This is a genomic window from Flagellimonas rhodophyticola (genome assembly GCF_049332665.1).
Lineage (GTDB): Bacteria > Bacteroidota > Bacteroidia > Flavobacteriales > Flavobacteriaceae > Flagellimonas.
In genome coordinates, this window is the sequence record NZ_CP186326.1 from 233,187 (window position 1) to 348,529 (window position 115,343).

The following is a 115,343-nucleotide window of genomic DNA, read 5'->3' on the forward strand; positions in this document are numbered from 1 at the left end:
CTCATAACCTAAATAGCTACACGCAAAAGATTGTCTGCCTACTGGCACATCTTCCATAGTAAAAAAGCCCTGTGAATCTGTAATGACACCAATTTGTGGTTCAGAACCAATCAAAACAATAGTGGCCCCCATCAAAGGGCTCCCTGTAACAATATCAGTGACCTTGCCTTTGACGGTTTGCTTTAAATCCTGAGCACTCCCAATAAATCCTACAACCAACAATAGACCTAATACAAGGATGTCTTTTTGCTTTCTTTTTTCCATGGTTTTCTGTTCGGCGTATTAACGAAGTTCTTTTTCCAGTTTGAGCATGGGCATCCAATGGAAATTTATGGCGGACCATTCATCTGTTCTTAAGTTTTGGGAACTTCTTACATAAACAGAGCCGTTTTTTGAGAATACATGTCTTGCAACTAGTCCTTGATTGATTGACTGTTCGTTTTTTGATTTGTTATTCATCGCCCAAATGTTTTTTATACCTGTTTCTTCCCATATTGAAAATACCAACCTTAATACCGAATCCAGCGGAAAAACCATTGATATTTTTTACCCTATTCGGAGCCAAATCAATTTTACTGGAAAACCTATAACGCATACCAGCTTCCAATTGTACATACCTTGAAAGGTTGAAGAGCAGATTAAGTCCGGGTTCAACCACAAACACCTCTTCCCATTCGTCTCGATCGGGATCAATATCGATATCCCTGTTATTGTCTTCTACATAAACCACTGCTCCTGCACCTACCATTATGGGAAAGGATAGATTAAGTAATGACTTGCCAAACAGAATGGGCTCTACATGAAGACCCCCGTATGCTCCGGCGAAGTCTAAATTATCAAAAGTGCTCTGGGGAATGTTTTGTTGGGAGTAAAAACCTACTGCTGCAAAACCAACTTCGACTTGTCTATTGGCCACATAAGCAATTTTAAAATTCGCGTGATATGTGCTTTTTCCATCAATTTCACCAAAATAAGTACCGAGTCCAAGGTATACACCGTGCACTACATTTCTTCGGTCGTTGAACTCGATGTAGTCTCCACTCTCCTCGGTTTGAGCACTGGAAATACAAGTAAAAAGCAGCAAAGCTGATACTAGTGATTTGTAATATTTCATCGTTTTTTGATTAGGTTGTCGAGTTAAAGACAATAGAGCGAACAAAAGGTTGCACGTTCACCATCTTTTTTTGATTTTTTTTTGGCTTTGTTTATTCAATTCTTAATCTGATAGTATAATCACACCTTTTATACCATTGATAGAAAAATCGCCTTGCTCTCCAGAACCATAGGTAGCTGAGATATCTCTTATTTTTCTTCCGGCGTTGGTCATATTGGTCTTTACATTGGTAAAAGTTTTAGGTACGCGCAACAAACCTTGTTCCAAAGTGGCCCTAAAATCAAAGGAAAGACCAGAAATATTCAAATTAACCTCAGAAGATTCCTGTACAATGTCCAACTCTGCATTCGGTTTCAAAATTTTATGTACATCAATCTCCGCTATCCTAAGAGTCAAGAACAATTCGGAGTCTACACTTGAGATATCGGCATTGGAAAATTTGAAATCTCCTCTCAGACTTCCCACACTTTCCAAATACACCTCATCTTTATTGGAATACAATTCTAATATATCAACCTCTTCCAATTTTATTTCACTTCCGTTACTTATTATTTTGAGTTTCTGTGCACGGTCTATATCAATAGCTCCATTGCTCATTTTAATATTCCCGTAACCTAAGTTTCCACAATTCAGTTTTCCAAAACGCATATCTACTTTCGCTGTTGAAATTTCCTCGTTTATCCAGAGGTCTCCATGCTGCACATCGGCATCCAAATCCCCTTTCCAGGCTCCAATGATAACATCGCCAAATTTGTTGATAATGTTAAGCTCCGCATTTACGGGCAGGTATACTTCGTAATCAATTTGAATGTTGGATTTATCAAAATCAAAAGGATTTGCCTTATTGAAATACCGACTAAATATGCTGGAACTTCTTTCTGCTATCTCGGATGAGATTCGAATGAAATCCCCGGCGTTGGAAACTTTTGGCTGAATTCTATCCAATAGTTTTTTGGCGTTCTCATCTTTTCGATGGGTAACGGTTATTGAAACGGAAACTCTCAATTCTTCTCTCTCCCATCCATTTATTGTGACATTTCCATATTTGTTCTCAACCTGAACCGTTCCATTTGCGGAAAAATCATAGCTTTTATCCCATTGCTTGGAACGTTCGCTTTGGGCGGATACCGTTATTGCCAAAAAGCAACTTAATATGGCGAGTACTGTGCTTTTATAATATATACCCTTCATAATCCATTTCATTTTTAGAAGCATTGATTTGTTTGAGTAGGTTCTCAATCAGTTCGATGCGTTTTTTATAATTGTTTACAATGGCTTCCAGAATTAACTCATTGTCCAAATTGTTCTGCATTTCTTGTTTTAACTGCTCGTATTCAGTGTCCAATTCATCCATAAAGGATAAAAATTCTTTCTTATCCTTGTCCGCTAATTCGGGGTGATTCTTGACCAACTGCACCTGTTGAAAAACTAAATTTTTATAATGCAGGTCTATATCAAATAGTTCCTCGTTGGCATAACTATCCGTATTTTGCCCTGTTGGCCCGGTAATCATGAAAACTCCAATGAAGGATAATCCTATTAGCATCAATATCGAAGCCGCAATACGTAACTTGCTGGACCTCCATAATGGAATTACCTTTTTCTCAGGTTTCTCATCGAGCTGAGTGGCAATGTTTTCCCAAAGCTTGTTCTTGTCCACCTTATGGACATCAAATGCCTGTTTGTTCTCTCTTATATGTTTTTCAAAATTGTCCATTACAGTTCATTTACAATTTGAATCAATTTTTTCTTCGCCCTATGATATTGTGATTTAGAGGTGGAGGTAGAAATTCCCATAATTTCTGCTATTTCCACATGATCATATCCTTCAATCAAATACAGGGTGATTATTTGTCTGTACCCTTCCGGAAGCTGCCCCAAACCAACTTTTACTTTTTCAACCTCAAACTTGATATCAATTTTTGGCTCATCGTCTTCTATGGGCTCTCCTTCATTTTCCAATGAAGACAATAGAAGTCGTTTTGCTTTTAAATGATTTATACTTCTATTGATTACTATCCGTTTTAACCATGCTCCAAAAGTGCTATCAAACCTGAAGGTGTCCAGCTTTTTGAATGCCTCCACAAAACTCTCTTGAAGCACATCCTCAGCATCTTCCCTAACCGTTAACAATCGCATGGCAACATTGAACATAGCATCCACATACAGCCCATATAACTGATACTGGGCATTCCTGTTGCCTTCTTTGCTCTGTTCTACCAAAGCTTGGTGCGTAAAACGTACGTTTGCTTCCAAAAATCCTGGACGGTTATTCAATGACAGCTAAAAATAATCCTTATTCATCTATTCCAAAGACAAACAAAAAAAGTAAGGGTTGCATTTGGGTTAATTTTTGGCGAAAAAAAACCTTCAATTTGCATTGAAGGTTCTTCTGGGGTTTGTTTAGGTAGGTTAGTTATTGAAGTTTAACGATTATAAATTCTGATCTTCGGTTTGCATCATGTTCTTCTTTAGAACACTTGACACCATTACTACAATGGTTCAACAATTGCTTTTCACCATATCCAATAGCGCTCTCGATTCTCTCTGCCTCGATTCCTTGGGAGGCGATGTAACTTCCAGTAGCTTTTGCTCTTTTATCGGATAGTGTTTCGTTATATCTGTCACTCCCTCTTGCATCTGTGTGCGCTTCAATTTTAATGACCATTTTAGGATACTCCTTCATTACCTCAACAATTTTATTGAGTTCTTGTGCGGCATCAGGGCGAATGTCTGCTTTGTTCAAATCAAAATAGATATTGTCAATCTTAATCTTGAGCACACCGTTCTCCCTTACAATAAGTTTGTTGAGTTCTTTGGTGATTTCCAAAGGCACATCGTTAATGAAATCTTTTGTTTTTGTGGTACTAAATCCTGCCCCTCCAGATTTAAAGCCTTCTTTATCAATCTTGATGGCATATGATGTTTCGCAAGCTAGGGGAGTTTCAAATTCAAAAGCACCATAAGGATCTGTTCGTGTTTTTCCTAAGGAACTACCGTCTTCAGCAATGAGCTCCACATTTACATTCACTATAGGCTGGGCATTGGCTGCTCTAACCACGCTCCCTTTTACGGTTTGCTTACAGACTTCCTCCTTACGTTGGAAGGAATAAATATCATCATCACCTTTTCCTCCTTCTCTATTGGAAGAGAAATATCCTCGGTCCGTTTTCTCATTGACAATGTAAGCGAAGTCATCTCTATTGCTATTCAATGGTTTACCCAGGTTATTGGGCTCACTGAAACCATTTCTTCCAAGTTCAGTTTCAAAAACATCCAATCCACCTAAACCTAAATGCCCATCTGATGCGAAATATATCTTTTCTTCGGTGATATATGGGAACATTTCTCTTCCGGCTGTGTTTACGGTCGGTCCCAGATTTCGGGGATCGGAAAAGCTTCCATCGCGGTTAACATCCACCACAAAAATATCCGTCTTCCCAATACTTCCGGGCATATCGGAAACAAAATACAATTTACGACCATCCGGACTTAGTGCCGGTTGTCCCACCGAATATTGTTCGCTATTAAAGGAAACCTCCTCGGCTTCGGTCCACTCTCCTCCACGGAGTTCGGCCTTATATATTTTCAAGTGATTTGTACCTTCTTCATCTCCTCCCAAAACCCTATTGGAATAATTGTTTCTTGTGAAATACATTATGTTCCCCTCTGGTATAAATGCCGTTATTGCTTCATGATATCGGGTATTTAAGATTGGTGAAAATTGAGTAACATCAGCTAAATCAGAACCCAAATCAATGGTGTCCGCCATAAAAAAATCTAAATACGGCTGTTGATTCCATTCATATACCCGGGTTTCAAATGTCAAAGAATCCCTACTTGACGAGAACACAATTTTATCTTTGTAAAACATTGTGCCAAAATCGGCCACAGGTGTATTGATGGCTAAATTTGTAATATAAAATTGTGGTTGTCTGCTCAGAATTTCATCCAGCTTTTCGTCATTATCTTTAAGATGATCCACGGAAAGCCCATCCTCCTTAAGTTTTTTGGAATAGATTTTCATGATTGCTTTTGCCATGGTATAGTTACCCACACCTTTTAGCGCATGTACGTATCTAAAACTATACTCCGAAGAAAGGGTCTTTTCGTATTTTGAGAAAAGTACTTCATACCATTTTACAGCATTTACCATGTCAGTGTTGAAGAAATAGGCATCGCCCAAGCGCTGTAATACTTCTTGCGAATCATCTCCTTTTCTAACAATACTTTCATACTGTTTAGCAGCTCTGACATACATCAAATTGTCAAAATTGATATCGGCATCCTGGTATTTTAACTGGGCATTTGTTGTAAAAAACAGAAGCAAAAATGGTATCAGTATGTTGATTTTAAATACTTTCATCTTAGTAGAATCTTGGGGATTTTAATCGCTTCTCAACGGTCTTGAACTCATATCTCAAAAATACTTCGTGCGTACCACTGGTGTAGCTTCTTAAGTCTGAAGTAGTCAGGTCATAGGAATATCCGACACTTAGGTCCGGCGATATTTGAAGTCCTAATAAAGCCGAAAAGGAATCATCCCATCGGTAAGCCAATCCGGCCGTAAATGTCTCTCTTAGCATGGCATTCGCAGATACATCCGCAATTAAAGGCGCTCCGGGAACCCATTTTACAAAAAAGGCAGGTTTAAACTTTATGTCTGGGGTAAGGTCGACTATTTTTCCACCTATCAAATAGTAATGTAAACGTTCGGCTGCAATCTCCTGTTCTTCTCCATCATAGTGATCCTGGGCGAAGAAATTAGGCACTGCAAGTCCCAAATAACTTTTCCCAGAGTGATAGTAAACCCCAGCACCAATGGTTGGGAAAAACTTGTTTGAAATATTATTCTGAAATGCCACATCTGGATTTTCAGTCAATCCTTTTGAAAAATCCACATTGAACATTCTTCCACCACCTTTAAGTCCAAATGAGAGTTTTTTATCGTTTTCATCCAATTTTACGGTATAGGAGAAGTTTGCATCAACAAATACTTCGGATGATGGTCCCAAGGCATCGTGGGAAAGCACCAAACCAAGTCCCACATTGTTCCCAACAGGGCCATCAGCGGCGATAACCTGAGTGGTAGGGGCGCCATTTACGCCAACCCATTGTGAACGGTGCAACAACAAAGCTGTCAAATGTCCCCTTGATCCTGCATAGGCTGGGTTAACATTCAAAGTATTGTACATATACTGGGTAAACTGTGGGTCTTGTTGCGCCATTCCTTTAAAGGATAGTAGCGCTAAAGCCACTAGACAAGTATACCGTAGTTGATTTTTCATTCGTTTTGTGTTTTTCACTTTTTCCTTGCCCATTTTCCTATCTATTTATGTACAACCAATCTGTTCGTGGTGCAGAACCATCTCCGAGGTCAAGCACATAATAATAGGTGCCCACTGGCAATTGATCTCCTACTTGGACTGTGGCCCGACCATTTGAGGTTCCGTCCCAATCATTATTGTAGGAGCGCTGTTCATATACAATATTGCCCCATCGGTTATATACTTGAAGCACATTGTTCGGGTATCTTGAAATACAATCAATTTTAAAGAGGTCGTTGACACCGTCTCCGTTTGGAGAGAACTCGTTGTAAACTGTCAAACAGGATGGTTCAACACTCGCCTGGTCTGAATCGTTGCTTCTGTTTATATCCAATTGATCTACAAAAGCCAAGCTAGCCGTATTCAGGTAATCATTGGTGTCCAATACTTCAACTGTAAGTTGCAAGCTTGCCGTTCCTAGGGCATCTAAAGATGGTACTTCCCAGAATCCAGAAATTTCATCATAAACTCCAATAGAAGCTTGGGAAGTTATTAATCTATACCCTGAGGGTATTATTTCTTCAATCCCAACGTTGGTTGCGGCGACAGTACCTTGATTTGTCAGCGTAATTGTGAAAACTACCTGACCTCCAATATTCGGCGAGGCATTGTCCACGGTTTTTGTGACGGCGATATCCGTTGTTTGAGGTGTGACCACTACAGTAGCTTCATCATCATCTGCAAGTCCATCTGAAAAATCATCTACTCCTATTCCTTGCCCTATATCGCTATCCGGGTCGGCCAAATCACTAGCTGTGATTATTGCAACATTCAAATATTCATCGGTTGTTCCAGTAGGGGCATTGACCGTGGCCAATACCACTAAGCTTTCCGTATTTTGGTTGAATATTGTTCCGTTTATGCTCCAGGCACCTGTACTTACATCATAGGTTCCAGCAGTCACCACATGTGATTGATATGTATATCCTAATGGTAATAGGTCGGTTATTACTACTCCTGTGGCGTCACTGGCTCCATCATTTGTCACACTGACCGTAAATTCGACCACATCACCAACATTTGGAGTAGCATTGTCCACGGTTTTTGTCAAAGAGAGATCTGCCAATCCATTTGGTACAGGAACGACAGTATCTTGATCATCCTCTGAACTCAATCTATTATCCGGTGTTGAATCGGGATCAAACGTATCCAATCGAATCAATTCTGCTGTATTGCTGTAACTTCCAGAAGCAAGCACCGTAGCGGTAATTGTAAGCGTCTCCACAGTGCCATTCGCCATCGTTGGAATTCCCCAAACTCCCGTTATCTGATCATAGGTGCCAGAGGTCACAACGGCTGAAACCAAGCTATATCCAGTTGCCAGAATATCTTCAATAATAAGTCCGGTGGCCACATTTGGTCCTGAATTGGTAACTGTTACCGTAAATATGATTTGCTCTCCTACGGATGGACTAAGGTTGTCGGCTGTTTTTGAGACTGAAATATCCGTTACCGCTCTCGGCGTAACCGATTGTTCATCTTGGTCATCTTCAGAAAGTATACCATTTCCAGGAGTTGAGTCTGGATCAGGTTGAATAGCTGTAATTACTTCGGCAACATTGTTATAATCTCCTGAAGGATTTACCTGAGCCGTAATGTTTAAAATGGCATTGCCCCCTCCGTTTATCGTTCCGACATTCCATAATCCACTAGCATCGCTATACGCACCTCCAGAATCATCTGCCAGATACGTAAAACCGGATGGGAGTGCATCTGAAACAACCACGCTTGTGGCATCACTAGGACCATCATTGGTCACAGTAATTGTGAAGACCACATTTGAACCTACATTCGGGAATTCATTATCTACAGTTTTATCCAAAGACAAATCCGCAGAAGGAATAGGTGTGGTACCAGCACTATCCTGGTCATTTTCAAATACGTTATTATTATTCGGAGTGGAATTTGGATCCAAATTACTGGATGAGAATACTTCGGTCACATTGAAATAATCTCCAGTAGGATTTACCACGGCAACAATATTCATGGTTTCTGTAGTTCCATTTGGAATTACACCATTCAGTTCCCAAATACCGGTTCCTGGGTCATAAACTCCAGCCGTTCTGTTGTTGGAAACATAGGTATATCCTGAAGGAAGCAAATCTTCTACTTCTACTCCAGTTACATCACTTGGTCCGTTATTCGTAATACTGATGTTGAAAATGACTTCTTCACCAACCAATGGACTCAAAATATCCACAGACTTTCGAAGCACTAAATCGGAAACCAATACAGGAACGGGTTCAATAGTCTGTTGATCATCTTCAGTATCATCATTATTGGAAGGTTCAGAATCAATGTCGGTTTCAGTCAATCCTGTTAATTCAGCAATATTGGTATAATCTCCATTGGCCAATACCGTAGCAGTAATTACAATATTTTCCGAAGCAGCGTTGGCAAGATTTCCAACGGTCCATGATCCATTCAAGGGTTCATATACCCCTGTGGATGGTACTGCACTTACGAATCCGTATCCCGAAGCCAATACATCGGTGACCACAACATTGGTCGCATCATTAGGTCCGTCGTTTTGTACAGTTATGGTAAACTCGATTGGATCACCCACATTTGGAGTAAGGTCATCGGCAGTTTTAGTAACTGAAATATCAACCATTGGTGCTGCATTAATTACTACCTGATCTTGATCATCCTCACCTGCAACAGCGTTGTTTGGAGTGGAATCGCTATCTGTTTCGCCTTGAGCGGTAATTTCTGCAATATTGACATAACTACCGGTTGGATTTACCGTAGCGGTAATATTCAAACTAGTATTGCCTCCATTGATCAATGCGCCCACATTCCAAATTCCTGTGGTATCGTCATAATTTCCACCACCGTCATCAGAAACATACGTGAATCCAGATGGTAATTGATCGGTAACTTGAATAGCAGTGGCATCACTTGGCCCCGTATTGGAAACCGTCAGTGTAAACACCACGTTTGTATTTACGATTGGATTTGCATCATCCACACTTTTGGTCAAAGAAAGATCGACTAAAGCGGCAGGTGTTATTGTAACATCATCTTGATCATCTTCTGCAGACACTCCGTTGCTCGGTGTTGAATCGATATCAAAGGCATCCGAAGCAGTAATCTGAGCGGTATTGACGTAATTACCCGCGGCATTAACCAATACATCAATGATCAAGGTTTCAGAGGAACCGCCAGTCACTGTCCCAACTTGCCATTCTCCAGTCGTATCATTATAGATTCCGGCCGTGGCACTGTACAGCACATAGTCAAATCCTGTGGGAAGCAAATCTGTTACCACAACATTTGTCGCATCATTTGGCCCTGCATTGGAAATCGTTATTTCAAAACTAATTTCATCACCAACATTTGGTGTTAAATCATTGTCAACCACAATTTTGGTTAACGAAAGGTCAGCCTGTTCTGGCGCCGCCGTTATTGCATCCTCATCATCTTCACTTTGATCTCCATCGTCATTGTTAGGTGTACTATCCGAATCAAATTGATTACTGAATGTTACTTCAGCAATATGCGTGAATTCACCTAGTGCTCCGGTTGGAGTTCCAACCGTTGCATTAAAAGTAAGTACTCTAGTATTTGTACCCACAGGAACCGTAAGACCAGTCCAGGTAATGATTCCGGACCCAAAATTGAACGTTCCTCCATTGTTGATTCCGGTAATTGTTCCGAATCCGGACGGCACCAAATTTTCAATGGAAACTCCAGTGGCAGCATCTGCACCCGTATTACTAAGATTGATGGTAAAGGAGATTATATCACCAACATCAGGAGTTGTATTACTGGCTAAAATTTCCAATTCGATATCAGCGACCTGCGGAATAACCACAAAGAAATCCTCATCATCTTCATCTTGGTCGCCATCATCATTTCCAGGTGTACTATCAGGGTCAAATTGATCCGCTGATGCAATCTCCGCAGTATTTAAATACTCATCTGTTGACCCCGTTGGTGCGCTTACCGTAACGTCATAAGATACCGTTGTAGATCCAACGGGCAAATTGGCAATATTCCATGTTATGAAAGTTCCAGCAATAGCACTTCCTCCGTTGTTAACAGTTCCCAGTGTGTATCCTGAAGGAACGACATCCTCGAGAACAATATTCGTTGCTGCACTTGGACCTGCATTGGTTACTGTTAGTTCGAAAACTACGGTGTCACCTACATTTGGAGTAGCTGATGACGCAACGTTAATGTCTTTTACCAAACTCAAGTCCGAAGATGTCGGAACTACGGTTTGGCTATCTTCATCGTCTTCACTTTGATCTCCATCATCATTATTGGGTGAACTGTTTGGATCAAATTGATCAACAGCTGTTATTTGTGCAATGTTTTCATATTCTCCTATTGTTCCCGCAGGCGCATTGACCGTGGCTTGATATGTCAAGGTTACTCCAGCCAATGGTACTGAAGCCAGATTCCAAATAACTTCGGAACCTCCTAAATTAAAGACTCCACCATTGGAAACACTTCCACCAACTATGGTATACCCAGATGGAACCACATCTTCAATACTTACATTTGAAGCAATATCAGGTCCGGCATTATCTACCTGAACCGTAAAAGTTACCGTATCACCTGCATCTGGAGTGATGTTATCCACTGATTTATCCAGGGAAAGGTCGGCTTCTTGAGGTATAATGGTTAAACTTGTTTCGTCATCATCAGCTAATCCATCTCCTAAATCATCTGTTCCCGGTCCATCTGCTGGGTCACTGTCAGGGTCAATTTGATTACTTGCTGTAATCTGTGCGCTATTCGTGTATTCTCCTGCCGCTCCGGTAGGTGTATTTACTGTAGCTTGATAAGTTAATGCAATATTTCCTCCGGAAGGAATAAACAATCCAGACCAACTGGCTGTATTTCCACCTAAGGATCCTCCACTATTTACCGCAGTAAGTGTGAACCCAACCGGAAGAATATCTTCAACGGATACTCCGGTCGCATCATTAGATCCGGCATTGGAAAGTACCAATTCAAAAGTAAGGGTATCACCAACATTAGGGGTTGCTGAGCCTACAATTATACTTTTGGAAATGCTCAGATCAGCTTCTTCGGCTACCGTAATAGTAACTGAATCTTCGTCATCCTCACTTTGGTCACCATCATCATTATTAGGTGAACTATTAGGGTCAAATTGATCGGATGCGGTTATTTCAGCAGTATTTACATATTCATTCGGTGTTCCGGCAGGTGCTTTCACGGTGACTTCATAAGTTACGGTTGTAGAACCCACAGGAAGCGAGGTAATATCCCATGTAATTGTCCCACTGGATTCCGTACCACCATTGTTGATAGTTCCTATTGTAAATCCAGAAGGTACCACATCTTCTACCGTTATATTGGTTGCAGTAACAGGTCCGGCATTTGAAACTGTAAGTTCAAATATCACCGTGTCACCAATATTAGGAGTTAAACTAGATCCAGCGCTAATATCTTTTGATAAGGTTAGATCAGCAATCGTTACTGTTACCTCAGCGGTATCTTGATCATCTTCGCCGGCTAATCCATTGTTCACTGTGGAATCTATATCAAAGGTGTCATTTGCAGTTATTTCGGCAGAATTCACATAATTTCCAGATGCGTTTACCGTAGCATCGAACGTTAAACTTTGTGTGTTTCCATTTAAGATGGACAGGTTTGACCATGTGATGGATAGGTCTCCCGCATTGTAAACACCTCCGTTGCTTACCGTTCCCGGCACTAGGGAATATCCCGAAGGCATAACATCCCGGACTGATACTCCTGTCGCATCTGTAGGCGTTGATGCATTGTCGTTAAACACATCTATAGTGAATGTAACGGTATCACCGGGGTTTGCAGAAACAGGTAAAACCGATTTCGTCAACTCTAAATCAATTCCAACAAATGAAATTTCAACGGTATCAAAAACATCAGCACAAATACCATTAGAAATTCTCCATTCAAAAACATAGATTCCTGTTGTTGCTCCAAAAACATCGGTATTGGGGTCATTAACATTATCGAACCCAGCGGTTGTTGGACCAGAAATCTGAGACCAAGTTCCCACTCCGGCAGTTGCAGGAACTGCAGCAAGTGTTACTGGAGAAAATTGATCCAAGCTTTGGTTCGGGCCAGCATCTGCGCTTCCAGGGTCAGCATAATTAACTAACTCCATGGTGTCCACAAATGTGCATCCACCATTCACAACGGTCCACGTAAATTCATATGTGCCAGCTTCCAACGTATCAATAAGCGTGGTCTCGCTATTCGGTGCAACAATATTTGCAGGGGTTCCAGGGGTTCCTCCTACACCAGGACCTGCTGTTTGCGTCCAAGTTCCGGTGCCAACAACGATTGACGTTGCAGCCATATTGGTTTGAGTTGCAGCACAAAGTTCTTGATCCACACCGGCATCCGCAGTAGAAGGTGCATCTGCTGGAAAGGTGATGTCAACCGTATCGGAAGTTGGATCACAAGCTGAAGGGCTATCAACAAAGGTAATCCCATTGTGAGCTACTGTCCATGTTAAGGTATAGGTTCCAAGTACTGTAATGTTTGATATTGTAGACGTAGGTGAATTTGGATTATCAATTACCGCAGCTCCTCCAGAAGGGTCAACAGTAAAGGTCCATGTACCAGTTCCAGAAGTTGGTGGTACGGCATTAAGTTGTGCATCTGCTGGACAAGCACTAGCTTGGTCCGCTCCGGCATCCGCTGTTGATGGAACGTCGTACACCTCAATTCTGACCACATCAGAAGTTGTAAAGCAAAATCCAGATTCGAAATTCCATTCTAAAATATAGGTTCCAGGTACAGTCAATCCTGTAATCGTGGACGTTGGATCATTAATACTGGTAATTACTGCTGTGCTACCTGCGGGTTGTTCCGTGAAACTCCAAGTAGCTTCATCTACATCATCTGGAGGCATATTTCCAGCTAAAGTAGTCTGGTTGGCAACCACTAAATCTCCCAAGCATAACAACTGATCTGGGCCTGCATCCGGAAGTACCGTGGGCAAGCCGCTTGACTCAACCTGTACTTCATCCGAAGTATTTCCGCAGCCCGTTGCGCCAGGGTAATTGGTGGTAAATTGAAATCTATATACTCTTCCTAATTCAATATTGCTTACTTCAGCAACATTGCTATCAGAAGGATTCTGTGTTATCGTGGCTGGAGTACCTGGTAGGCCTCCAACTCCAGGGCCAAACGTTTGAACCCAAGTTCCTGTGGACCCAAAAGTGGCCTCCAATAAGAAGTTTTGAACTTGACAAAGCTCTAAATCAGGACCAGCATCTGCAGGCACAAAAACATCAACGGTCTTATCTGCAAAGCTTGTCGGACAATTAGGGTCTCCTGCTATGGTCCATCGAAAGGTATATGATCCCGAAACCAGCCCCGTGACCGTAGCGTTAGGGTCATTTACATCTGAAAAAGTTGGTGTGTTTGGTGCTCCTGAAAGCAAAGTCCAATACCCTGTTTCTACATTGGAGTTAAAAACATTTCCATCCAATACAACAGAGGTTGAAGAACATATGGTTTCAGTGGGTGTCGTTATTGAAGCGGTTGTCGGTGGAATTCCAACATTTAAGGTTACCTGATCTGTGTCTGAAGAACAAGAACCATTGTTTGCCGTCCATTCAAAAACATATTGTCCAGAAAAACTAAAAGTAATCTGGGCCGTTGGACTCGTATTATCGTCAAAAGTATATCCTCCTGGTCCTGAAATTTGTGCCCAACTACCGCTACTTCCAACAGAGCCTGTTGCATCCATGGTAAAAACGGATTGACAGGCAGTTTGATCGGGTCCCGCATTAGCCGCAGCATTCGGCCCAACGGTTATTTCCACTTCATCAGAAGTAGATTGACAACCGGGAGCAATTTTGGATATCGTCCATGTAAGTATGTAGCTCTGTTCTATGGTTACAGTTACATCTGTATCAAATTGATTGGCGTCATCAAACGCAATCCCAATTGCTGGCAATGCCGTCCATGTTCCTATTTCATCTCCGGCAGGTTGATTTCCAGCTAAAGTGCCTGAGCCAGTTCCTGTACCCAAACATTGGTCAGGCCCTGCATCTGCAAGCGTTGGACCTTGCGTTGCGTTTGTGGTTATGGTAACTGTATCTGTTCCAGGATTTGGACAGGTGGGGTCACCAGGGTTATCAATAGTCCAAAGAAAAATATAAGTTTCATTGGGGTCATCCAATCCTGAGACTAGTGTTTTTGGATTATTTTCATCTGCAAAAACAATGGTTGCTCCCACTGGAGCAGTGTCAACAGTCCAAGTTCCCAATAAATTTGTGGATGGCGGTGCATTAGCATCTAGTTGCGTAGGTGCTCCAAAACAAATTGTTTGGTTCACGCCAGCATCGGTGGCAACCGGAGCATCAGAAGAAACAACAATTTCAACCGTATCTTCCATGGCAGGCGCACACGAGCTACCTCCTGAAATTCCATATTGGAATACATAGGTTCCAGGTATAAGGTTAGAAACATTTGTGGTTCTTGCATATGGAGAGGCAATTGTAGCCGTATTGGGGCCACTAATCTGTGACCACAGTGAACTGCCGATAGTTATGGTATTCCCTGTGATGTCAGTGCTAGTGACATTACAGGCCAAATTCTGATCGGTTCCTGCATTGGCAGCTGTTGGAGTTAGCGCAACAGTTACATTAATAGCATCCGTTGCAACATCACATCCTGTTTGTATGGTACCACTTAGTGCTCTTCGGAATAGTACGGTATAGGTCCCTTCAACATCAAAATCAATATTTAAGGGTGTACTTCCGGTATTGCTAAAAGTACCTGGATTTATTAAAGCTGAACCGGCAGGTCCGTTAATTATGCTATAGGTATTACTTCCATTTCCGGTAGTGGTAAATGGAATATCAATACTTGTAATTCCGCATGCTGCAATAATATCGCTCCCTCCGTTAGCTGTTATGGAAACGGGATTGGTAGAATATCGAATAGTTGCTGTTGCAGTATCTGTACAAAGTGTTGTAGAATTTTCTATGGTATAGGTGAACTCATAAGTGCTATTTCCGTCCAATCCTGAAATTTGAGTAGTCGGTGAATTTGGATTCAAAATACTAGCGCCAACAGGACCAGAAGTTTGCGCCCAAGTCACTGTTTCTCCTGTAAATTGTGGCACAGAACCAGATAAGGTCGCTGTGGTTATACTTGCATCACAAAACCGAATATTGTCATCTTGAATTGAGGCGGTTGAAATATCTTGAGTGGCTTCATCCACGTTGATCGTTACTGTATCCTCTCCAGTTGCACATGGTCCGCTTACTGACCACCTAAAAACATAGGACCCTTCAATAAGGTTCGTGACATTGGTGTTATTATCATTTACATCAGCAATAGTTGGCACATTTGGTCCGCTTACAAAACTCCATGTCCCTACTTGTCCATTAATATTGTTTCCGCCAAAACTGGCAGTCATTGAAGTGGATTGTGTAACTGAGTAACAATTATCAAGATTTTGATCTCCTCCAGCATTTATTACTGAAACTCCACCGTAATTGGTAACGGTCATTGTGGAAGTTGATTCACAAAATTGACCAGGAGCATAGTCAGGCCCTGTGATTGTCCATTGCAAAGTGCTTACACCCGCATTTCCTTCCGGTAAAGTTAAACTTGTGGTAGGAGAAGTTGGAGTGTTTATGGTTACCCCTGCGTCATTATTGCCAACAATGCTCCATAGTCCAGTTTCCCCGGCATTAAGTGGGCTATTCGCACTGGTAGTAACAGTTCCAGAGTTATCAGGACATGAAGCAATGTCGCTACCTGCATCTGCAACCGTGATAGGTTGAACCGTAATATTTACATCTTGAAACTGTGTAGTTCCATCAGTACACACGGCAGTCAACCTAAAAGTATATGTATTTCCCCCTACAAGCCCGTTAATTCCGGTAGTTAGGTTAGAAGGGTCGGCGATAATAACTGATGGTCCTCCTACTTGCGACCATGTCGGTCCACTTTGAACCAATCCGGCAGATGATCCAGACAAATTGAAAGTCCCCACATTTTCACACACTGTTTGTGGTATTCCCGCATTAATAGAACAATTCTGAGCGTGACCCATTTGAATCACCGCAAACAAAAACAAAAAAGACAAAAAGATGCTTCTCTTTTTCCAGCGGGTTATTAGTGCAATCATAGTTAAGGAATGAGGTTATTATCCTTGTAGGATTATTCAAACATATCTACAACGATCCGTTAAACGGAAAATATGTTGTATTTCATCGATCATTTGTTGTGAAACATCGGATTATCGATGAAAGGTTTTTGATTTAAAAGGCTATTATGGGGCGAATTCAACAATATTCTTGTCTACTCGATGACAAGGAACGCTATAAAACAGTTGATTATTAAGTGATTAACTTTGAAAAAAGTCAGATGTAGATTGTTAATATCCGTTCTTATTCTTAACCTAAAAAATGATGTGAAATATTGCAGTTTCAAAAAGCTATCGAGAGCAATGTTGCATCAAGCCATCTGTAAGAAAAAAATGAGTAAATTGATATAAATATCCAGTCTAAATCATGGAATTGCGAATGCTACCTAATTTCAATAAAACAAGGTTTTTACTTTCCGATATTTGATTCAAAATCAAGAATTTTTTGCTTAAGCGATGCTACTTCCCCCTCAAGATTTTGAATATAATTTTCTCGTTCTTTATTCATTTTGGAAATATCCTCAGCAGTAAATCGCGGGGTTATATGCTGGGGGCAATTCCAATCAAATGCCTTTATATGGTATAGAATAATACGCTCAGCCTTATAATCGTAGTCCAGTCCTAATTTTTGGGTAAGCTCTTTGTTTTCAGCTAGGGATACTGTTTCCGCTTCGGCATAAATTTTTAATCGGGCTCTGTTCGCATAGTCCATAAGGATCAAAGAAACCTTTTTATGCGTTTTGATGTTTCCTGTAGATATGTATTGCTTATTCCCGGTAAAGTCCAAGAATGCCAACGTTTTCACGTCAATCATCTTCAAAAACCCTTTTGGTCCTCCTCTGTGCTGAATATAGGGAAATCCGTTTTCACCATATGACGCCATATAAAAACTATCTCGTTCCTGAATAAAACTCATTTCTCTATACGACAATCCATCTGGTAATTCCATGCGTTCCATTCGCGCATATGCATTTCTGCTACCTTCCTCTTCCTGAAGTTCTTTAATAGTTTCTGTAAAGGCTAATTTTGAATAGTTCATTTTATTCTTCTTCTAGATGAATACAGTGTACAGGCGGGGACCAATCATTTGGAACATTCTCCGATATCAATAAATTATAGGCACTACTGGCTCCTCCCAACGTTTCTGATTTTTCTTTAAAAACTACTGTACTTATTTTATGGAATCGAATAGCATAGCTACACATAACGCAAGGTTCTTTGTTGCTATATAGAGTGGCATTTGACATGTTTTCGCCTACTATTTTACTAGCCTTCCTCAGAACTTCCATTTCGGCATGGCAGCTTACATCTTGTTTGGTAGCCACAGCTTCCTCCGCCTCGGCCACAATTTTATTATCCACGACAAGCAAACTCCCAACGGCACTGTTTCCTTTGGCAGCTGCGCTCTTTGCCAATTCTTCGCATCGAGCCATAAAATTATTGGTGTCCTTCATAATATCCCTTTAGCCAAAAAAACTGCTAAAACCTTACAAAAAATTGTTACTCAGATTTGATGAAATCAATAAATATGAATGAATAAAATAGCAAGTTAATAATTTATTGTACATTTGTACTATATGTATAGTACAATAAAACAATGATTACTTTTAAATTAGATCCTAAGACCGGAATACCATTTTATCGACAAATCATCGATCAGATAAAATTTGGCATTGCTTTCGGAAACCTGAAAACCGGAGAGCAATTGCCCACCGTTCGATCTCTGGCCGTAGAATTGAAAGTAAATCTAAATACGGTTGCCAAAGCATACAAAGAACTGGAAATTCAAAATATACTTGAGACGCAACAAGGTACTGGAACATTTATTAATCAAGCAAAAATTCAGATATCGGAAGAAGAGAAAAGAAACAAACTAATTGAGATATGTAATGAATTTTCAACTATCGCATTTAGTTATGGATTTTCAACAAATGACATAATTAATCAACTTAAAACTCAGAATTAAGATGAAGACTTCTATTAAAAAAATTGGAAATCCTATTTCCACTGCTCTAATAATATTTGGGTTAGCACTTTGCGCCGGTTTATATTTTCTTGACATAATTGATTTGAAAGTTGCAGGTATGCTCTTGTTGCTCTTTCTTGTTTTTGCTAAGTCAATTCATATTGCCGATCAATGGGAAAAAGCCGTGGTTTTAAGAATGGGTAAATATCAGGGTTTAAGAGGCCCGGGTATTTTCTTTTTAATTCCCATAATTGATCAAATAGACAAATATATTGACCAACGTGTTCGAGTAACGGATTTTAAAGCGGAACAAACTTTGACCAGGGATACGGTTCCAGTAAATGTGGATGCCGTGGTATATTGGACCGTTTGGGATGTTGAAAAAGCAGCTTTGGAAGTACAGGAATATGAGAAGGCCATTTTCTATATTGCGCAAACAGGGCTCAGGGATATTATTGGAAAACATGAGTTGGCTGATATTCTTCAAGACAGAGATAAAATCGCGGAGGATTTGCAAAAAGTTCTAGATCATAATACCAATCCATGGGGAATTACATGCCAGAATGTTGGGATTAAAGACATCATTATTCCGCAAGCACTTGCCGATGCCATGAGTAAAGAAGCTCAAGCCGAAAGGGAAAGAAGAGCTAGGGTTATTCTGGGAACGGCGGAAACCGAAATAGCGCATAAATTTTCGGAGGCGAGTGAACAGTACAGCGAAAACCCCGTTGCTCTACATCTTAGAGGTATGAACATGTTATTTGAAGGATTAAAAGAAAAAGGATCTATGGTAATTGTGCCAAGTTCGGCACTAGACTCAATGAATTTAGGGGCGATGGGCGGCTTGGTTTCATTATCCAAGGCGAATGAGCCTACCAAATCATAGCGTTAAGTCTTGTCTTTAGACAATTATTTCAGAAATGTCACTTTATAAATAAAAAGCCAAGACCTTAGGTCTTGGCTTTTCTTTAAGTACTCGAGGTGGGAATCGAACCCACACTCCCGAAAGAACTGGATTTTGAATCCAGCGCGTCTACCAGTTCCGCCACTCGAGCATTCATTTTCAAAAAGGACTGCAAAGCTAAAAAAATATTTTGTTTACCACCAAAAATACCTTGATTAATCCTTTAGCAACCCGAATTAATTTTTAAATTTGCACCTCTTTTAAGAAAAGTACTTTAATAAGCTAGTTAACAAGAGTTTGTAATGTCGTACCGAGTTCCAGAACCTAAAATTTTCGCCTGTACCCAAAGTACGGTGCTTGGTGAAAAAATTGCAGCTTCTTATGGCGCTGAGTTAGGGAAGGTGATATTTTCGAGATATAGTGATGGTGAATTTCAACCTTCATTTGAAGAATCAATTAGAGGTACGCGTATTTTTATCATTGGTTCAACAAACCCTAGTTCAGAAAACTTAATGGAAATGTTGTTGATGTTGGACGCCGCCAAGAGAGCTTCCGCAAGACACATTACCGCTGTAATGCCCTATTTTGGATGGGCCAGACAAGACAGAAAAGATAAACCGCGAGTTCCTATTGCTGCCAAATTGGTTGCTAAAATGCTGGAAACTGCTGGTGCAACTCGAATTATAACCATGGATCTGCATGCAGACCAGATTCAAGGATTTTTTGAGAAACCCGTTGATCACCTTTTTGCCTCAACCTTATTTTTACCCTATTTAAAAGACCTTAACCTGGATAACCTTTGTATCGCTTCTCCGGATATGGGAGGGTCGAAAAGAGCCTATGCATATTCCAAAGCTTTGGAAAGTGATGTAGTTATTTGCTATAAGCAAAGAGCCAAGGCCAACGTAATTTCCCATATGGAATTAATTGGTGAAGTAAAAGGTAAAAATGTGGTTCTTGTAGACGATATGGTAGATACCGCAGGTACACTTACCAAGGCTGCCGATCTTATGATTGAACGTGGAGCCACAAGTGTCCGTGCAATTACCACGCACGGGTTGTTATCTGGAAACGCCTATGAAAGAATAGAAAAATCTCAATTAACCGAACTTATCGTTACCGATTCAATTCCGATTTCAGATAATCGAAAAAAGATAAAAGTATTGGGTTGTGCCGATCTATTTGCAGATGTTATGCATAGGGTTCATCACAATACTTCTATCTCATCAAAATTTTTAATGTAAATCAATTTTATATATATAATGAAGTCAATTACTATCAAAGGATCCCAAAGAGAAAGCGTGGGCAAGGTATCTACCAAGGCCTTACGTAATGCTGGAAAGGTCCCTTGCGTGCTTTACGGAGGGGATAAACCATTGCACTTTTCAGCTGATGAACTATCATTCAGACATTTGGTGTACACTCCTAACGCACACACTGTTGTGATTGAGTTGGAAGATGGCCAAAAGTTGAAAGCTGTATTACAGGACATTCAATTTCATCCTGTTACCGATAAAATTCTTCACATAGATTTTTATCAATTGTTCAACGACAAGCCTGTAACCATGAATATTCCTATTCGTTTGGAAGGAAATTCTCCAGGTGTAAGAAACGGTGGTCGTTTGCTTTTTAGAAAAAGAAAACTTGCGATCAAGGCTTTACCAGATTTATTGCCTGATTTTATCACTATCGATATTTCAAAATTGAGAATCGGTGGAACTATTCCGGTGGAAACACTTTTGAATGATGATTATACCATTCTTCACCCAGACAGCACAGCTGTTGTGCAGGTTAAGGCCTCTAGAACATCTGTTGATGACGTGGAGGAAGAAGAAGAAACTGAAGAAGGAGCAGAAGGAACTGAAGCAACAGCAGAAGGTGCTGATGCAGCAGCTCCGGCCGCTGAAGCGACGGAATAGTTTCGTGCTATAAATTAAACAAGCATCCCAACTTTATGATTACATGAAGTTTGGGATGCTTTTGTATTTTTGAACAAATGGAAACTTTCCCATGTTTCAATTCATCAAAGCACTTTTTGGCAAACCACAACGGGTATTGCATGAAACGGACAATATGAAAAAATTCCTGATTATCGGACTTGGTAATATCGGGACCGAATACCTCGAAACAAGGCATAATATCGGATTTAAAATTTTAGATTCCCTTTCGGAAAGGGAGGATTTTTCATTTAAAAATGAGAAACTGGGGGCAATTGCCTCATTCAAGCACAAAGGTAGAAGTGTCCTTTGTCTTAAACCATCCACCTATATGAACCTCAGTGGGAAAGCGGTCAAATATTGGATGGAAAAAGAGAAAATCCCTTTGGAAAACATATTAGTAGTCACTGATGATATCAATCTTCCATTTGGGACACTGCGTCTGAAGACCAAAGGCAGCGATGGGGGTCATAATGGACTAAAGGACGTCCAGAACACATTGCAAACAGTAAAATATAATCGATTTAGGTTTGGTGTCGGAGCCGAATTTTCTAAGGGTAGGCAAGTGGATTACGTGCTAGGCCAATGGAATGATGAAGAAAACAAAGCTCTTCCAGAACGTCTACAAAAATCTGTTGACCTCATTCACTCCTTTATCTTTTCAGGTGTAAAAAACACCATGAATCAATTCAACGGCACATGATGCTAGAATGTCTTAAACTCGAAAATTCCTGAGTCTGAATTATTCCCCTCTGCATCCGTTGTAATTACCTTCCAATAATATATTGTTCCTGATTCCACACTTACATTCAATTCCATAGTATTGGAAGCTGTGGTTCCCAAGGATGTTGTTGGAGGATTTGTAGTTGCAAAGAAAACTTCAAACCCTGAAATATCATTTTCCACATCAGCTCCTTGCCAAACCAATGTAACTTCATTATCTATGTTTCTTTGCACTGTTGAGCCGGAAACCGGACCTATCAATTGTGCAGGAAAAGGGGCGTAGGTTGTCTGCGAACCTGCATTGTAAAACAACCAGGTTTCACTAGTCGCGACCTGATCTGATCTTGTGCTCAAAGAAGTTACCGACCACGAGTATGGCGCTCCCTTAACAATGGATAAGCTAGCAGAAGTTGCTGCCGTTGAAATGGTTTGCGGAATATTGGTCTCTAGATTTACAACACTTAATGTATAGCTATCAGTATTGGATGAAGTCTGCCACTGAAAGGTAACTTGACTCAAGGTTTCATTCACACTAATACCTGTAGTACATTCAGAGTTTTGATCTGGAAAAACCAAATTGGTTCCTCCTGGAGCTGGTGGCGGGTCATCGCTGCCACAAGACCATAGTACGATAAGTAATCCCAAACTTTGAAAAATCCGCTTCATTCTTTAATCAATTTAAACTCCTCATTTATTTCAGATCCCTGTATTCGCATATAGTAAATTCCAGTCTGCAATGCCGAAAAATCCATTTCAAGTTCATTTCCTTCCACCCTCCTTGCAGTTTTCATGACCAATTGCCCATTGGCAGCGAATACATGTATATCTAAATCTCCAACAAAACCATTAAGAAACACCCTAGTATCGGCACCTACCGGATTTCGATAAAGAATAGGTTTGGAAGAAATAAAGAAAGCGTCTTCATAAGCACCTTGACACGGTAAATTGGTAAACACTTTAAGTGTGTTTAGCCCTTCTTTTAATTCCAACTGAATTTCTGCTGAAGTAGTTTGCGTAACCAAACCGTTCAATTCAATATTGTATAACGAACCTCCATCCATGACCAAACTCAACATATTCTCATCTATACTGACAAGTGTAGAAAGCAATGCCGGTTCTTCTATAACAACATTAAAACAAACTTCCTGATAGGTTATGGTGCCGTTAGTACCCGTAATACATAACGAATAGTTACCTGCATTTACATTTTGAAAGATATGTTCGTCTGTAAAGTCTGAGTTCAAATTTGTGCTTCCATTACTCAGAACCGCAGTATAGGTAATGGAGGTGTCCGCAGCAGTTATGCCAACAGAACCATCATTGTTTGTTCTGCATGACTCACTTTGAATTTCTACGGTAAAATTATCTGCCACAAATCTATTCACTGGACATCCACTAGTATCTACCTCTACTCCTTTTGGGGTTCCCAAACAAAGGTCATCACCATCATCAAAAACGCCATCTTCATCGTCATCTGGTCTGAAAGCTCCTTCTGCACAAACTTCCAATGAAAAAGCGACCAGTGAACCACCGTCATTTGCCGCTGTGTCCCTTACTTCCAAAGTCCATTCTCCCAAAGTAGTTTCTCCGCTCAACGAGGATAAAAAACCCAAAGGTGCAACAGTTCCCGAAATAGCCGGGTTACCAGAGCATACTAACGGGGTTCCAGCATCGTCAAAAATGGCATTTATATTATTTGCATCACCGCAGGCATTGGAAACCAAGGTAACACGCGTTCCTGATGGCGAAATAAGGTCAATTATTAAATCTTCCAGAAAAGTGTGGGTCAGTTCGATGCTTACATTAACATCAGAAACTGGTAAATCTTCAAATATCTGTACCGTAGAAACCACCGTTGGTGTTCCAAGGGCTGAGATCTCCAAGGGCAAATTTCCTGGCGACAAATTTTTACAATCAACCTGATTTGTTGTAAAGCTAAATGGCGTTCCAAATGTACCTGTTCCACAGGCATTACTGGGTCTTACTCTCCAAAAGTATTCGGTCTCTTCATTTAAACTGGTCGTCTGATAAAATCCAAAAGGAACACTGGCAGATTCCACAACACTTGCAAAGCCAACATCAGTAGCTATCTCAACATCATAATTGGAGTACAGTTCATTTTCTTCCCATTCCAACAACGGAAGTATGGAAGTGTTTGCTTCAGTATCCGCGGGTGATGAAAGAACTATATCAGCAAAATTGCCATCGTTGATAACCAATGTTAAAGGAACATTTGTAGTGTTGGAAGCAGAAGTTGCCGTAACGATAATATCATATGTTCCGGGCGTTGCTGCATTGGTATTTGAAATGGTCAAATTTACAGCAGTATCATCTGCACTTGCTTGAGTCGGAGAGAAAGAATCCGTAACTCCCGGAGGCAAACCTGAAACTGAAAATGTGGAGGTTTCCCCAAATCCACCAAATGTCTCATAAACAAATGGTATTACACTATTGCTGGGTTGACACACCTGATGTGTTAGATCTTGAAAGTTTAGCACTACTTCCGATTCTTGTATGGTAAAGTTTGAGGAATTCACCGCAAAGAAAACATTATCACTGGCCTTGATCATGATACGAGCTGTTGTACTAGCATTCCCTGGAATAAGTACATTCTCGCTTCCATCATTGAAGGTGTCATCGGCCAGGGTTATGGGAAATGTATTTCCTCCGTCAAGAGATAATAGAATGTCCACATTTTTGGTGTCAATTGGCAAAACATTGGTGTTAGCGACGTCCCAAGTAATTTCCTGGGATGATCCACCGGCATAAACTTCATTTGTGGTTTGCGATGTCACAGAAAAAGGACCTGCAGATTTAATCACTTGAACATCAAGAATATCAGAAACTACCTGTCCTCCACCGTCACCATTGTCTCGAACCGTTAGGGCAAACTTCATGTTTCGCTCTATATTCGAAACTGTTTCCCATTCATCATTGGTCTGCGGAGCAGTCTGTGTCAAATTTCCCTGAACAACACTTGAAAGTCTAGGAAAATATCGTGTTGGGTCAGTAGTAGGAGGCAAAGATCTAAAATTCGCTCCGCTGGGATTATCCGGACCAAAATTATTTGTCGTGACCACTCCATCATCTATTTGTTCCCATACATAGGTAAGTATGTCACCAACATCACTGTCTGTAGCCGAGCCTTCGAGCATAAAAGCTGTTCCCAGTGGAATAACATAGTCTCCCATTGGTGTTACCATCGGAGGGGAGTTGGTCAAGACTGTTGTTTGAGCGCAAGAAACGGTCTGTAAATAATCTGAAATCTGTACAATACTATTATAGTGAAAATAACTATCCCCATTGGGAGCAACATTGTTTCCTGGCACAATCCCTGCATAACCCATAATTGTAGTTCCGCTAGCTGGTTCTGCTTGTACACCGGACCCTTCAGATTCGAAAGACCACGTATGGTTTGCGCCAAATTGGTGACCTAGCTCATGCGAAACAAAATCAAAATCAAATATATCACCCTCCGGAATAGAGGCGGAAGAAAACGCGCTTCCTTTTCTATTATCCACGCAAACTGCTCCTATAAACCCGGCATTACCATTATTCTGTGCAGCTGTTTCAACTTTGTTGAAAAGGTGCCCAACATCATAATTAGCCTCTCCGATTGTAGAAGTTAGGGTACTCTGAACTTGACCGTTCAGATTGCCGTTGTAGGGGTCGGTGGCTGCATTCGTAAAAATTACCTGATCATTGTTTGCCACCAATTCCATGGTCACGCCCAAATCAGTCTCAAAAACCCCATTAACTCTCGTCAATGTAGCATTTATTGCCGCCAGTGCATCTACCACGGTACCCCCGTGAAATTGAGCATACTCCCCGGTAGTTGAAACCGCAATCCGATATCTGCGAAGTAATTGGTCGCCAACCAATGGAACTATGGTTTTCCCCGCACTTTGGTTAAGTTTCTTTTCTAGATTTTGTTGAAATTTCTCGGTGCCACACTCAAATCCAATTTTACTTTGAGTTCCTTTACCATATACAACATAAGCTCCTTTTTTGTTCAAAACGGGCTCCATAAATGTAGTTTCACGAGTCTTCGAATCGACAATCATGCTTTGCAAGCCCTTGTGCGAGCTGCTCATTTTTACCCGATATTTTCCGTCCACGCTTTTACCTGAAAAGGATTTTATGCTTGGATATTTCTTTGCGAGTTCGGGATGAAGTACGGAAGTTTCATGCAGTTCAAAGGCAATTACTTTACCCTTACCAACAGGAAGATAAACCACTTGTGTATTCCCTTTACTAAAGTTGGAAGCTTTAAGCTCCTTGGCAAAAAATTCATCGTTCAGGGAAAAAATTGCTCCACCCTTATCCATATTCTTTATTGAAGCACTCTTAAAACTAGATTTTTTGGGAATCGACTGCCAATATCCCTGTTGTGCATATGTACAAAAGCAGACAAAAAATATGGTTATTGAGGAAACAAAATGTAATTTAGCTTTCATACGAATGGGGCATATGTCAAATTCAAAAATAGCCTTTTTTATTTTCTTGATTACGTGGTAACAGTTCAAGGCATTTCACAGTTTTCCGATATTTCGTTTAAAACGGCCATAACCATTGGCACTTTTGATGGTGTTCACCTTGGTCATACCAAGATATTGGAACGCCTCATAAATAATGCCAAAAATGAAGGATTAAAGTCTACGGTCCTCACATTTTTTCCGCACCCTAGAATGGTATTACAGAAGGACACAGATATTAAACTATTAAATACTCTGGATGAAAAAGTTCAGATTTTGGATGCAATGGGACTGGATTATTTGATTATCCATCCATTCACCAAAGACTTTTCTCGACTATCCGCTACCGAATTTGTTCGCGATATCTTGGTTAATACTTTAAATACAAAGAAGATTATTATCGGTTATGACCATAGATTTGGCCGCAACCGAAACGCCAATATCCAAGACCTGAATACCTTTGGAAACGCCCTTGGTTTTGATGTGGAGGAGATTCCAGCTCAGGAAATCGACGAGGTATCGGTAAGTTCCACAAAGATTAGAAATGCCCTATTGGAAGGTGACATTGCCACTGCAAACGAATATCTTACGTATCCCTATATACTAACGGGCACCATTAAAAAAGGTAAAGGCCTTGGTAAGCAATTTGGTTTTCCTACGGCCAATCTTCATATTGCTGAGGATTATAAACTCATTCCAAAAAATGGTGTGTACGTAGTCAAGGGTATTATAAATGGCAATGAACACCATGGTATGATGAATATCGGATTCAACCCAACCGTATCCGGTACCGAAAAAAGCATAGAAGTCAACTTTTTTGAGTTTGAAGGGGACTTATACGATAAAAAAATACAGGTTAACATTTTGCATCGCATTCGTGATGAGCACAAATTTGATTCCGTAGAAGAACTGCAAGAACAACTAAAACAGGATAAAAAACAGTCGCTCTTGTTAATTTCAAAATAAAATGCTGAACCAATTTCTTTTTAAGAAAATTGACAATGCACAACTTATAGTCTTTAGGGTATTTTATGGACTTTTGGTGAGTGCGGAATGTTATGGGGCCATTGCCACAGGTTGGGTAAGAAAGACTCTTATAGAGCCTAAATTTACCTTCTCTTTTATTGGCTTTGAGTGGTTGCAACCTTTGCCAGGCAGCGGAATGTATATCTATTTTGCCATTATGGGCACCTTAGGTCTTCTAATTACAATAGGTTATAAATATCGCTATAGTGCATTTGCATTTGCCATTATGTGGACGGCGGTTTATTTAATGCAAAAAACTTCATACAACAACCATTATTACTTGTTGATGCTCCTTGCTTATATCATGGCATTTTTTCCCGCCGAACGCAATTATTCCTTGGATGCCAAAAGAATGCCTTCCCTTCAATCACATACTATGCCCAATTGGGTCAGATGGACTATCATTTTACAGCTTTTTATAGTGTACACCTATGCATCCGTGGCTAAACTTTATGAAGATTGGCTTGATTTCAGTATCATCGAAATCTTGATGAAATCCAAAAGTGATTATTATCTGATTGGTGAATTCCTTCAGCATAAATGGGTTCATAAAATAGTGGGAGTATTTGGAATTCTTTTCGACTTACTCATTGTGCCTGCTTTGCTCTGGAAGCCCACAAGAAAGTTAGCCTTTGCCTTTTCCATCTTCTTTCATTTGTTTAACAGTATTGTTTTTCAGATAGGAATTTTCCCTTATTTATCTCTTGCCTTTATTGTGTTTTTCTTTCCTCCCCAAACCATACGAAATGTCTTTCTGCGGCCCAAAGAGATACAGATAGAAAATACACGGGAATATCCGGATAATAAAAAATGGATTGTTTCTGCACTTAGTATTTACTTTATTGTACAACTTCTTTTGCCATTGAGACACCATACTTTTAAAGACGACGTGCTTTGGACAGAAGAAGGACATCGCCTAAGCTGGCGAATGATGTTGAGGAGTCGTTCAGGAAATATTCGCTTCAAAGTGGTAAACAAACAGACCAATAAGGGGAAATATGTTGATTTGGATGAGTACCTCACAAAAAAACAGCGTCGGAAAGTAGCAACGTACCCAGATTTTATTTGGCAGTTCGCCCAACATTTAAAAAAGGAATACGCCAAAAACGGCGAAGACATTCAAGTTTTTGTTTACGGTCAAGTGCGAGTAAACAATCGTAAATATCAAGAACTTATTGACCCAAAAGTAGATTTGGCCAGTGTTCCATGGAAACATTTCTCCCACAACGAGTGGATAAGACCTTCCCAAAAAGAATAATAGTTGGGCAACTATTAAGATTGGCTTAAATTTGCGGCTCAAAACAAGGCCATGCTTCAATTACAGACAATTAGGAAAAACAAGGAAAGTATCATTACAGCGCTTAAAAAGCGAAACATTGATGCCGAACCTATTTTGTCCGCTATTCTCGATTTAGACGAGAAAAGACGTTCCATCCAAACGGAGTTGGATAGTACTTTGGCCGAGTCCAACAAACTTTCTAAGGAAATAGGCATGCTTTTTAAATCGGGAAAAGCTCAGGAAGCCAATGCCCTAAAAGCTCAAACAGCTGGACTTAAAGAAGCTACAAAACAACTGGGTGATGAATTGAATGCAGCGGCTGAAGCATTGCAAGAACAACTATACCAATTACCCAACATTCCACATGAATCGGTGCCAGCCGGCAGCACAGATGAAGACAATGAAGAAATTTTCAATGAAGGGGAAATTCCATCACTTTCCGAAGGAGCCTTGCCCCATTGGGAACTGGCAAAGAAATACGATATTATCGATTTTGAGCTTGGCGTAAAAGTCACCGGTGCTGGTTTTCCAATTTATAAAGGCAAAGGAGCCAGACTTCAACGAGCCTTAGTCTCCTATTTTCTAGATAAAAATACCGAAGCCGGGTATACTGAAGTGCAACCTCCACACATGGTGAATGAAGCTTCAGGCTATGGCACGGGGCAGTTACCCGATAAAGAAGGTCAAATGTACCATGTACAGGCCGATGATCTATACCTGATTCCAACAGCTGAAGTACCAATAACCAATTTGCATAGAGGAGATATTGTTGCTCAAACAGATTTTCCTATCAAATATACCGGATACACACCTTGCTTTAGAAGAGAGGCAGGAAGCTATGGTGCCCACGTGCGTGGTTTAAATCGCTTGCATCAATTTGATAAAGTCGAGATTGTACGTGTGGAGCTCCCAAGCAAGTCTTACAAAGCTTTGAACGAAATGGTAGAGCATGTTAAAAACATCCTTCGAGAATTGAAATTACCCTACCGGATTCTTCGTCTTTGTGGAGGTGATTTAGGTTTTACTTCTGCGCTGACGTATGATTTTGAAGTGTTTTCTACAGCTCAGGACAGATGGCTGGAAATCAGCTCAGTGTCCAACTTTGAGACTTTTCAAGCCAACAGATTAAAGCTCCGTTTTAAGGATGATAACGGGAAAAGCCAATTGGCCCATACATTAAATGGAAGTGCACTCGCGCTGCCTAGAGTGTTGGCCGGAATATTGGAAAACTATCAGACACCTGATGGAGTAAAAATACCGGAGGTTTTGGTGCCCTATTGTGGATTTGACATTATCAAATAGGTCCTGTTAGCTTCATTTATTTGGATTCACTTAACAGAATTCGGTACATTTCTACGTTATATTTGATATAAAATATCGTATTGCGGTACATCCTACTTTTAATATCGTACTTCTCCCTTCTAACTTTTTCCTATTCGCAGGAAGATTTTCTGGCAAAGCAGTATTTTAATGATGGTGACTACGACAAAGCCGTGGTTTTCTATGAAAAACTGGTAAGGAAAAATCCAAGACGAACGGACTATTCAGAAGGTTTGGTGGCCTGTTATCAGCAATTGGAACGCTATTCCGATGCCGAGAGTTTCCTGTTGAAAAAGATTGAAGACACCTATGCGTTCCCAACATTTTTTATAGAACTTGGGTATAACTACACACTTCAAAATCAGGCTGAAAAGTCCATAACATATTACAATAAAGCACTTCAAAAAATTGATGAAAATCCCAATTTTGGATATAGTGTTGGCTACCGATTTCAAAAATATGCCTTGTTAGACCAGGCTATTCAAGCCTATACCCGAGCAATGGCACTCAAACCCGATTTGAATTATGATTTTCAACTAGCCAGGATTTATGGAGAGCAAGGTGATATTGAAAAAATGTATCAATCGTATCTGAATCTCATTGCAGAAGGCAGAACATCCCGTTCCAATATTCTTCGAAACATTGATGATTTTATTTCTGAAGACCCTTCCAACACAAACAATGTATTGCTTCGAAAAGTGTTGCTGAAAAATGCCCAGAAAAATCCAGATATTCTATGGAATGAATTGTTGAGTTGGTTGTTCATCCAACAAAAACAATACAACAGCGCTTTTAGTCAAGAAAAGGCCATATACAAACGTTCTGAAGGAAGCTCAATGGACAGACTCAATAGTCTCGGGCAAATTGCATTGGAAGACAAAGACTATCAATCTGCGACTTCCATTTTCGAATATATTGTGGAGAACAGCAATAGTCCAGTGGCCAAATTAAATGCCGAACTTCACTTGATCGATATAGAACTTGTTGATGCGAACAGCAAAAGATTAGATGCCGTAGAAAAGAAGTTTGACAAAATGATAATGGAATATGGCTACGAAAGTCGAACCTTACAACTGCAAATAGCCTATGCCAATTTCTTAACCTTTAAAAAAGAGAATGCCACCCCCGCAATTGCCATGCTCAAAGAGAGCTTAAGACTTCCTTTAAGTCGGATGGGAGTGGCCTATGTAAAATTAGCTTTAGGAGATATTTTGGTTTTCGACCAAAAATTCAATCAGGCGCTGATTTATTTCACCCAGGTTCAGAAAAGTCTAAAAAATGATGTTCTTGGGCAGGATGCACGCTTTAAAGTAGCCCAAACAAGCTTTTATAAAGGGGATTTTGACTGGGCATTGACCCAATTAAAAGTACTTCGGGGTTCCACTTCTCAATTGATTGCCAATGATGCCATGCAATTAAGTCTTTTGATTTCAGACAATTCATTGGAAGATTCGACCCAAACCGCCTTAAAAAAATATGCTCGGGCAGATTTATTGGCCTATCAGAACAAAAATAAAGCAGCTATTGAAGCTTTAGAAGATATTTTACAAAACCATAAAGGGGAGAAAATAGAAGACGAAGCCTTGTTGCGGCAAGCACAACTATTGGAAGGACAAAAATCTTTCACTGACGCAGAGTTCAACTACCAAAAAATAGTGGAGTTTTATGCAGATGGAATCCTTGCAGACGATGCTCATTTTGCTTTGGGTGAATTATACAGGACCCGATTGAATGAGCCGGAAAAGGCAAAGAACCATTTCGAAAAGATCATTTATAATTATCAGGACAGTTATTATTTTCCAAAAGCCCGAAAGCATTTTCGAAGACTCAGGGGCGATGTGGTCAACTAATTCTTCGTTTCTTTGAATCGTTAAATGAATTAGGAATGCTGATATACAATGTTACCATCAACATAGATGAAAGCGCACATGATGAGTGGTTGTCATGGATGAAGGACAAGCATGTTCCCGATATGCTGGCCACGGGAAAATTTTCACATGCAAAAATGACCAAAGTACTGGTCGAAGAAGAGATGGGGGGAGTTACCTATTCCATTCAATATACCACAAAAGATCGCGCCACCTTGGAGTCTTATTACAAGGAAGATGCCGAGCGCCTTCGCGGAGATGGCATGAAGCGATTCGCAAATAAATTTGTGGCGTTCCGAACAGAACTCGAGGTCATTAGCCAACAGATTCCTTAGGTCTTGGAATATCTTTTTACATATGGCACACTCAAAAACGAACAGGTGCAGCATTACATTTTCCATAGAACTCTGGAAGGTCAATCCGATTCACTTCCAGGCTTTAAACGTTTAGAGAACGTAGTGTACGACCGCTATCCACTTGTAATAAATACCGATAATCCAAACGACACTGTAGAAGGTGTTGCGTACAAAGTCTCCCTGGATGAGTTGATGCAGGCCGATGTCTATGAAACCAAGGCTTACAAACGAATAAAAATGTCTTTGAAATCAGGCATTTCAGCTTGGGTCTATGTTGAAAATTCGAATTAACTTGCAAAAAAAGTCCCGTGTCCAAAAAAAACAAAAAGAAGTTTATCCATCACAAGACACAAAAAGCCAAAAACGGGAATTTTGATGGCGCTGTAAAGGCAAAAAAGCATTTAGGGCAGCACTTTCTCAAAGATGAATCCATCGCTCAAAAAATCGCAGATACCCTAACCCTTGATGGCTATTCCAATGTAATTGAAGTTGGTCCTGGAATGGGAGTACTCACTAAATATCTTTTGCAAAGAGATTTGGATTTGGTCGCCATGGACCTTGATGAAGAATCCATTGTCTACCTGAACCATAGTTTTCGATTAGAACATCCAGCCATTCTGGAACGTAATAATCGATTCAACGTTATTGAAGCTGATTTTTTAAAGTTCAATATGTATCAACTCTATGGAGATGAACAATTTGCCATTACCGGCAACTTTCCTTACAATATATCGACCCAGATAGTTTTCAAAATGCTGGAGATGCGGCGACAGATTCCAGAATTTTCTGGTATGTTCCAAAAAGAAGTTGCTCAACGCATCTGTGAAAAACCAGGAAGCAAGGCCTATGGAATCCTTTCTGTACTTGTACAAGCGTTCTATGAGGCCAAGTACTTGTTTACGGTTCCCCCTCAAGTTTTTGACCCTCCACCCAAAGTAGATTCTGGTGTTCTGTGCTTAACAAGAAAACATGATCTGACATTGCCATGTGATGAACATTTGTTCTTCAAAGTGGTTAAACTGGCCTTTAATCAGCGACGCAAGACCATTCGCAATAGCCTTAAAACGTTTAACCTTTCCCAAAATCTAAAAGAAGATACTATCTTTGATCGGCGCCCAGAACAGCTCAGCGTAGCTGATTTTATTGCCCTAACACAGAAGATAGCCAATGACCCCGTTTAAACTAACAGACGAGCTTATTGTTGACATCAAGCAGATGATCACCGATAAAAAGAACGGTGACCTACGCGCTATGATGAAGGAGTTCCACTATGCAGATATTGCCGAAATAGCTGACGAACTGAAGGTGGAAGAGGCCACTTATCTGATTAAATTGCTGGATAGCGAAAAGACTTCAGACATTCTTGCAGAGATGGATGAAGATATTCGGGAGGCAGTTCTGAACAATCTTTCGGTAAAAGAAATTGCTGAGGAGCTCGAAGAATTGGATACCGATGATGCCGCAGATATTATAAGCGAGCTTCCAAAAGAAATCATCCAAGAGGTCATTTCTGAGATTGAAGATAAAGAACATGCGAAAGACATTGTAGATCTTTTACGATATGATGAAGATTCCGCTGGTGGACTTATGGCAAAGGAGTTGGTTAAGGTGAATGAAAACTGGAATGTACTCACCTGTGTGAAAGAAATGCGGGCACAGGCAGAAAATGTTACCCGGGTGCACTCCATTTATGTTGTTGACGGTGAGGAAAAACTAAAAGGTAGACTGTCTTTGAAGGATCTTTTGACTACCTCTACCAAAACACACATCAAGGATGTATATATCTCCAAGGTAGATTCCGTAGATGTCAATGAAAAGGCGGAGGAAGTTGCCAAAATCATGTCCAAATATGATTTGGAGGCTATTCCCGTGGTAGATGAGATTGGCAGGCTTGTGGGTAGAATTACCATTGACGATATTGTTGATGTTATAAAAGAAGAAGCTGATAAGGATTACCAATTGGCCGCAGGTATCTCGCAAGATGTTGAGGCAGATGATAGTATATGGGAACTGACCCGCGCACGACTGCCATGGCTAATTTTAGGCCTTTTGGGTGGTTTGGGAGCTGCCGTTATTATGGGAAGCTTTGAGGAAATCATTCGAGATTATCAAGAAATCCTATATTTTACCCCATTGATTGCGGCTATGGCCGGAAATGTTGGTGTACAGTCTAGCGCAATCATTGTGCAAGGACTCGCCAACGATGACCTAAAAGGAAGTATAAGTAATCGGTTGATCAAAGAGATGCTTTTGGCACTATTGAATGGTCTTATTTTAGCTGCGCTTCTCTTGATTTTTACATGGATATGGAAAGGTGATTTTTTAACAGCTTTGGCCATATCCATCTCATTGGTAGTGGTAATTATAGTGGCCGGAATTATCGGCACTTTTATTCCTTTATTCTTGGATAGAAGAGGCATTGATCCTGCTATCGCTACAGGGCCATTTATCACAACAAGCAATGATATTTTTGGAATCCTGATCTACTTCTGGATTTCCAAATTGGTTCTGGGTATTTAATTTTTCGTGTATATGAATTCAATCAATCTAAAAGAAAAACATCAGCTTTTTTCCAAACAATGGCATCCACACCAAATTGCAACCGTAGATGATATGCAAGTTATCTTGGCAAAAATCAAAGGAGAATTTGTTTGGCATTCCCATGATAATGAAGATGAACTTTTTCAGGTTTTAAAAGGAACCCTATATATGAAATTTCGTGATAGGACAGAAGTAGTAAAGACCGGTGAAATCATCGTGGTCCCCAAAGGAGTAGAGCATTGCCCTTCTACAAAGGATGGAGAAGAGGTGCACCTTTTACTTTTTGAAAAACAAAGTACTGCCCATACTGGGGATGTAAAACATGAAATGACCCAAACTGAATATCCAAAAATTTAAGGAATTGTATATTTAGCCGATGAAAGTTCTCCACCTCGACACCAACCACCCACTGCTTCTTGACCAACTTGCCCAATTAGGGTTTGATAATGATGAAGATTATACCTCCTCAAAAGAAGTAATTGAAAAGAAAATCCATTTATACGATGGGTTGATTATCCGCAGTAGATTTACCTTGGACCAACATTTTTTAGACAAGGCGACCAATTTAAAATTTATTGGTCGTGTCGGAGCTGGACTTGAAAATATTGACACCACTTACGCAAAACAAAAAGATATCTTCTTGGCTTCTGCCCCAGAAGGCAATAGAAATGCCGTTGGCGAACACACGCTTGGTATGTTGTTATCGCTCATGAACAAAATGGGTAAGGCTAACCGCGAAGTAAAAAAAGGCAAATGGGACCGCGAGGGTAACCGGGGAGCAGAATTGGATGGCAAAACAGTAGGTATTATCGGTTATGGTAATATGGGGAAAGCCTTTGCGAAAAAACTAATAGGTTTTGATGTTGAGGTCATTTGCTATGATATTATTGGTGGTGTTGGAGATGATAATGCCCGCCAAGTGGGAATTATGGAGTTTCAACAAAAATCAGATGTTGTCAGTTTGCACGTCCCTCAGACAGAATCTACATTGGGAATGATCAATGCAGAATTTATTCAAGCATTCCATAAACCTTTCTGGTTATTGAATACTGCTCGTGGAAAGTGTGTTGTCACTAAAGACCTTGTCAATGCTTTAAAAGCTGAAAAAATTCTGGGAGCAGGATTGGACGTGTTGGAGTATGAGAAAAAATCCTTCGAAACTATGTTCACACAAAAACCCAAGGCCTTTAAATATCTCCGTAAGGCCAAAAATGTACTTTTGACTCCCCATGTTGCTGGTTGGACTGTGGAGAGCAAAGAAAAATTGGCACAGACAATCGTAGACAAAATCCAAGCTAGATTTTGCTAATTTTAGTGGGTGAAGAAGACCATTTTTGTTTTTTCTGCGCTCATTGTAGCACTGTTGGCGCTTTTCCAGCTAAGTAGATATGCATATTTCTCAGGAGATATTGCCATTGAATTGGTTATCGCTGTTATAGCGGTCATCTTCTTTATCATTGGAATCTACATAAATAAAAAATCGGGAGGGCACTACTCTACCAAGTCAGCGACAATTGATTCTGAGAAGATAAACAAACTGGGCATCAGCAATAGAGAATATGAAGTGCTGCTGCATATCTCCGTAGGGATGTCAAACAAAGAGATTGCTGACAAACTTTTTATTTCAGAAAGCACTATAAAAACCCATGTATCCAACCTATTGGTAAAATTGGATGCTAAACGAAGAACTCAGGCCATTCAAAAGGCAAAAGATCTTCAAATTCTCCCCCATTAACTGAATTTGGTACTTTAGTATGACCGTCAAACTGGACCGGTGCGTTACTTTTATTGCAACCAAGTAAATCTATCAATATGAAAAAAACCATACTTCGATTCGGGCTCTATGGAGCAATAACTATTTGGACCTTATTCTTGATCAGTCTATACCTCCTCGACAACTTATCATTTGCTACTCAAGAAGTTTTAGGATATGCTGCTATGATTATTTCCTTGGGCTTTGTCTATTTTGGAATCAAGCATTTCAGGGATAAAGAGAATGAAGGTAAGGTCAGTTTTAAAAATGCCTTGAAAATCGGAATATTGATCAGTCTTATTACTGCTTTTGCCTTTGGTGTTCTGGATACTATTTATTCGCAAATATTAAATCCTGAATTTATGACAGAATATTATGATACAGTTGTTGAAGGTTTAAGAAATACCCTTCCCCCAGATGAGTTTGAAAAAAGATTGACAGAAATAAATGCTGAAAAAGAAATGTTTTCAAACCCACTTATTGCATTTGCCTTTATGTCCATGATGGTGCTGGTAATAGGATTTATTATTTCATTAATTTCAGCATTAATCTTACAACGCAAATAATTGATTATGACAATTGACGCCAAAACACCAGATGAATACATAAGCAAACTCCCGGAAGACCGAAAAGCTGCGGTTGCCAAATTGCGACAAACTATAAAATCAAATCTGCCAGCAGGATTCGAAGAATGTATCAGTTATAAAATGATTGGTTATGTGGTACCCCATTCGCTATACCCAGATGGGTACCATTGTGACACAAAATTGCCCTTACCGTTCATCAATGTTGCTTCCCAAAAGCACTTTGTGGCCCTATACCATTCTGGAATTTATGCAGATAAAAAGTTATTGGATTGGTTTGCTGGTGAATATCCAAAATATGTAAAAACCAAATTGGATATGGGCAAGAGTTGTGTCCGTTTTAAGAAAGTAGATACTATTCCATATGATCTTATCGCAGAGCTGTGTCAAAAGATGACACCAGAGGCTTGGATTGCACTTTATGAAAAGAATGTAAAAAATCGTAAAAAATAAAATATGAAAAACAGGGTAACAGGATTGGGAGGCTTCTTCTTCAAAACAAAAGATCCAGATGCCATTAAAACATGGTACAAGGAGCGACTGGGAATACCGACGGATCAATACGGATGGAGCTTTTGGTGGAAAGATCCGGATGGCAACGATTGTATGACACAATGGAGTCCATTTAAAGATGACACCACCTATTTCCAACCCAGTGAAAAACAGTTCATGATGAACTTTCGCGTAGAAAATTTGAAAGAGCTCTTGGCAGCTTTAAAGGAAGAAGGTGTAACCATTGTGGGTAAAGTCGAGGAGTATGACTATGGCAAATTCGGTTGGATTTTGGACCCCGAGGGCAACAAAATTGAACTTTGGGAACCTGTTGATAAAGCTTTTCTTTAGGTATTGAATTATTTGCTAATTTTAGATTCAGTATTAACCAACAAACAATGTAATGTCAGAAGAAGAAAAAGACTTAGGTGACAAAGCCAAAGAAGCAGCTGGAGATTTTGCCGATGAGGCCAAAAAAACAGCAAATGAATTTGCCGAAGGCATAAAAGGCGCCGGCGGTGATAATAAAAAAATGCTTGCTGGAATTTTAGCCATCTTATTGGGCTCTCTCGGAGTTCACAAGTTCATACTCGGTTATAACAAAGAAGGATTTATTCTCTTAGGTTTTTCAATTGTAGCCTATATTCTAGTTTGCTTTGTCATTGGAGCATTTTTAGCATGGATTCCAGGCGTTATCGGACTGATAGAAGGTATAATCTATCTTACCAAATCCGATGAGGAGTTTTATAACACATACCAGGTAGGCAAGAAACCTTGGTTCTAAAAAATTAGCCGGAGAAATTCCCTCCGGCTTTTTATTTAATTATATCATCGTAATATTGCAATATTAAAATTTTGTTTATATTTGTACTCATATGGGAGTTACTAAAACACATATGTTCACGGTAAGACAAAACGAATTGGCCCAAGTTGCTAAGGTTTTGGCGCATCCGGCACGAATTGCAATTTTGGAATACATCAGCAAGCAAGAAGGATGTATTTGTAACGATTTGGTGGATGTTATCGGTCTTGCGCAACCAACAATCTCCCAACACTTAAATGAAATCAAAAAAATCGGCCTTCTAAAAGGAACTTTTGAAGGCAAAAATCTTTGTTATTGTATAAATGAAGAACGTTGGGAAGAACTACAACAGTCTTTCCAAGTATTCTTCTCCAATATTAATTTTAATTGTTGTTGATCATGAATACATCAGAATTTTTATCCCTATTAAAACAACACCAAGACAAGAGTCTGTTATTTGAGTATGCCGACGGTAAATTGGTTGGGGCAAATTACCATATTACCGAAGTAAAAAACACCATTATTGATTCCATTGATTGTGGTGCTCAGACTGATTTCTGGAAAGAAACGGTAGTACAGCTATGGGAAAGCCCAAAGGAAATTGGCAAAACCGAGTACATGTCTGTCTACAAAGCTTTGGCCATATTGAATAAAGTAGATCGAATAAAGCCCATGACCAGAGATGCAGAAATCAAATTTGAATATAGCAATGATGGCTTTCACACTGCCCAACTTTTTGTAAATGACTACGTCTTGGACGTCGATTCTTTACAATTTAAGCTCTCTGTGAAAAAAACGGACTGTAAAGCAAAGGAAACTTGTGGTGTAACTGAAAAAGTTGACCAAGAAAAGGTTGAGGCTGCAGCGGGATGTGCCCCAGAAAGCGGTTGTTGCTAAAATGAAAAGATGGTGGTCAGAGAAATGAAAATAGCGGACTGGAATCAGGTTGCTCGAATATATGAACAGGGCATCGCCACAGGTTTCGCCACATTTGAAAAAACAGTTCCTGATTATAACAGCTGGAGCCAAGCTCATTTGGAAAAATGCCGGTTAGTTGCGGAAGAAAATGGGAAGATTACCGGCTGGGCGGCCTTATCTCCCGTTTCTAGCAGATGTGTTTATGGCGGAGTGGGAGAAGTCAGTGTTTACATTGAAAAAAGCAACCGTGGAAAGGGTGTTGGAAAACTGCTTTTAGAACAATTGATCACCGAAAGTGAAAAAGCTGGATTTTGGACTATACAATCAGGAATTTTTCCAGAGAATGAGGGTAGCATTCAATTGCACAAAAAAGTTGGTTTCCGTTTTATTGGCAAGCGCGAACGCGTTGGCAAACTTGACGGAGCTTGGAGAGATAACCTGCTGTTCGAAAAACGAAGTATTAAAATTGGAATAGATTAAACACTTAAAACCCAAAAATGAAAAACGTATTGGTGCTTTGCACCGGAAATTCTTGTCGCAGCCAAATGGCGCATGGCTATTTAAACCACCTTCAAGATTCACTTGCCCATATTTATAGCGCAGGAATCGAGACACATGGACTAAATCCAGGTGCTGTGTCCATAATGAAAGAAGATGGAATCGACATTACTCAACACACCTCTAACCATGTTGATGAATATGATGGTATCTCATGGGATTTTATAATTACAGTCTGTGATCACGCCAAGGAAAATTGTCCTTTTATTCCGGCTGAAAATGCACAACGTATACATCATAACTTTTTTGACCCATCTAAAGTTTCCGGAACGGATGAAGAAAAGCACTCAGCCTTTCTAAAGACCAGGAACGAAATAAAAGAGTTTTGCCAGGATTTTGTGAAAGAAGAATTAATGAACTAGACTCAACTCAGATAATGTAGTCTATTCGATGGCGGATTGGGTATTTCCTTCCGCCATTTTTCGTTCCAATTCAGCTTGGAATTCCTCCATTACTGGTTTAACCGTACTTTCCGGCAAATCGGCAATCCGAATGTACATTAAACCGTCCACTGAATTATTAAACAAAGGATCTACATTAAACGCAACCACTTTTGCATTTTGTTTGATGTATTTTTTAATTAGTACTGGTAAACGAAGACTCCCAGTTTCTATCTCACTGATCAATTTGTCAAACTTATTTAAATCCGCCTGGGTCTCGTCAAAAACAAATTCCTTGTCCGCATCCTTCAACTGAACCTTGAACTCCTTTTTCGGTCTTATGTATTGCGCCACGTAAGGGTCCCAATAGTTGGATTTCATGAACTCGATCATCAAGGATTTTGAAAAGTTGGAAAATTGATTACTTATACTGACTCCTCCAATTAAATATTTATGCTCTGGATGCCTTAAAGTGGTATGAACGATTCCTTTCCACAACAAAAAAAGCGGCATCGGTTTTTGTTGATATTCTTTCATGATGTAGGCCCTACCCATTTCAATGGACCGCTCCATCATTCCATACAATTCGGGTTCAAAACGGAACAAATCCTGAAGATAAAATCCATCAATCCCATACTTCTTGAATATTTCTGACCCTAAACCCATTCGGTAGGCCCCTACAATGGCCTTGCCATCATTGTCCCAAAGAAAAAGGTGATGATAATAAGAGTCAAATTCATCCAGATCAATCGAGTTGTTGGTCCCCTCTCCCACCTCACGGAAGGTTATTTCCCGTTGACGGCCGATTTCATTCAAAATAAAGGGCATATCCGATTGTTGAGCGAGAAAAACCTCGTAGTTTTTGCTTTGCAACATTCTGCAGTCCTTCTCACGAAGTTTATCAATCTCTCCCTCCAATACTTCTGAGCTCACTGCTGTGGCAATCTTTTTTGGAGGTTTTGGAATTTTCAAAGTAGTGGGCACCTTATCGATCAAGCGTTCCTTTTCAAAAACATTGGCAAGCAAATACGTTTTTTTACGAAGCAGTTCAGTAAAGGACTCTAAAGTGGGCTCTTCTTGTTGTGCTTTAACGGATATGGGCTGACCGATTCTAACTTTAATTGGTCTACTGCTTTGTGATGTTACCTCCGAAGGTAATTTGGCCGTCCTGAAAACATCGTTCATCTTGGACAGTCGATAAAAAAGTCTGCTATTTCTAGCATGAAAGTAAATAGGTACCACCGGCACTTCAGCTTTTCGTATCAGTTTTAGTGCAGCTTCTTCCCAAGGTTTATCGACCACCAACTTTCCGTCACGATAGGTAGATACTTCCCCGGCAGGGAATATTCCTAAGGGATGTCCCTCCTGCAAATGCAACAACGCAGTTTTGAATCCCATAATACTGCTTTTGGCATCCTTATGGTTTTCAAATGGATTCACCGGCATAATAAACGGCTTAAGGGGTTCAATTCGATGCAGTAAAAAATTGGCAATTATCTTAAAGTCATCCCGTTCCTGAAGCATCAATTTCAACAATAAAACCCCATCAATACCACCTAGTGGATGGTTACTAATAGTGATATAAGGCCCTGTTTTTGGAAGTCGTTTTAAGTCTTCTTCCGGAATTTCAAAATCAATTTCATAGTGGTCCAGAATCTCATCTAGAAATTCCATACCCGGAAGGTCCTTGTTCTTATTGTAAAAACTATTGATTGAGGTAATCTTGGTCGCGACCATTAAAAGCCATCCAACAAAGGTGCCAAGAAACCCATATTTATCAAGATTAATAACCTTTGCAACCTCTTTGGCGGAAACCAGCCCCATAAAAAATAAATTAGGTAAGCGTAAAGATAGAAAAATCCCAACTTTGAGATTTTAAACCATAATTGAATGCGAATATTGTTATTTCACAACCAGCTGAACCGTTTCTCTCCCTCGTTGTTCCACCAATACAGATCTTCCATTCTGAAGTGATTTAACGGCCTTGTCATCAAAGTGACGTATGGTATACAAGGACACCTCTTCATGACAAACCACTTTGAACTTTTTCTTAAGCTCATTTAACATAGGTTGCAGCCCATTGAATTTGTTATCCAAACAGACCGAAAAACTAATAGCTGAGTTTTGAATAAGGTCGACTTTCATGCTATGGTCATGGAACAGTTTAAAAATCTCGCTGATATTGTTTTCCACAATAAATGAGAAATCCAGAGACGATAGTTTAAGTAAAACCTGATCTTTCTTAACTATGAAACAGGGTATTTTTGGGGATATGTCTTCGCCCTTACCTACAGTTGTTCCTTTTCCATTAGGATCAACAAATGACTTTACATGTAAAGGTATTTCCTTGCGTTGCAGCGGCTGCAGAGTTTTGGGATGAATCACAGAAGCTCCATAAAATGCAAGTTCAATGGCTTCTCGATATGAAATTTTGTTCAATAACTGGGTCTCCTCAAAATTTCTTGGGTCTGCGTTCAATACCCCAGGAACATCCTTCCATATAGTTGCCGATTCTGCATTTAAGCAAAACGCTAAGATTGCGGCAGAATAATCCGAACCTTCACGGCCTAATGTGGTGGTGAAATTGTTGTCATCACTTCCTAAAAAACCTTGAGTGATATTAAGTTTAGACATATCAACCTTAGAAGAAATTTCATTTTGGGTCCGTTCCCAATTCACGGCAGCATCGCGATAATTATTATCTGTCTTTATTAGGTTTCGAACATCTTGCCATGTATTCGGAATTCCAACTTGGGACAAATACTCGCTGATTATTGTTGTAGAAACCAACTCACCATATCCGACCACTTGATCATACACAAATGCATACTTCGGAGATTTATTCCAGGTAAGAAATCCTTTTACCTCTTCAAACAGTAACTTCACTTTTCCGTATACCTGATGATTTTTGTTCTCGAACAGGTCCGCAAGAATATTTTCATGGTATTCCACCACTTCTTGAAGTGCAGAAATAATCGAAGCTTTATCCTTAAAGTATGCCTCTACTACTTTTTCCATGGCGTTGGTAGTCTTTCCCATTGCAGAAATGACAACAAGAGTATCTTCATGTCCTACCTCTTGCAACACTTTTACCACATTCCGAACTGCTTCCGCATCCTTAACTGATGCTCCTCCAAATTTAAAAACTCTCATAAGTTTCTTTTCTCTATAACCCTAACGGTTAGTTGATGTTTTCAATATAATTTTTAATTCCTTTTTCATTGAGCTGCGCCACGTCCCAATCTCTCAACACCTTAGCCCCTTTCTTTTCGTAAAATGTAATGGCCGGTTCGTTCCAGTCCAAAACTTCCCAAGAAATTCTTCTTACACCAAGAGAATGTCCGTATTTGACAACCTCATCCAAAAGTGCAGATCCTAATCCGCTACCTCTCATTTTTTCAGTAACAATCAGATCCTCCAAGTGAAGTACAGGTCCTTTCCAGGTCGAGTATCTTGGATAGACCAATGCGATACCAACGATATCCCCTTGGTTTTCAGCAACGAAGCAATGGAAGAGTTTATTTTCTCCAAAACCATCATTGATTAAATCCTCTTGGGTTACCTCAACCGCATTAGGGTCCTTTTCAAACTCCGCCAATTCCTGGATAAGGGCCAACACTGCTCCCATATCCTCCTTAACTGCGTTTCTGATAGAAAAATTCATATTGTTACAAATAAAACTCAAAGTTATAAATATCTAAAATAATGCTGTAACGAAATCGTTATAGTTTCACAAAATACACGATATTTGTCGCCAAATAAAACAGCCTGCATTCATGTTTAGCAAGAACAAAACCCTTGGTGAATTCATCATCGAAAACCAGACCGAATTTCAATACTCGACCGGGGAGCTTTCAAAATTGATCAATGCCTTACGACTGGCCGCTAAAGTAGTCAATCACGAAGTGAACAAGGCCGGTTTAGTGGATATTTTGGGAGCCGCTGGGGACACCAATATACAAGGTGAAAATCAACAAAAACTGGATGTTCTGGCCAATGAAAAATTTATACAGACGTTAAAAAATAGAGAAATTGTCTGCGGAATTGCCTCCGAAGAAGAAGACGATTTTATAAGTATCAATAGTCAAGATAAAAACCATCAGAACAAATACGTTGTCTTGATCGACCCATTGGATGGGTCTTCCAATATTGATGTGAACGTTTCTGTTGGGACCATTTTTTCCATCTACCATAGGGTTACTCCAGTAGGCACCCCTGTGACCCTTGAAGATTTTCTTCAACCTGGAAAGAATCAAGTAGCTGCTGGGTACATTATTTACGGAACCTCTACCATGCTAGTTTATACGACCGGGCATGGAGTGAATGGTTTTACGTTGAACCCAGCCATCGGAACTTTTTACCTCTCACACCCAAACATGCAGTTCCCCGAAACCGGTAAAATCTACTCGGTAAATGAAGGAAATTATATCCACTTCCCGCAAGGGGTTAAAGATTACATCAAATATTGCCAAAAGGAGGAAGGTGATAGACCATACACCTCGCGATATATCGGTTCCTTAGTTTCTGACTTCCATAGAAACATGATCAAAGGTGGAATTTACATGTACCCGAAAAGCAGTAAGGCCCAAAAAGGAAAACTACGCCTGCTTTATGAATGCAACCCTATGGCATTTTTAGCAGAACAGGCCGATGGTAAAGCTAGTGATGGTTACCAGCGTATCATGGAAATTCAACCAACGGAATTGCACGAACGTGTTCCTTTTTTCTGTGGTAGTAAAAGAATGGTGGAAAAGGCCGAGGAATTTATGAAGTCCTAAGTCTACTTTTCAAGTAGATACTGGTAATCTTCAAAAGCGATTTTTCCGCAGAAAATATCAAACGATTTTTTGATGATTGCTGCCGCGTTTTCGGGGGAGTATCCCAAACCAATGGCATATTTTTCAATAAGCTTTTCTTGGTCATCATCGATGCTACGGTCTGCAAATGCCATTTTAAAAAAGTCGAACAAACGCTTTAATCTTTTTTCACCACTATGTGGTGTTTCAATCGGATATTTGTTTTCCTCTTTCATTACCTCTTTGTATTCCGCATCGGTTATGTTCAGTTTGAATGCAAACTTGTCAAGGATAGCCTTTTCTTCTTCAGTTATAATACCGTCTGCAGCGGCCAAAGTGGCCAAAGTGGCAAAATGAGCCAGGTTTTTACGCTGTTCTCCGTGCTCGTATAAATCTAAAATGGGCATGTGCTAAAATTTGTTCGGCAAATATAATTCTTAAAGTAGAAAGGATTGTAAAATTATCCCCAAAAGAAATTTGTAATTTTCATTTCGCTATCAACTTTTCAAAATTGTTCCACTGCAACAATCCGAACTTTTCCATATTGCCGAAAATTGGTTTCAACAACAAGGTTGGAAACCCTTCCCATTTCAAAAAGAAACCTGGAATGCCTTTTTAGATGGAAAACACGGGCTGCTCAATGCGCCAACCGGCAGCGGAAAGACCTACGCGCTTTGGTTTCCCATTGTGTTGAACTACATCAAACACAATCCGGAGTACAAGTCAAAACACAAAAAAGGGTTGAAAGCTATTTGGATAACCCCATTGAGAGCACTTTCCCAAGAAATTAAACAATCTGCGGAACGTATTACCCTTGACTTAGAGACTCAGATGACTGTCGGAATCAGAACGGGAGATACTTCAACAGCAGAAAGAGCAAAGCAAAAAAAGAGTATGCCCGATCTGTTGATCACTACACCGGAAAGTCTTCAACTTTTACTCTCGTCCAAAGGATATGACAAAGTATTTAAAAATTGCTCAGCAATCGTAGTAGACGAATGGCACGAACTTTTGGGCTCTAAAAGAGGGGTGCAAATGGAATTGGGTCTTTCAAGGCTAAAAACCATCTGCAAAGACTTACGCATTTGGGGTATCTCCGCGACCATTGGAAATTTAGGGCAAGCTCGAGAAGTGTTGTTGGGGCCAACTTCTAAAGCATTGGAAAACTCAACTTTGGTCAGGGCCAATCTCAATAAAAAGATTACAGTAAAAAGCATCATCCCCAAACAAATGGAAACCTTTCCGTGGCGCGGTCATTTGGGCCTTCGCTTGTTGGAGGACGTTGTTCCCATAATTAATAATAGCAAAACCACTTTGTTATTTACCAATACACGAGGTCAGTGTGAAATCTGGTTTCAAAAAATATTGGAAAAACATCCCGAATACGCAGGGGAGATTGCCATGCACCATGGAAGCATTAACAAGGACACACGTCTTTGGGTAGAGCAGGCCATTAGAAATGAAAGTCTAACGGCCGTGGTCTGCACTTCCAGTCTGGATTTGGGTGTAGATTTTGCTCCCGTGGAAACCGTAGTGCAAATTGGAGGACCAAAAGGGGTAGCGCGCTTTTTACAGCGAGCTGGACGCAGCGGACATCGTCCTGGGAAAGAAAGTGTCATTTATTTTTTACCGACACACGCCATGGAACTCATTGAGGCTTCGGCTATGCAAAAAGCAGTGTTGAATGCAGCGGTTGAAGATAGAATTCCATATCTGAACAGTTATGATGTACTAATTCAATATTTGACCACTTTAGCTGTTTCAGATGGATTTTATCCTGACCAAATCTACCAAGAGATCAAGAATACTTTCTGCTATCAAACCTTAACTGAGGAAACCTGGCAATGGCTATTGAATTTTTTGGTAATGGGTAGTCAAAGTCTAAAGACTTATGACGAATACAAAAAGGTGGAAGTTGAACCAGACGGAAGGTTTAAGGTGAACAATCTGGCTATTGCAAGAAGGCATCGATTTCAGATTGGGACCATTGTTGGCGACGCCAATCTCTCAGTTCGGTATCAAAAAGGAGGGTACATCGGTACCATTGAGGAATCCTTTATTTCGAAATTATCCCCTGGAGATATTTTTACTTTTGCGGGACGGAATCTTGAATTTATCCGCATAAAAGGGATGAGTGCTCAGGTAAAAAACTCATCAAAGCGAAGCAATAAAATTCCTTCCTGGATGGGAGGTCGTCTTAGTTTTTCAGCAAAAATGTCTGAACTTTTACGTCAAGAATTGTACTCCGCCGAACTTGAATCCAAAGCCCAATCACCGGAGATTAAGTCTTTGGCTCCCTTGTTTGCCAAACAACGTGAAGAGAGTATTGTTCCCCAACCCAATCAATTTTTAATTGAAACTTTTAAGACCAACGACGGTTATCATCACATTTTTTATCCTTTTGAGGGTCGGGCCATCCATGAAGGCATGAGCAGTTTACTTGCATATCGTATTAGTTTGCTATCACCCATCACCTGTTCCTTGGCTTTTAATGACTATGGATTTGAGTTGCTTTCAGACAAGGAAATTGATATTCAGGCTGTATTGGACAACGACCTCTTCACTCCCGAATATATGTTGAATGACCTTCAAAAAAGTTTGAATTCGAACGAAATGGCTCGCCGTAAATTCCGTGATATTGCGGTTATCAGCGGGATGGTATTTACAGGCTATCCGGAAAAAGGAGTTAAAATGAAGCACCTGCAAAGCAGTTCACAATTGCTTTTTGATGTATTTAAAGACTTTGAGGATGACAACTTGCTCTACCAGCAGGCTTTTACCGAAACCTTTGAACATCAACTTGAAGAAGGTCGTCTTCGCTTAGCTTTGGAAAGAATCATGGGTCAGGAAATCGTTTGGAAAAAATGCCAAAATCCAACACCTTTCTCATTCCCGATAATTACGGATAGATTGCGAGAAAAACTATCCAACGAAAAATTGGCCGACCGCATTAAACGAATGACCAAGATCCTTACCAGATGACCCAAAACATTTCCATTCATAATCAAAATTTTGTGCTCCACCCTTTGGGTGGAATCTTTTGGATAGAGAAATCCATGTTGCTGATCAGTGATGTGCATCTTGGGAAAATTGCACATTTTAGAAAATTTGGGGCAGCAGTTCCTCGCAAAGCAACCCATAAGAATTACATCCTATTAGACAAAATTGTGGGGCATTTCAATCCTTTTCAAATCTGTTTTTTGGGAGATTTATTCCACTCAACTTTAAACAAAGAATGGGAGCTTTTTGAAAACTGGGTGGGCAAAACACCATCTGAGATTATTTTGGTGTCCGGCAATCATGATATTATATCACCACATAAGTTTGAAGAATTAGGAATTCCCATTTTTCAAGAATTGGTACTTGGTGATTTCCTCCTGACGCATCATCCCGAAGAAAGGGAAGGCTTGTTCAATTTTTGTGGACACATTCACCCCGCCATAAAACTCAAAGGTTTCGGAAGGCAAAACTTGCGACTTTCCTGTTTCTTCAAGTCCAAAAACCAGCTTATTTTTCCAGCTTTTGGCGAGTTTACCGGCTCCTATACGCTAAAACCAAAAAAGAACGACGAGGTTTTTGTTATTGTAGAGGATGAAGTGGTAAAAGTTTAGATTTCAGCTTGTCGGCTACTGTTCTTCGGTCTATATTTGCCGCAAAGTTTTTGGATTGACCAAAGCATCGATTTTTCAACTTTTTGAACAGTCTCCCCAACTCGGGAAACTGAGGGATGCTATTGCCGAATCTGAAAAAATTAGTTCAAAAGGTCTTACCGGTTCTTCCCTCTCTTTTATAATTTCCTCTTTGTTCAAATCGACCGATTTGCCATTTTTAGTTTTATTGAACGATAAGGAAGAAGCTGCCTATTATCTAAATGATCTTGAGCAGTTGATTGGGGAAAACGAAGTGCTTTTCTATCCTGGAAGTTATCGCAGACCCTACCAAATTGAAGAGACCGATAATGCAAATGTGTTGCTGCGGGCCGAGGTCCTTAACCGCATCAATTCCAGAAAAAAACCAGCAGTAATTGTCACCTATCCGGATGCGCTTTTTGAGAAAGTGGTCACTCGAAAGGAGTTGGACAAGAACACCCTTAAAATTAAGTTAGAAGACACTCTTTCACTCGATTTCCTGAATGAGGTGCTTTTCGAATATCAATTCAATCGGGTCGATTTTGTTACGGAACCTGGTGAGTTTTCAGTTCGCGGGGGTATTGTTGATGTGTTCTCATTTTCGCATGATGAACCTTACCGTATCGAGTTTTTTGGGGATGAAGTGGACAGCATCCGAACCTTTGATGTGGAAACCCAGCTCTCTACTGAAAAAGTCAAGCGTATTTCCATCATTCCCAATGTGGAGAATAAATTTCTACAGGAATCCCGAGAGAGTTTTTTAAAATATATTTCACCTAAAACCGTCATTTTTTCAAAAAACCTAGATTTAGTTTATGGACGAATCGATTCGTTTTTTGAAAAGGCTGAAGAAAGTTTTGCAAAGCTTCAAGGTGAACTCAAACATGCAAAACCGGAGGAACTTTTTGTAAACTCAACTTTGTTGAAATCGCAGTTGGAAGACTTTAACCTGATCGAGGTGGGTAATTCCAATCACCTCTCTACTGCACTCGAGGTTACATTCAATACAAAACCTCAACCTGCTTTTAATAAAAAATTTGACCTCCTCATTGAAAACCTGAACGAAAACCATGCTTCAGGTTTTACCAATTATATTTTTTGTTCTACCGAGCAACAAGCCAAGCGATTTAATGACATTTTTGAGGAAGTCGAAGAGACGGTACATTACAAAACCGTGGTTTTTCCTTTGTATCAAGGATTCATTGACCATGATTTAAAACTGGTGTGTTACACTGACCATCAAATCTTTGAGCGGTATCATAAATTCCAATTAAAGAATGGCTATGCCAAAAAACAAGCCATTACTCTAAAGGAACTCAACAAATTGGAAATTGGGGATTATGTGACACACATTGATCATGGTATCGGAAAGTTTGGCGGGCTTCAAAAAATCGATGTTGAAGGCAAAAAACAGGAGGCCATTAAACTGGTTTATGGCGATAGGGACATTTTATATGTGAGTATTCATTCGCTCCACAAAATCTCCAAATTCAACGGAAAAGATGGGGCGCCACCAAAAATATACAAGCTAGGTTCTGCAGCTTGGAAAAAACTAAAGCAAAAAACCAAAAGCCGGGTCAAGAAAATTGCCTTTGACCTTATCAAAGTATATGCAAAGCGTCGTTTGGAAAAAGGGTTCCAATATGCCCCTGACAGCTATTTGCAGCATGAACTGGAAGCTTCTTTTATTTATGAGGACACTCCTGATCAGGAGAAATCGACTCAAGATGTAAAAAAAGATATGGAAAGTGAACGCCCTATGGATCGTTTGATCTGTGGGGATGTTGGTTTTGGTAAGACCGAAGTAGCCATTCGTGCTGCTTTTAAGGCGGTGGACAATGGAAAACAAGTTGCGATATTGGTTCCTACCACCATTTTGGCGTTTCAACATAACAATACGTTCAAAAAGCGATTGGGTGAGCTTCCCGTGTCCGTCGATTATCTCAACAGGTTTCGAACGGCGAAAGAGAAACGGGAAATCTTGGAGCGACTTGCCGAAGGAAAAATTGATATTATCATCGGCACGCATCAACTGGTGAACAAAAATGTGCAGTTCAAGGATTTAGGATTGTTGATTGTGGACGAGGAACAAAAATTTGGTGTATCGGTCAAGGACAAACTCAAATCCATCAAAGAAAATGTGGACGTGCTCACACTCACCGCCACCCCTATTCCTAGAACACTTCAATTTAGTTTGATGGCTGCTCGGGATCTATCGGTAATCAATACCCCTCCGCCTAATCGTTACCCTATTGACAGCCGGGTTATTCGATTTAACGAGGAAATTATCCGTGATGCTGTTTCGTATGAAATTCAACGTGGTGGACAGGTGTTTTTTATCCATAACCGCATAGAGAATATTAAGGAGGTCGCCGGAATGATCCAACGTTTGGTTCCCGATGCCAAAATTGGCATCGGTCATGGGCAGATGGAAGGTAAAAAATTGGAGCACTTAATGCTTGCCTTTATGAATGGGGAGTTTGATGTTCTTGTCTCTACCACTATTGTGGAAAGTGGCTTGGATGTAACCAACGCCAACACCATTTTTATACACAATGCGAATAATTTTGGTTTGAGCGACCTGCACCAAATGCGTGGTCGGGTTGGGCGAAGCAACAAAAAAGCATTCTGCTTCTTTATTACCCCACCTTATGAAGTGATGACTCCAGATGCTCGAAAACGCATCGAAGCTTTGGAACAATTTACCGAACTCGGCAGCGGTTTCAATATTGCCATGAAAGATTTGGAAATTCGAGGTGCAGGTGATTTGCTAGGTGGTGAACAAAGCGGATTTATAAATGATATCGGATTTGAAACGTATCAAAAAATATTGACAGAAGCAATAGAAGAGCTTAAAGAAAATGAGTTTAAAGAATTGTATGAAGAGGTTGAGGGCAAGCAAGAAAAGGTATATGTCAAGGACACTCAACTTGACACCGACTTTGAACTCCTCTACCCTGACGAATACATCAACAATATCACTGAGCGTCTAAACTTATACACTCAACTGAATGAGGTAAAAGACGAAGATGGCCTTCAGAAATATGAAAGAGAATTGGTAGACCGTTTTGGTGAACTGCCATCCCAGGCGTTAGACCTGTTGAACTCGGTTCGAATTAAATGGATTTCCAACAGCATTGGACTAGAGCGGGTAATCCTAAAAAAAGGAAAGTTTCTTGGCTATTTTATCGCCGACCAACAATCCGATTTTTATCAAAGTGCCGCTTTTACGCAGGTACTGAACTATGTGCAATCCAACCCCAGAACCTGTCAATTAAAAGAAAAACAAACCCGCAATGGACTGCGCCTATTGTTGGTTTTTGATGGGATTAACAGTGTCGAAAAGATATTAAAGGCTTTGGAGCCTTTGACTCCTGAATTTATCCTGGAATAAATATCTACAATGCCCTTAAGAGTATGCTTCCCTTGTTAATACTTAAATTCATTACATTGTAGCTTAATCCCTATCCGATTAAACCATATGTATGAGTAAAAATGTTCTTTTTCAACTTGGAGCGGTATGTGGTATACTTTCTGGTTTGCTGCTTGCTATCGGTTGGACCATTAATATTGGCCGGGATTCATTGATTGGCGCTTCTATGGTTTTAGCTGGCTACGTGCTGGCCATATTTGCCTTTACCGGCATGTATGGTTTTCAATACAAACAAATAGGGTTTCTTGGTCTTTTGGCTTTCTTTCTTATCGTTATGAGCTGTGCTGTATTTACGCCATGGTTGTTTTTGGACATTGGCAGGATTTCAGGAATCATACAAGGTGTTGGATGGCAAGAGGTGCAAGAAAATGGTGCGACCCATGTTGTTGGGGTGATTGGTGGTGTTGGATTTGTGTTGGGATATCTTCTGTTTGGGATAAAGACTATCCAGGCAAAACTTCTAAATAAATGGCCAGCAATTTTGCTGATTGTTGCCGCCATAATGCCTTTGATCTATACCTGGGTTCCCATTGGAAAACTGCTTCCTAGATTAGCTGGATTGGCTTTGATGGGGTTTGGTATTGATTTGTGGGTAAAATCCAAAGGAAGGAATTAGTTTTGGACCATATGCTTAAACATGACCAATAAACCAAAAACCTATTTCAATTGGAGTTCCGGAAAAGATTCTGCTTTGGCACTATACCATATTCAACAGCAAAATCAATATCAGATTGATTGTTTACTGACCGCCGTTAATTCCCATTATGATCGAGTATCGATGCATGGTCTTCGAAAAACAGTTTTGGAAGCCCAGGCCGAAGCTGTTGGAATTCCTTTGGTTATTCTTGAAGTTCCTGTTAGATGCTTCCTTTCTGGGAAAAGAACTTTCCCCAGAACTTATTGCCAAACTCCCAAGGGATGTTGACCCCTGTGGCGAAAATGGGGAGTTCCATACTTTCTGTTTTGATGGCCCTAAATTCATAAAGAAAAGAATCTATTCACTCTTGCGTAAAACCTAGTTGATTTTCAATGGATATACTTATTTTTTGAGTTCCCTGAGAATCTGGCTCTGTGCTGCGGTACGTCTGGGAACATTATAGGTAGCCCAGAATTCAGCATCAAAATTTTTAGTCTGGTTTTCAATGCTAGAGCTAATATCCATGTTCCTTAAAAATCGGTAATTATCTACATTATCAACTATTATGTTGTTAATAAAGAGTTCCTTTTTGGGGTATTTGGTAAACAATAAGAGATTAGAATCCTGTCCTTCGTAAATCCTCCAAATATCTTCTTCTTTTTGATATTTTAGATAGAATTTGCCCTTGTATTCCTGATATTCGAAAATAACATTATAGAACATCTGTTGTGCTCCATTGGTAAAACGTCTTTGCCAAGAAGTGCCATTCTTTGCTTCTCTGGTCAGCTCTACTCGGACAAAAGCAAAAGTTTCGGTATCAATATAAAGTACGGCCTTCTGAAAAGGTTCATCCATGCCTGAAATCTTATAAACCAATCGGTTATCGTATGATTCGATACCTGCAATTTCATATTTCCAACCATTCTTGCCCAAAATTGGGCCATAATCAAACCGAATGAAATCATCTTCAATCAAGTCAATAATCGAGTTTTTGCGTTCTGAATTTTCATTCCAAGGATGTCTCTGTGAAAAGCTATTGGTACGAACCCCAAGCAATTCTACTTCTGGTTCTTTTTTAACCTGTACGCCTTGGTACTTAAACTTTATGGCGCACTCCAAATATTCAACATAAGTCTCATTCTCCTTTTGTAGGTCTCGCACAAAACCTTCTAAAAAAAAGGGTTCCATAGGATAATTTACCGCGATGTTCTTATAAGCTTTCTTAACGATTTCCTTTGCCTTAAGCACCTTAGTTGCTCTCCCACCGACCAACACTTCATCCAACTGATTGATTTGTGGCGCTAGAGATAGTTCAGTATCTCTTGAAAAAGAAATTGATTTCCTTTCAATACTTGTATAACCCATTGCAGAAATTACCACAACAGTCGTTTTTAGTTGATCGGGAATATGAAATATAAAATACCCCTCTGTATTTGTAGTTGTCCCAATAGGTTTATCCTTAAGATAGATAGATGCAAAGGGTATGGGTTGTTTGGATTCACTATCCAACAGTTGCCCTTTTATGGTAAATACTGCCTTCTGACCAAAAATGAAGGATGAGGAAAAAACAAAAAGTATGGACAAATAGAAAGTACTAGTTCTTATCATGGTTTTCAGACGAAACAAACTTTATATTGTTACTGGCGTAATATAGTTCTTGTAAAGGTTTAACACATATATAATTCCAATTTTCCAGAAATGAAAGATCCATACAAAAACAAGATATTTAAAATATAATACCTTTAAATTCATGTTGCAAAAACCCAAAACCTATTTCAATTGGAGTTCCGGAAAAGATTCTGCTTTGGCACTATACCATCTGCAACAGCAAAATCAATATCAGATTGATTGTTTACTGACTACCGTTAATTCCCATTATGATCGAGTATCGATGCACGGTCTTCGAAAAACAGTTTTGGAAGCCCAGGCCGAAGCTATTGGAATTCCTTTGGACATTCTTGAGGTTCCTGAGAGTCCTTCCATGGAAGAATACGGCGCTTTGATGGGAATCAAAATAGATCAATTAAAATCCGAAGGATATACCCATACCGCTTTTGGTGATATTTTTTTAGAAGACCTAAAGGTCTACAGGGAAAAAATGTTGTCCTCGGTTGGTATCCAAACCCTCTTTCCTATTTGGAAAAGAGATACTCAGAAATTGCTTCACGAATTTTTTGCATTGGGATTTAAGGCGGTCATTGTCTGCATCAACAATTCCAAATTGGACGCTTCTTTTTTAGGGAAAGAGTTATCGTTGGAGCTCATTGAGCAATTTCCAAAAGATGTTGACCCCTGTGGTGAAAATGGTGAGTTCCATACTTTCTGTTTTGATGGACCCATTTTTAATCATCCTGTAGTGTATGAATTGGGAGAAACCATCTTCAGAACTTATGACAATCCATCCGATAAACAGCATCCCATCAAATTCGGATTTTGCGATGTTTTGCTAAAAGGCGTCGTAAACTAGTTTTACAAATTCTCCGATTTTCTGAGGTTCTAACCAACGTGTTACCAACATGAGTCCACTTTTTTGGTCCACCACTATAAAATTACCGCCGAAGCCAGCTGCATAAAAAAGATGCTCAGAGACCCCTTTCCAATGTCTGGATCCCTTTTTATTCAACCACCACATATACCCATAATTGACGTTGGGTGCTGAAGGCTCTGTGGCTTTTGCAATCCAATCCTTGCTAATGATTTGTTCGTTTTTCCATTTCCCATCATTCAAAAACACCAGTCCAAATCGCGCCATGTCTTCTGTGCTGATAAACAATCCCGCTCCTGAATGTCCTCCTCCCGTAACCGACTTCATTTGTATACCATCGATTTCGGTCCAAGCATGATCATAGCCATGCCAACGCCAGGTAGTCGATGCATCAATTTTATCCATGAAATGCTCTTTCAAAACCATGGGCAGAGGTTTGCGCCAAAGATGTGTAAGCGAATAGGAAAGTACATTAACCCTTACATCGTTATATTCCATAACAGTGCCGGGCTCATTGAGCTTTCGGAATTTCCAATCGTCCAAACCACCTTCTTTTGGAGGACGGTCGGCCCAGTCTTTCAATCCCCAAAGCTCCCCGGACCAATCTGAATTCTGCTGAAGCAAATGCTCCCAGGTTATTTTTCCATTGTGTACTCCATTAAAAGTGCCGTCCCAAATATAGCTTTCCACCTTATCATCAATATTGGAAATAAGTCCTGCGTCCAACGCCAAACCCGCAGTGGTTGAAAGAAAACTCTTGGTAACGCTAAAGGTCATATCCACACGTTTGGTGTCTCCCCATGAGGCCAATAAGTGTCCATTTTTTAGAATCATCCCTGCAGGTCCTCCGCGTTTCTTGGTTGGCCCCAGAATTTCATGAAACGGTTCCCGTTGAAATCCATTTAAGATTGCTTGGCGTAAATCGCGAGAACCTGAATATTCATTTTCATTGGCAAAATCAATCGCAGCTTGTAGCTTTTGCTGATTGTATAGAAACTGATTGGGAGTTGCCTGTTTCCAAACTTCATTTCGCTCAGGAAAGTAAAATTCTTGACCCACAACCGAAGGTTGCGAACCCAACATACCTATTAAAAAGACAATTAGGGAGATACTTGATTTCATGTAAGCAATACTTGATTTAGGAAATCAAGTTAGTGATTGCTACTTAATCATGAAACTAAGATGAAAATAAAATCATTATTCTCTGGGAAGAAAAATGTCAAAGCATAAACAAGTTCCTTTTAATATTCCAAATCTATCAAAGGGACTTTAGATCTTTAATGGTCTTAAAGGCTACATCGACCTGTTCTTCATTCACCAAAATGGTAAACTCGTTTGTGGTAGATATTACTTCGTAGAGCACAATACCTTCCCAAGCCAATCGCTGAAAGATAAAATAATAGATTCCCGGAACAGATACATTCTCTGCCGGAAGTTTTACAGTTATAGAGGATAGGTTTTCCGCTTTTTGGGTACAACGTTCGTGTTTGAAGTATTTTTCAACCACACTGTCCATCACACTGCTGATTACAATGTTGATTTCGTTCACACCTCTCGAAGATGTATAAAACACATCCTGATTTAGATTTACTTCTTCCAACAATTTGGCTTGTTGCCCCAGAATGGTGTCAGAAGCTAAAAAGGTATAATCGGTCAACGAAGAACGAACTGTAATCTCACCAATATTTTTAAGCACCTTTACTATTCTGTGAGTAGCTCTGAATTCGAGGTCATCAGAAAGTCTTTTAAGTGCCATAACAATAGCTCCATCTTTTACTTCTTTCCCTAAGGCGTCCGAGATTTCAGGCTTTATTTGCCGAGATAGGGAGGTGAGATTTATGATGCCCTGAGCAAGCGCACTTTGTAAGAAGGGCTTCTTTTTAATATAATGTTCAACTACGGCCGAAATTGTTTTCATCAGATTGGTTTGGAATGGAGAAGCAAAAATAACACATTGTTACAAATAAAACAAATGGTTAAAAATGATAAAAAGCATTTTTCGTATGCTCAATTTCGAATGTTGTCCCTTTTTTAAGGATTAGAATGATGTCGAAGCGTACTTCAACATCCAAATTATTGTCCACAATATATTGGTTGGCAGCCATAACAATCAGATTAATCTTCTTTTGATTGATGGTTTCGGAAATATCTTTTAAGAAACTTCCCGTTCTACATTTTACTTCTATAACACACAAAAAACCGTCTTTTTCTGCAATGATATCCACCTCAGCTTTTAGATATCGATAGTTGGTTTGTAGAATGACATAACCCTTTTCTAGCAAAAATTCCATCGCTTTTTGCTCTCCAAGCTTCCCAAATTCATTGTGTTTTCCCATGTATTTTGAAAAATATTAAAAAATTAGTGCAGTTCATCGAAAAATTTGGTCGTTCATGGTGAAAACAGCGTTTAGATTGTAATTTGTCGGTTCAATTGAACCACACCCAACGTTACTAAACATATATAGTTGCCCCAAAACTATAGACCAATTAACGCCAGTCATTGCTATGGAGTACTTTATTAATTGTAATTCCTCAACTTTGGCATTGTATACTAATCCGTTGGATGAGTTACGTGCTGCCCATTTGTATCGGAGGCTAGGTTTTAGTGCCTCGGTACAGACGATTAACGCGGCTGTTGGACAAACAGCTGATACCCTCGTTGACACTCTTGTTGACCAAGCGCTTGCGCTTCCTCCAATTCCTCCACCTGCGTGGGCTGATTGGACCAATGCTAATTATCCCGAAGATGATGACCTAGCAGGGCAGCTAAGAAGAGCTCAACAGGAAGAGTTTGCAACAGCCTATGGCAACTCACTATTAGATAACAATCTACGTGATAGGTTGAGTTTCTTCTGGAGTAACCATTTTGTAACGGAGTTGGATGTTTACGACTGTAATTCCTTTTTATATTATTATATAAACTGTTTGCAGCGAAATGCCTTAGGCAACTTTCGAACCTTTGTCAGTGAGATTGGGTTGACCAGTGCCATGCTATATTATTTAGATGGAGTAAGAAACCGCGGTAACAATCCAAACGAAAACTATGCCCGAGAGCTGTATGAGCTTTTCACCCTGGGTGAAGGCAACAACTATACAGAAGATGATATCATTGAAACAGCTAAAGCGATTTCTGGATATACTGAAAATGGAGAAGTAGGCTGTACGCAGGTTACTTTTGACCCTGCTGATTTTAACACAGAGAACAAGACCATTTTTGGCCAAACGGGCAACTGGAATTATGATGACGTTCATAACATCCTATTTACAGAAAGGCCCAACGAAATTGCCTGGTTTATCTGTAAAAAATTATACGAGTTTTTTGTACATCCCGATTCTGATGATGCCGATGGTAACGCCCAAGCTATAATTAATGGAATGGCAGCCACTTTTACCGGCAATAATTTTGAAATAGCACCGGTATTGCGTCAGCTTTTTAAAAGTCAACACTTTTTCGACGAAGACGCGATTGGAGTAATTATAAAGAGTCCATTCGACCTTTATATGGGAATGATCAAAGAAACCGGGTTTGCCTATGACGATAATACTGTGATCAACGTTATCGATGCATCTAGATTAATTGGACAAACAATGTTTGACCCATTTGATGTGGCCGGATGGCAAAGAGACCGACAGTGGATCAACACCAACTTTATTATTGGACGTTGGTTGACTTCTGAGGTTTTCTTGGAGCGTTTCTTTCAAGCCGATCCAGAACAATTTAGAACATTGGCGATGGACGCAGTAGGCGCAGCAGATGCAAATACCAGTAATCCTGAAACCGTTGTAAGAGCTTTAGTGAACAAGTTCACACCGAAAGGTTTGCTAACAGACCAAGATTTTGAAAACGCCATGGATGCTTTCAAAATTGATGATGTTCCAGAAAACTACTATTCTCCAGATTACATTACCGGTGGATTAAGTCTTTGGATACTTTCAGCTAGTATGGAAACACCTACTCAGGTGTATGTTTTACTGAGACATTTGTCAAGAGAACCCGAATTTCAACTAAAATAACCTCACCATGTGCGATACTCATCATACCCACGATACATCACCTCATAAAGGCCTTGAACACGATGGCCACGATTTAGAACATAAAGCATGGAGCAGACGGTCCTTTATCCAAGCATTGGGTATAGCCGGTTCTGGATCCATGTTCTTGGGAAGCAGTTTAGTTTCTGCCTCTGCACCTTCACCATTGACATCAGCAATTGCCGATGCCGAAACGGACAATATTTTGATATTGATCAGATTGTCCGGTGGTAACGACGGATTAAGTACTGTTATCCCAATACAACAATATGATACTTATGCTAACGCAAGACCTAACATTTACATCCCAGAAAGTAAGGTCCTAAAACTTACCGATGATTTCGGCGTACCTACCTACATGAATTCCTTGGAACCCCTTTGGGGCGACGGGCAGTTTAAAGCTGTTCATGGTGTAGGTTACGAAGGGCAAAGTCTATCCCATTTTACAGGGTCGGACATTTTTGCCAATACCGATCTCACCACAACTGGTTTCACTGGTTTGAACACCGGTTGGATGGGTAGACATTTTGAAGAATGTTATCCCGATTACCTCATCAATCCACCTGAGGCACCAGCGGCGATTCAAATTGGAAACCTTTCCAATCTGGTTTTCCAAGGTGAAGAAACCAATTATGCTTTTGTGACCAACAATATTGACCAGTTGGAAGAAATTGCACAGACCGGATTCTTTTATGACATCGAGAATGCTCCATTTGATAACTGTATGTACGGCGATCAGCTTAGATTCTTAAGAGGAGTTGCCAATACTACGTATGAATATGCAGGTAAAATTCACGAAGCATATGAAAGAGGGCAAAACCAAGTAGAATACCAGGAAAACGGATTCGCAAGACAATTGGCTTTATTGGCAAGATTGATCAAAGGTAACTTGGGTACCAAGGTATATATGATCTCTATGGGAGGTTTTGATACTCACGGTAATCAGCCCCTTGCTCATGAGCGTTTGATGACCAACCTTTCGGTTGCCATCAACAATTTTTATGAAGATGTTGCCTTTACCGAGCAAGACGACAAGGTGTTGAGTATGACTTTCTCAGAATTTGGACGAAGAATCTTTGAAAATGGTTCAAATGGTACCGATCATGGTAAAGCTGCCCCAACCCTTTTCTTTGGGTCAGGATTGAATGGAAGTGCCTTTATCGGTGACCATCCATCATTGGACAGTCCAAATAGCAGAGGTAACTTGGAATACACAATGGATTTCCGAAATCTTTATGGTACTGTTTTAGCTGAATGGCTTTGTGTACCTCGAGCAAAAGTAGAAGAACATTTATTGGGCTATCCGTATCAAGCAATTGATTTAGGATTCAACTGTAGTGGAGAGGTGTTTGATGACATCGCCATGGACAGTGATCCACCAACCTTGCCGGATACACCTCCTAGTCCAGATGGAATGGATCCAGATCCAGATGCATTGGCAACAATTATTCACAGACCTTATTATCCTACAGAGCGAACGCCACATATTTATTTGGAAATGCCAGTGGCAGCGCATGTTGATATTCAACTTTTCAACATTCTAGGACAAAATGTAGGTACTGTTTTCAATGAAATGATGTTGGAGGGCTCTGCTGAAATCAATATTCGCGAAAGAATGCGCGATACACTTTCCACAGGTAAGTATATCTATCGTATTTCGGTTGGCGAAGAGAGAATGAGTAAATCAGTCATGATTATGTAATCCGAAAGGATAAAGTATAAATTCCAGAATCCTCCGATAGTGCATATCCCCACCCCAATTATGGAATGCGCGAATCGGAGATTTCCTTTTTAAGTAAGTTTCGATTTATCCCGATCCGTTTTAAATCTCAAAGCTTTCTTGACTTCATGGTTTTTGTCTTTGTATACTTTGGACAACTCCTCGTTTTCTTCTTCTTTTAAAACCTTCTTCAATTTTTCAAGGTTTTCAAACTTTTTTGGATTTCCGGTGCTCATAATATTCATATTGTAGGTTAATTCTTATAAAATAACTTGTGTTTCCATCTTTTATTTTAAAATTCTTCCGTTTTTCCATCTAAAAACCGCTGCAATCAAGCCCGAAAAAAGGATGGAATCACTCCAATGAAATTCAGTATTTTTGGGGCTTAATTCACGTACAGCATGTCGAAGAACGCCAATCCTTCAAGATATACCATTACGGCAGCACTTCCATACACCAATGGTCCCATCCATATTGGTCATTTGGCAGGAGTATATGTCCCTGCAGATATTTATTCGCGCTATCTGCGGTTGAAGGGCAATGATGTAGCCTTTATTTGCGGCAGTGATGAACACGGAGTCGCAATCCCCATGAAGGCGAAAAAAGAAGGTGTTTCCCCAAAGGAGATTATTGACAAATACCACAGCATCATCAAAAAATCATTTGTTGATTTCGGGATTACCTTCGACAATTATTCCCGGACCTCAGCAGAAATACATCACAAAACAGCTTCCGATTTTTTCCAAAAGCTCCATGCCCAAGGGGATTTTATTGAAGAGGTTACGGAACAACTATATGATGAAGAGGCCAAACAGTTTTTGGCGGACCGATTTGTGACCGGTACTTGTCCCCGATGCGGAAATGAAGAAGCATATGGAGATCAATGTGAAAACTGTGGGTCTTCATTGAATGCTACTGACCTTATCAATCCGAAATCTACCATTACAGGAGGAGTTCCCACATTGAAAAGCACCAAACACTGGTTTTTACCTTTGGACCGCTATGAGGATTTCCTTAAAGAATGGATTATAAAGGGGCATAAAAACGATTGGAAACCCAACGTATATGGCCAATGCAAATCTTGGATTGATGATGGGTTAAAACCTCGTGCTGTGACTCGCGATTTGGACTGGGGAATTCCGGTTCCAGTAGAAGGTGGCGAAGGAAAAGTACTCTATGTCTGGTTCGATGCCCCTATCGGATACATTTCATCAACTAAAGAATGGGCCGAACAAGAAGGCAAGGATTGGGAGCCTTATTGGAAAGATAAAGACACCAAATTGCTTCATTTTATAGGAAAAGATAACATTGTTTTCCATTGTATCATTTTTCCTAGTATGTTGAAAGCTCATGGAGATTTTGTCCTACCGGAAAACGTACCCGCCAACGAGTTTTTAAATCTGGAAGGGAATAAATTGTCCACATCCAAAAACTGGGCGGTTTGGCTGCATGAATATTTGGAAGAGTTCCCAGATATGCAAGATGTGCTGCGCTACGCATTAACCGCCAACGCTCCAGAAACCAAGGACAACGATTTCACTTGGAAAGATTTTCAGGCCCGAAACAACAACGAGTTAGTCGCCATTTTTGGAAACTTTGTAAACCGGGTTGCTGTTCTTACTCATAAATACTATGACGGTGTTGTTCCTACACCCTCTGACTTTACCGATATTGATACACAGACTTTGGAAGCCCTAAAGGGCTTTCCACAAATCCTAGATGATTCCTTGGAACGTTATCGCTTTAGGGAAGCTAGCCAAGAGTTAATGAATTTAGCACGACTTGGGAATAAATATCTGGCAGATGAGGAACCTTGGAAGTTGATTAAAACTGATGAGGAACGGGTAAAGACCGTAATGTTCGTAGCCCTTCAAATCGCAACCGGTTTAGCAGTTCTTAGTGAACCGTTTTTGCCTTTTACTTCCGAGAAACTCAAGAACATTTTAAACATCAAGTCGGGTAGAGTAGAAACATCATGGAACGAGCTCAGCTCCAAAGAAACACTACTACCTTCAGCTCATCAAATCAACAAAAGTGAATTGTTGTTCCGCAAAGTCGAAGACAAAGAGATTGAAGCCCAATTGGCAAAACTGGAAGCCACCAAAAAAGTAAATGAACAGATGGAGAAAGAAATTGCACAACAAAAAGATACTATCACTTTTGACGATTTTACCAAACTGGACATGCGTGTGGGAACTATTATTGAGGCTGAAAAAATGCCAAAAGCCAACAAGCTTTTGGTCTTAAAAGTTGACACTGGCTTAGAAACCCGAACTATTGTATCCGGGATTGCTGAAAGCTTTAAACCTGAAGACATCGTAGGCAAGCAAGTTACTGTTTTGGTCAATTTAGCCCCGAGAAAACTTCGTGGTGTGGAAAGTGAAGGCATGATCCTCATGACGGAAAACAAAGAAGGCAAATTGGTGTTTGTCAATCCAGACGAAAATGGGGTCGGCAACGGAGAAGGCATTAACTAGCTTTTTCAAAAGATAACTTCATGCAACTCATCCCCTACATCCTTAAACACACCCAACTTTCAGAAAAAAGCATTGAAAATACGGTTGCTTTATTAAATGAGGATTGTACTATTCCATTTATCGCACGCTACCGAAAAGAGCGCACAGGGAATCTGGATGAAGTTGAAATCGGTTCTATTGTAAAGTTTAAAACAGAATTTGAGGCATTAGAAAAAAGAAAGGCAGCCATTATAAAAGCGGTTGGTGAACAAGGTTTGCTTACTCCGGAGCTTGAATCCAAATTTCAAAATTGTACGGATTTGACCAGTTTGGAGGACCTTTATCTTCCTTTCAAAAAAAGTAAAAAAACAAAAGCTGAAACCGCTCGCAAAAACGGGCTTGAACCATTGGCTAAGATCATTATGGCGCAACGAAGTGATGAAATAGAGTTCATTGCCTCAAAATACCTCAGCAATCAAATCGAAAATGAAGATGATGCTTTGGAAGGTGCTCGTCATATCATTGCAGAATGGATCAACGAACGCGCAGACATTCGAAATCAACTTCGAAATCAATTGGAGCGCCACGCAATTCTCAATACCAAAGTCATCAAAACAAAAAAGGATGAGGAAAAGGCCCAAAAGTTCCGAGATTATTTTGATTGGAACGAACCTTTAAACCGTTGTCCTTCTCATCGACTTTTAGCCATTCTTAGAGCAGAAAAGGAGGGTTTTATTCGGGTAAAAATTGAAATCGATGATGAAAGAGCATTGGAAAATATTGAAAGACGAATCATTAAATCCCACAATTCTTGTTCTGAACACATCGAATTGGCTATAGCTGATGCATACAAGCGACTTTTGTTTCCCTCATTATCCAATGAACTTTTAAAAAATGCCAAAGAGAAAGCCGATGCTGATGCCATTAAGGTTTTCTCTAAAAACTTAAAGCAATTATTACTTGGAGCTCCTTTAGGCGAAAAACGAATCCTAGCCATTGATCCTGGTTTTAGAACAGGATGTAAAGTGGTTTGTTTGGATGCTCAGGGTGATTTAAAACACAACGAAACCATTTATCCGCATGCTCCGCAGAATGATAGCTCTGGTGCTATCAAAAAAATAAGCTCTTTGGTTGATGCTCATAAAATTGAAGCCATTGCTATTGGCAACGGAACCGCATCACGTGAAACGGAACAATTGGTAAAACGAATCCATTTTAAAAATCCTATCGAGGTTTTTGTGGTCAGTGAAGCAGGTGCTTCCATTTATTCTGCTTCTAAAATTGCCAGGGATGAATTCCCCAACTATGACGTAACCGTTAGGGGTGCTATTTCCATTGGTCGTCGTCTCGCAGATCCCTTGGCCGAGTTGGTGAAAATAGACCCTAAATCTATTGGGGTAGGTCAATATCAACATGATGTGGATCAAAGCAAATTAAAAACATCTTTGGATAGCGTCGTGGGAAGCTGTGTAAATGCTGTTGGAGTGAATATCAATACAGCGAGTATACCCTTGCTCAGTTATGTATCCGGTATTGGTCCAAAATTAGCAGAGAATATTGTTGCTTATCGAAATGAAAATGGAGCTTTCACTGACCGACAACAAATCAAAAAAGTGCCACGTCTTGGTGGCAAAGCTTTTGAACAAGGGGCTGGGTTTTTGCGCATCAAGGAAGGAGAAAATCCATTGGATGATTCTGCCGTGCATCCAGAGAGCTATCCGATTGTAAAAAAAATGGCCAAAGATAAGGGAGTGGTTTTGTCAGATATTATTCGAAACAAATCCATATTGGAAAACATCGATCTAAAAGTTTATTGCACCGATACGATTGGAATGCCAACTTTGGAAGATATTCTGGAAGAATTGGAAAAACCAGGATTAGATCGTCGGGAAAAAGCCAAGGTATTCACCTTCAACCAAAACATTAAACAAATTACGGATTTACAACAGGGGCAATTATTGCCTGGAATTGTCAATAACATTACCAACTTTGGTTGTTTTGTGGATATTGGGATTAAAGAAAGTGGTCTAATTCACATCTCTAACTTATCCAATTCATTCGTGAAAGATGTCAATGAACATGTTAGTCTTCACCAGCAAGTCATTGTAAAGGTCCTGGATGTAGATATCCCCCGAAAACGTATCCAATTGGCATTACATAAATAAATTTCTACAAACAGTAATGTTCCAAAAGAGAAAACCGTCCTATTCCTTTTTAAATCAATACAATGAAACCATTTATTACTAACCCTCTATTGGTATTGGCAAGGAAACGGCTGGGCTTTTTACCATGGATGATGAGCTTCATTGAGCTGAAATCTCAATTTTGGTCCTGGAATCATGGGTGTGGCGGTCCAGTTTTAGACATGCATTAACCTTTCCTTATTTGGTGTCAAACCCATTTTGTAATTTTACAATTCTAAAATCAAGAATATGCTATCCAAAAAACTTGAAAAAGTGCTCAATGAGCAAATCAGAATAGAAGCAGAATCGTCACAAACATATTTATCTATGGCCTCTTGGGCCGAAGTAAAAGGATTGGAAGGGGTTGCCGGATTTATGTACGGGCACTCCGATGAAGAACGAATGCACATGCTCAAATTGGTCAAATATGTAAACGAACGTGGTGGGCATGCCATTGTTTCAGACTTAAAAGCTCCTGCAACCGAATTTGGCTCGTTACAAAATATGTTACAACAGCTCTATGACCACGAGGTTTTTGTTTCGCAAAGCATTAACGAACTGGTACATATTACTTTAGAAGAGAAAGATTATGCTACGCACAACTTCTTGCAATGGTATGTTGCAGAGCAGTTGGAAGAAGAGGCCTTAGCCAGAACCGTACTGGACAAGATCAATATGATTGGTGATGATAAGGGCGGACTCTATCTCTTTGACCGTGATATACAGCAGTTAACGGTAGAAAGTGCCGCTTCGGACATGGCTGGAGAATAATTTTAATAAATCTTTATTTAGATTAATTTAAAATAACTATTTTTGACCCATCTGCATTTAGCGATGGGAAAAAAGAAAAAAGAAGAGAAGAAAAACAACAAGTCGAAATTAAAGGAGCTCTGTCCTTCCAATTGCAAGTCGAAGTGTTGTAAAAAATATAAAAAGTGTGAAAGCAAGCGCTGCAAACGCTGTCCTTGTTTTGACCTTTTGAAGAAAGTTGCATAAAAACCGCCTAAAGGCGGTTTCTTTTTTTAGTTCTGTTTGCTTTTTGGGATATTTTGGACCATTTCCCCAGTTTTGGGACTCAATAGTTTATCAAAATCCGAAGAAGAAAGGTATTCCCCTGCCTTTTTAAAATACAGTTCACTGTGCAGACAATGGTCATCACAATTTTGCAAATGGGTAAAATAGGCGTCCTTTTTACCTTTCATGTAGATTAGATACGAAGTGAAATCTGCTGTTCCCAAATGTCTTTCAAAATTCTGCTGGTCCAACCAATAATCCTGTTCATCTTGATGATTCATCATTTGAAAGGTATGTTCGTAATCAGCATCCCGTTGAGCCATTGTCTCATAAAAGCGTAAGCCATGCTTGGTATGCGGGTTACTTTGAGCAGAAACTCCGATACCGCAAAAGCTTGCGAAAATTATGATATGTATGCGAACAAATTTCATTTTGATTGGGTCTTATATATAAGACATTCAATTTTGTAAAGGGTTGCATCATCTTTCTTTAATTTACTGTTAAACATTGGTAATCAAAAAGAAAGGAGGTCAATTGACCTCCTTTCTCGATAAGCTGTAGGAACTACTATTTACCTAGAAGCAATAGCTCGTTACATTTTATTTCTGTGATATATCGCTTCTCACCCTCTTTACTTTCATAGGAACGGGATACCAATTTACCTTCAACAGCAACTTCTTTTCCCTTAATCAAATAATTTTCGGCTATTTCGGCCACTTTTCCCCAGGCAACCACATTGTGCCATTGCGTATCCGTGACCTTTTCTCCCTGCGCATTCTTATACGACTCGTTGGTAGCAATGGAAAATTTGGTCAGCTTATTGCCATTTTCCAAGGTTACTGTTTCTGGGTCATTTCCTAAGTTTCCAATCAACTGTACTCTGTTTCTAAGTGAATTCATCATTTTAATTTTTACGTGTTAAACAGTTAATACTATCGAACTCTTATTGTCCGACAGGGCAAACTTAGTATGGGTAAAAATCACAAATCGGTTATAAAACATTTGTTTTCGTTTGTAAACGAATGTAAATGTTTAACACCCTAAAATAACATCTTTTTCCGGTTCAGGAAGGTTTTTTGTAAAGCTTTAATCCAAACCTAAAAGCGAAAAACGCCACCAACCCGACAGTTAAGTTAGCTATAAGGTATCCTGTAAGCTTTCCCCACCCATACGCGGAACTATCCGAAATCACATCGGCCAATTCCGTAAATATTCCCGGCAACCCAAAAAGAAATAAAAGTGATGATATCACAGCAATAATAATAAGAGCTATCCCAAGTATTTTATTCAGCATTTTAAAGTTTTTAGATACCTTTTAAATGTACCCATTTTCAATATTCCAAAAAAACTAATTCGCTATTTGTCCACTTTACATATTGATGTCGATTTTTCTATTCATCTTCCGAACACAATAAAGCTTAAAATTAAGAGTTTTATAAGTGTATTCTTACAAGTTTGGGTTGATTTTGGGAAATATAATCTAAAGAATACAGTAGTTCTATATATTCGGATGAAGGTCGCCATACCTTCATCCTTTTTTGTTTTACCCCTTGTACAAATGGGCATATCCAAACCATATAGATAAGCAAAGTCCATAAACGTATTGCAGTAATAGGAGCAACATTTATGCTCTAGTGCTCCCGACATACGCATTTGGCGTCATCCCGGTATACTTTTTAAAAGATTCGAAAAAAGTAGATTTCGATTTAAATCCCGATTTATGCCCTAGCCCTATTACAGTCAAATGGTCCAATGAATCATCCAATAAGTATTTTTTTGCAGTTTCCACTCTCCAGTAGTTTATAAAGTCGTTGAATCCAATATTAATATCCTTATTGATCAATTCGGAGAGCTCATGTTTTTTTGCACCATATAGTTCGGCCAACTTACTAAGATTAAGTTCGGGGTCTAAATAAGGCTTTTCATTCTCCATAAAAGAAATCAGCTCAATTACTTTGGTATTTCCGGTGATATCGGTCGGATTAAATCTAACAACTCCAATTTTAGGTGAAATTTCATTTAAGTATGATTTTCCTTTCAACATCATAACAAAAGTCATCCTGTAAAAAATGGCGGAAATAATCACATAAGGAATCGTTGCTGCCCCAAACCCAAACAACGGATGGGAATACTTTATAAGGCCTGTAATCAATATGGGAATGAGTAAAAAAGGTGCGATAAACCTAATCAGGCTTTTTTTATACGAGATACTCTTCCCTTTGGAGATGCTCAAATCAAAGGTATGTTTCCAAACCATTATTACGGAAACTAGAGCATATATAACCGTAAGAAGCAATACCGCATGCGATTTGTCTATGACAGGCTCATATCCTATTATGAAACTGGCAAACAGAAAATATAACAAGGGCAAAAAATGCAAGGCTTTTATCCCATTTAGTTGAATGCGACCTGTCAAATTCAGCTTTTGCGAAATATATAGATACAACAATGGGCCAACAGACAACAAAAGCGAATCGGACAACTTTGGGATAAAGGTATACGTGTAGAAAAAGTCTGATTTAATAAACGGGTAGACCATCAACCTAAATGCGATGACAAAGAACAATAGGCTCAAAAACAGGTTCTCTCTTCTATTTGGAAATTGCCTGTAGGATAAATAGGAAAAGAGAAAGCCCTGGGCTCCCCCTATTAATAATATCAACTGGATTGTAGATAAATCGATTGACTGAACCACTTCTGAAATATTAAATCCCTAATAGAATTTTCATCTTGTTGTAGAACTAAAAATACCAATTATAGGGATCGACAAGTTAGATGTAGATTTTGACAACAAAATCTGTTGGTTAAATAATTGGTCTTAATTTATCATTCTGGAATCATTCGAGGACAAATAAATCTCTGTTTCTTCTAACCTTCGATAGCTTTACACATATCCATAAAACTTGCAGATTTGAAAAGAAGAACTTTTGTAAAAGTAACTGGTGCATCATCCCTATTAACTTGCATCGCCCCTTTAGGTGCATGCTCGAGCACCAATAAAACCTTAAATATCCTTGTCTTGGGAGGCACCAACTATTTGGGACCTGCGGTGGTAGATGCTGCTTTGGCCAATGGACATACCATCACCTTATTCAATAGAGGAATTACCAACCCACACTTATATCCGGATATTGAGAAACTAATTGGTGATAGGGAAATTGAATCCGAAGATCTGAGTGCTTTGGAAGGTACCCGAAAATGGGATTTGGTCATCGACACCTGGCCAGCTGACCCTAGAATGATACAAAGAACCGCGACACTATTAAAAGATCGGGTTCAAACCTATGCCTTCATATCATCCATTGCGGTTTATAGAGATATGACCCAAGTTGGCATAACGGAGACCTCGCCACTTCGTGAAGTCGGAGAATTTGTTCCGGGTATGTCATACTACGAATCGAAAGTTTTATGCGAAAGGGCTGTTCAAGAAGTATTTCCCAAGAATCATCTTATTGTGCGTCCGCCCGGTATCTTTGGAAAAAGGGATGAGAGTTGGTCGTTAGCTTACTGGTTATGGCGCATTCGCAACGGCGGTCCGGTTGTAGCTCCGAGCGATGGTTCGGACTTTGTGCAATGGGTGGATGTAAACGACGTTGGAAACTTTATGATACATGCTTTGGAAACCAATCAATATGGCATCTACAATACTATTGGACCACAAAAAGGGCCTGTAAACTTTAAAGAGTTTCTAACACGGGTAAACGAGCATTATGGGAATAAAGCCAATATTATTTGGGTAAGTAAAGGGTTTTTAGATAAGCATGAACTTAGGCCCATAGTGGACATTCCAATATGGGAGCCAAAGGACAGAAGGGCAGGCAGGCATACCATAAATGCCCAAAAAGCGGTAGCCGCAGGAATGACATTTACGCCAATGGAGCAAACTTTTGACAAAGCATTGAATTGGTACGACCACGTAAAATCTCCTACTGATGACCCGGGACTCGACAAAAACAGACCATACAATGGAATTACACGAGCAAGAGAATTGGAACTTTTACAAGATTGGGCTGCTGTTCAGCATACCTATTGATTTTATTCAAAATTCTTGATTATAGGTAATTTTCGAATGCACCGCCCAGCTGCAGCCCCTTAATCTGTCATTGCTATAAATTCAGGTTAACTCCTAACCAAAGCCAAACTAATATCGGCTGGATCAGGAGTGCCGTCATCATTAAAGTCGAATTCTGCTGGTCCATCAAAGGATAAGTTATTTGTGCCATTGAATGTTATTCGAAAAAATTCAAAATCATCAGCGGCATCCCCGTCAAAACGAACCACCAAAAGATCTTCATCAAAACATAAATCCCCAGAAGAACTGGAACTGGGTTCACCAGACTCCGTAATGTTAAGGGTAAACCTACCGTTGGATTGTATCGATAATGTTACCGATCCCCCTTCGGCCACCACATCCACTACCTGAATCGGCTCGGAGGAAACATTAAAAAATCTAGCCTCAGTTGCTGTCCAATTCCCCGATATATCAGAAACGGAATAATTTGTGCCCTGAAGGGTACAATCCGGCACTTCATCATCACTACAGGAAACCATGGAACAACTGACCAATATAATGGCAAACAGTCGATGGAAAAATCTTTGTTTTTTAATCATCTGAAAATGGCTTTTACGTTTCATATTTATCGTTTTTATGGGTTAATGGAAAATGGTACGCCTACCTGCAAAATTTGCTTTGATTAAAAGTACTGGATGACCTAATGCTGCTTTGCTACCCATGTTTCAATTTTTAATACTCAGGTTACACCTATTCATCTCATTACCAATGAAATCAACGTTAATTCCTGAGATAAGACAGATATAACCATTATCTTAGTAGAAGTACCTGCAACCTATCTAATCGATATGAGAAAGCTCATCCTTTTTGGCTTTGTCTGCATTAATTGTTGGGTTACGAATGCCCAACTCAGAACACAAATTGATAGCCTTACCCTTTTGCTGGAAAATAAGCGTGAACAAGATACCATAGCGGTTAATCTACTCTTGGACATAGCCAATACCTACCGTGGCGTAAGCTTGGACACTTCTTACCTATATGCTAAAAGAGCCTTTAGCCTAGCCTCAAATATTTCCTATGATTATGGGATGGCCTCCGCTGATAAGATCAAAGGAACTTATTTCCTTTACACAGGTGTAATGGATAGCAGCGTCTTTTATTATGAAAATGGGCAGAAGTTGTTCCAAAAATTGGGGGATTTGGACGGTGTCCACGACATCAACTACAATTTAGGGCTGTTGCATTCATCCATTTCTGAATATGACAAAGCCATTTCATATTATCAAAAAGACTTTACCTATAGAAATCAGATTGGTGATACCTTAGGCATTGCAGATGGCTACCTGAACATGGGGGCGGTTTATCTTTATAAGGGAGATAATCAGGAAGCTTACAAAAACCTTACTGCATCAATCCCATATTTTGAACATGCAGGCGACCAGTTATCCGTTGCTAAAGTAAACTTCAACCTTGGAACCATTCAGTGGAACTTCAGCAATTATGACTTGGCCTTAAAAGATTTCTTTGCATCACTTGCAATCTTTGAGCAAGAGGAAGATCGGTATTTGTTGGCCAGTTGTTTTGAAAACATTGCCGGGGTCTATGAAAATATGGAGAACTATAAAAGTGCCCTTAAATATTATCGGGCTTCTTTACATAACAGCGAAGAAGTGGGAGATGCTAGACTCACAGCTTCTAACCATCATAGCTTAGGCGTGGTTATGGACAAGTACGGGCAGCGAGATTCTGCTTTGTATTATTTTGATAAGAGCCTTCAGCTTTCGGAAGAAAGCAATTTTAGGGATTTGTTGAGTTTAAATTATCACAGTTTGGGAGTTTTGCACGGTAAGGAAAATGCTTCGAAAGGCATTGAATTCCTAAACAAAAGCATTTCCTTGAAAAAATCAATTGAGCTTGACAATTTCAACATAGCCACTTCTTTGTATGAACTGGGAACTATACAAGCGGACCAAAATCAATTAGTCAAAGCAAGAAAAAGTTTGGAGGAGGGGTGGAAGGTATCCCGACTTACGGATTCCAAAGAAATTAAAAGCAAGCTATCGTTCGCCTTATATAAGCTAAGCAAAAACATGGGCAATCAACCCCGTGCTCTTTCCTATTTGGAGGAATATCATCAGCTAAAGGATAGCATTTTTGATGATGAGGCCAACAAGAATTTAGTGGCCAGGGAAATACAATATGAAAGCGCTAAAAAAGACCAGCAAATAGAGTTATTGACCAAGGAACAGGAATTGAAACAAGCTGAAGTCACGGCCAAAGAAGCATTACTAAAGCAAAACACGACCCAAAGAAATCTACTCCTGGCCGGGATAGCTTCTGTCCTAATAATCTCAATACTACTTTTTAGAAATTATTTAGTGAAACTACGAGCAAAGGAAATAGTAAACAAAAAGCAACGAGAATTTGTAAACCTACGGTCCCGTTTTTTCGCCAATGTTTCCCATGAGTTCCGGACTCCATTAACCTTGATTTTAGGTCCATTAAAAGACTTGTTGTCATCCACTAAAGAAAATCAAGAGCACCAGGAAAGCTATGAACTTATGAAAAGGAATAGTGAAAAGTTATTGGGCCTTGTAAACCAATTATTGGATCTCGCCAAATTGGAGGCTGGCGCATTGCCACTGCAGGTTAGGGAAGATGACATTAAGACATTTTTAAAGACCGTAACAACTTCCTTTAGTTCTTGGGCCGATTATCAAAATATTACATTCAATGTGGCTATCACAGACGAAATTGGCAGGGCTTGGTTTGATGGTGATGCGTTGGAGAAAATCCTCAACAATCTATTGGCAAACGCTTTTAAATTCACTCAAAAAAATGGCAGCGTTTATTTTGACGCTATGATGATAAAAGGGAATAAAGCTGAGGGAGAATCCCTAAAAATTGTGGTGAAGGATAATGGGAAAGGAATTGCAAGTTCCGATTTGGATAAGGTTTTTGATCGATTCTATCAAGCACAAGAATCCCAAACTGAAGCAAAAGCGGGAACAGGTATCGGATTGGCATTGGTTAAAGAACTCACAGAACTGCATCATGGCAACATCGCTGTTGAAAGCGAAGAGGCGAAGGGCACAACTTTTACCTTGACCCTTCCGATTTCAAAAGAACAATTCAAAAAAGGAGAAATATACTCCCCGTTATCTGAACAGCCATCAATTGCAAAGAATCCATTTCCATCTAGAACATCAAAAAGTCCGAAGATGGATGAAACAGTTAAAAAAGACCTCCCGCTCCTCCTAATAGTTGAAGACAATGATGATGTTAGATCCTACATCAAAAAAAATCTGATAAGTGCTTATACTATCGAAGAGGCTACTAATGGGGTTGATGGTTTTAATATGGCCCAAAAAGTTGTTCCTGATCTTATAATCAGTGACGTTATGATGCCGGATATGGATGGGCTTTCACTTTGCAAAAAACTAAAGGTGGACCAAAAAACAAGCCATATTCCCGTTATTTTGCTCACCGCCCTGGCCTCTCAAGCTTCAAAAGTGGAAGGAATTGAAACTGGGGCAGATGATTATATTATTAAACCTTTTGATAAGAAAGAGCTAATAGCACGTGTAAAAAATCTTATTGACCAACGACAGCAATTAAGGGAAAAGTATAGTCGGCAGCTCACTTTGGAACCAAAGGTTCTTGCCATTACATCAGCAGATGAGCGTTTCTTGGATAAAATAATTAAGATATTGGAAAAACGATTGGATGATTCCGCCTTTGGGGTTGAGGATCTCGCCAAGGAAACAGCAATGAGCCGTACGCAATTGTTCAGAAAGATGAGGGCTTTGCTCAATCAATCCCCTCAGGATTTTATTCGAGATTTTCGACTTAAAAGAGCAGCTCAATTATTAGAAAGTAAAGCAGGAAATATATCGGAAATTGCCTATCAGGTGGGCTTCAATAACCTTTCATATTTTACCAAAAGATTTAAGGAGTTGTTTGGCAAAACACCATCTGAGTATAGTTAACATTGATGGAATGTATCCGTACTTAATCAAAAGAAATTCCAAGTGCCAGGTCTTATTTCCGGTTCAACTTGTAATTCACTTCTATATCCGGATTAATTCGAGTAAGTTCTCTAATAAAACCTTCTTTGTCTTTTGGTGAAACCAAAATGCTGCCGTGCTTTTTGTAGATAATATTAAGTCTATCCAGTGATGCCGCTGGGGAACTGATCCAGCTATTGCTTTTGCTTATCATTTTGATCTCAGGTATATCAATCTTCTTCATGATTAAAAAGCCAATTCGAATAACCAAAGTGTTTCCTTTTACAGTATAGTAAATCGAAAAAAATACATACAGTACGAATACTAAAACAGTTAAATTAATGGAAAACACAACCCAGTTTCCATTAGAAATAAGTGGAATAGTGCCAGCTATCAAACTGGCCAAAACAAAAATCAATAAACCGTAACTAATCTTCGAGGGATATCTCTTCATTGGTGTCGATGCTTTCTTAAAGATACCCCAAAAAGTAAACTCAAGCATCAAAATTACCAACTACGGGCAATTTCCGAATGCGTTGCCCCGTTGCGGCAAAAATGGCATTGGTCAATGCCGGAATCGCTGGAGGTAAGGGCGGTTCTCCCAAACCTCGTGGTGGCAGGTCGTTTTTAATGAACTCAATGTTCATTTCAGGCACTTCATTTATCCGCATCCATCGATAATCATGAAAATTGGATTGTTCGGTAGCTCCATCTTTAAATGTGATTTCGCCAAACATGGCAGCACAAAGTCCTTCTAAAATAGCGCCTTCAACCTGCGCTTTAGCCCCTGATGGGTTCACCACGATTCCACAATCAACAACGGCATCCACACTCAGAATTTTAACTTCGTTCTTTTGTGATACCTCAACCGTTACCACTTCTGCAATAAAAGACCCTGACATTTTACGCGCTGCAAAACCTCTTCCCTGCCCTTTGGGCAATGATGAACCCCAGCCACAATTCTCTCTAACCTTTTCTATCACCCTTATGAATCGTTCATTGTCAAATTCATATTCACCAACAACCGGCACCATTCGTGCTGGACCAATGAATTTCAAGAAATAATCGATGGGGTCCATATTGTTTTTGAATGCTAGTTCATCCAGAAAACTTTGAATAGGGAATGCATTTGCTCCAGGTGCCACCGCACGCCATTGCCCTAAAGGCACATCGCTTAAAACATGGCCGTATTCAAAGCGTAGATTGGGGACAAATCCTGCTGGAAACTCATACTCATCGATTTCTGTACCTGCGGGTTTACCTTCACGACCTAAAGATGTTTTGCGGGAGGCATTGGACAAAATATGCTGCCATCCCGTAACCATTCCATCACTGTCGAGCGTGGCTGATAATTTTTGCATACTTCCAGGGCGATACCAATCGTGCCGTATATCTTCTTCACGCGTCCAGGTCAGTTTGACCGGCTTCCCAATTTCTTTCGATACTATTGCCGCATCCATGGCATAATCCACATAATATCGTCTCCCAAATGCCCCACCACTTCGTGGTAGATGAATTTTTATCTGTTCGGGTTTAAGGTCAAAAAGCTTGGTTAGACCTTCTTGCAGGGCCTCTGGGTTCTGTGTTGGTGCCCAAACTTCACAAAAACCATTCTGGAAATCCACCGTGCAGTTCATAGGTTCCATAGTTGCATGGGCTAAAAAAGGGACTTCGTATACCCTTTCCAAAGTAGAAGCGGCCTCTCTTTTGGCTAAGGTAAAATTACCGTCTTCCCTTTCTATGGAAGTGTTGGAGAGCTGGGCTCGGAAACGGTCAAATATTTCATCGGTGTTTTCATTTCGGGATTCCGAATTATCCCAAACCACTTTTAGTTTTTCCGCTCCCTTAAATGCTGCCCACGTCGAATTGGCAATAACCGCCACACCGTTTACAAAGTTTGGGCTATTGGACCCAATGAGTCTTCCGCCATATTTCTTATTATCCAGTTCTATTACTTCGATTACTCCATCCACAGCTTTTGCCTCGGTGGAATCAAACTCTGCGATACCACCATCGAATACCGGGTTCTTTCGCACCGTGGCATATACCATCCCGGGTCGCTTAATGTCAATTCCGTATTCCATCCGTCCGGAAACCATCTTATCTAAATCGACTTGAGGTATGGGCTGACCTACTATATCATATGAATCAATGGGTTTGAATTCAACTTCTTCGGGCAGCTGTACCTTCGATGCTTGCTCCACCAAATCTCCAAACGGAATGGATTTACCTGAACTTTGGTGAATCACCTCCCCATTTTTGCTTACAAGTTCTGTAGTGGGTACATTAAGTTTTTGGGAAGCAGCCGCGATAAGGGCAAACCTTACTTTGGCGCCAGCGGTTCGCATCAAATCCCAATTCAAAATAATGGCATAGCTTCCACCAGCCCATTGCTCGTCATATAGGGTATTAAAATCCCCTTGCATCACCTTTACTTTTTTCCAATCCGCCCCTAATTCCTCGGCCAAAATCATTGGCAGTGAGGTTTTGACTCCCTGACCGACCTCTGGATTTTTTGCAATCAGCGTCACCAATCCTTCAGTGTCTATGGTAACCAGCGGTAAAAATTCAAAATCTTCCGCTGGTATTTTTTCAGTCTTGCACGATTGAAAATGTATCCCAACCACAAGCGCCCCACTGGCAGATGCCGTTAGTTTGATGAAATTTCTTCTTCCAAGTGTATTTTTCATTGCCCTCCCTGTTTAATTTGCTTGCCCTCTATTGCCTGATATATCCGATTACCGTCAAGATTTATTGCTTCTTGCTTTACGCCATTAGGCCAAATGATTTCAACCTTTGCTATTTTCTTTGTCCCTAACCCAAAATGGATTTCTGGAGCATTTTCACTTCCATAACCTGTTTCTCGAATAAGGTATCTTGTTTGAACAGCTCCATCGGAAGTAGTAAGTTTAATCCAAGTGCCTATTCCGTAACTGTTGGATTCTATTCCAGAGAGTTGAAAAACAACCCAATTATCTCCTTTTTTTTGATTGATATAACAGTCGTTAGGTTCTGCCTCGCCTCCCCAATTGCAAACGAATAAATCCAGGTATCCATCTCGGTTTATATCCCCAGAAGCGGTTCCAGCGGAAATATGTCCATCAACTGCTGGGAGTGCATTGTAAATCATTTTAAAAGAATGGTTAGGTATACCTGCAAAAAGAAAATTTTGGATTTCTGGATACCCTTCCGTTCCGTTAGCCACGTAAAGATCTAGTTGGCCATCATTATTAAAATCCCCCCAGGTTTGTCCTTTTGATGGTCGTCTTACCTCATAAGCAATCCCGCTATCTGTCATTTTTTCAAAAACACCAGATCCAGAGTTTTGATACAATGCATTTTCATCAGAAACAGAGACATTGGTCACGTAAATATCCAAGTCCATATCGTAATCATAATCCACAAAGGAAACCCCATAGGAAGCATTTAGTTCTTCTACCAAAACTCCTTTGGTCTGTTCCGTAAATTCTCCTTTAGCCGAACCCCAATACAGGTAGTTTCTGTGCTTTCCGGTGAATTTCCCGTTGCTTTTAACCACAAAATTGGTCACATAGAGATCTGGGTATCCATCTCCATTGAGATCACCCCAAGCGCATGCTCTTCCATCCCCTTTGTTGTCCTTCCATGGCCCAGAATTCTTCTTTTTGAATGTTCCGCCTCCATTATTTACATAAAGAATATCGTCTTCACCATCCCGATTTATTACAAAAACATCCATGTCACCATCCAAATCATAGTCGCACCAACAAGCTCCCGGAGAGTTGGTATCATCGGAGGTCAAATCACCTGCTGTTCCAACTGAAAAATTTCCTTCTCCATTGTTTAGATAAAGAAGGTTCGGAACTCCAAATTGTGTAGTGAAAAAGATATCAAGATCTTGGTCATTATCCACGTCTGCGGTGTGAACGGATTCGCTCCAGGCTTGGACCTTGTTTTCCGCAATCGGGGTTCTACTAAATTTGTTTCCGTCATTAAATAGTATTGTATTTCCCAATAGCAAGGTTGAATCCACCTGATTGGCGACAATAATGTCTAGGAAGCCATTTCCGTCCAAATCGGCAATGGCAACTCCTCTTGAGCCTTGTTCCGGTGCAGCTAAGTCCGAACTTTTAAAGGAAAAATCCTGAGCTGCCAACTTAGCGGCACAAAAAATCAAGATGAAAAAGAGGGTCAGACGCATCATCCATTTATTTTATTGGATGCTGACTTTACCGCTTTTTTAATGCGTTCGTAAGTGCCACATCTGCAAATATTACCTGAAAGTGCCGTATTTATTTCGTCATCGTTGGGACTAGAATTTTTGGAAAGTAAAGCATACGTACTCATAATCTGACCAGATTGGCAATATCCGCATTGCGGGACATCTAGTTCCATCCAAGCTTGTTGAACGGGATGGTCATTGTTTGCTGAAATTCCCTCAATAGTCGTGATGTTTCCTTGGACAGCAGATTCCACTGTTAGCGAACAGGACCTAACGGGATTTCCGTTGAACAATACTGTGCAGGCACCGCATAGACCTTGTCCACACCCATACTTGGTTCCTGTTAAGTCCAAAATATCGCGCAACACCCAGAGTATTGGTGTGTCCGCGTCAGCAAATATTTCCTTTTTTTCAGAATTTACCGTTATCGAATAAGAGGGCATATTTTTTCCGTTTTTTGATTTTGACTGAAGAATTTGATGGATAATTCCAACACCTAAACTTACCCAATACCATAGAAGCAAACTGAGTTTTGCAGTAAACGGACCTGTTTTTGTCAGCGAATGGACTTAATATGTTCTGTCCTTAAAAAAGTGTGTGATGTCCTTAATAAAACTTTTGCTCACCCGACGCTTGGTCCCATCTTTCATAATAACCTCAAGGGTGCTTCCATTACCTCTAGCAAGTTCTGATACGAAGTCAACATTAATAATGGTAGATCTATGAATCTTTTTGAAGGTATCTCCAGGAAGTATGTCATGGAATGATTTCAGTGGCTTACGCATCAGAAAAACCCCTTCTGTTGTAAACAATTTGGTATAATAATTTTCCGCTGCCAACCAGTGAATCTGTGATGGTTCACAAAAGTGTTTTTTGCCGCCCCTTGTCAGTTCGAAAAGCAAAGTAGAAGCCATTTTTTCTTCTTTATTCCACCAAAGCTTGTCAATCACGAACCATAAAATCCCGAAATCGATTAAGGTCCAAAACACAAAAAAATATCGGTACACCCCAAACTTGGAACCAGGTAAGTCCAAATATGGACTTATGGTCGAACTCAGATTAAAAAACCAGCCAAAATGCAGTGCAATCCATAGGAACCCTATGCCAACAACAAGCGCTCTTCCATATGAGATTTTCCTAAACTTTTCAACTAGAGTCTTGAACATTAAAAACATCAAAATCCAGGGTATCCAAATAAGTGCTTGCCATGATATTACATGCAATAATGTTACTTGATCTCGGGTGGCATATTCCCTCCAATAGATCAATATGCCCAAAACAATGGCAATTGTGGTCAATAGTGCCAAAAAGTTCTTAGTCTTCATGCTATATTAGTGCAACATTGGATTTACTTGGCTATTTTTTGATGGATGTCAAGATAGCAAGAATCGGGTTTTGAACGAAGGAAGTTGGCAATACTTTTGGAAAACAAATTATATGTTATGGAAAGTCAAGAAGACATAAATTACAAACGAATTGCCAAGGCCATTGCCCATATCAATGCCAATTTTAAGGAACAACCTTCTTTGGATGAAATTGCCGAAAAGGTACATCTAAGCCCATATCATTTTCAACGTATGTTTACGGAGTGGGCAGGTATCAGTCCTAAAAAATTTCTGCAATACATAAGCGTCCAGCATGCAAAAAAGATTTTGGGAGAGCATAATGCAACCCTTTTTGATGCTGCCATCGATACTGGATTGTCAGGTACAAGTCGTTTGCACGATTTGTTCATTTCTATAGAAGGAATGACACCAGGAGAATTTAAAAATGATGGAGAAAATCTGAACATCAATTACAGTTACGCGCAAAGTCCATTTGGACTTATTGTTATTGCTTCAACCCCAAAAGGGGTATGTTATATTTCATTTACAGAGGACGAGGAAAAAGGATTGTATGAGTTAAAAACTCAATTTCCCAGAGCGGAGTATCACCAAAGGGTTGATCAAATGCAAGCCAATGCACTCATGGTTTTCGGGAAGGATTGGAGCCAGGTTTCCGACATCAAATTGCATTTAAAGGGAACGGATTTTCAGTTAAAGGTATGGGAGTCATTGCTTAAAATTCCTAAAGGGAACCTCACTACTTATGGAAAAATTGCCAAGATGATTGACAAGCCGAAAGCTTCTAGAGCTGTTGGGACGGCAATTGGTAGTAATCCTATTGCCTACTTAATACCATGTCATAGGGTTATCCAATCCTCTGGAGGGTTTGGTGGCTATCGTTGGGACAGTATTCGTAAGACGGCTATTATTGGATGGGAAGCAGCACACGTCGAATAATGGAGAATCTTGAAAGAAAACTAGCTGAAATACCTTGGGAAGGTGTTCAGCAGGAATTACACGAACAAGGCTACTCCGTCATTGAAAATATATTGGATAACGAAAGTTGCAGTGAGTTCATCAAAGCATATGAGAATCCCAAATTGTATCGAAAGGTTGTTGATATGGAACGGTTCCGATTTGGAAAAGGGAGGTACAAATATTTTCAATATCCTTTACCTGATTTAATTCATCAACTGCGAACCTGTATTTACCCAAAATTAGTGCCAGTGTCCAACCAATGGATGCGTAATTTGAGAATAGATATTTCTTTTCCGTCCACATTGGCCGAACTTCGAGCCGCTTGCGCTGGCAATGGGCAACATTTGGCCACGCCTCTAATCTTAAAATATGGAGCAGGAGGATTCAATACTTTGCATCAGGATTTGTATGGGGAAGTCTATTTTCCTATCCAGGCTGTATTTTTTTTAAATGAAAGTGATGTGGATTATACCGGAGGCGAGTTTGTCCTAACACAACAAATTCCGAGAGCTCAATCGCAAGCCATTGTTCTCCGGCCCAAAAAAGGATCTATGTTGTTATTTACCACTAATTATAGACCTATTCAAGGTAAAAGAGGGTATTACAGAGTGGCTATGAAACATGGGGTCAGCAAAGTTCATTCAGGGGAACGCAACACTTTGGGAATCATTTTTCATGATGCCACTTCTTAATATGAATTCGCACCAAGAGTTGACCTCATCTGAGCTTTTTCTAGCTCTAAAACATCAAAAAATACGATGGGCCGGTAATAAGAAGTTAAAAATATATGGGCTGCTACATTGCAAATCGGGCAAACGAATGAAAGTAGCAAACCGTGTTTTCTTCGGTTCAGAAGAAGAAGCTTTACAAGAAGGATACAGACCTTGCGGGCATTGTATCCGAACAAAATATACAGTTTGGAAAGACAATAAAGTTATCTTTGGAGACTAAAATCGATTGGCATGCAAACTTGGTTGAACCCAATAGTTCTGGAAGGAAACTTGGTCAGACTAATTCCCATGGAAACCTCCCACATTCAGGCTTTATTAGAAGCAGCATCTGATGGCAACCTATGGGAGTTGTGGTATACTTCCGTTCCTTCCAAGGATACAGTAGAAACTTATGTAAAGGCAGTTTTAGATGAGCAAAGGGCCAGTTTGGCACTTCCATTTGTTGTGGTTGAAAAAGCAACCGGTGACATTGTGGGAACATCTCGATACCTCAATGTTGATGCTGCAAATAAACGAGTAGAAATTGGTGCCACTTGGTACGCCAAGCGTACCCAACGAACGGGCATCAATACGGAATGTAAATATCTCTTGCTATCTCATGCTTTTGAAACGCTTAACACTATAGCTGTGGAGTTTAGAACACATTTTCATAACCATCCATCTCGAAATGCCATTTTAAGACTAGGTGCCAAACAAGAGGGAATTATACGAAATCATCGAATTGACCATAATGGACTTATACGAGATACTGTGATTTTTTCCATTTTAGACAACGAATGGCCACCCGTAAAAAAGTCGTTGGAATTTAAAATGAGAAAATCCTATAAATAGGGCCTTCCAGCAGCTACTTTTGTGCTTGTTTTAGAAGTTTGGCAAAATTATAGCCCGCCAGTTCCAAGTTTTGAGAGCTGTTCTGCTTCGCCTCATCTAAAGTTCCAATTTCATTTAGTATTGAAGTAACATATTGCAATCCCATAGCTTCCATCTCATCTAAAGAAACTGAAACCGACCCGCAGAGCGCAGCTACGGGAATTTTCCTTGCCTTGGCTGATTGCAGTACACCATCAATAGTCTTTCCGGAAAGGGTTTGACCATCTAGTTGCCCTTCACCGGTGATAATCCAATCTGCACCGTCAATGGCAGCATCAAAATCTGCCATTTCTTTTATTAAATCTATCCCCGAAGCCAATTCCGCATTTAAAAAGACCTTTGTTCCCGCTCCCATTCCACCTGCAGCTCCGGCACCAGGAATATCCTGAACAGCTATCCCAAATTGCCTATGAACAACCTTGGCAAAATGCTGCAATCCTTTATCCAAAAAAACAACTTCCTCAGGGGAAGCTCCTTTTTGGGGTGCATAGACATAAGCCGCGCCATCTTTTCCGTAGAACGGGTTGTTCACATCACAGGCGACTTTGATTTTAATATTTTCAAGCTCCGGAAGTACGTTTGAATCATCAATTTTGGCTACTTGGGCCAAGTTTTCGCCTATTGGTGAAAGTTGATTTCCTTTTTCATCTAAAAATTGATATCCCAAGGCAGAGGCCATTCCCATTCCAGTATCATTTGTAGCGCTTCCGCCAATACCCAAAACAATTTCTTTGACTCCTTGTTCTATGGCATGGGCAATTAATTGCCCCAACCCAAAAGAGGTGGTGTTCATGCAGTTCAGTTCACTTTTAGTCAAGAGTTTATAGCCAGAGGCTTCCGACATTTCAATAAATGCTATTTTCTTTTCTTTTGAAATAAGGTATCCTGATTCAATATTCCGAAAGAGCGGGTCTTTGACCATCACCTCAACTTTGGAAGCTTGTAAATAATGTTGTACCACTTGCATTGTTCCATCGCCACCATCAGCCAAAGGCATATGCTTGATTTCTGCATTTGGAAACACTCTGCGTATACCTTTTGCAACAATTTCGCAGAACTGTTGACCTGTTAATGACCCTTTGTATTTATCCGGAGCTAGGACAAACTTCATTTAGTTGTTTTTAGGAAAGCATATCTGGAAGCATTATGCTCAGTATGACTATTAACACAAAGAAAGCCATTAAAACAATAACTTCTTTTTTGGATGCGGAATATACCACCTCTAACCCTTCGTTGGCCTTTCTTTTGATCAAACTACTAATAAACATCGCAACCCCAATGGTAACCAAACATCCTATGGCATTCCACCAAAACCAAAACACTTGGGGAACATAAAGCCATAAATACATGTTGAACAATACTCCTACAATTATTCCAATATTTGCTCCCAGGGCGTGTGTTTTCTTGGTCAAGATTGCCAAAATAAAAACAGCTAATATGGGACCATAAAAAACAGAGCTGATCTTATTGATAACCTCTATTACCGTGCCCTCGATATTTCCTGCGAAAAAGGCAAAGAGTAGACAAACCACTCCCCAAAAAAGAGAGAAGAGTCTGGAAGTAAACACATACTTTTTGTTTTCCATATTAGGTTTGAACCGCTTAACAAAATCCTCCATCGTAACTGCTGAAAGGGAATTCACAGTAGAACTCAGAGAAGACATAGCTGCCGACATAATAGCTACAATAAGGATTCCTATAATCCCATTGGGCAAATAATTAATAATAAAAACTGGAACCATTAAATCTGCTTTTTTACCTTCTAAAGAACTTATGTTGGCCTGATATACAGAATCCATTAAGTTTTGAAAGCCTACATCTTGAAGTAGTAAGGTCCCCAGTACCAATCCCATGATACAATAGGTTAATGTTAATGGAAATCGAAAAAGTCCATTCGCGAGCAGCAGTTTCTTTATGGTGGGCATTCCCTTTGCAGATAATAACCTTTGGGATTGAGTTTGGTCCGTTCCATAATATGAAGCGTAAAGAAAAAATCCACCAATTACCATCGGCCAAAATCCAAACTCATCATTCTTATCCGCATTGTTAAAACCCCATTTGCTAAAATCGACAGCCGTTATGCGGTCTTTGTCAACATGCGTCAGAAAATTTTCAAAACCTCCCAACTCACTAATGCCATATATTAAACATATCACAATGCCGAGAAAGAGTATGATCATCTGGATTACATCTCCCCAAATGACAGCTTTCATTCCTCCCTGAAAGGAATATACCAAGGTAATTGCTCCGATTATTAAAACTGATATCCAAAAATCAATTTGCGTGGTAGCTTGAAGAATTAATGCCATGGTATAAACCATAACCCCTGTAGCCACGGAACGACTTATTTGAAAAACAAAACTAATGAGCAAGCGTGAAGAGGCATCAAATCTTTTTTCCAAATATTCATAGACACTGACTATTCCAGATTTGTACAAGGTAGGTATCAAGGCAACCATAAGAAATGCCATGGCCAAAGGAACTCCAAACTCATATGTGAGCCATTGTAACCCACCGCCTTCTTTCAACCCAACAAATGCTGGAGCGGAAATAAAACTAATGGCTGATAATTGAGTGGCCATTGTCGATAGACTCAAAGGCAACCATCCCATACTCCTACCTCCCAAAAAATAATCTCCAGAGCTATTATTTTCCTTGAAGAAATAACCAATTCCCAAGAATCCTATGAGATAAGTTACAATGATGATATAGTCTATATAATTCATAATTTATTTTTTAAGTCTCTTTTTGCGTAATCATTCCATTCTTGTTTAAGGATCCCTAATAAAATGGCATCTGACCTCCCCTTTCCATGGATGGATGGGAAAAGATTGCGAACCACACCTTCCTTTTTACAACCCACACTTTCCATTGCAGCCAAGCTCACCTCATTTTCGGCATGGGCTCCAAGCCCTACTCTTTCGACTCCAATACGTTCAAAAGCAAACTCAAATACCAAGTACTTACAGTTTTTGTTTAGACCGGTACCCCTATAATCTTGTCCGTACCAAGTGTATCCCAGTCTTATGGTGTTGAGCTCTTGTTGGTAATCGAAAAAGCGGGTGCTACCTGCATAATCATTTTTGTTTTTGTCAAAAACTGCAAAGGGATATTCTCGTTGCTCCTTTCTTCCTTCAATCGCCCGATGTATATAGTTCCCGAAGTCCTTGCTGCCACCAGAGGCTCCTAAAAAATAGGTCCATAGGTTTTCTTCCTTCGAAATATCCTCTAAAAGAGAAATATGTCTTTCATTCAAAGGTTCTAACCTTACTCTGCTATTTTCCAGCACATAGTCTTCGGTGAAATCGAGCTGCATCATCTTAAATATTAAGGCTTGTCTTTTAAAAGGTCAATAAGCAATGCCGCGCTCCAGGAAAAATTATCCCCCCCATATCCATTTTTTTCTTCATCGGGATTGTTCTTTCTAGAGTCAAAGTATTCAAAAAAGCCATGGTTTTCTATCAAGTCTATGGAATCTCTCTTTATCCTATCCGCCACGTCATTATATCCATATCTTTTTAGTCCATGGTATAGCATCCAGTTCAAATTAATCCAAACAGGTCCTCTCCAATATTTTCTTGGATTGAACTTTTCATGCGTAGGATCAAAGGATGCACATAAGTATCTATCTGCATCTCCAAATTTGTGAAGCATGGTCTTTACTACAATATCGGCTTGCGGCTTGCTTGGCGCTCCTGAAAAAAGCGGCGCAAAGGATGATGATGAGACATACGGTATTTGTCTGTTGTTCCTAGCGTCAAAATGTAGATAAGCACCCATCTCGGAATTAAAGAGTTTTGAGTTTAAACTTTGAATGCTTTTTTCCTGCATTGACTGGAGGTACGCTATCTTTTCATTACTTCCATTTATTTGCTTATACAGTTTAATAAGTGCTTCATTGGATCGTATCAAGACAGCATTAAAAAGTGGATCTAAAACCACGAAAGGCGAATGCTCCGCTATTTTGGAATCGTCATAGTTGTATTTTTTTGCTATATCTATGAGGTATAAATAATGGTCATATTCCCTTTTTGAAGGTCTTTGAGCAGGATCAACATGTGTAGTATCCCTTCGTTCAAAAGTGTATTCGGGCGGATCCATAGTAGACCAGATATCATCCCACATTGGCGAGTTATCTGTTCCGGATTCCCAATTGTGATAGATATACACCAAGCCTTCATCTTGCCAATTCCTATTTTCATAAAAATAGCGATGGTTTTCAAAAACCTTATCGATATTTTCCTTGACAAAATCCAACATATCATCACTCTCTTCGGAAATTTGTAGAAGTCTTTCCAAAATAAACCCTGTTACGGGAGGCTGGGTCATTCCGGTGGAGCGATATTTTTTTGATGATTTTGGATGCAATTCGGATTGATGAAAATCGGGTCCTGGAAAATAGGTGTCACTTTCTGTATGAAAAATGATATGGGGTATAAAGCCATTTTCCCATTGTGCATCCAAAAGGGTTTCAATTTCTTTTTTAGCCTTCTTCACATCGTAATGGGCAAAACCAATGGCAATAAATCCTGAATCCCATTTCCATTGAAACGGGTATAGTCCCTTACTGGGAATTGTAAAGCCTTCTTTTTGAAAGTTGTTCTCCAAAACTTCAATGGCCTTATGTATCAACTGTTCTTTCATAGATAAAATATAAAAACATATTGACGGCCTTCAGCCGCCAATATGCTGCATGAACTTAAACCTAACTTAAACTATTTTTTAATCATTAAAAATTGAACGTTGCAGTCAAGAAAACTCGTCTAGGCAAAATTGGTCTTCCAAAGAAAAATTCTCCATCCGCAGATTGACCGGCAATTCCAGCTCTTGGGTTACCCTCTGTCAGTCCTTCACTGTCGAATAAGTTAAAAACGGAAAAGCCCAATCTTACCGAGTTTACGTCTTCTGTCCTGAAAGTATATCCTGCTCCTAAGCGGGCAATGGTTATCGCATCCAATTCCACATTATTACCATCATCCGTAAATTTACTTCCGGTATGATTCAAGGTAAAGTTTGCATCAAAACTGCTATCATCAAAATTCAATCCTAGACTTCCCAGAAAGTTGGGCTGTCTTCCAATTTCATTCCCTTCGTTTATTGTTGAAACCTGTCCGTTGGTCAAATCAGTTGTTTCATTTTTGGTAATCTCATGATTTTGATATGTTGCAGTTCCTCGAAGGCTCCAATTATCATCAAATCTATAATTACCAGTCGCCTCCAGACCTAAAGTCCTGGTAGTTTGTTCGCTTCGGCCCTGATCCACCAACTGTCCTCCAACAATGGCTTGATCAATTCGAATTCGATCTTTTAATGTCACATAGTATCCCGCTACTGATCCTGAAAATGAAGATGTCCCAAACTTTAAACCACCTTCACCTTGAAGAATAGTTTCGGCCTCATAATTTGATTCACGGATACCAGGTGTTGGTGCAAACCCTCTTTGTTGTGGAAAGAAGAAGCCTCGAGAAAAGTTTGCGTACAAATTGGTCGATTCAGTCAGTTCATACAATCCTGCAAGTGAAACAGCCCAGTCGGTGGCGTTTATTTCCGCAGTTGTAAAACTACCATCCGCGAAACGTACATTTCTTAACTCGGGCGTAAGCTCAGGATCAGTGTATACTTCAGTTTCTTCCAATCCTCCATTATTAAATGTTCCCGTGGTGGATTCAATCCGTAACCCAACATCAAAACGCCATCTGTCAAAAACCATTTCATCAGTAAGGTAGAATGCTGTTCTGCTTTGGGTTAAAAATCTGTTGGAAGTCATTCCAATACGATTGTAAATACCTCCATCAGAGAAGATAACATTGGCGCCTGTTCCATCTGTATAACTTAAATTGACGAGACGTGGATTATTATTAAACTCTGACAAAACTCTATATTGATAATTCACATCTTCTGCTTCCGTTCTGGACAAAAAGCTACCAACTGTATAGGTATGATTCCCGTTAGGTGATTTATAAATAAGGTTTACTTCTCCCGAGTAGTCTGTCATTGGACGTAAACGGTCAATGTGTAGGTTTTCAACAACCAAGTCACCACCATTAATTTGATCTCCACTTCCACCTTGATATGTGGCATTAAAACCTTGATTTCCCGGTGCAATCTCAGAAATATAGTTGTTTAAGGTAATCGGGTTTCCAAAATCTCCATTTCCACCAACATAAAGTGCAAAATCATGTTTGTAATTGGCATATCTAATTTTTGATTTAAACCTTAAATCATCGGTAAAACTATATAGGAACTCTCCCATTACATACCCCCCTTGTGTAGCCACTCCGTCTTCTATTGGGCTTTTGTAAACCCCTCCTGGAGTAAGAAATGATGTTTCCGCCAATTCTCCCGATAATAGTTGTTCCACGTCCTCTCCATCATTTCCTGCCAAACGGGTTCTAGACCCTCCTTCTAATGGTAATGGTAAAAAGAACTGTGCCTTGTCATCTATAAATTGACCGTGTAACGTGAATGACCCTTTGTCAAACCGTTTTTTGATATTCCCCCTAAATTGGACACCTCTTGTATCCAATCCTGTTTCTATGGGGCCATCATCCTTTCTTACGAAACCAGTAAATGCATAGAATGTATTGGAATCTTCTCCTCCCAGTTTACCGCCGGTGTAGAAGTCGGTTTTTAATCTTCCGCGACTTCCCCATTCAACATTAATTACGCTTCCTGGATTGGTATCTCCAGTTTTACTTGTGTAGTTTATGATACCCGCAACGGATCCTGCTCCATATAACACAGCGGCACCACCACGCACAAATTCAACTCCCTTAAAGCCAATATCGGGTCTCGCATACACATCATGTGCCGAGGAGTTTAATCCAAAGGTGCTCATCAATGGCATGCCATCATATTGCAATGGATTAAAAACATATTGCCCTCCTGAGGGAAGTCCCCTTACAAACAAGTTTGTAGCCGTTTCACCACCACCACCTTCAGCGGTGATTCCGGGCACATCTCTTAAAATATCGGCTTGACTATTTGCTGAGAGCTTGGTTATTTCAGCAATTTTCTTAGAGCTAATGGACAACGGTGCTTGTTTCTGTGACCTAAATGTGCTGGACGCCGTAATCACAACTTCGTCCAATTGTTGGCCACTTTCTTGCAGTACTATATCCAAATTGCCCGAGGCGCCACTCAAATCAATTGTTTCTTCCACTGCGGTAAACCCAATAAACGAGATTCGAATGGTTTGATTTCCCGTTAAATCAGTCGCTAATAAAAAGTTGCCGTCAAAATCAGAGGTTGTTCCCTCCGCTGTGCCCAATATCAAAACATTGGCTCCCAGAATGGGAATCCCTGAAGCGTCTTTAACACTTCCTGTTATTTCTGTTTGTGCGAAAGCCGTACCTGAGAAAAATAAGGCCGCAATCGCGATTAAAAAGTTTCTCATAATCATTGAGTTGTTAATACTATTTTTTTGAATTAGATTGAGGTATTCATGAATAATGAGCTAAATTTATTTGAATATCCAAATGATTTGAAGATTTAATTGTCAATTTGATATGCAAACGTTTGCGGAAACGTTTGCAATTTAAAGTAATCGATTTATCAATCTTGAATTTTACCTTTATCATCGATGAAAAAGAAGCGGAACATTACCCTAAAGGAATTGGCCAGAGATTTAAGTCTTTCAATATCAACGGTATCAAGGGCATTGAATGATCATCCAGATATCAGTAGTGATACGAAAGAAAAAGTTCAGCAATTGGCTAACAAGCATAATTATGTCCCCAATCTTTTTGCGAGCGGTTTTCGCAGTCAGCGAACCCACATTTTGGGTGTAATTGTCCCTAACATCTCACACTACTTTACGACTACAATTTTAAAAGGCATATTGGATGAAGGAGAAAATTTAGGATATAGGGTCATTATTTCAGAATCCCAAAATGATGACAAAAAACAATCGGAGATGCTAAAAACCATGATACAATTCGGTGTGGACGGTATCCTTTTGGCCCTATCACGAAGAACAAAATCAATAAATGATATCATTCAAATTGCAAACAGAATCCCCCTGGTAATGTTCGATAAGGTCTCAGGAAAAATTCCATGTACCCAGGTTGTAATTAACGAGGAAGAAGCAGCCTATAATGCCGTGGAACACCTTATAAACACTGGAAAAAAAAGGATAGCTATAATAAAGGAAACTGAACAATCCTACAATTCCAAAAAAAGGTTTCAAGGATATCTTCGGGCTTTGGAAGAACATGGTATTCCTGTGGATGAAAAAATAATTTTAAGTACTGAGGACATTTCAATGACCAAAGGGAGAAGGATGGCCAATGTGCTATTGAGCTTAAAAAAACGTCCGGACGCCATTTTTGCTATTACAGACAGTGCGGCAATAGGAGTAATTAAAGCCTTAAACAAGTTTAAAATAAAAATCCCTGATGAAATTGCGGTTGTCGGTTTTAGCAACTCTGCCAGTTCCACCATAATTACCCCGCCCTTATCTACCGTTGATCAACCTGGCAATAAAATAGGTCGCACCGCTGTCAAATCTCTTATCGATGAGATTGAAAACCCGAAAGATGATTTGATGACAAAAACCATAGAACTAAAAACCAACCTAATAGTTAGGGACTCTTCCTTTAGGTAAAATACAGGGGATGATAAAACGGCATACGTTTTGCTTCCACTTTCAAAGTAATTACCTTTAAATAAATTTCATGTCATGAAAAACACATTAACCATTTTAATTTTCCTCAGCTTTGTTATGGCTACTTCTGCACAAACCAAAAACTTTTTAGATATTCCTTACTTGGAAACCTCAGCACGGGTCGACACCTTGGTCACTCCCGATAAAATCTATTTAAGTATTACCATTCAAGAAAAAGATTCCAAAGGGCGAAAGTCGGTCGAGGAACAAGAGAACAAGATGGCACAAAGTCTACGTGGGCTTGGCATAGATTTAGACAAGCAATTGGTAATCAAAGATTTAAGTAGCAATTTCAAAAAATATTTCTTACGACAAAAAGCCGTGCTCAAAAGCAAGCAATATTCGCTGTTGGTCTACTCTGGAAAAAAGGCAGGCGAAGTTATGGTAGCCCTTGAAAAGTTGGATATTGCCAATACTTATCTTGAGAAAACGGAATACTCCAAAATGGATGAATTGGAGTTAGAACTCAAATCCCGGGCTGTAAAAAAAGCCAAGAAAAAAGCGGAAGCCTTAACAGCTCCTTTAGGTCAAAAAGTTGGAGGGGCAATTCATATTTTGGATACCTCAACACCATATTACCCCAGATACAATCAAGCTCCAAGAATGGAGATGAAAGCAATGTCGATGGATATGGCCGAAGCTGAACCGTTGGATATCGACTTTGAGAAGATAAAAGTTGAAACTTCTGTCAATATTAAGTTTGAATTGTCCAAATAAGCTTTCTTTTTTCGTCTTTGGTATAAAGATGAACCTTATGAGAGTTTTAGTTTGTTTTTTATTATTTGGTTTTGGAGTCGTATCGGCGCAAAATACACTCCAATTAAAAGAGGGGCAACAATCTCCCGAAGCTAGTTTAGATGCTGTTTCCTGGATATCAGGCTATTGGAAAGGAGAAGCACTTGGGGGTATAGCGGAGGAAATTTGGAGTCCCGCTTTGGGAGGGTCCATGATGTTTTCCTTCAGACTTATAAATGATGGCAAGGTTACTTTCTATGAAGTTGGACATATCAAGCAAATAGATTCCACATTAATACTTCAACTCAAGCATTTTAATGGCGATTTAAAGGGGTGGGAAACTAAGGATGAGACCATCGATTTCAAACTTGTAAAAATCGAAAAAGACATCGTGTTTTTTGAAGGATTGACCATGCAGAAAGTCGGAGGTCGCAAAATGCGGGTTACAGTGGTTGCTAATGGACAAGAATTGGTATTCAATTACGAGAAGCAATGACTTAAAGGGTCTAATCAAGAATGGATAACGCAGCATTGACCATGGTTTTATGCTTCTTAGGGTCAATGTCGACTTTTGTTACTACCCGAAGGCCGTTATATAGTGTGAAAAGCATGGATGCTGTACTTTCAACATCCAAGGTGGAAGAGAATTCCCCATTGTCTACGCCTTTTTGCACGTAGCAGGAGAACAGGGTTTCCAGATTGGCTTTATGATTTTTCAAAACTTCAAGTAGCTCAGGATCACCGGGAATCAATTCCGTGGTAGTGTTAACCACAAAGCATCCCTTTCTACACGAATCTTCAATGGATTCTTCGATTGCTTTATCAAATAATTTTAAAAACCCTTCACGCACGCTATTCTCATTATCAAAGAGCGTTCGTAACATATTCTGGGAAACATTTCTGTAGTGGGTGAATGCCTTATTGAACAATTCCTCTTTCCCTCCGAAAGTATCATAAAGACTTGCCCGATTTATACTTAAATGCGATACCAAATCTTGTATTGAAGTGGCATGGAACCCCTTTTCCCAAAAGAGTTCCATAGCCTTAATCAATATTTCCTCTTCATTAAATTGTTTTGTCCTTGGCATATTTTTGGAATATGTGTTCCAAATATATTTAAAAACTAAACCTGTGCCAAGCCTCCATCCACGGGAATTTCGGCTCCTGTAATGTAACTCCCTTCGGAGGAAGCCAAAAACAATGCAGCGGAAGCAACTTCTTCAGCTTTTCCAAACCTTCCCAAGGATACCATTGCCGGAAGGCTAGATGCCATCTCGTCTATGTTTTCTTGGGCAACATTATGCTTCCCATAAATTGGAGTGTCAATAGGTCCGGGAGCAATGGCATTCACTCGAATACCCTTAGGGCCGAACTCAGCAGCCAAGGTTCTCGTTAACGATCGCAAAGCTGCCTTGCTAGAGGCATAAGCAGCCATCCCAGCAAAACCTTTTACATTGACAATTGAGGTGTTGAAAATAATACTCGCAGCTTCGTTCAAATGTTCGTAAGCAGCTCTAACCGTAAATAGAGGTCCTTTTACATTGACATCATAGACTTCATCATAAATTTCTTCAGTCAGTTCGTTGATACCTTCAATTCGAAAAACTCCCGCATTTAAAAAGAGTACATCGATGTTGCCAAAAGTTTGAACAGTTTTTTCAATTAGCTCTTTGCTGTCTTGAATGTTTGAAGCTTCAGCTTTTACCAAAAGGAATTCACCGGAAAGCTCGTTTTTTAGCGCATCCAGTTTTTCCTGGTTCCTCCCTGTCAATACCACTTTGGCGCCTTCGGCCAAATATCTTTTTGCTGTTTCTAACCCTATTCCGCTTGTTGCACCGGTTACTATGGCAACTTTACCGTCTAATTTGTTCATTTTAACTTGATTTTTTGATTTCTATTATATTTTGGAACGTTCATTCCGATACAAACATAATTTAATTAGAACGCTCGTTCCAAATTAAAAATCGGATTTAACATATGTTTATGGATAGCGTGTCCCGTGCCCTTAAAACCTGATTAGTGAAAAAGCCCGATATTGTTGTATCCTAAGTCAAAAGATATGTCTGAAAAAAGCTGTTTAGAATGCGGGGAGAAGTTGATTGGTAGAATCGATAAAAAATACTGCTCCGACCATTGTCGAAATGCCTATAACAACAAACTGAACAAGGACAGTAAAAACCTAGTCAGGAACATAAACAATAGATTACGCAAGAATTACCGAATCCTTGGTAGTTTTACGCTTAAAGACGGAAAGACCACTACTACGAAAATGCGTTTGATAGATAGAGGTTTCGATTTTGAATACATTACAAATGTTTATACCACAAAAAAAGGAAGTACTTATTACTTCCTTTATGATCTAGGGTACTTGCCCTTGGATAATGATCGTTATATGATTGTAAAACGTGAGTAGCTCCCTACTTCCAGTTCTGCGAACTCAGTTTCAAAGCAGCAACAACAATATCTTTGCGGCTTATTTGTCCTACCAGAATGTCATTTTTCATGACCGGTAAGCGACGTCTATTATGTTTGTCAAAGACCCCCGCAGCATCAAAAATGCTCATGTCATGTGGAATGGTCTGCACATTTTTGGTCATAAAGCGCTCCACACTTTTATCCAATATGGGTTGATTGAAATATCTACTTTCGGAAATTTGCTTCATGCAATCCGCCTCAGAAATGATTCCAACCAAGAAACCGCTCTCATCCATCACAGGACCACCAGAAATGTGGTGTTTGGCAAAAGCTTCCATAACTTCCAAAATCGATTGTTCAGGAGCGAAAGTCACCAATTTCTTGGTCATATAGTCCTCAACTAATATAGGGGCGTTATATTCTTTTTTTGAGGAATCCTTTGCTCGAACACCCTGAAAACTCTTGATTGCCATAGTGTTGATTTTTAAGGTTGAATATTAAATATAGGATTTTTCTTCGAATTATTTAAATTTTTAAGCTCAAATGCACAAACCTTTCATAATTTCATACTTTTATGTGTCAACTTGATAAACCATGAAACTTTCCCGAACACTTGCCTTTCTTTTTCTTTTATTGGCTGTTTATTGGAGCTACAAATCCTTGTTACCTTCGTATAAAGGTGATTTGGATGCATCACCTACCACATTTTCGACGGATAGAGCTTTGGTCCACGTCAAAAATCTATCCAAAGAACCACACGCGGTTGGTTTCCCAGGCCACGCAAATGTTAGAAGCTATATTATTTCAGAACTTAAAAAACTGGGGCTCGAATCAACATTGCAAGAGGGTTATACCGCAGGGGATTGGGCTAATTTAAGTAAGGCAACCAATATTTTGGCTCGAATTAAAGGTTCTGGCAATGGCAAAGCGTTGCTTTTACTGTCGCATTACGATAGTAGTCCGCATTCTTCACTCGGAGCTAGTGATGCGGGAAGTGGGGTTGCAACAATATTGGAAGGGATTCGTGCCTTTTTAGCGGAAAATAAGACTCCAAAAAATGATATCATTATTCTCATTTCAGATGCAGAGGAATTGGGCTTGAATGGAGCCGATTTGTTTGTAAACAATCATCCATGGGCAAAAGAGGTTGGATTGGTCCTGAATTTTGAAGCAAGAGGAAGTGGTGGTCCTAGTTACATGCTTATCGAAACAAACCAGGGTAACGGAACATTGATCAAGGAGTTTACAGCAGCAAATCCAGAATATCCAGTGGCGAATTCTTTGGCCTACAGCATTTATAAAATGTTACCCAATGATACCGACCTTACCGTGTTCCGGGAAGATGGTGATATAGAAGGGTTCAATTTTGCCTTTATTGATGATCATTATGATTATCATACCGTTCTGGACAGCTATGAACGCTTGGACAAAAACACCTTGGCACATCAGGGTAGCTATTTAATGCCCTTGCTTGGGCATTTTAGTGATGTGGCCCTCAGCAATTTAAAAACAAGCGAAGATTACATCTATTTTAACCTTCCATATTTCAGGCTGGTTTCGTATCCTTTTGGCTGGATATGGCCCATGTTCTTCATAGCTCTTATAGCATTCGTTGTTTTATTTATTTTAGGCCTAAAAAGACAGAAATTAAGCGCAAAAGGCATATTTCAAGGCTTTTTACCGCTTCTGTTTTCCCTTATAATAAATGGTCTGATAGGGTATTTTGGTTGGACGGTTATAAAATGGTGGTATCCTGGTTTTCAGGATATGCTTCATGGGTTCACCTACAATGGGCATCTGTATATCATGTCTTTTGCCATGCTGTCATTGGCCATCTGTTTTTGGTTTTATCACAAGTTCCGAAAAATCAGTTTGCCCGATCTTCTGATAGGCCCAGCCTTTATTTGGCTACTTATTTGCGCATTGGTGTCCGTCTACCTTCAAGGTGCGAGCTTTTTTATTGTGCCACTTTTCGGCCTGTTGGTTGCTCTTATGGTTTCCATTAACCAAGAAGAACCAAATCCTTATTTACTGGCGTTTTTAGCCCTTCCAGCAATTTTTATTTACGCTCCCTTTATCAAAATGTTCCCGGTGGGACTAGGGTTAAAAATGATGGTAGCTGCAACGGTTTTCACCACGCTTCTCTTTCTATTGGTACTTCCATTTTTTGGTCAATCTAAAAGCAGGAATCGATTGGCGTATCTATCCTTGTTCCTGTTCTTTGTATTCAGTGTTGCTTCCCATGTCAAATCTGAGTTCAATGAAAAAAGACCAAAACCCAGTAGCCTGCTTTATGTTTATGACGCCGATAACGATAGTGCTGTTTGGGCCACTTATGATAACCAGTTGATTGGTTGGAACAACCAATTTTTGAATGACAAAGCGGAAATTTCCAAGTCGGAAGGATTTAAAACCCTTGCTAGTAAATATGGTTCAGGATTTACCTACACTGCCAAAGCGCCAAAAAAAGATATAGCAATTCCTTGGATTGATACGGTGAAGGATACTGTAGTCGGTAATAATCGTACAATCGAATTATGTGTGACCCCAAAAAGGAATGTGAATCGACTGGACATTTATGCCAATCCTGTTCAATTCAACACAGCAGTGGTAAACAAGGTCGCGTTATCTGAAAATTTCTTGAAAAGGAGAGGAAAGAAATTGTTGACACACTACATTAGCAATAATGATTATACCGAACTTGAATTGAGCTTTCCCAAGGATTCTGTTTTGGAACTTACATTTTATGAATCATCGAATGATTTGCTTAGCAATCCAAATTTTACGGTTCCAAAACGTCCAGAAACAAGCATTCCCATGCCTTTCGTTCTCAATGATGCAATCATGGTGACCAAAACGTTGCGGTTTGAGTAAAAAGATAGGTGTTATGGGCAGTGGATGGCTTGGCCTACCTCTTGCAAAGCAGTTGGTGGCCTCTTCGAATGTCGTCCATGGGACCACCACTTCACAAGAAAAACTCAAAATTTTAAAAGATGCAGGTATTGCGCCACATGAGATTTCATTGTCGGCCAAAACTATAAAAGGAGATATTCAAGATTTCTTGGAGCAAATTGACTTTCTGATTCTCAACGTACCGCCAAAATTGCGAAGCGGAAATTCCGAAAGTTTCTTTGAAAAAATGAAGCTTTTATATTCCGAAATAAAAAAAAGTTCAGTTTCCCATATCCTTTTTATCAGTAGTACAGCAGTTTACGGAGACATTGATGGGGAAGTGACGGAAGTTTCCATCCCAAAACCTGTTACCGAATCAGGAAAACAATTGCTGGCTTCAGAGCAGCTCTTCATCCAAGATAATGAACTCCAATCTACTATTATTCGTTTCGGAGGATTGATCGGTCCTAATCGTCATCCAGTGACCATGTTATCCAAAAGGCAAAACCTCACCAATGGAAACGACCCTATTAACCTTATTCATTTGGAGGATTGCATCCACATGGTCTGTACCATTCTAGAACATAATTATTGGGGTGAAATCTTTAATGGAGTGTATCCACTTCATCCAACAAAAAAGGAATTTTATACGAATGAGGCCTTAAAAATGGGTATTCCACCACCTGATTATTCAAAAAGTCCTCCTTCCAAACTGAACAAAATTATTACAAGCAAAAACTTTACGGATAGATCACATAGCTTCAACACCACCGTAATTTCCTGACTTAGCAAACCCCATTTCACTTTTCTCAATTCATATAGTATTCTTTAACAGCTTAATACCAATTATTTTTTTAGTTTTGGCGCACCAAAAAACATGAGAGATGAGAAAATTTGCGGTACTGATACTTTTATTCATAGGATTTAACGGGATTTCACAAAGTAATACGGAACTCACCAAGCACTATGAAGCTTTTTATAATGAGATGCGGTTACAGGGAGATATTAGTGGGGTTATCAATGCATTAACGCATTTGAATGTGCTTTCACCTTCCACGGCACGTAGAGATACATTGGCTTTTGTTTATATGAACAACAGTCAGCACCTTCAAGCATTGAATACCATTGGTATTGAGAAGAAAGTTGATGATTCGGATTTAGCGGTTCAAGTAAAAGCGGTATCATTAAAGGCCTTGAATCAGCCCAAAAGGGCGTTAGAGCATTTTGAAGTGCTTTTCTCAAGAAGCCCTTCGGCTTATTTGGCTTATGAGTTGGCCGATCTTAAAATTCAAGTTGGAGATAATGATGGCGCATCGACCAATATAGAATATGGCATAGTCAATGCCAAAGACGATCAGAAATATGCTTTCTACGAAAGGCAACAACCTTATGAGGTTCCTTTGAAAGCGGCTTTTCACCACCTAAAAGGTTTGGTCATCTTCAACAAGGATAAAAATAACATCGATACGGCAATTGCCTCTATTGATGAAGCGCTTAAAATTGACCCCAATTTTAATTTGGCAAGTTTAAGCAGACAGGCATTGGAATCCCGCAAGCAACAGCCTGAAGGGGAAAACAAGAATTAATTCTTCTTTTTAAGGTCAATCAATAAAAGACTGTCTTTTTCCTTTTTAAGTTGAATAAGTTCTCCAACATTTTCGTTGGGAACGGCAATTGAAAGCACATAATGGGCAATTTTCCATTGCCCATTTTCTTTTTTGACCACTCCAGACCCCCTGCATAATTTCATTTGAGTATTGAGTAATTCATCGAACCAACCAAAGTCTTTTGTTTCGTTCAAATAGATATTTCGCTCCACAGCAGTGAAGCTCCAGGCCTTTCCTCGATCAAAATAGGGTTTTGAGAAGGCTTTAAAGGCTTTGTTTTGCCAATTCTCAGTGGCATCAGTGCCAATAAAAACAGCATCGGTGGTCATCTTTCCAAAATAGGAATCGAAATCAGCATTAGAGGCCGCCATGTGCCAATCATCCAATAACTTGTCTATGGTGTTCTTTTCACTCTCCTGAGCGTTCAACGCAAGGCAAAACGTAAGCAAAGACCACAAAAAGAATTTATTCTTCATCTAAAATTAGTTTTTCGTCCAGCTGACTGTTTAAGACTACATTAAATTGCTTGCGAAAGGCATTGTACGCTTGCAACATTTCTATGGTTGGCTCGGTGGCATCATGATTGTTCAAAATACTGGCCTTTACTTTCAAAAAGTATGTTTTAAGTACTCGTTGCCTACTTTTTATCTGAAAATCATCAAGTACTCCGGGGTACGTAGACTCCGCCAACAACTTTTCTTTTTCGATAAGGTCATCAATGGCCAAAATCAAATCCTCATTGTTCCTTGCTTTGTACAATACATCAAAACTGCTTGATAGGGTCTTAAACTCAACCCAATCTTCTACGAGTTCTGTTGCTTCCGGATTTAAATCAAGTTTCTTGGGCATTTTTTGATAGTTAAATGCCAAGTCTTCGTCCTGTGTCTCGTCGGGAGTTACATTATTATTTTTACATGCCATCAACAGCAAAAGGACGGCAATACAATAAGACAATTTTCGCATAAGCGAATGTACAAATTTTAATAAAGGCTATCTTTGCGGGCTAATACAATTAACTTCAATTTAAATGCAAAAACCCATTCTAATTCTTGGTGCATGCGGCCAAATAGGCACAGAGCTCACTATGGAACTAAGGGCCAAACACGGCGCTGAAACGGTCATAGCCAGTGACATTCGGGAAGGAACAGATTCACTTATGGCAACAGGTCCTTTTGAAATACTGGATGCCACTAATTATGAAGCTATTGAAGATGTGGTAATGCATTATGAAATTGATGAGGTCTATTTAATGGCAGCCATGTTGAGCGCCACTGCAGAAAAGTTTCCAATGCGAGCATGGAACTTAAATATGAATTCCCTTTTTAACGTGCTCAATTTGGCCAAAGAGAAAAAAATAAGCAAGATTTTTTGGCCTTCCAGCATTGCGGTTTTTGGTCCAAACACTCCTAAGGAAAACACCGCGCAGAACGTGGTCATGGAGCCTAGCACCGTATATGGCATAAGCAAACAATCGGGGGAGCGCTGGTGCGAATATTATTACAACAAATTTGGTGTGGATGTACGAAGTGTTCGCTATCCGGGATTGATCAGTTGGAAAACCATGCCTGGCGGAGGCACAACCGACTATGCAGTAGAAATCTATCATAAAGCCTTGGAAGAAGGGACTTACGATTGTTTTCTTAACAAGGACACCAAACTACCAATGATGTATATGGACGATGCCATCAGAGCCACCATTAGCTTGATGGAAAGCCCTGGGGAGAGTTTAAAGGTGAGGTCTTCCTATAATTTGGGGAGCATGAGTTTTAGCCCACAGGAAATTGCTGAAAGTATTCAATCCCATATCCCAAATTTTAAAGTCACTTATAATCCTGATTTTAGGCAAGAGATTGCTGATTCATGGCCAAGCAGTATAGATGATTCATCTGCCAAAAACGACTGGAAATGGAAACCTCGTTTTGATTTGGATGGCACTACTGAAGAAATGTTGAAAAACCTGAAGAAGCAGAAATAGAACCTATCTATGTTCGGTTAATATCGGATTTGCCTCCAGTTTTTTTCAACAGTTTAATGTGATGTATTTCCACCCCTTTGTCAATCGGTTTAAGCATATCATACATATTAAGCGCAACTACACTTGCGCCATGCATTGCTTCAACTTCTACACCAGTTTTATAGTTGGTTTTGACCTCGACCTTTACGACAATTTCTAGATTGTTGATTTCATAATCGATGCCGCAAAACTCTACAGGTAATGGGTGGCAGTCAGGAAGTAAATCGGCCGTCTTTTTTACACCGAGAAAACCAGCAGCTTTGCTCATAGCAAATACATCCCCTTTCGGAACTGTCCCATTCTTAATTGCAGAAATGGTTTCTTCAGCACTTACTTTTACCACTGCCTGTGCAATTGCAGTTCTATGGGTGGATTGTTTTTGTGTGATATCGACCATAGCTTAGGTATTTACTTTCCATTGATAGGAATCATCTTCAAACAATTCCTTTCCAAAAACAGGAACTTGCGCTTTAATTTCCTCAACTACGGATTCTAGAGCCTCAAAAGCTGTCCTTCGATGTGGAGATGAAACAAAAACGAACAGACAAATTTCACCAACACCCACCTTCCCAAGGCTATGATAGATATGCATGCATGTAATGTCGAATTTTGAAAAGGTATTTTCCCGAATCTCATGGAATTTTAGGTTTGCCATGTCTTCATAAGCAGTATACTCAATAGCTCCAACTGTTTTCCCTTCTATTTCATCGGCACGTACCTGCCCTAAAAAGATATCATGAGCACCAATTTGAGTCTTGGATTGATGTTTAGCAATAGAATCAGCTATAAAGGATGGTGCAATTGGTCCCTTTACAAAAACGTTTTTCACTTTCTTTTCCATGAAACGATTTATTTCTATTTCTGCTAAGGTAGCCAAGAAAATTAAAAGATATAAGCGCCACGAGATGGTATAAAAAAAGTAAACTCTTCCCACATTGAAAAGAGCTTACTTTATTCCCGTTTTTGTAAGTTGATTTCTTTTTATCCTTTGGGAAAAAGTTTATGAGCCATCACTTCTTTCATCTGATCTAAATGGCGTTCTGTGTGTCCGGACATAAAGAGTAAAATCTGTACCCCATCAACCGTACCAAAAGGTAGTTGGCCATAGTGATTTCTAAGATCATCTTCAGTGCTTTTTATATACGAAATGTGCTCGTTTCTTTTCGCCAAAAATTCATTCACCGTAGCCTCGTGACTACCATACTTTCCAGTAGGTTCAAACGGCTCTCGGGTCTTTACTTTTTGTTCTCTACTCTCAATGATTCCTATAAGTTCTTCATCTGACATCTTTACTTCGGCTCTTTTTGACGGATCAGCTGCTGTTTGCAAAGCCCCTTGCAGCATCCCAAATATCATATTTTCCGAAATGGCAATATGTTCTGCACACTCGGCAATAGACCAGGAATCTTCTTCTGCTTTAAAATTTAGCTGTGCCTCGGAGAGACCTTTGAGAATTTTAGCCATCTCGTCTCGAGTATTTTCCAAATGGTCAACCGCCTTCTTGCGATCCTCATCTGAAAGTTTGGATGTATCCATGCTAAAGCTGAAAAGCAGCAAAGTCACTAAGGGTAAAATCAGTTTTTTCATTTGTGTTAGAGTTTAAATTAATTTTATAATGTATGAACTTCAATTCATAGACGATTTCCCAAACCTCCAATTGGACATTTGAAAAGTAATCTTTTAAGGAAATCTCAAAGTTAATGTAATTTCACCCCATAAAAGGGGGTGAATATGCCAAAATGAATGTTGTTTTCTGTAAAACCGGTCATTCTTTACGGAAAAATCATAAATATAATTTATGTTTTTATAATGTTTTAATATGAATTATCTATTATTAAGGGAGATGTTTCCTTACTTTTATAGAGGTTTAAAAATCAATAAAACACTATACGATCATGAGTAAAAATTCAAACGGCGAAAGCAAGTGCCCATTTATGAACGGAGCACTTAAGCACGGTGCCGGAGGCGGTACTTCGAACCGCGATTGGTGGCCAAATCAGTTGCGATTAAACATTCTTCGTCAAAATTCCTCACTTTCCAATCCAATGGATCAGGATTTTGATTACGCTGAGGAATTCAAATCTTTGGATTTGGAAGCCGTAAAAACAGACCTAGTTGACCTAATGACCGATTCTCAAGATTGGTGGCCTGCCGACTATGGACACTATGGGCCATTCTTTATTCGTATGGCTTGGCATAGCGCAGGTACATACCGAATTGCAGATGGAAGAGGTGGAGCTGGTTCAGGTACTCAAAGGTTTGCACCGTTGAACAGTTGGCCGGATAATGCCAACCTTGACAAGGCGCGCTTATTACTTTGGCCTGTAAAGCAGAAATATGGTAAGAAAATCTCTTGGGCAGATTTGATGATTCTTGCAGGAAACTGCGCTCTAGAATCTATGGGCTTTGAAACCTTTGGCTTTGCCGGAGGGCGTGAAGATGTTTGGGAACCTGAAGAAGATATCTATTGGGGAGTCGAAACTGAATGGCTGGGAGACAAACGTTATGAAGGTGACCGAGAACTGGAAAATCCTCTAGGGGCAGTTCAGATGGGGCTGATTTATGTCAATCCTGAAGGACCTAATGGAAATCCTGATCCCGTAGCCGCCGCCCATGACATTCGCGAAACTTTTGGCAGAATGGCTATGAACGATGAAGAAACTGTAGCATTGATCGCAGGTGGACATACTTTCGGAAAAACCCATGGCGCTGCCGATCCAGATAAATATGTAGAGCGGGAACCAGCTGCTGCTGGAATTACCGAGCAAAGTAAAGGCTGGAAAAACAATTTTGGGACAGGGAATGCCGGTGACACCATCACCAGTGGATTAGAGGGTGCTTGGACAACAACCCCAACCAAATGGAGCAACAATTTCTTTTGGAACTTGTTCGGCTACGAATGGGAATTAACTAAAAGTCCTGCCGGAGCCCACCAATGGATTCCAAAACATGGAGCTGGCGCCAACAGTGTACCAGATGCACACGATTCCGGCAAAAGACATACACCCATAATGCTGACTACCGATTTATCCTTACGTGAGGATCCAGCTTATGAGAAAATCTCTAGACGTTTTCATGAAAACCCAGATGAGTTCGCTGATGCTTTTGCAAGAGCATGGTTTAAATTAACGCATCGTGATATGGGTCCTATTTCAAGATATTTGGGAACTGAGGTGCCTTCTGAAGAATTGATATGGCAAGATCCTGTTCCAACAGTAGACCATGAGCTAATATCAGATGAAGATGCTTCCGCCTTAAAGCAGAACATTTTGGCCTCCGGACTTTCTGTTTCTGAATTAGTCGGTACCGCATGGGCTTCCGCTTCAACATTTAGAGGTTCAGATAAAAGAGGTGGCGCCAACGGTGCCCGTATAAGACTTGCTCCACAAAAGGATTGGGAAGTGAACAACCCAGGGCAGCTTTCGAAGGTGTTGGATACTTTGGAGCGAATCCAAAACGAATTCAATAGTAACCAATCCGGGAAAAAGCAAGTTTCTTTGGCTGATTTAATTGTTCTTGCAGGCAATGCCGGTGTAGAACAGGCTGCCAAAAATGCTGGCAAAAATATCACCGTTCCTTTTGAACCAGGACGTGGAGATGCCACACAGGAGCAAACAGATGTTGAGTCATTTGCAGTGTTGGAGCCAAAAGCTGATGGGTTCCGAAACTATCTCAAGTCTAAGTACGCCGTTTCTTCCGAGGAACTGTTAATCGACAAAGCTCAATTAATGACATTGTCTGCTCCAGAAATGACCGTACTTCTTGGAGGACTTCGTGTGCTAGATGTAAATCATGAACAATCGCAACATGGTGTTTTCACAGAGCGTGCGGGATCACTTACTAACGATTATTTTGTGAACTTGTTGGATTTAAATACCAAGTGGGAGGCAACTTCTGACGAAGAAAATGCATTTGCTGGTCGTGACAGAGCCTCTGGTGAAGTTAAATGGGCTGGAACTCGTGTAGATTTGATCTTTGGATCAAATACCGAACTTAGAGCGATAGCTGAAGTTTATGGAAGTAATGATGCCCATGAGCGTTTTTTAAATGACTTCGTTGCAGCTTGGACTAAAGTAATGAACCTAGATCGTTTTGATTTAGCATAAAATAGAAAACGAAAATTAACGTAAAAGAACTGCCACTTCCTTCAAAAGTTGTGGCAGTTTTTTTATAACTTTCCGTAAGATTATGAGTAACAAGGAAGATTTCTTCAATGCAATTAGAAATGGTAATCTAGAAGCCACAACAAAACTACTAGAATCCGACAGCACATTGTTGGAAACTAAAGATGAAAGAGGTTCAACACCATTAATCTTGGCCACGTACTACAACCATAAAGACATTACTTCGCTACTATTGGATAAAAACCCAAATATTGATGCCGAGGATGGCTCTGGAAATACCGCTTTAATGGGGGTCTGTTTTAAAGGGTTTACAACTATTGCTGAACTTTTAATCAAGGCTGGTGCCAACATCAACCACATAAATGCGATGGGAGCCACTTGTCTTATCTATGCCACCACCTTCAACCGTATTGAAATAGCACAATTATTGTTGGAGCGCAAGGCAGATGTTTCAATTAAAGATGCAAGAGGTAATACGGCACTTGACCACGCCAAAATGCAAGGAACAAAACCCTTAATAGAACTGCTGCAGAAAAGCTAAGACCTGAATGGATTCAAAAGAACAACTCAACCTCATAAAACGTATAAAGGCAATTTCAGAAACCGGATTGGTGTATGCTCAAGATTTGTATGACCGAGAACGGTATGAAGAGCTTCAACAGATTAGCATTAAGCTCATGTCCAATATTGGAGATACATCAATTGAAGCTTTAGAAGAATTCTTTATCCCTCAAGATGATTACCCCACCCCTAAGGTTGATGTTAGAGGTTTTGTGTTGAATGAAAAGGATGAAATTTTGATGGCGAAAGAAAGTATAGATGGTAAATGGACCATTCCAGGAGGTTGGGCAGATATTGGAAGTACTCCTTCAGAAATTGCCATCAAAGAAGTAGAGGAAGAGACTGGAATTAAGGTTGAAGTAGTAAAGCTCCTCGCGGTATATGATAAACAGGTACATCCGCATCCGCCAGAGCCCTATTATATTTATAAATTGAATTTTTTCTGCAGGATAGTAGGAGGTGAACTTAAGCCGGGTTTTGATATGTTGGGAGCTGATTTTTTTGCCTTGGATAATCTCCCCGAACTTTCAGAAGAAAGAATTTTGGAAAGTCAATTGAACCATCTGTTCGAACTTTCCAAATCTTCTACAGCTGAAGTGTATTTTGATTAGTAAAAGCTATGAACCAAAAATTGAATCTAGCCCTAATTCAATCTCCTCTAATTTGGGAAAACCCTGGAGCGAATAGAACAATGTTCTCCGAAAAAATCGAGGCAATTTCTAGAGAGGTTGATCTTATAGTGCTTCCTGAAATGTTCACCACAGGGTTTACCATGAATCCTGGTCATATAGATGTGAATGAAGGCATTCGAACCATCGAATGGATGCAAAAGAAAGCAAAGGAAAAAGATATTGCAATAGTTGGCAGCATTGCCTTTTTCGAAGATGGGAAAAATTATAATCGCTTGGTTTTTGTCCATCCTAATGGGGAATTCCAATCCTATGACAAGAGGCACACATTTACCCTGGCAGGAGAGCATAAAGTGTATAAAGCCGGTGATTCGAAATTAACTATCGATTACAAGGGTTTCAAATTATTCCCTTTGATCTGCTACGATTTACGTTTTCCCGTTTGGGCAAGAAATGTGGAAAATTATGATGCCTTGCTTTATGTGGCCAATTGGCCTACTCCAAGAATTCAAGCTTGGGATACGCTTTTAAAAGCTAGAGCTATTGAAAACATGGCCTATTGTATTGGAGTGAACCGTGTCGGTTCTGATGGGTTGGGATATGAATACTCTGGACATTCTGCCGTGTATGATGTTTTAGGAAACCAAGTAGCCTACTCTGAAAAGGAAGAGGTTGTTTACGCAACCTTGGACAAAGAACATATTATTTCAACAAGGGAAAAACTTAAGTTTTTAGATGACAGGGATGCCTTTACTCTGAAATAACAAATAACTGTTCCAGTTCCCAATTCGCCCTGACGTCGATAACATCGGGATAGTAACTCACCTTTTCCGGTTGCATTTTATTGAGATAACTCCCAGTATCCCAAATCCCATTTCCATTTGCATCAAAGATTACCCGAATCATGTATTTGCTAGGTTCAAGATTATTGAATTCGAACGGTATCGGTTTATCAGTATAAATCTCTCGTTTAGTCTCTCCGGCTTCATCTGTTAGTTGTACAATCAGCGGATACGTGACCGCTCCACCAACATTCAACCTTAAATTGCCAAAATCTGCATAGCCTTGGGTGGAGAATCGATAGTTGAGCGAATCGTTTTGTATGCCAAAGAAATCGGTAACTGCCCCAGGCATCAATTCAAGAGAATAGCTTTGGTTGGGTTCAATGGAAAAATCAAAATCCACCTTATTCTGTACCGTATCCAAGGCAAAAGAAAAGGGAGAACTGATCGAGTCACTTATAAACAACGCGATTTTTGAAGAATCTACGCCTGTAATGGGAGTGCTCGCCAAAATGCTAAAGGTATCTTCAAATCCCAAATTTCTTGAAACACTTGTTCCCAATCTTAAAGAATCTAATGGTAGCTTTCTTGTCTTTACCGTAAAAGTATCAATGGACTCTCTATTCTTGTTGGCCACTGTAAAGATAATAGAGTCGATATCCGTTGGTGTCAGCCAATAATCCAAGGTGTCTTTTTCCCTATCCTTTAAGATTACCGTTTTTACAGAATCGGGAAGTGTGGTAAGAGCACTTATCTCAATATCCTTGTAATCTCCTTGGTAACCAAATATGATGTGATTCTTGGCAATATAACTAGGGACCGAAACACTATAATCTGGGAGTTCTTGAAAAAGATTGAGCAAATAGATTGAATCGGTCGGAAGGGAAATGGTATCCTGTAAAAAGCCAATTTTGTCCTGTCGCTGGTCAAATATATTGTTCTTGTTGATATCCTTTACCGCAATCAAAGCATATTCGCCCGCTTTTAGGTTTTTAAGTTCAAAAAAGGGTACACTATCCAAAGTATTGGTGATGTAGTTGGGTGGAGTTTTGTAAATGGTGGAGTCTGTATAGGCCGTATCCAATTCATAGAGCATTACACTTACAAATTCGTCGGCTTTCCTATTAAATGCATCTTTCACTGCACCGGACAACGTCAGTGAATCAATGTAATCTCCTGTGGAAAACACATAGCTCAAAAAACTATTCGGATTGCCCTCATTGTTATCGGTAATACTTTGTCCAAAATTAATGGTGTATGTAGTGTTTTCCCTTAAGGTATCCTTTATCACCACTTGTATATACTTACTGGCACCTCCTAAAGGAGTAACCTCCGGTGGATATTTTAACGGTGGAGAAACAATCATCTGATTTTGGACATCCTTGAGTTTGATGAACTCATCAAAATACAACCGAATTTCCTTTGCCTTAAAGTTTATCGAAAAATTCTCGGGCTCCGTTCGAATAAGGACAGGTGGAGTTTCATCTTTTGGTCCACCCGTTGGAGTTCCTCTTTTGGCACATTGCCAAAGCGCCAAAACCATTAGAAAAAGAAAGGAAAGACTCAACAGTTTTTTTAAGTACCGCATTGAAAAACAAGTGTAGGGCAAAGAAACAACTAATTTAAAAATTGAAACCAAGGATTTATACAATTTTAACCCTTGGGCACCACCGCCATGCTAAGCACAGAAATTGAAACGTTCCCTAGTGTATGTAATTTTTTTGCACAAGCTTCTATCGTTGCCCCAGTCGTAATCACATCGTCCACCAGTAAAATATGCTGAAAGTCTTTCTTTACAGTAGTATTTACCTCAAAAACCTCCTGAGCATTTTCCCAGCGTAAAAGCCGGCCTTTTTTGGTCTGTGTTTTGGTATTGTTCACCTTTACTAGAATATCATCTCGATATTCAGCTTCAAGGGCATTTGAAATCCGTTTTGCAAACAAAGTCACCTGATTATATCCTCGTTTCTTTCGCTTTTTGACATGAAGTGGAACAGGTACAACTACATCGACCGACTTAAGGTCCTTTTCGTTTTCCATAAAAGCGCCACACCAGTCACCTAAAAACGCACCAACTCCTTCTTGATTTTTGTATTTTAAATAGTGTAGTAGCTGTTTTACAATCCCATTTTTGGTAAAAAACAGGAAAGAAGCTGCTTTTTTTATAGGAATCCTCCCATAAAATACACGGTCTACGGGGTTTTCATCAGAGAAGTTATAATCGGTGAGTGGCATTTCATGTCGACAAACGGCACACAAAATGTTTTCTCCTCTGGATAATTGCGCATTACATCCAAAACATACCCTTGGCAATAGGATGTTGTTAATCTCGTTTAGTATCTTAGCCAACTTATCGATCAAGTCTTATACGCATTACTGAAGCCCAATTGACCCCCATGAATGCCCAAGATAACAATTTCAACTACAAGATTATCTTTGCAGCGCTTGTCGCAGTAATCGTAGGCATTCTTATCGCTTTCTATTATAGTTATGCCCAATCCAAAAATCAAATGACATTTTTGGAGCAGGAAAAATCGCTTTTGGTTAAGGATTTAACACTTATGAAAGCCGAAGTAGATCGTTTGTCGGGTTTAAATGAAGTGAATGAAATTGAGCTGCAGACCTCCCGTTTTAGGGTGCAACAGTTATTGGATTCTGTTGGTAGATTGAACTTTAGCCTTACCAAACTAAAAGAGACCCGAAAAGAGCTCCGTATGTTGGAAATCGGGTTCGATAGTCTTAAACTTAAAAACAACTTTTTACGATATAACAATAGCTTGCTGGCCAACCGGTTTGAAGAAACCCGAAAGCAATTGGAAGATGCTAGAGGTAGGGCAAGTTCTATGGAACAGGCTGAATCTTTATTGCGCGAGACCAACAAAGAATTGGCTAGGGAATTAAAAATTAAAAGTTATCTAAAGCTTCAAGATGCTGAAGGTAGTGGTTTTCGACTCCGTGCCGGAAGACCTTTAAAAACCAACAAAGCCTCCACCATAGAAAAGCTTAGGGGTTGTGTCACCATTTTAGCAAATCCTGGAGAAGAAGGTGATGTTAAAGTCCTATATCTTCAATTCTTGGACCCAAATATGGCGGTTATCGAAGATAATGCAACTACAATTTCCGTAAGTGGGAACACCTATAGCAAGAAGGTAGAAATAATCTATACCGGAAAGGAAATTAGTGTTTGTGACGCAATTACCGTTCCCGAAGCTTCGCTTTCCGAAGGAATTTACACCCTTAATGTATTTGAGGACGAAAGATTATTGGCTTCTACTGAATTTCAACTGAAATAGCGCTTTTCTTTTTGGGCAAAATTCTATTTTTGCGCAATGGCAAATCAAGAAGACATTTTTAAGAAGGTAATCTCCCATGCAAAGGAATATGGTTATGTATTCCAATCCAGTGAGATTTATGACGGACTGAGTGCTGTGTATGACTATGCACAGAACGGAGTAGAGCTAAAAAAGAACATTCGCGAATATTGGTGGCAAGCCATGGTGCAATTGAACGACAACATCGTTGGAATTGACGCGGCCATTTTTATGCACCCCACCACCTGGAAAGCTTCTGGACATGTAGATGCTTTTAACGACCCCCTGATTGATAATAAAGATTCCAAAAAAAGATATCGCGCAGATGTTTTGGTCGAAGACCATGTCGCCAAAATTGAGGCTAAAATAGATAAGGAAGTCAAGAAAGCTGCCAAACGTTTTGGAGACAGTTTTGACAAAGAGCAATTCTTGGCTACTAACCAACGTGTTCTGGATTATAAGGCTAAAGGTGATGGAATCCTGAAACGTTTGGGCAAATCATTGGAAAACGAAGATTTGGCTGATGTAAAGGCATTGATTGAAGAATTGGAAATTGCCTGTCCACTTTCCGGATCTAAAAATTGGACGGACGTTAAGCAATTCAATTTAATGTTCGGAACCAAATTGGGTGCTTCAGCAGATTCTGCCATGGATTTATATTTAAGGCCAGAGACCGCTCAAGGGATCTTTGTCAACTTCTTGAATGTGCAGAAAACAGGACGAATGAAAATCCCGTTTGGAATTGCCCAGACTGGAAAGGCCTTTCGTAATGAAATAGTAGCCCGTCAATTTATCTTCCGAATGCGGGAGTTTGAACAGATGGAAATGCAATATTTCATCAAACCTGGAACGCAGCAGGAGTGGTATGAGAAATGGAAAGAAAAGCGATTGAACTGGCACCTTTCTTTAGGAATGGGTAAAGACAATTATCGTTTTCACGATCATGAAAAACTAGCACACTACGCCGACGCGGCGGCCGATATTGAATTCAAGTTTCCGTTCGGATTCAAGGAATTGGAGGGTATCCATTCTCGTACCGATTTCGATTTAAGTCAACACGAAGAATTTTCAGGTAAGAAATTACAATATTTCGACCCCGAGGAAAATAAAAGTTATGTGCCTTACGTACTCGAAACTTCGATTGGTTTAGATCGAATGTTCTTGGCTGTTTTTTCAAACTCATTAAAAGAGGAAGAATTGGAAAACGGTACGACACGAACTGTGCTTAAACTCCCAGCGGTGTTAGCGCCTACCAAAGCGGCGGTGTTGCCATTATTAAAACGAGATGGCCTGCCAGAAGTAGCTCACAAACTCATTGATGATTTAAAATGGGATTTTAATGTAAGCTATGATGAAAAGGATGCTGTTGGCCGTCGTTACCGACGTCAAGATGCAGCAGGTACGCCTTTCTGTATTACGGTCGACCATCAAACTTTGGAGGATGATACCGTTACCATCCGTCATCGCGATACCATGGAACAACAACGTGTGAAGCTTACGGAAGTCAAAGGAATCATTTCAAAAGAAGTTGACATGCGCTATTGGTTACAGCGTATCTAATTTCTAGGATTTAGAACAGACCCGTTATCTCACCATCATCGTTTACATCAATCCCTTCTGATGAAGGATGGGCCGGCAAGCCCGGCATTCGCATGATGTCACCAGTTATTGGGACCAAAAATCCGGCTCCCACAGCAATTTCGATTTCCCGAACGGTAATGATGAAGTCTTTAGGGCGCCCAAGCAACTTGGGATTATCCGATAGCGACTTTTGAGTTTTTGCAATACAAACTGGTAGGTGGTCCAACCCTAAATTTGCTATTTTTCTGAGATGAACTTTGGCTTTTGAAGTATAATCCACATGTTCGGCGCCATAAATTTCAGTAGCGATGGTTGCTATTTTATCCATTACGCTGGAATCCCATTTGTATAGGGGCTTAAAATCCGAGCTGTCGGATTCTACAATATCGATAACATGTTTGGCCAACTCCTCTGCGCCTTCACCACCTTTGGCCCAAACTTCTGCCAAGGCCACACGAACACCTTTAGACGCAGCCAATTCTTTAATGACCGCAATTTCTTCATCTGTGTCCGATACAAATCGATTTATGGAAATAACTGGAACCACATTGAACTTGGCTATGTTTTCCAAATGTTTTTCCAGATTGGGCAATCCTCTTTTAAGGGCCTCCACATTAGGTTCGGTCAACGACTTTAAATCTGCTCCTCCATGATATTTTAATGCACGAATAGTTGCGGTGAGTACAACGGCCTTTGGTTTGAGCCCTGCACTTTGACATTTGATATCAAAGAATTTTTCCGCCCCTAAATCAAATCCAAAACCGGCTTCGGTAACAGTGTAATCAGAATAGGTCATTCCCATTCGGGTTGCAATTACCGAATTCGTCCCTTGGGCAATATTGGCAAATGGTCCACCATGAATAATGGCAGGATTTCCTTCCATTGTCTGGACCAGATTCGGTTTTATGGCATCTTTTAAAAGGGCGGCCATAGCTCCTTCTGCATTGAGGTCTCGTGCATAAATAGGTTCCTTGTCAAAAGTATATCCGATGAAAATGCTCCCCAGCCGTTTTTTCAAGTCACTTAGGTTTTCTGCCAGGCAAAGAATCGCCATAATTTCCGAAGCAGCGGTAATGTCAAAACCTGTTTCCCTGGGAATCCCTGAAGTAGTTCCGCCCAAACCTACAATTACATGGCGCAGCGAACGGTCGTTCATATCCATTACACGTTTCCAACCGATGGTCCTAGGATCTAATCGCAATGACCTTGTTTTGCTTTGAATATTGTTGTCGATAACCGCGGAGAGTAGATTATGTGCTTTTTCAATAGCCGCAAAATCTCCTGTAAAATGCAAATTGATATCCTCCATGGGAAGCACTTGGGAATGTCCACCTCCGGTGGCGCCGCCTTTAATCCCAAAAACGGGGCCCAATGAAGGTTCGCGAAGTACCACAGTTGTTTTCTTCCCCAACCGATTTAAACCCTCAGTTAAACCAATAGACATAGTGGTCTTACCCTCACCTGCAGGTGTCGGAGAAATAGCGGATACTAAAATAAGGTTGCTCTTCTCTGCCCTTTTCTTATCGATGGCGTTCAAAGGTAGTTTGGCCTTGTGCTTGCCATACATTTCTATGGAATCGGAGTCGATTCCAAATTTTTCAGCAATGTTCGAAATAGGTTGTAGGGTAACACCTTTGGCAATTTCCAAATCGGTCATAGGTTGTTGTTTTGAATTAGTCGGAACGGAATAGTAATTCTCCGTATTAGTCTGTACAATATACTACAATCAGGACAGTTTTCAAGCTCGTTTTCGGGCCCTTTTTTGTTTAAAATAGGCCTTGTCCGCAATGTAAATGGTCTTCTTTACTTGGCAGAATATTTTGCTTTGGTCCTTATTGGTGAGATTCGTTGTTTTTACGATTTCCAATTCATTTTGTTGGGTCACTTTGGCTTTGATTTCCTCCAGCTCTTCCAATGTATATTGGAACTCTGCATAGAGGGTTTCCTTGGCAGGGCGTTTAAAGAAAACCTCTGCAGATTTATCCCAAACCACATAATCCGAACCCAACAGATTCATAAGTTGTACCATAGGTATAGGATCAGCGGCTGAAAACATACTGCCTCCAAAAATGGTGTTCACGTAGTTCCGGTTTTTATAGCTAATGGGAAGTTTCATCGTAACAGTCATCAAATCTTCCGAAACAAAAGTGATTCTGCCCGTACTTCGTCGATACATGGGTGACAGATTGAATCCATATTTGAACAAGACGTTCTTTTTAAAAAACTTGGCACTGTAATTCGCTATGGTCTGATACATGGACATAGTCTGCTAGTTTGTGGGGTCAGGGTTATAGGTATAGTGCCCGATTATCTTAAAATCGAAAAGAATGTCTTCCATCACCTGCCCACGACCGATGTTGTGTACAATCAAATGTCGTTTTCCGTCGCGGGATTTTTCATCTACTACAATACCGATATGGGTAATGGCACCTCCCAAATTCCAACAAACGATATCTCCAGGAAGGTAGTCCTTGGCTTGGCTTGTAATCGGTTTTTCAGCTCCTTGGCGCTTAAAATAGGTCATAAGGTTTGGCACACGACGATGATCTATGTTAGTATCGGTTCGAGAAAGACCCCAAATCTTCGGATAGATGCTGAAGTTGGCCTTCATATCCATGTGCACTTCTTTTTGCAGATCAATTCCTACTTTTCGGTAGGCCCGAATGACCACATCGGTACAGACGCCCTTACCTTCTGGCACATCACCATTGGGGTAGGGAATGGAAAAATAACTGCCATCGTAAGTCACTTGTTGTTGCGTGAGTTCAAGTGCAGCCTTTACCAAATTTGAGGAAGACGCATCGGTTTGCGACCAAGTGAATTCATGCATCAACAAAACAAGAATAACTAAACGATAGGCCTTCTGCATTGGACTAAGATAAGAAGCTGATTAGAAAAGCAAGCGCTTTTAACGAAGGCTTATGAACCACTACAACCCTAAACTGGGCAGATGCTTTACCTTGTGGTATTGCAAAGTGGTTCGAATACAATTTTTGAGTTCTTCCACAGGGAGTTTATCCTCCAGCTTAAACACGATGGCCCGATTGCCCTCATAGT

108 protein-coding genes and 1 tRNA gene (2 of these 109 cut by a window edge) are annotated in these 115,343 nt (G+C 39.9%); 57 read left to right on the forward strand and 52 right to left on the reverse strand.

Features of this window, described 5'->3' with window-relative positions:
- From ACOKFG_RS01030 to ACOKFG_RS01080, 11 genes are all read right to left on the reverse strand, one after another.
- A protein-coding gene (locus ACOKFG_RS01030) for a TonB-dependent receptor (RefSeq protein WP_422861702.1) crosses the window boundary here: on the reverse strand, window positions 1-264 show its beginning. Its footprint begins 2,079 nt before the window's first position; the window shows 264 of its 2,343 coding nt (coding positions 1-264); its start codon is at window positions 262-264; its stop codon lies beyond the left edge, outside the window.
- Between the two features lie 18 nt (window positions 265-282).
- Window positions 283-459 carry a hypothetical protein gene (locus ACOKFG_RS01035; RefSeq protein ID WP_298792059.1) on the reverse strand — a complete coding sequence of 59 codons (177 nt, stop codon included), beginning with the start codon at window positions 457-459 and terminating at the stop codon, window positions 283-285.
- Window positions 452-1,114 carry a hypothetical protein gene (locus ACOKFG_RS01040; RefSeq protein ID WP_298792061.1) on the reverse strand — a complete coding sequence of 221 codons (663 nt, stop codon included), beginning with the start codon at window positions 1,112-1,114 and terminating at the stop codon, window positions 452-454. The genes ACOKFG_RS01035 and ACOKFG_RS01040 overlap by 8 nt, the downstream gene beginning before the upstream one ends.
- Before the next feature lie 102 nt (window positions 1,115-1,216).
- A complete protein-coding gene (locus ACOKFG_RS01045) occupies window positions 1,217-2,305 on the reverse strand; it encodes a hypothetical protein (protein WP_422861703.1) in 1,089 nt (362 codons plus the stop codon).
- Window positions 2,286-2,831 (reverse strand): hypothetical protein, encoded by a 546-nt coding sequence (locus ACOKFG_RS01050; RefSeq protein ID WP_298792065.1) that lies wholly within the window; start codon window positions 2,829-2,831, stop codon window positions 2,286-2,288. Before ACOKFG_RS01050 ends, ACOKFG_RS01045 begins: the two co-directional genes overlap by 20 nt.
- Window positions 2,831-3,370: an RNA polymerase sigma factor gene (locus ACOKFG_RS01055; protein ID WP_298792066.1), complete on the reverse strand. Its 540-nt coding sequence runs from the start codon at window positions 3,368-3,370 to the stop codon at window positions 2,831-2,833. Before ACOKFG_RS01055 ends, ACOKFG_RS01050 begins: the two co-directional genes overlap by 1 nt.
- Window positions 3,371-3,530: 160 nt before the next feature.
- The gene (locus ACOKFG_RS01060) at window positions 3,531-5,480 is read right to left on the reverse strand and encodes an OmpA family protein (protein ID WP_422861704.1); all 1,950 of its coding nucleotides are present in this window, start codon (window positions 5,478-5,480) and stop codon (window positions 3,531-3,533) included.
- Window position 5,481: 1 nt separating this feature from the next.
- Window positions 5,482-6,402 (reverse strand): PorP/SprF family type IX secretion system membrane protein, encoded by a 921-nt coding sequence (locus ACOKFG_RS01065; protein ID WP_422861705.1) that lies wholly within the window; start codon window positions 6,400-6,402, stop codon window positions 5,482-5,484.
- Between the two features lie 37 nt (window positions 6,403-6,439).
- Entirely contained in the window at window positions 6,440-16,561 is a 10,122-nt protein-coding gene (locus ACOKFG_RS01070; RefSeq protein ID WP_422861706.1) for a PKD domain-containing protein, read from the reverse strand.
- Between the two features lie 427 nt (window positions 16,562-16,988).
- Window positions 16,989-17,618: a pyridoxamine 5'-phosphate oxidase family protein gene (locus ACOKFG_RS01075; RefSeq protein ID WP_299487513.1), complete on the reverse strand. Its 630-nt coding sequence runs from the start codon at window positions 17,616-17,618 to the stop codon at window positions 16,989-16,991.
- 1 nt (window position 17,619) lies between these two features.
- On the reverse strand, window positions 17,620-18,033 hold the full coding sequence (locus ACOKFG_RS01080) for a nucleoside deaminase (RefSeq protein ID WP_299487511.1): 414 nt from the start codon (window positions 18,031-18,033) through the stop codon (window positions 17,620-17,622).
- Window positions 18,034-18,176: 143 nt separating this feature from the next.
- On the opposite strand from ACOKFG_RS01080, the gene ACOKFG_RS01085 reads away from it, so the two are divergent.
- Together ACOKFG_RS01085 and ACOKFG_RS01090 are read left to right on the forward strand one after the other, a co-directional pair.
- Window positions 18,177-18,545 carry a GntR family transcriptional regulator gene (locus ACOKFG_RS01085; RefSeq protein ID WP_299487509.1) on the forward strand — a complete coding sequence of 123 codons (369 nt, stop codon included), beginning with the start codon at window positions 18,177-18,179 and terminating at the stop codon, window positions 18,543-18,545.
- Between the two features lies 1 nt (window position 18,546).
- A complete protein-coding gene (locus ACOKFG_RS01090) occupies window positions 18,547-19,431 on the forward strand; it encodes a slipin family protein (RefSeq protein ID WP_298792078.1) in 885 nt (294 codons plus the stop codon).
- An 87-nt stretch (window positions 19,432-19,518) separates the two neighbouring features.
- Here ACOKFG_RS01090 and ACOKFG_RS01095 read toward each other — a convergent pair.
- Window positions 19,519-19,600 (reverse strand) — tRNA-Leu (locus ACOKFG_RS01095).
- A gap of 151 nt (window positions 19,601-19,751) precedes the next feature.
- On the opposite strand from ACOKFG_RS01095, the gene ACOKFG_RS01100 reads away from it, so the two are divergent.
- The 3 genes from ACOKFG_RS01100 (at window position 19,752) to pth (ending at window position 22,089) form a co-directional block, all read left to right on the forward strand.
- Window positions 19,752-20,693, forward strand: coding sequence for a ribose-phosphate pyrophosphokinase (locus ACOKFG_RS01100; RefSeq protein WP_298792080.1), 942 nt, complete (start codon window positions 19,752-19,754; stop codon window positions 20,691-20,693).
- Window positions 20,694-20,711: 18 nt separating this feature from the next.
- Entirely contained in the window at window positions 20,712-21,368 is a 657-nt protein-coding gene (locus ACOKFG_RS01105; protein ID WP_422861707.1) for a 50S ribosomal protein L25/general stress protein Ctc, read from the forward strand.
- Between the two features lie 91 nt (window positions 21,369-21,459).
- Complete coding sequence (pth, locus tag ACOKFG_RS01110; RefSeq protein WP_422861708.1) at window positions 21,460-22,089, forward strand: aminoacyl-tRNA hydrolase; 630 nt, start codon at window positions 21,460-21,462, stop codon at window positions 22,087-22,089.
- A gap of 2 nt (window positions 22,090-22,091) precedes the next feature.
- Here pth and ACOKFG_RS01115 read toward each other — a convergent pair whose 3' ends face one another.
- Window positions 22,092-22,775 carry a hypothetical protein gene (locus ACOKFG_RS01115; protein ID WP_298792086.1) on the reverse strand — a complete coding sequence of 228 codons (684 nt, stop codon included), beginning with the start codon at window positions 22,773-22,775 and terminating at the stop codon, window positions 22,092-22,094.
- Window positions 22,772-26,566 carry a reprolysin-like metallopeptidase gene (locus ACOKFG_RS01120; protein WP_422861709.1) on the reverse strand — a complete coding sequence of 1,265 codons (3,795 nt, stop codon included), beginning with the start codon at window positions 26,564-26,566 and terminating at the stop codon, window positions 22,772-22,774. The genes ACOKFG_RS01115 and ACOKFG_RS01120 overlap by 4 nt, the downstream gene beginning before the upstream one ends.
- Before the next feature lie 54 nt (window positions 26,567-26,620).
- Here ACOKFG_RS01120 and ACOKFG_RS01125 point away from each other — a divergent pair, with 54 nt between their 5' ends.
- From ACOKFG_RS01125 to ACOKFG_RS01215, 19 genes are all read left to right on the forward strand, one after another.
- Entirely contained in the window at window positions 26,621-27,550 is a 930-nt protein-coding gene (locus ACOKFG_RS01125) for a bifunctional riboflavin kinase/FAD synthetase (RefSeq protein WP_298792089.1), read from the forward strand.
- A gap of 1 nt (window position 27,551) precedes the next feature.
- Window positions 27,552-28,868, forward strand: a complete 1,317-nt coding sequence (locus ACOKFG_RS01130) for an HTTM domain-containing protein (protein ID WP_298792091.1) — start codon at window positions 27,552-27,554, stop codon at window positions 28,866-28,868.
- A 51-nt stretch (window positions 28,869-28,919) separates the two neighbouring features.
- Complete coding sequence (serS, locus tag ACOKFG_RS01135; RefSeq protein ID WP_298792093.1) at window positions 28,920-30,191, forward strand: serine--tRNA ligase; 1,272 nt, start codon at window positions 28,920-28,922, stop codon at window positions 30,189-30,191.
- 80 nt (window positions 30,192-30,271) lie between these two features.
- Window positions 30,272-32,059 (forward strand): tetratricopeptide repeat protein, encoded by a 1,788-nt coding sequence (locus tag ACOKFG_RS01140; RefSeq protein ID WP_298792095.1) that lies wholly within the window; start codon window positions 30,272-30,274, stop codon window positions 32,057-32,059.
- A gap of 35 nt (window positions 32,060-32,094) precedes the next feature.
- Window positions 32,095-32,412, forward strand: coding sequence for a DUF4286 family protein (locus ACOKFG_RS01145; protein WP_298792097.1), 318 nt, complete (start codon window positions 32,095-32,097; stop codon window positions 32,410-32,412).
- A gap of 3 nt (window positions 32,413-32,415) precedes the next feature.
- The gene (locus ACOKFG_RS01150; RefSeq protein ID WP_298792099.1) at window positions 32,416-32,724 is read left to right on the forward strand and encodes a gamma-glutamylcyclotransferase family protein; all 309 of its coding nucleotides are present in this window, start codon (window positions 32,416-32,418) and stop codon (window positions 32,722-32,724) included.
- Window positions 32,725-32,741: 17 nt separating this feature from the next.
- Window positions 32,742-33,614 (forward strand): 16S rRNA (adenine(1518)-N(6)/adenine(1519)-N(6))-dimethyltransferase RsmA, encoded by an 873-nt coding sequence (gene rsmA / locus ACOKFG_RS01155; RefSeq protein ID WP_298792101.1) that lies wholly within the window; start codon window positions 32,742-32,744, stop codon window positions 33,612-33,614.
- Window positions 33,601-34,953 carry a magnesium transporter gene (gene mgtE, locus ACOKFG_RS01160; RefSeq protein ID WP_422861710.1) on the forward strand — a complete coding sequence of 451 codons (1,353 nt, stop codon included), beginning with the start codon at window positions 33,601-33,603 and terminating at the stop codon, window positions 34,951-34,953. Before rsmA ends, mgtE begins: the two co-directional genes overlap by 14 nt.
- A gap of 12 nt (window positions 34,954-34,965) precedes the next feature.
- On the forward strand, window positions 34,966-35,331 hold the full coding sequence (locus tag ACOKFG_RS01165) for a cupin domain-containing protein (protein ID WP_299170508.1): 366 nt from the start codon (window positions 34,966-34,968) through the stop codon (window positions 35,329-35,331).
- Window positions 35,332-35,350: 19 nt separating this feature from the next.
- On the forward strand, window positions 35,351-36,283 hold the full coding sequence (locus tag ACOKFG_RS01170; protein WP_422861711.1) for a 2-hydroxyacid dehydrogenase: 933 nt from the start codon (window positions 35,351-35,353) through the stop codon (window positions 36,281-36,283).
- Window positions 36,284-36,292: 9 nt separating this feature from the next.
- The gene (locus ACOKFG_RS01175) at window positions 36,293-36,709 is read left to right on the forward strand and encodes a response regulator transcription factor (RefSeq protein WP_422861712.1); all 417 of its coding nucleotides are present in this window, start codon (window positions 36,293-36,295) and stop codon (window positions 36,707-36,709) included.
- Between the two features lie 77 nt (window positions 36,710-36,786).
- Window positions 36,787-37,293, forward strand: a complete 507-nt coding sequence (locus ACOKFG_RS01180; RefSeq protein WP_299487490.1) for a DUF4199 domain-containing protein — start codon at window positions 36,787-36,789, stop codon at window positions 37,291-37,293.
- Window positions 37,294-37,299: 6 nt separating this feature from the next.
- Window positions 37,300-37,764, forward strand: a complete 465-nt coding sequence (locus ACOKFG_RS01185) for a DUF1801 domain-containing protein (RefSeq protein ID WP_422861713.1) — start codon at window positions 37,300-37,302, stop codon at window positions 37,762-37,764.
- A gap of 3 nt (window positions 37,765-37,767) precedes the next feature.
- Window positions 37,768-38,154: a VOC family protein gene (locus ACOKFG_RS01190; protein ID WP_299487485.1), complete on the forward strand. Its 387-nt coding sequence runs from the start codon at window positions 37,768-37,770 to the stop codon at window positions 38,152-38,154.
- Between the two features lie 52 nt (window positions 38,155-38,206).
- Complete coding sequence (locus ACOKFG_RS01195) at window positions 38,207-38,587, forward strand: NINE protein (protein ID WP_298792116.1); 381 nt, start codon at window positions 38,207-38,209, stop codon at window positions 38,585-38,587.
- A 91-nt stretch (window positions 38,588-38,678) separates the two neighbouring features.
- A complete protein-coding gene (locus ACOKFG_RS01200; protein WP_298792118.1) occupies window positions 38,679-39,002 on the forward strand; it encodes an ArsR/SmtB family transcription factor in 324 nt (107 codons plus the stop codon).
- Between the two features lie 2 nt (window positions 39,003-39,004).
- Window positions 39,005-39,502 (forward strand): DUF6428 family protein, encoded by a 498-nt coding sequence (locus ACOKFG_RS01205; protein ID WP_299487482.1) that lies wholly within the window; start codon window positions 39,005-39,007, stop codon window positions 39,500-39,502.
- 9 nt (window positions 39,503-39,511) lie between these two features.
- The gene (locus tag ACOKFG_RS01210; protein WP_299487480.1) at window positions 39,512-40,003 is read left to right on the forward strand and encodes a GNAT family N-acetyltransferase; all 492 of its coding nucleotides are present in this window, start codon (window positions 39,512-39,514) and stop codon (window positions 40,001-40,003) included.
- A gap of 17 nt (window positions 40,004-40,020) precedes the next feature.
- Complete coding sequence (locus ACOKFG_RS01215) at window positions 40,021-40,443, forward strand: arsenate reductase ArsC (protein ID WP_422861714.1); 423 nt, start codon at window positions 40,021-40,023, stop codon at window positions 40,441-40,443.
- A 21-nt stretch (window positions 40,444-40,464) separates the two neighbouring features.
- On the opposite strand, the gene ACOKFG_RS01220 is transcribed toward ACOKFG_RS01215, so the two are convergent.
- The 3 genes from ACOKFG_RS01220 to ACOKFG_RS01230 form a co-directional block, all read right to left on the reverse strand.
- Window positions 40,465-42,285: a GNAT family N-acyltransferase gene (locus ACOKFG_RS01220; RefSeq protein ID WP_422861715.1), complete on the reverse strand. Its 1,821-nt coding sequence runs from the start codon at window positions 42,283-42,285 to the stop codon at window positions 40,465-40,467.
- Window positions 42,286-42,363: 78 nt separating this feature from the next.
- Window positions 42,364-43,614, reverse strand: coding sequence for an aspartate kinase (locus ACOKFG_RS01225; protein WP_299487476.1), 1,251 nt, complete (start codon window positions 43,612-43,614; stop codon window positions 42,364-42,366).
- 28 nt (window positions 43,615-43,642) lie between these two features.
- On the reverse strand, window positions 43,643-44,125 hold the full coding sequence (locus ACOKFG_RS01230; RefSeq protein ID WP_299487473.1) for a GNAT family N-acetyltransferase: 483 nt from the start codon (window positions 44,123-44,125) through the stop codon (window positions 43,643-43,645).
- Between the two features lie 112 nt (window positions 44,126-44,237).
- Here ACOKFG_RS01230 and fbp point away from each other — a divergent pair, with 112 nt between their 5' ends.
- Window positions 44,238-45,239: a class 1 fructose-bisphosphatase gene (gene fbp, locus ACOKFG_RS01235; protein WP_298792133.1), complete on the forward strand. Its 1,002-nt coding sequence runs from the start codon at window positions 44,238-44,240 to the stop codon at window positions 45,237-45,239.
- A gap of 2 nt (window positions 45,240-45,241) precedes the next feature.
- On the opposite strand, the gene ACOKFG_RS01240 is transcribed toward fbp, so the two are convergent.
- Entirely contained in the window at window positions 45,242-45,664 is a 423-nt protein-coding gene (locus tag ACOKFG_RS01240) for a TerB family tellurite resistance protein (protein ID WP_298792137.1), read from the reverse strand.
- 112 nt (window positions 45,665-45,776) lie between these two features.
- On the opposite strand from ACOKFG_RS01240, the gene ACOKFG_RS01245 reads away from it, so the two are divergent.
- The 6 genes from ACOKFG_RS01245 (at window position 45,777) to ACOKFG_RS01270 (ending at window position 53,338) form a co-directional block, all read left to right on the forward strand.
- Window positions 45,777-48,239: a ligase-associated DNA damage response DEXH box helicase gene (locus ACOKFG_RS01245; RefSeq protein WP_422862172.1), complete on the forward strand. Its 2,463-nt coding sequence runs from the start codon at window positions 45,777-45,779 to the stop codon at window positions 48,237-48,239.
- The gene (pdeM, locus tag ACOKFG_RS01250) at window positions 48,236-48,868 is read left to right on the forward strand and encodes a ligase-associated DNA damage response endonuclease PdeM (RefSeq protein ID WP_422861717.1); all 633 of its coding nucleotides are present in this window, start codon (window positions 48,236-48,238) and stop codon (window positions 48,866-48,868) included. Before ACOKFG_RS01245 ends, pdeM begins: the two co-directional genes overlap by 4 nt.
- A 55-nt stretch (window positions 48,869-48,923) precedes the next feature.
- Window positions 48,924-52,280: a transcription-repair coupling factor gene (gene mfd, locus ACOKFG_RS01255; protein WP_422861718.1), complete on the forward strand. Its 3,357-nt coding sequence runs from the start codon at window positions 48,924-48,926 to the stop codon at window positions 52,278-52,280.
- A gap of 91 nt (window positions 52,281-52,371) precedes the next feature.
- Complete coding sequence (locus tag ACOKFG_RS01260; protein ID WP_298792144.1) at window positions 52,372-52,935, forward strand: hypothetical protein; 564 nt, start codon at window positions 52,372-52,374, stop codon at window positions 52,933-52,935.
- Window positions 52,936-52,956: 21 nt separating this feature from the next.
- Window positions 52,957-53,244, forward strand: coding sequence for a hypothetical protein (locus ACOKFG_RS01265; RefSeq protein WP_422861719.1), 288 nt, complete (start codon window positions 52,957-52,959; stop codon window positions 53,242-53,244).
- Window positions 53,165-53,338, forward strand: coding sequence for a hypothetical protein (locus tag ACOKFG_RS01270; protein ID WP_313809747.1), 174 nt, complete (start codon window positions 53,165-53,167; stop codon window positions 53,336-53,338). Before ACOKFG_RS01265 ends, ACOKFG_RS01270 begins: the two co-directional genes overlap by 80 nt.
- 20 nt (window positions 53,339-53,358) lie before the next feature.
- Here the strand turns inward: ACOKFG_RS01270 and ACOKFG_RS01275 are convergent, their stop codons facing one another.
- The gene (locus ACOKFG_RS01275; RefSeq protein WP_298792146.1) at window positions 53,359-54,564 is read right to left on the reverse strand and encodes a carboxypeptidase-like regulatory domain-containing protein; all 1,206 of its coding nucleotides are present in this window, start codon (window positions 54,562-54,564) and stop codon (window positions 53,359-53,361) included.
- A 142-nt stretch (window positions 54,565-54,706) separates the two neighbouring features.
- On the opposite strand from ACOKFG_RS01275, the gene ACOKFG_RS01280 reads away from it, so the two are divergent.
- Entirely contained in the window at window positions 54,707-55,423 is a 717-nt protein-coding gene (locus ACOKFG_RS01280; protein ID WP_298792148.1) for a diphthine--ammonia ligase, read from the forward strand.
- Here ACOKFG_RS01280 and ACOKFG_RS01285 read toward each other — a convergent pair.
- From ACOKFG_RS01285 to ACOKFG_RS01295, 3 genes are all read right to left on the reverse strand, one after another.
- Window positions 55,403-56,563: a serine hydrolase domain-containing protein gene (locus tag ACOKFG_RS01285; RefSeq protein WP_298792150.1), complete on the reverse strand. Its 1,161-nt coding sequence runs from the start codon at window positions 56,561-56,563 to the stop codon at window positions 55,403-55,405. The two genes, ACOKFG_RS01280 and ACOKFG_RS01285, sit on opposite strands and share 21 nt — an antisense overlap.
- Window positions 56,564-56,699: 136 nt before the next feature.
- A complete protein-coding gene (locus ACOKFG_RS01290) occupies window positions 56,700-57,359 on the reverse strand; it encodes an aspartate kinase (RefSeq protein WP_298792152.1) in 660 nt (219 codons plus the stop codon).
- Window positions 57,360-57,417: 58 nt separating this feature from the next.
- On the reverse strand, window positions 57,418-57,777 hold the full coding sequence (locus ACOKFG_RS01295; protein ID WP_298792154.1) for a YraN family protein: 360 nt from the start codon (window positions 57,775-57,777) through the stop codon (window positions 57,418-57,420).
- Between the two features lie 169 nt (window positions 57,778-57,946).
- On the opposite strand from ACOKFG_RS01295, the gene ACOKFG_RS01300 reads away from it, so the two are divergent.
- The gene (locus tag ACOKFG_RS01300) at window positions 57,947-59,455 is read left to right on the forward strand and encodes a DUF1800 domain-containing protein (protein ID WP_299487422.1); all 1,509 of its coding nucleotides are present in this window, start codon (window positions 57,947-57,949) and stop codon (window positions 59,453-59,455) included.
- A gap of 7 nt (window positions 59,456-59,462) precedes the next feature.
- On the forward strand, window positions 59,463-61,175 hold the full coding sequence (locus ACOKFG_RS01305; protein ID WP_298792159.1) for a DUF1501 domain-containing protein: 1,713 nt from the start codon (window positions 59,463-59,465) through the stop codon (window positions 61,173-61,175).
- Window positions 61,176-61,264: 89 nt separating this feature from the next.
- Here the strand turns inward: ACOKFG_RS01305 and ACOKFG_RS01310 are convergent, their stop codons facing one another.
- The gene (locus ACOKFG_RS01310; protein WP_298792161.1) at window positions 61,265-61,429 is read right to left on the reverse strand and encodes a hypothetical protein; all 165 of its coding nucleotides are present in this window, start codon (window positions 61,427-61,429) and stop codon (window positions 61,265-61,267) included.
- A gap of 165 nt (window positions 61,430-61,594) precedes the next feature.
- On the opposite strand from ACOKFG_RS01310, the gene metG reads away from it, so the two are divergent.
- The 3 genes from metG to ACOKFG_RS01325 all read left to right on the forward strand — a co-directional run bounded on the left by metG (window position 61,595) and on the right by ACOKFG_RS01325 (window position 66,603).
- Window positions 61,595-63,670: a methionine--tRNA ligase gene (gene metG / locus ACOKFG_RS01315; protein WP_299487420.1), complete on the forward strand. Its 2,076-nt coding sequence runs from the start codon at window positions 61,595-61,597 to the stop codon at window positions 63,668-63,670.
- A gap of 20 nt (window positions 63,671-63,690) precedes the next feature.
- A complete protein-coding gene (locus ACOKFG_RS01320; RefSeq protein WP_422861720.1) occupies window positions 63,691-65,814 on the forward strand; it encodes a Tex family protein in 2,124 nt (707 codons plus the stop codon).
- A 267-nt stretch (window positions 65,815-66,081) separates the two neighbouring features.
- On the forward strand, window positions 66,082-66,603 hold the full coding sequence (locus tag ACOKFG_RS01325; RefSeq protein ID WP_299170547.1) for a ferritin: 522 nt from the start codon (window positions 66,082-66,084) through the stop codon (window positions 66,601-66,603).
- Between the two features lie 251 nt (window positions 66,604-66,854).
- Here ACOKFG_RS01325 and ACOKFG_RS01330 read toward each other — a convergent pair whose 3' ends face one another.
- The 4 genes from ACOKFG_RS01330 to ACOKFG_RS01345 all read right to left on the reverse strand — a co-directional run bounded on the left by ACOKFG_RS01330 (window position 66,855) and on the right by ACOKFG_RS01345 (window position 69,541).
- Entirely contained in the window at window positions 66,855-67,277 is a 423-nt protein-coding gene (locus ACOKFG_RS01330) for a hypothetical protein (RefSeq protein WP_422861721.1), read from the reverse strand.
- Window positions 67,278-67,413: 136 nt separating this feature from the next.
- Window positions 67,414-67,746, reverse strand: a complete 333-nt coding sequence (locus tag ACOKFG_RS01335; RefSeq protein ID WP_422862173.1) for a single-stranded DNA-binding protein — start codon at window positions 67,744-67,746, stop codon at window positions 67,414-67,416.
- Between the two features lie 163 nt (window positions 67,747-67,909).
- Window positions 67,910-68,140, reverse strand: coding sequence for a hypothetical protein (locus ACOKFG_RS01340; protein ID WP_422861722.1), 231 nt, complete (start codon window positions 68,138-68,140; stop codon window positions 67,910-67,912).
- Window positions 68,141-68,470: 330 nt separating this feature from the next.
- A complete protein-coding gene (locus ACOKFG_RS01345; RefSeq protein ID WP_422861723.1) occupies window positions 68,471-69,541 on the reverse strand; it encodes a helix-turn-helix domain-containing protein in 1,071 nt (356 codons plus the stop codon).
- Window positions 69,542-69,757: 216 nt separating this feature from the next.
- Between ACOKFG_RS01345 and ACOKFG_RS01350 the strand changes: the two genes are divergently transcribed.
- Window positions 69,758-70,879 carry an NAD-dependent epimerase/dehydratase family protein gene (locus ACOKFG_RS01350; RefSeq protein WP_299170553.1) on the forward strand — a complete coding sequence of 374 codons (1,122 nt, stop codon included), beginning with the start codon at window positions 69,758-69,760 and terminating at the stop codon, window positions 70,877-70,879.
- An 86-nt stretch (window positions 70,880-70,965) separates the two neighbouring features.
- Here the strand turns inward: ACOKFG_RS01350 and ACOKFG_RS01355 are convergent, their stop codons facing one another.
- The gene (locus ACOKFG_RS01355) at window positions 70,966-71,481 is read right to left on the reverse strand and encodes a hypothetical protein (RefSeq protein ID WP_299170555.1); all 516 of its coding nucleotides are present in this window, start codon (window positions 71,479-71,481) and stop codon (window positions 70,966-70,968) included.
- 225 nt (window positions 71,482-71,706) lie between these two features.
- On the opposite strand from ACOKFG_RS01355, the gene ACOKFG_RS01360 reads away from it, so the two are divergent.
- Window positions 71,707-74,847, forward strand: coding sequence for an ATP-binding protein (locus ACOKFG_RS01360; RefSeq protein ID WP_422861724.1), 3,141 nt, complete (start codon window positions 71,707-71,709; stop codon window positions 74,845-74,847).
- Window positions 74,848-74,899: 52 nt separating this feature from the next.
- On the opposite strand, the gene ACOKFG_RS01365 is transcribed toward ACOKFG_RS01360, so the two are convergent.
- The 5 genes from ACOKFG_RS01365 to ACOKFG_RS01385 form a co-directional block, all read right to left on the reverse strand.
- On the reverse strand, window positions 74,900-75,319 hold the full coding sequence (locus ACOKFG_RS01365) for a PH domain-containing protein (RefSeq protein WP_299170559.1): 420 nt from the start codon (window positions 75,317-75,319) through the stop codon (window positions 74,900-74,902).
- 40 nt (window positions 75,320-75,359) lie between these two features.
- Window positions 75,360-77,555: a molybdopterin cofactor-binding domain-containing protein gene (locus ACOKFG_RS01370; RefSeq protein WP_422861725.1), complete on the reverse strand. Its 2,196-nt coding sequence runs from the start codon at window positions 77,553-77,555 to the stop codon at window positions 75,360-75,362.
- Window positions 77,552-79,048, reverse strand: a complete 1,497-nt coding sequence (locus ACOKFG_RS01375) for a CRTAC1 family protein (RefSeq protein WP_422861726.1) — start codon at window positions 79,046-79,048, stop codon at window positions 77,552-77,554. Before ACOKFG_RS01375 ends, ACOKFG_RS01370 begins: the two co-directional genes overlap by 4 nt.
- Window positions 79,045-79,509, reverse strand: a complete 465-nt coding sequence (locus tag ACOKFG_RS01380) for a (2Fe-2S)-binding protein (protein WP_422861727.1) — start codon at window positions 79,507-79,509, stop codon at window positions 79,045-79,047. Before ACOKFG_RS01380 ends, ACOKFG_RS01375 begins: the two co-directional genes overlap by 4 nt.
- 126 nt (window positions 79,510-79,635) lie before the next feature.
- The gene (locus tag ACOKFG_RS01385) at window positions 79,636-80,391 is read right to left on the reverse strand and encodes a LytTR family DNA-binding domain-containing protein (protein ID WP_422861728.1); all 756 of its coding nucleotides are present in this window, start codon (window positions 80,389-80,391) and stop codon (window positions 79,636-79,638) included.
- Between the two features lie 117 nt (window positions 80,392-80,508).
- Here ACOKFG_RS01385 and ACOKFG_RS01390 point away from each other — a divergent pair, with 117 nt between their 5' ends.
- From ACOKFG_RS01390 to ACOKFG_RS01405, 4 genes are read left to right on the forward strand one after another with little or no spacing between them, the layout of a single operon-like run.
- A complete protein-coding gene (locus ACOKFG_RS01390; RefSeq protein ID WP_299487389.1) occupies window positions 80,509-81,348 on the forward strand; it encodes a methylated-DNA--[protein]-cysteine S-methyltransferase in 840 nt (279 codons plus the stop codon).
- Window positions 81,348-82,061, forward strand: a complete 714-nt coding sequence (locus ACOKFG_RS01395; protein WP_422861729.1) for a 2OG-Fe(II) oxygenase — start codon at window positions 81,348-81,350, stop codon at window positions 82,059-82,061. Before ACOKFG_RS01390 ends, ACOKFG_RS01395 begins: the two co-directional genes overlap by 1 nt.
- Window position 82,062: 1 nt before the next feature.
- On the forward strand, window positions 82,063-82,320 hold the full coding sequence (locus ACOKFG_RS01400; RefSeq protein WP_422862174.1) for an Ada metal-binding domain-containing protein: 258 nt from the start codon (window positions 82,063-82,065) through the stop codon (window positions 82,318-82,320).
- An 11-nt stretch (window positions 82,321-82,331) separates the two neighbouring features.
- Entirely contained in the window at window positions 82,332-82,931 is a 600-nt protein-coding gene (locus ACOKFG_RS01405; RefSeq protein ID WP_422861730.1) for a GNAT family N-acetyltransferase, read from the forward strand.
- Between the two features lie 13 nt (window positions 82,932-82,944).
- Here the strand turns inward: ACOKFG_RS01405 and ACOKFG_RS01410 are convergent, their stop codons facing one another.
- The 5 genes from ACOKFG_RS01410 to ACOKFG_RS01430 form a co-directional block, all read right to left on the reverse strand.
- The gene (locus ACOKFG_RS01410) at window positions 82,945-84,081 is read right to left on the reverse strand and encodes a glycerate kinase (RefSeq protein WP_422861731.1); all 1,137 of its coding nucleotides are present in this window, start codon (window positions 84,079-84,081) and stop codon (window positions 82,945-82,947) included.
- A 10-nt stretch (window positions 84,082-84,091) separates the two neighbouring features.
- Window positions 84,092-85,696 (reverse strand): sodium:solute symporter, encoded by a 1,605-nt coding sequence (locus ACOKFG_RS01415; protein ID WP_422861732.1) that lies wholly within the window; start codon window positions 85,694-85,696, stop codon window positions 84,092-84,094.
- On the reverse strand, window positions 85,693-86,289 hold the full coding sequence (locus tag ACOKFG_RS01420) for a GNAT family N-acetyltransferase (protein ID WP_299170574.1): 597 nt from the start codon (window positions 86,287-86,289) through the stop codon (window positions 85,693-85,695). The genes ACOKFG_RS01415 and ACOKFG_RS01420 overlap by 4 nt, the downstream gene beginning before the upstream one ends.
- An 8-nt stretch (window positions 86,290-86,297) precedes the next feature.
- On the reverse strand, window positions 86,298-87,614 hold the full coding sequence (locus ACOKFG_RS01425) for an MGH1-like glycoside hydrolase domain-containing protein (protein ID WP_422861733.1): 1,317 nt from the start codon (window positions 87,612-87,614) through the stop codon (window positions 86,298-86,300).
- An 85-nt stretch (window positions 87,615-87,699) separates the two neighbouring features.
- A complete protein-coding gene (locus ACOKFG_RS01430) occupies window positions 87,700-90,366 on the reverse strand; it encodes a TonB-dependent receptor (protein WP_422861734.1) in 2,667 nt (888 codons plus the stop codon).
- A gap of 186 nt (window positions 90,367-90,552) precedes the next feature.
- Here ACOKFG_RS01430 and ACOKFG_RS01435 point away from each other — a divergent pair, with 186 nt between their 5' ends.
- The 3 genes from ACOKFG_RS01435 to ACOKFG_RS01445 all read left to right on the forward strand — a co-directional run bounded on the left by ACOKFG_RS01435 (window position 90,553) and on the right by ACOKFG_RS01445 (window position 92,866).
- Window positions 90,553-91,575, forward strand: coding sequence for a LacI family DNA-binding transcriptional regulator (locus tag ACOKFG_RS01435; protein WP_299487382.1), 1,023 nt, complete (start codon window positions 90,553-90,555; stop codon window positions 91,573-91,575).
- A 75-nt stretch (window positions 91,576-91,650) separates the two neighbouring features.
- Window positions 91,651-92,352 (forward strand): SIMPL domain-containing protein, encoded by a 702-nt coding sequence (locus ACOKFG_RS01440; RefSeq protein WP_298792211.1) that lies wholly within the window; start codon window positions 91,651-91,653, stop codon window positions 92,350-92,352.
- A gap of 37 nt (window positions 92,353-92,389) precedes the next feature.
- Window positions 92,390-92,866, forward strand: coding sequence for a DUF6265 family protein (locus ACOKFG_RS01445; protein ID WP_298792213.1), 477 nt, complete (start codon window positions 92,390-92,392; stop codon window positions 92,864-92,866).
- A 10-nt stretch (window positions 92,867-92,876) separates the two neighbouring features.
- Here ACOKFG_RS01445 and ACOKFG_RS01450 read toward each other — a convergent pair whose 3' ends face one another.
- Both ACOKFG_RS01450 and ACOKFG_RS01455 read right to left on the reverse strand, forming a co-directional pair.
- Window positions 92,877-93,458 (reverse strand): TetR/AcrR family transcriptional regulator, encoded by a 582-nt coding sequence (locus ACOKFG_RS01450; RefSeq protein ID WP_298792215.1) that lies wholly within the window; start codon window positions 93,456-93,458, stop codon window positions 92,877-92,879.
- 35 nt (window positions 93,459-93,493) lie between these two features.
- Complete coding sequence (locus ACOKFG_RS01455) at window positions 93,494-94,243, reverse strand: glucose 1-dehydrogenase (RefSeq protein WP_298792217.1); 750 nt, start codon at window positions 94,241-94,243, stop codon at window positions 93,494-93,496.
- A gap of 186 nt (window positions 94,244-94,429) precedes the next feature.
- Between ACOKFG_RS01455 and ACOKFG_RS01460 the strand changes: the two genes are divergently transcribed.
- Window positions 94,430-94,783: a hypothetical protein gene (locus ACOKFG_RS01460; RefSeq protein ID WP_422861735.1), complete on the forward strand. Its 354-nt coding sequence runs from the start codon at window positions 94,430-94,432 to the stop codon at window positions 94,781-94,783.
- Between the two features lie 4 nt (window positions 94,784-94,787).
- Here the strand turns inward: ACOKFG_RS01460 and ACOKFG_RS01465 are convergent, their stop codons facing one another.
- Window positions 94,788-95,258 (reverse strand): CBS domain-containing protein, encoded by a 471-nt coding sequence (locus ACOKFG_RS01465; RefSeq protein WP_298792220.1) that lies wholly within the window; start codon window positions 95,256-95,258, stop codon window positions 94,788-94,790.
- 121 nt (window positions 95,259-95,379) lie between these two features.
- On the opposite strand from ACOKFG_RS01465, the gene ACOKFG_RS01470 reads away from it, so the two are divergent.
- From ACOKFG_RS01470 to ACOKFG_RS01480, 3 genes are all read left to right on the forward strand, one after another.
- Window positions 95,380-97,659, forward strand: a complete 2,280-nt coding sequence (locus ACOKFG_RS01470; protein ID WP_422861736.1) for a M28 family peptidase — start codon at window positions 95,380-95,382, stop codon at window positions 97,657-97,659.
- Window positions 97,652-98,461, forward strand: coding sequence for an NAD(P)H-binding protein (locus ACOKFG_RS01475; RefSeq protein WP_299487377.1), 810 nt, complete (start codon window positions 97,652-97,654; stop codon window positions 98,459-98,461). Before ACOKFG_RS01470 ends, ACOKFG_RS01475 begins: the two co-directional genes overlap by 8 nt.
- 100 nt (window positions 98,462-98,561) lie before the next feature.
- On the forward strand, window positions 98,562-99,263 hold the full coding sequence (locus ACOKFG_RS01480) for a hypothetical protein (protein WP_298792223.1): 702 nt from the start codon (window positions 98,562-98,564) through the stop codon (window positions 99,261-99,263).
- Here ACOKFG_RS01480 and ACOKFG_RS01485 read toward each other — a convergent pair.
- Window positions 99,260-99,760 carry a nuclear transport factor 2 family protein gene (locus ACOKFG_RS01485; RefSeq protein WP_422861737.1) on the reverse strand — a complete coding sequence of 167 codons (501 nt, stop codon included), beginning with the start codon at window positions 99,758-99,760 and terminating at the stop codon, window positions 99,260-99,262. The two genes, ACOKFG_RS01480 and ACOKFG_RS01485, sit on opposite strands and share 4 nt — an antisense overlap.
- On the reverse strand, window positions 99,750-100,247 hold the full coding sequence (locus ACOKFG_RS01490) for a hypothetical protein (RefSeq protein ID WP_422861738.1): 498 nt from the start codon (window positions 100,245-100,247) through the stop codon (window positions 99,750-99,752). The genes ACOKFG_RS01485 and ACOKFG_RS01490 overlap by 11 nt, the downstream gene beginning before the upstream one ends.
- 64 nt (window positions 100,248-100,311) lie before the next feature.
- Between ACOKFG_RS01490 and ACOKFG_RS01495 the strand changes: the two genes are divergently transcribed.
- Complete coding sequence (locus tag ACOKFG_RS01495) at window positions 100,312-101,259, forward strand: NAD-dependent epimerase/dehydratase family protein (RefSeq protein ID WP_422861739.1); 948 nt, start codon at window positions 100,312-100,314, stop codon at window positions 101,257-101,259.
- Window positions 101,260-101,266: 7 nt separating this feature from the next.
- Here the strand turns inward: ACOKFG_RS01495 and moaC are convergent, their stop codons facing one another.
- The 3 genes from moaC to ACOKFG_RS01510 all read right to left on the reverse strand — a co-directional run bounded on the left by moaC (window position 101,267) and on the right by ACOKFG_RS01510 (window position 102,885).
- Window positions 101,267-101,695 carry a cyclic pyranopterin monophosphate synthase MoaC gene (moaC, locus tag ACOKFG_RS01500; RefSeq protein ID WP_298792227.1) on the reverse strand — a complete coding sequence of 143 codons (429 nt, stop codon included), beginning with the start codon at window positions 101,693-101,695 and terminating at the stop codon, window positions 101,267-101,269.
- 3 nt (window positions 101,696-101,698) lie between these two features.
- Window positions 101,699-102,139 (reverse strand): molybdenum cofactor biosynthesis protein MoaE, encoded by a 441-nt coding sequence (locus ACOKFG_RS01505; protein WP_422861740.1) that lies wholly within the window; start codon window positions 102,137-102,139, stop codon window positions 101,699-101,701.
- A 140-nt stretch (window positions 102,140-102,279) separates the two neighbouring features.
- The gene (locus ACOKFG_RS01510; RefSeq protein ID WP_298792229.1) at window positions 102,280-102,885 is read right to left on the reverse strand and encodes a DinB family protein; all 606 of its coding nucleotides are present in this window, start codon (window positions 102,883-102,885) and stop codon (window positions 102,280-102,282) included.
- A 308-nt stretch (window positions 102,886-103,193) separates the two neighbouring features.
- Between ACOKFG_RS01510 and katG the strand changes: the two genes are divergently transcribed.
- The 4 genes from katG (at window position 103,194) to ACOKFG_RS01530 (ending at window position 107,376) form a co-directional block, all read left to right on the forward strand.
- On the forward strand, window positions 103,194-105,404 hold the full coding sequence (katG, locus tag ACOKFG_RS01515; RefSeq protein ID WP_298792230.1) for a catalase/peroxidase HPI: 2,211 nt from the start codon (window positions 103,194-103,196) through the stop codon (window positions 105,402-105,404).
- Window positions 105,405-105,486: 82 nt separating this feature from the next.
- Complete coding sequence (locus ACOKFG_RS01520) at window positions 105,487-105,963, forward strand: ankyrin repeat domain-containing protein (protein WP_298792231.1); 477 nt, start codon at window positions 105,487-105,489, stop codon at window positions 105,961-105,963.
- A gap of 7 nt (window positions 105,964-105,970) precedes the next feature.
- Window positions 105,971-106,594: an NUDIX hydrolase gene (locus ACOKFG_RS01525; protein ID WP_299487369.1), complete on the forward strand. Its 624-nt coding sequence runs from the start codon at window positions 105,971-105,973 to the stop codon at window positions 106,592-106,594.
- A gap of 8 nt (window positions 106,595-106,602) precedes the next feature.
- The gene (locus tag ACOKFG_RS01530; RefSeq protein ID WP_299487367.1) at window positions 106,603-107,376 is read left to right on the forward strand and encodes an amidohydrolase; all 774 of its coding nucleotides are present in this window, start codon (window positions 106,603-106,605) and stop codon (window positions 107,374-107,376) included.
- Here the strand turns inward: ACOKFG_RS01530 and ACOKFG_RS01535 are convergent.
- Entirely contained in the window at window positions 107,363-108,982 is a 1,620-nt protein-coding gene (locus ACOKFG_RS01535; protein ID WP_299487365.1) for an Ig-like domain-containing protein, read from the reverse strand. The two genes, ACOKFG_RS01530 and ACOKFG_RS01535, sit on opposite strands and share 14 nt — an antisense overlap.
- Window positions 108,983-109,047: 65 nt before the next feature.
- Window positions 109,048-109,743 (reverse strand): ComF family protein, encoded by a 696-nt coding sequence (locus ACOKFG_RS01540; RefSeq protein ID WP_299487363.1) that lies wholly within the window; start codon window positions 109,741-109,743, stop codon window positions 109,048-109,050.
- 47 nt (window positions 109,744-109,790) lie between these two features.
- Between ACOKFG_RS01540 and ACOKFG_RS01545 the strand changes: the two genes are divergently transcribed.
- Window positions 109,791-110,687, forward strand: coding sequence for a hypothetical protein (locus ACOKFG_RS01545; protein ID WP_299170608.1), 897 nt, complete (start codon window positions 109,791-109,793; stop codon window positions 110,685-110,687).
- Between the two features lie 36 nt (window positions 110,688-110,723).
- Window positions 110,724-112,265, forward strand: a complete 1,542-nt coding sequence (locus ACOKFG_RS01550) for a glycine--tRNA ligase (RefSeq protein ID WP_299170610.1) — start codon at window positions 110,724-110,726, stop codon at window positions 112,263-112,265.
- Window positions 112,266-112,275: 10 nt separating this feature from the next.
- Here ACOKFG_RS01550 and ACOKFG_RS01555 read toward each other — a convergent pair whose 3' ends face one another.
- The 4 genes from ACOKFG_RS01555 to ACOKFG_RS01570 form a co-directional block, all read right to left on the reverse strand.
- Window positions 112,276-113,943 (reverse strand): formate--tetrahydrofolate ligase, encoded by a 1,668-nt coding sequence (locus ACOKFG_RS01555; protein WP_422861741.1) that lies wholly within the window; start codon window positions 113,941-113,943, stop codon window positions 112,276-112,278.
- Between the two features lie 81 nt (window positions 113,944-114,024).
- On the reverse strand, window positions 114,025-114,549 hold the full coding sequence (locus tag ACOKFG_RS01560; protein ID WP_298792244.1) for a DUF4442 domain-containing protein: 525 nt from the start codon (window positions 114,547-114,549) through the stop codon (window positions 114,025-114,027).
- Between the two features lie 6 nt (window positions 114,550-114,555).
- Window positions 114,556-115,116, reverse strand: coding sequence for a DUF1287 domain-containing protein (locus ACOKFG_RS01565; protein WP_422862175.1), 561 nt, complete (start codon window positions 115,114-115,116; stop codon window positions 114,556-114,558).
- Between the two features lie 99 nt (window positions 115,117-115,215).
- Window positions 115,216-115,343, reverse strand: partial view of a DUF1801 domain-containing protein gene (locus ACOKFG_RS01570; RefSeq protein ID WP_298792248.1) — the 3' portion only. Its footprint extends 301 nt past the window's final position; only the last 128 of its 429 coding nucleotides appear in the window; its start codon lies beyond the right edge, outside the window; its stop codon occupies window positions 115,216-115,218.

Excerpts from the sequence above, each read along its gene's own strand:
- ACOKFG_RS01035 (WP_298792059.1), bottom strand. The coding sequence starts at position 459 with ATGAATAACAAATCAAAAAACGAACAGTCAATCAATCAAGGACTAGTT.
- ACOKFG_RS01040 (WP_298792061.1), bottom strand. The coding sequence starts at position 1,114 with ATGAAATATTACAAATCACTAGTATCAGCTTTGCTGCTTTTTACTTGT.
- ACOKFG_RS01045 (WP_422861703.1), bottom strand. The coding sequence starts at position 2,305 with ATGAAGGGTATATATTATAAAAGCACAGTACTCGCCATATTAAGTTGC.
- ACOKFG_RS01050 (WP_298792065.1), bottom strand. The coding sequence starts at position 2,831 with ATGGACAATTTTGAAAAACATATAAGAGAGAACAAACAGGCATTTGAT.
- ACOKFG_RS01060 (WP_422861704.1), bottom strand. The coding sequence starts at position 5,480 with ATGAAAGTATTTAAAATCAACATACTGATACCATTTTTGCTTCTGTTT.
- ACOKFG_RS01065 (WP_422861705.1), bottom strand. The coding sequence starts at position 6,402 with ATGAAAAATCAACTACGGTATACTTGTCTAGTGGCTTTAGCGCTACTA.
- ACOKFG_RS01070 (WP_422861706.1), bottom strand. The coding sequence starts at position 16,561 with ATGATTGCACTAATAACCCGCTGGAAAAAGAGAAGCATCTTTTTGTCT.
- ACOKFG_RS01075 (WP_299487513.1), bottom strand. The coding sequence starts at position 17,618 with ATGAACTATTCAAAATTAGCCTTTACAGAAACTATTAAAGAACTTCAG.
- ACOKFG_RS01080 (WP_299487511.1), bottom strand. The coding sequence starts at position 18,033 with ATGAAGGACACCAATAATTTTATGGCTCGATGCGAAGAATTGGCAAAG.
- ACOKFG_RS01085 (WP_299487509.1), top strand. The coding sequence starts at position 18,177 with ATGATTACTTTTAAATTAGATCCTAAGACCGGAATACCATTTTATCGA.
- ACOKFG_RS01090 (WP_298792078.1), top strand. The coding sequence starts at position 18,547 with ATGAAGACTTCTATTAAAAAAATTGGAAATCCTATTTCCACTGCTCTA.
- ACOKFG_RS01100 (WP_298792080.1), top strand. The coding sequence starts at position 19,752 with ATGTCGTACCGAGTTCCAGAACCTAAAATTTTCGCCTGTACCCAAAGT.
- ACOKFG_RS01105 (WP_422861707.1), top strand. The coding sequence starts at position 20,712 with ATGAAGTCAATTACTATCAAAGGATCCCAAAGAGAAAGCGTGGGCAAG.
- pth (WP_422861708.1), top strand. The coding sequence starts at position 21,460 with ATGTTTCAATTCATCAAAGCACTTTTTGGCAAACCACAACGGGTATTG.
- ACOKFG_RS01115 (WP_298792086.1), bottom strand. The coding sequence starts at position 22,775 with ATGAAGCGGATTTTTCAAAGTTTGGGATTACTTATCGTACTATGGTCT.
- ACOKFG_RS01120 (WP_422861709.1), bottom strand. The coding sequence starts at position 26,566 with ATGAAAGCTAAATTACATTTTGTTTCCTCAATAACCATATTTTTTGTC.
- ACOKFG_RS01130 (WP_298792091.1), top strand. The coding sequence starts at position 27,552 with ATGCTGAACCAATTTCTTTTTAAGAAAATTGACAATGCACAACTTATA.
- serS (WP_298792093.1), top strand. The coding sequence starts at position 28,920 with ATGCTTCAATTACAGACAATTAGGAAAAACAAGGAAAGTATCATTACA.
- ACOKFG_RS01145 (WP_298792097.1), top strand. The coding sequence starts at position 32,095 with ATGCTGATATACAATGTTACCATCAACATAGATGAAAGCGCACATGAT.
- mgtE (WP_422861710.1), top strand. The coding sequence starts at position 33,601 with ATGACCCCGTTTAAACTAACAGACGAGCTTATTGTTGACATCAAGCAG.
- ACOKFG_RS01165 (WP_299170508.1), top strand. The coding sequence starts at position 34,966 with ATGAATTCAATCAATCTAAAAGAAAAACATCAGCTTTTTTCCAAACAA.
- ACOKFG_RS01170 (WP_422861711.1), top strand. The coding sequence starts at position 35,351 with ATGAAAGTTCTCCACCTCGACACCAACCACCCACTGCTTCTTGACCAA.
- ACOKFG_RS01180 (WP_299487490.1), top strand. The coding sequence starts at position 36,787 with ATGAAAAAAACCATACTTCGATTCGGGCTCTATGGAGCAATAACTATT.
- ACOKFG_RS01185 (WP_422861713.1), top strand. The coding sequence starts at position 37,300 with ATGACAATTGACGCCAAAACACCAGATGAATACATAAGCAAACTCCCG.
- ACOKFG_RS01190 (WP_299487485.1), top strand. The coding sequence starts at position 37,768 with ATGAAAAACAGGGTAACAGGATTGGGAGGCTTCTTCTTCAAAACAAAA.
- ACOKFG_RS01195 (WP_298792116.1), top strand. The coding sequence starts at position 38,207 with ATGTCAGAAGAAGAAAAAGACTTAGGTGACAAAGCCAAAGAAGCAGCT.
- ACOKFG_RS01200 (WP_298792118.1), top strand. The coding sequence starts at position 38,679 with ATGGGAGTTACTAAAACACATATGTTCACGGTAAGACAAAACGAATTG.
- ACOKFG_RS01205 (WP_299487482.1), top strand. The coding sequence starts at position 39,005 with ATGAATACATCAGAATTTTTATCCCTATTAAAACAACACCAAGACAAG.
- ACOKFG_RS01210 (WP_299487480.1), top strand. The coding sequence starts at position 39,512 with ATGGTGGTCAGAGAAATGAAAATAGCGGACTGGAATCAGGTTGCTCGA.
- ACOKFG_RS01215 (WP_422861714.1), top strand. The coding sequence starts at position 40,021 with ATGAAAAACGTATTGGTGCTTTGCACCGGAAATTCTTGTCGCAGCCAA.
- ACOKFG_RS01220 (WP_422861715.1), bottom strand. The coding sequence starts at position 42,285 with ATGGGGCTGGTTTCCGCCAAAGAGGTTGCAAAGGTTATTAATCTTGAT.
- ACOKFG_RS01225 (WP_299487476.1), bottom strand. The coding sequence starts at position 43,614 with ATGAGAGTTTTTAAATTTGGAGGAGCATCAGTTAAGGATGCGGAAGCA.
- ACOKFG_RS01230 (WP_299487473.1), bottom strand. The coding sequence starts at position 44,125 with ATGAATTTTTCTATCAGAAACGCAGTTAAGGAGGATATGGGAGCAGTG.
- fbp (WP_298792133.1), top strand. The coding sequence starts at position 44,238 with ATGTTTAGCAAGAACAAAACCCTTGGTGAATTCATCATCGAAAACCAG.
- ACOKFG_RS01240 (WP_298792137.1), bottom strand. The coding sequence starts at position 45,664 with ATGCCCATTTTAGATTTATACGAGCACGGAGAACAGCGTAAAAACCTG.
- pdeM (WP_422861717.1), top strand. The coding sequence starts at position 48,236 with ATGACCCAAAACATTTCCATTCATAATCAAAATTTTGTGCTCCACCCT.
- ACOKFG_RS01260 (WP_298792144.1), top strand. The coding sequence starts at position 52,372 with ATGAGTAAAAATGTTCTTTTTCAACTTGGAGCGGTATGTGGTATACTT.
- ACOKFG_RS01265 (WP_422861719.1), top strand. The coding sequence starts at position 52,957 with ATGACCAATAAACCAAAAACCTATTTCAATTGGAGTTCCGGAAAAGAT.
- ACOKFG_RS01275 (WP_298792146.1), bottom strand. The coding sequence starts at position 54,564 with ATGATAAGAACTAGTACTTTCTATTTGTCCATACTTTTTGTTTTTTCC.
- ACOKFG_RS01280 (WP_298792148.1), top strand. The coding sequence starts at position 54,707 with ATGTTGCAAAAACCCAAAACCTATTTCAATTGGAGTTCCGGAAAAGAT.
- ACOKFG_RS01285 (WP_298792150.1), bottom strand. The coding sequence starts at position 56,563 with ATGAAATCAAGTATCTCCCTAATTGTCTTTTTAATAGGTATGTTGGGT.
- ACOKFG_RS01290 (WP_298792152.1), bottom strand. The coding sequence starts at position 57,359 with ATGAAAACAATTTCGGCCGTAGTTGAACATTATATTAAAAAGAAGCCC.
- ACOKFG_RS01295 (WP_298792154.1), bottom strand. The coding sequence starts at position 57,777 with ATGGGAAAACACAATGAATTTGGGAAGCTTGGAGAGCAAAAAGCGATG.
- ACOKFG_RS01300 (WP_299487422.1), top strand. The coding sequence starts at position 57,947 with ATGGAGTACTTTATTAATTGTAATTCCTCAACTTTGGCATTGTATACT.
- ACOKFG_RS01305 (WP_298792159.1), top strand. The coding sequence starts at position 59,463 with ATGTGCGATACTCATCATACCCACGATACATCACCTCATAAAGGCCTT.
- ACOKFG_RS01310 (WP_298792161.1), bottom strand. The coding sequence starts at position 61,429 with ATGAGCACCGGAAATCCAAAAAAGTTTGAAAACCTTGAAAAATTGAAG.
- metG (WP_299487420.1), top strand. The coding sequence starts at position 61,595 with ATGTCGAAGAACGCCAATCCTTCAAGATATACCATTACGGCAGCACTT.
- ACOKFG_RS01320 (WP_422861720.1), top strand. The coding sequence starts at position 63,691 with ATGCAACTCATCCCCTACATCCTTAAACACACCCAACTTTCAGAAAAA.
- ACOKFG_RS01325 (WP_299170547.1), top strand. The coding sequence starts at position 66,082 with ATGCTATCCAAAAAACTTGAAAAAGTGCTCAATGAGCAAATCAGAATA.
- ACOKFG_RS01330 (WP_422861721.1), bottom strand. The coding sequence starts at position 67,277 with ATGAAATTTGTTCGCATACATATCATAATTTTCGCAAGCTTTTGCGGT.
- ACOKFG_RS01335 (WP_422862173.1), bottom strand. The coding sequence starts at position 67,746 with ATGAATTCACTTAGAAACAGAGTACAGTTGATTGGAAACTTAGGAAAT.
- ACOKFG_RS01340 (WP_422861722.1), bottom strand. The coding sequence starts at position 68,140 with ATGCTGAATAAAATACTTGGGATAGCTCTTATTATTATTGCTGTGATA.
- ACOKFG_RS01355 (WP_299170555.1), bottom strand. The coding sequence starts at position 71,481 with ATGAAACGTAAAAGCCATTTTCAGATGATTAAAAAACAAAGATTTTTC.
- ACOKFG_RS01360 (WP_422861724.1), top strand. The coding sequence starts at position 71,707 with ATGAGAAAGCTCATCCTTTTTGGCTTTGTCTGCATTAATTGTTGGGTT.
- ACOKFG_RS01365 (WP_299170559.1), bottom strand. The coding sequence starts at position 75,319 with ATGAAGAGATATCCCTCGAAGATTAGTTACGGTTTATTGATTTTTGTT.
- ACOKFG_RS01370 (WP_422861725.1), bottom strand. The coding sequence starts at position 77,555 with ATGAAAAATACACTTGGAAGAAGAAATTTCATCAAACTAACGGCATCT.
- ACOKFG_RS01375 (WP_422861726.1), bottom strand. The coding sequence starts at position 79,048 with ATGATGCGTCTGACCCTCTTTTTCATCTTGATTTTTTGTGCCGCTAAG.
- ACOKFG_RS01380 (WP_422861727.1), bottom strand. The coding sequence starts at position 79,509 with ATGCCCTCTTATTCGATAACGGTAAATTCTGAAAAAAAGGAAATATTT.
- ACOKFG_RS01385 (WP_422861728.1), bottom strand. The coding sequence starts at position 80,391 with ATGAAGACTAAGAACTTTTTGGCACTATTGACCACAATTGCCATTGTT.
- ACOKFG_RS01390 (WP_299487389.1), top strand. The coding sequence starts at position 80,509 with ATGGAAAGTCAAGAAGACATAAATTACAAACGAATTGCCAAGGCCATT.
- ACOKFG_RS01395 (WP_422861729.1), top strand. The coding sequence starts at position 81,348 with ATGGAGAATCTTGAAAGAAAACTAGCTGAAATACCTTGGGAAGGTGTT.
- ACOKFG_RS01400 (WP_422862174.1), top strand. The coding sequence starts at position 82,063 with ATGAATTCGCACCAAGAGTTGACCTCATCTGAGCTTTTTCTAGCTCTA.
- ACOKFG_RS01405 (WP_422861730.1), top strand. The coding sequence starts at position 82,332 with ATGCAAACTTGGTTGAACCCAATAGTTCTGGAAGGAAACTTGGTCAGA.
- ACOKFG_RS01410 (WP_422861731.1), bottom strand. The coding sequence starts at position 84,081 with ATGAAGTTTGTCCTAGCTCCGGATAAATACAAAGGGTCATTAACAGGT.
- ACOKFG_RS01415 (WP_422861732.1), bottom strand. The coding sequence starts at position 85,696 with ATGAATTATATAGACTATATCATCATTGTAACTTATCTCATAGGATTC.
- ACOKFG_RS01420 (WP_299170574.1), bottom strand. The coding sequence starts at position 86,289 with ATGATGCAGCTCGATTTCACCGAAGACTATGTGCTGGAAAATAGCAGA.
- ACOKFG_RS01425 (WP_422861733.1), bottom strand. The coding sequence starts at position 87,614 with ATGAAAGAACAGTTGATACATAAGGCCATTGAAGTTTTGGAGAACAAC.
- ACOKFG_RS01430 (WP_422861734.1), bottom strand. The coding sequence starts at position 90,366 with ATGAGAAACTTTTTAATCGCGATTGCGGCCTTATTTTTCTCAGGTACG.
- ACOKFG_RS01435 (WP_299487382.1), top strand. The coding sequence starts at position 90,553 with ATGAAAAAGAAGCGGAACATTACCCTAAAGGAATTGGCCAGAGATTTA.
- ACOKFG_RS01440 (WP_298792211.1), top strand. The coding sequence starts at position 91,651 with ATGAAAAACACATTAACCATTTTAATTTTCCTCAGCTTTGTTATGGCT.
- ACOKFG_RS01445 (WP_298792213.1), top strand. The coding sequence starts at position 92,390 with ATGAGAGTTTTAGTTTGTTTTTTATTATTTGGTTTTGGAGTCGTATCG.
- ACOKFG_RS01450 (WP_298792215.1), bottom strand. The coding sequence starts at position 93,458 with ATGCCAAGGACAAAACAATTTAATGAAGAGGAAATATTGATTAAGGCT.
- ACOKFG_RS01455 (WP_298792217.1), bottom strand. The coding sequence starts at position 94,243 with ATGAACAAATTAGACGGTAAAGTTGCCATAGTAACCGGTGCAACAAGC.
- ACOKFG_RS01460 (WP_422861735.1), top strand. The coding sequence starts at position 94,430 with ATGTCTGAAAAAAGCTGTTTAGAATGCGGGGAGAAGTTGATTGGTAGA.
- ACOKFG_RS01465 (WP_298792220.1), bottom strand. The coding sequence starts at position 95,258 with ATGGCAATCAAGAGTTTTCAGGGTGTTCGAGCAAAGGATTCCTCAAAA.
- ACOKFG_RS01470 (WP_422861736.1), top strand. The coding sequence starts at position 95,380 with ATGAAACTTTCCCGAACACTTGCCTTTCTTTTTCTTTTATTGGCTGTT.
- ACOKFG_RS01480 (WP_298792223.1), top strand. The coding sequence starts at position 98,562 with ATGAGAAAATTTGCGGTACTGATACTTTTATTCATAGGATTTAACGGG.
- ACOKFG_RS01485 (WP_422861737.1), bottom strand. The coding sequence starts at position 99,760 with ATGAAGAATAAATTCTTTTTGTGGTCTTTGCTTACGTTTTGCCTTGCG.
- ACOKFG_RS01490 (WP_422861738.1), bottom strand. The coding sequence starts at position 100,247 with ATGCGAAAATTGTCTTATTGTATTGCCGTCCTTTTGCTGTTGATGGCA.
- ACOKFG_RS01495 (WP_422861739.1), top strand. The coding sequence starts at position 100,312 with ATGCAAAAACCCATTCTAATTCTTGGTGCATGCGGCCAAATAGGCACA.
- moaC (WP_298792227.1), bottom strand. The coding sequence starts at position 101,695 with ATGGTCGATATCACACAAAAACAATCCACCCATAGAACTGCAATTGCA.
- ACOKFG_RS01505 (WP_422861740.1), bottom strand. The coding sequence starts at position 102,139 with ATGGAAAAGAAAGTGAAAAACGTTTTTGTAAAGGGACCAATTGCACCA.
- ACOKFG_RS01510 (WP_298792229.1), bottom strand. The coding sequence starts at position 102,885 with ATGAAAAAACTGATTTTACCCTTAGTGACTTTGCTGCTTTTCAGCTTT.
- katG (WP_298792230.1), top strand. The coding sequence starts at position 103,194 with ATGAGTAAAAATTCAAACGGCGAAAGCAAGTGCCCATTTATGAACGGA.
- ACOKFG_RS01520 (WP_298792231.1), top strand. The coding sequence starts at position 105,487 with ATGAGTAACAAGGAAGATTTCTTCAATGCAATTAGAAATGGTAATCTA.
- ACOKFG_RS01525 (WP_299487369.1), top strand. The coding sequence starts at position 105,971 with ATGGATTCAAAAGAACAACTCAACCTCATAAAACGTATAAAGGCAATT.
- ACOKFG_RS01530 (WP_299487367.1), top strand. The coding sequence starts at position 106,603 with ATGAACCAAAAATTGAATCTAGCCCTAATTCAATCTCCTCTAATTTGG.
- ACOKFG_RS01535 (WP_299487365.1), bottom strand. The coding sequence starts at position 108,982 with ATGCGGTACTTAAAAAAACTGTTGAGTCTTTCCTTTCTTTTTCTAATG.
- ACOKFG_RS01545 (WP_299170608.1), top strand. The coding sequence starts at position 109,791 with ATGAATGCCCAAGATAACAATTTCAACTACAAGATTATCTTTGCAGCG.
- ACOKFG_RS01550 (WP_299170610.1), top strand. The coding sequence starts at position 110,724 with ATGGCAAATCAAGAAGACATTTTTAAGAAGGTAATCTCCCATGCAAAG.
- ACOKFG_RS01555 (WP_422861741.1), bottom strand. The coding sequence starts at position 113,943 with ATGACCGATTTGGAAATTGCCAAAGGTGTTACCCTACAACCTATTTCG.
- ACOKFG_RS01560 (WP_298792244.1), bottom strand. The coding sequence starts at position 114,549 with ATGTCCATGTATCAGACCATAGCGAATTACAGTGCCAAGTTTTTTAAA.
- ACOKFG_RS01565 (WP_422862175.1), bottom strand. The coding sequence starts at position 115,116 with ATGCATGAATTCACTTGGTCGCAAACCGATGCGTCTTCCTCAAATTTG.